General features: G+C 63.9%; 104 protein-coding genes, 1 tRNA gene, 1 pseudogene and 2 riboswitches (1 of these 108 cut by a window edge). Of the genes and pseudogenes, 36 read left to right on the top strand and 70 right to left on the bottom strand.

Features of this window, described 5'->3' with window-relative positions:
- The first annotated feature begins 160 nt into the window (after positions 1-160).
- On the top strand, positions 161-439 hold the full coding sequence (locus tag ACO07D_RS13120; RefSeq protein ID WP_421703395.1) for a glucose-6-phosphate isomerase: 279 nt from the start codon (positions 161-163) through the stop codon (positions 437-439).
- 58 nt (positions 440-497) lie between these two features.
- Here the strand turns inward: ACO07D_RS13120 and ACO07D_RS13115 are convergent, their stop codons facing one another.
- Genes ACO07D_RS13115 through ACO07D_RS13105 form a run of 3 tightly spaced genes read right to left on the bottom strand, consistent with a single transcriptional unit; the run spans position 498 to position 3,933 of the window.
- On the bottom strand, positions 498-1,301 hold the full coding sequence (locus tag ACO07D_RS13115) for a 3-hydroxybutyrate dehydrogenase (RefSeq protein ID WP_421703394.1): 804 nt from the start codon (positions 1,299-1,301) through the stop codon (positions 498-500).
- Positions 1,298-2,779: a class I adenylate-forming enzyme family protein gene (locus tag ACO07D_RS13110; protein WP_421703393.1), complete on the bottom strand. Its 1,482-nt coding sequence runs from the start codon at positions 2,777-2,779 to the stop codon at positions 1,298-1,300. The genes ACO07D_RS13115 and ACO07D_RS13110 overlap by 4 nt, the downstream gene beginning before the upstream one ends.
- Positions 2,776-3,933 (bottom strand): acetyl-CoA acetyltransferase, encoded by a 1,158-nt coding sequence (locus tag ACO07D_RS13105; RefSeq protein WP_421703392.1) that lies wholly within the window; start codon positions 3,931-3,933, stop codon positions 2,776-2,778. The genes ACO07D_RS13110 and ACO07D_RS13105 overlap by 4 nt, the downstream gene beginning before the upstream one ends.
- A 109-nt stretch (positions 3,934-4,042) precedes the next feature.
- Here ACO07D_RS13105 and ACO07D_RS13100 point away from each other — a divergent pair, with 109 nt between their 5' ends.
- From ACO07D_RS13100 to aat, 6 genes are all read left to right on the top strand, one after another.
- Entirely contained in the window at positions 4,043-4,585 is a 543-nt protein-coding gene (locus tag ACO07D_RS13100; RefSeq protein ID WP_421703391.1) for a LuxR C-terminal-related transcriptional regulator, read from the top strand.
- Positions 4,586-4,659: 74 nt separating this feature from the next.
- Complete coding sequence (locus tag ACO07D_RS13095; protein WP_421703390.1) at positions 4,660-5,277, top strand: TetR family transcriptional regulator C-terminal domain-containing protein; 618 nt, start codon at positions 4,660-4,662, stop codon at positions 5,275-5,277.
- 160 nt (positions 5,278-5,437) lie between these two features.
- A complete protein-coding gene (locus ACO07D_RS13090; protein ID WP_421703389.1) occupies positions 5,438-5,863 on the top strand; it encodes a hypothetical protein in 426 nt (141 codons plus the stop codon).
- Positions 5,864-6,111: 248 nt separating this feature from the next.
- Positions 6,112-6,615 carry an acetyl-CoA carboxylase biotin carboxyl carrier protein gene (gene accB / locus ACO07D_RS13085; protein ID WP_421703388.1) on the top strand — a complete coding sequence of 168 codons (504 nt, stop codon included), beginning with the start codon at positions 6,112-6,114 and terminating at the stop codon, positions 6,613-6,615.
- Between the two features lie 11 nt (positions 6,616-6,626).
- Complete coding sequence (gene accC / locus ACO07D_RS13080) at positions 6,627-7,973, top strand: acetyl-CoA carboxylase biotin carboxylase subunit (protein WP_421703387.1); 1,347 nt, start codon at positions 6,627-6,629, stop codon at positions 7,971-7,973.
- 7 nt (positions 7,974-7,980) lie between these two features.
- Positions 7,981-8,646, top strand: a complete 666-nt coding sequence (aat, locus tag ACO07D_RS13075; protein ID WP_421703386.1) for a leucyl/phenylalanyl-tRNA--protein transferase — start codon at positions 7,981-7,983, stop codon at positions 8,644-8,646.
- Here aat and ACO07D_RS13070 read toward each other — a convergent pair.
- The 15 genes and pseudogenes from ACO07D_RS13070 to ACO07D_RS13000 all read right to left on the bottom strand — a co-directional run bounded on the left by ACO07D_RS13070 (position 8,610) and on the right by ACO07D_RS13000 (position 21,728).
- Entirely contained in the window at positions 8,610-8,969 is a 360-nt protein-coding gene (locus ACO07D_RS13070) for a DUF2155 domain-containing protein (protein WP_421703385.1), read from the bottom strand. The two genes, aat and ACO07D_RS13070, sit on opposite strands and share 37 nt — an antisense overlap.
- A complete protein-coding gene (gene mlaD, locus ACO07D_RS13065) occupies positions 8,966-9,415 on the bottom strand; it encodes an outer membrane lipid asymmetry maintenance protein MlaD (RefSeq protein ID WP_421703384.1) in 450 nt (149 codons plus the stop codon). The genes ACO07D_RS13070 and mlaD overlap by 4 nt, the downstream gene beginning before the upstream one ends.
- 18 nt (positions 9,416-9,433) lie before the next feature.
- On the bottom strand, positions 9,434-9,805 hold the full coding sequence (locus ACO07D_RS13060) for an NADH:ubiquinone oxidoreductase subunit NDUFA12 (protein ID WP_421703383.1): 372 nt from the start codon (positions 9,803-9,805) through the stop codon (positions 9,434-9,436).
- A 79-nt stretch (positions 9,806-9,884) separates the two neighbouring features.
- Positions 9,885-10,253, bottom strand: a complete 369-nt coding sequence (locus ACO07D_RS13055) for a RidA family protein (protein WP_421703382.1) — start codon at positions 10,251-10,253, stop codon at positions 9,885-9,887.
- Positions 10,254-10,326: 73 nt separating this feature from the next.
- Entirely contained in the window at positions 10,327-11,595 is a 1,269-nt protein-coding gene (clpX, locus tag ACO07D_RS13050) for an ATP-dependent Clp protease ATP-binding subunit ClpX (protein ID WP_421703381.1), read from the bottom strand.
- 127 nt (positions 11,596-11,722) lie between these two features.
- Complete coding sequence (locus ACO07D_RS13045; protein ID WP_421703380.1) at positions 11,723-12,349, bottom strand: ATP-dependent Clp protease proteolytic subunit; 627 nt, start codon at positions 12,347-12,349, stop codon at positions 11,723-11,725.
- Between the two features lie 213 nt (positions 12,350-12,562).
- Positions 12,563-13,408 (bottom strand): annotated as a pseudogene (locus ACO07D_RS13040) (ABC transporter permease); the annotation flags it as partial.
- Between the two features lie 14 nt (positions 13,409-13,422).
- Complete coding sequence (locus tag ACO07D_RS13035) at positions 13,423-14,697, bottom strand: ABC transporter permease (protein ID WP_421703379.1); 1,275 nt, start codon at positions 14,695-14,697, stop codon at positions 13,423-13,425.
- 129 nt (positions 14,698-14,826) lie between these two features.
- Entirely contained in the window at positions 14,827-15,933 is a 1,107-nt protein-coding gene (locus ACO07D_RS13030) for an extracellular solute-binding protein (RefSeq protein WP_421703378.1), read from the bottom strand.
- A gap of 107 nt (positions 15,934-16,040) precedes the next feature.
- Positions 16,041-17,141 (bottom strand): ABC transporter ATP-binding protein, encoded by a 1,101-nt coding sequence (locus ACO07D_RS13025; RefSeq protein ID WP_421703377.1) that lies wholly within the window; start codon positions 17,139-17,141, stop codon positions 16,041-16,043.
- Between the two features lie 343 nt (positions 17,142-17,484).
- Entirely contained in the window at positions 17,485-18,693 is a 1,209-nt protein-coding gene (locus tag ACO07D_RS13020; protein ID WP_421703376.1) for an aminopeptidase P family protein, read from the bottom strand.
- A gap of 478 nt (positions 18,694-19,171) precedes the next feature.
- On the bottom strand, positions 19,172-20,353 hold the full coding sequence (locus ACO07D_RS13015; protein ID WP_421703375.1) for an NAD(P)/FAD-dependent oxidoreductase: 1,182 nt from the start codon (positions 20,351-20,353) through the stop codon (positions 19,172-19,174).
- A gap of 184 nt (positions 20,354-20,537) precedes the next feature.
- Positions 20,538-20,623, bottom strand: a tRNA-Leu gene (locus ACO07D_RS13010).
- A 61-nt stretch (positions 20,624-20,684) separates the two neighbouring features.
- Entirely contained in the window at positions 20,685-21,206 is a 522-nt protein-coding gene (locus ACO07D_RS13005) for a tetratricopeptide repeat protein (RefSeq protein WP_421703374.1), read from the bottom strand.
- 30 nt (positions 21,207-21,236) lie between these two features.
- Positions 21,237-21,728 (bottom strand): Lrp/AsnC family transcriptional regulator, encoded by a 492-nt coding sequence (locus ACO07D_RS13000; protein WP_421703373.1) that lies wholly within the window; start codon positions 21,726-21,728, stop codon positions 21,237-21,239.
- 87 nt (positions 21,729-21,815) lie between these two features.
- Here ACO07D_RS13000 and putA point away from each other — a divergent pair, with 87 nt between their 5' ends.
- Entirely contained in the window at positions 21,816-25,220 is a 3,405-nt protein-coding gene (gene putA, locus ACO07D_RS12995) for a bifunctional proline dehydrogenase/L-glutamate gamma-semialdehyde dehydrogenase PutA (protein ID WP_421703372.1), read from the top strand.
- 31 nt (positions 25,221-25,251) lie between these two features.
- On the top strand, positions 25,252-25,986 hold the full coding sequence (locus ACO07D_RS12990) for a rhomboid family intramembrane serine protease (protein WP_421703371.1): 735 nt from the start codon (positions 25,252-25,254) through the stop codon (positions 25,984-25,986).
- A gap of 125 nt (positions 25,987-26,111) precedes the next feature.
- Here the strand turns inward: ACO07D_RS12990 and ACO07D_RS12985 are convergent, their stop codons facing one another.
- The 3 genes from ACO07D_RS12985 to ACO07D_RS12975 form a co-directional block, all read right to left on the bottom strand.
- Entirely contained in the window at positions 26,112-26,237 is a 126-nt protein-coding gene (locus tag ACO07D_RS12985) for a hypothetical protein (RefSeq protein WP_421703370.1), read from the bottom strand.
- Between the two features lie 152 nt (positions 26,238-26,389).
- Positions 26,390-27,178, bottom strand: a complete 789-nt coding sequence (locus ACO07D_RS12980; RefSeq protein WP_421703369.1) for an inositol monophosphatase family protein — start codon at positions 27,176-27,178, stop codon at positions 26,390-26,392.
- Between the two features lie 60 nt (positions 27,179-27,238).
- The gene (locus ACO07D_RS12975; RefSeq protein ID WP_421703368.1) at positions 27,239-28,144 is read right to left on the bottom strand and encodes a LysR substrate-binding domain-containing protein; all 906 of its coding nucleotides are present in this window, start codon (positions 28,142-28,144) and stop codon (positions 27,239-27,241) included.
- Positions 28,145-28,235: 91 nt separating this feature from the next.
- Here ACO07D_RS12975 and metF point away from each other — a divergent pair, with 91 nt between their 5' ends.
- Both metF and ACO07D_RS12965 read left to right on the top strand, forming a co-directional pair.
- Positions 28,236-29,099 carry a methylenetetrahydrofolate reductase [NAD(P)H] gene (gene metF, locus ACO07D_RS12970; protein WP_421703367.1) on the top strand — a complete coding sequence of 288 codons (864 nt, stop codon included), beginning with the start codon at positions 28,236-28,238 and terminating at the stop codon, positions 29,097-29,099.
- 103 nt (positions 29,100-29,202) lie between these two features.
- Complete coding sequence (locus tag ACO07D_RS12965) at positions 29,203-29,682, top strand: PaaI family thioesterase (protein WP_421703366.1); 480 nt, start codon at positions 29,203-29,205, stop codon at positions 29,680-29,682.
- 19 nt (positions 29,683-29,701) lie between these two features.
- Here ACO07D_RS12965 and ACO07D_RS12960 read toward each other — a convergent pair whose 3' ends face one another.
- Positions 29,702-30,790, bottom strand: coding sequence for a DUF2235 domain-containing protein (locus tag ACO07D_RS12960; protein ID WP_421703365.1), 1,089 nt, complete (start codon positions 30,788-30,790; stop codon positions 29,702-29,704).
- An 89-nt stretch (positions 30,791-30,879) separates the two neighbouring features.
- The gene (locus tag ACO07D_RS12955; protein WP_421703364.1) at positions 30,880-32,019 is read right to left on the bottom strand and encodes a type III PLP-dependent enzyme; all 1,140 of its coding nucleotides are present in this window, start codon (positions 32,017-32,019) and stop codon (positions 30,880-30,882) included.
- 126 nt (positions 32,020-32,145) lie between these two features.
- Between ACO07D_RS12955 and ACO07D_RS12950 the strand changes: the two genes are divergently transcribed.
- The 7 genes from ACO07D_RS12950 to thiD all read left to right on the top strand — a co-directional run bounded on the left by ACO07D_RS12950 (position 32,146) and on the right by thiD (position 42,978).
- Complete coding sequence (locus ACO07D_RS12950; protein WP_421703363.1) at positions 32,146-32,577, top strand: Lrp/AsnC family transcriptional regulator; 432 nt, start codon at positions 32,146-32,148, stop codon at positions 32,575-32,577.
- A 102-nt stretch (positions 32,578-32,679) separates the two neighbouring features.
- The gene (locus ACO07D_RS12945; protein WP_421703362.1) at positions 32,680-34,308 is read left to right on the top strand and encodes an alpha-D-glucose phosphate-specific phosphoglucomutase; all 1,629 of its coding nucleotides are present in this window, start codon (positions 32,680-32,682) and stop codon (positions 34,306-34,308) included.
- 166 nt (positions 34,309-34,474) lie between these two features.
- On the top strand, positions 34,475-37,411 hold the full coding sequence (locus ACO07D_RS12940) for a valine--tRNA ligase (RefSeq protein WP_421703361.1): 2,937 nt from the start codon (positions 34,475-34,477) through the stop codon (positions 37,409-37,411).
- A 50-nt stretch (positions 37,412-37,461) separates the two neighbouring features.
- On the top strand, positions 37,462-38,673 hold the full coding sequence (locus tag ACO07D_RS12935) for a multidrug effflux MFS transporter (protein WP_421703360.1): 1,212 nt from the start codon (positions 37,462-37,464) through the stop codon (positions 38,671-38,673).
- A 189-nt stretch (positions 38,674-38,862) separates the two neighbouring features.
- Entirely contained in the window at positions 38,863-39,774 is a 912-nt protein-coding gene (locus tag ACO07D_RS12930) for a phosphate/phosphite/phosphonate ABC transporter substrate-binding protein (RefSeq protein ID WP_421703359.1), read from the top strand.
- The gene (locus tag ACO07D_RS12925) at positions 39,771-41,987 is read left to right on the top strand and encodes a putative bifunctional diguanylate cyclase/phosphodiesterase (RefSeq protein ID WP_421703358.1); all 2,217 of its coding nucleotides are present in this window, start codon (positions 39,771-39,773) and stop codon (positions 41,985-41,987) included. The genes ACO07D_RS12930 and ACO07D_RS12925 overlap by 4 nt, the downstream gene beginning before the upstream one ends.
- A gap of 47 nt (positions 41,988-42,034) precedes the next feature.
- A riboswitch (TPP riboswitch) is annotated at positions 42,035-42,132 on the top strand.
- Positions 42,133-42,183: 51 nt separating this feature from the next.
- Positions 42,184-42,978, top strand: a complete 795-nt coding sequence (gene thiD / locus ACO07D_RS12920) for a bifunctional hydroxymethylpyrimidine kinase/phosphomethylpyrimidine kinase (RefSeq protein ID WP_421705031.1) — start codon at positions 42,184-42,186, stop codon at positions 42,976-42,978.
- Between the two features lie 90 nt (positions 42,979-43,068).
- Here the strand turns inward: thiD and ACO07D_RS12915 are convergent, their stop codons facing one another.
- From ACO07D_RS12915 to ACO07D_RS12900, 4 genes are all read right to left on the bottom strand, one after another.
- Positions 43,069-43,497 (bottom strand): universal stress protein, encoded by a 429-nt coding sequence (locus ACO07D_RS12915; RefSeq protein WP_421703357.1) that lies wholly within the window; start codon positions 43,495-43,497, stop codon positions 43,069-43,071.
- Entirely contained in the window at positions 43,494-46,118 is a 2,625-nt protein-coding gene (locus tag ACO07D_RS12910; RefSeq protein ID WP_421703356.1) for a TRAP transporter permease, read from the bottom strand. Before ACO07D_RS12910 ends, ACO07D_RS12915 begins: the two co-directional genes overlap by 4 nt.
- 115 nt (positions 46,119-46,233) lie before the next feature.
- On the bottom strand, positions 46,234-47,205 hold the full coding sequence (locus ACO07D_RS12905; RefSeq protein ID WP_421703355.1) for a TAXI family TRAP transporter solute-binding subunit: 972 nt from the start codon (positions 47,203-47,205) through the stop codon (positions 46,234-46,236).
- Between the two features lie 97 nt (positions 47,206-47,302).
- Positions 47,303-48,190, bottom strand: coding sequence for a MurR/RpiR family transcriptional regulator (locus ACO07D_RS12900; protein ID WP_421703354.1), 888 nt, complete (start codon positions 48,188-48,190; stop codon positions 47,303-47,305).
- A gap of 130 nt (positions 48,191-48,320) precedes the next feature.
- Here ACO07D_RS12900 and ACO07D_RS12895 point away from each other — a divergent pair, with 130 nt between their 5' ends.
- Genes ACO07D_RS12895 through ACO07D_RS12885 form a run of 3 tightly spaced genes read left to right on the top strand, consistent with a single transcriptional unit; the run spans position 48,321 to position 52,803 of the window.
- Positions 48,321-50,711: a GcvT family protein gene (locus ACO07D_RS12895; RefSeq protein ID WP_421703353.1), complete on the top strand. Its 2,391-nt coding sequence runs from the start codon at positions 48,321-48,323 to the stop codon at positions 50,709-50,711.
- Entirely contained in the window at positions 50,708-51,469 is a 762-nt protein-coding gene (locus tag ACO07D_RS12890) for a 3-keto-5-aminohexanoate cleavage protein (RefSeq protein ID WP_421703352.1), read from the top strand. The genes ACO07D_RS12895 and ACO07D_RS12890 overlap by 4 nt, the downstream gene beginning before the upstream one ends.
- On the top strand, positions 51,466-52,803 hold the full coding sequence (locus tag ACO07D_RS12885; protein ID WP_421703351.1) for an aspartate aminotransferase family protein: 1,338 nt from the start codon (positions 51,466-51,468) through the stop codon (positions 52,801-52,803). Before ACO07D_RS12890 ends, ACO07D_RS12885 begins: the two co-directional genes overlap by 4 nt.
- Before the next feature lie 18 nt (positions 52,804-52,821).
- Here ACO07D_RS12885 and ACO07D_RS12880 read toward each other — a convergent pair whose 3' ends face one another.
- The gene (locus tag ACO07D_RS12880; protein ID WP_421703350.1) at positions 52,822-53,676 is read right to left on the bottom strand and encodes a bile acid:sodium symporter family protein; all 855 of its coding nucleotides are present in this window, start codon (positions 53,674-53,676) and stop codon (positions 52,822-52,824) included.
- 136 nt (positions 53,677-53,812) lie between these two features.
- Here ACO07D_RS12880 and ACO07D_RS12875 point away from each other — a divergent pair, with 136 nt between their 5' ends.
- Together ACO07D_RS12875 and ACO07D_RS12870 are read left to right on the top strand one after the other, a co-directional pair.
- Complete coding sequence (locus ACO07D_RS12875; protein WP_421703349.1) at positions 53,813-54,439, top strand: SCO family protein; 627 nt, start codon at positions 53,813-53,815, stop codon at positions 54,437-54,439.
- A complete protein-coding gene (locus ACO07D_RS12870; RefSeq protein WP_421703348.1) occupies positions 54,436-54,969 on the top strand; it encodes a TlpA disulfide reductase family protein in 534 nt (177 codons plus the stop codon). Before ACO07D_RS12875 ends, ACO07D_RS12870 begins: the two co-directional genes overlap by 4 nt.
- Before the next feature lie 33 nt (positions 54,970-55,002).
- Here the strand turns inward: ACO07D_RS12870 and ACO07D_RS12865 are convergent, their stop codons facing one another.
- From ACO07D_RS12865 to nosZ, 10 genes are all read right to left on the bottom strand, one after another.
- Positions 55,003-55,845, bottom strand: a complete 843-nt coding sequence (locus ACO07D_RS12865; RefSeq protein ID WP_421703347.1) for an ABC transporter permease — start codon at positions 55,843-55,845, stop codon at positions 55,003-55,005.
- On the bottom strand, positions 55,842-56,285 hold the full coding sequence (locus ACO07D_RS12860; protein ID WP_421703346.1) for a hypothetical protein: 444 nt from the start codon (positions 56,283-56,285) through the stop codon (positions 55,842-55,844). The genes ACO07D_RS12865 and ACO07D_RS12860 overlap by 4 nt, the downstream gene beginning before the upstream one ends.
- Positions 56,286-56,329: 44 nt before the next feature.
- Positions 56,330-57,178, bottom strand: a complete 849-nt coding sequence (locus ACO07D_RS12855) for an ATP-binding cassette domain-containing protein (RefSeq protein WP_421703345.1) — start codon at positions 57,176-57,178, stop codon at positions 56,330-56,332.
- A 5-nt stretch (positions 57,179-57,183) separates the two neighbouring features.
- Complete coding sequence (locus ACO07D_RS12850; protein ID WP_421703344.1) at positions 57,184-58,167, bottom strand: NapH/MauN family ferredoxin-type protein; 984 nt, start codon at positions 58,165-58,167, stop codon at positions 57,184-57,186.
- Entirely contained in the window at positions 58,164-58,970 is an 807-nt protein-coding gene (locus ACO07D_RS12845) for a 4Fe-4S dicluster domain-containing protein (RefSeq protein ID WP_421703343.1), read from the bottom strand. Before ACO07D_RS12845 ends, ACO07D_RS12850 begins: the two co-directional genes overlap by 4 nt.
- Complete coding sequence (gene nosD / locus ACO07D_RS12840; RefSeq protein WP_421703342.1) at positions 58,967-60,247, bottom strand: nitrous oxide reductase family maturation protein NosD; 1,281 nt, start codon at positions 60,245-60,247, stop codon at positions 58,967-58,969. Before nosD ends, ACO07D_RS12845 begins: the two co-directional genes overlap by 4 nt.
- 4 nt (positions 60,248-60,251) lie before the next feature.
- The gene (locus tag ACO07D_RS12835) at positions 60,252-61,433 is read right to left on the bottom strand and encodes a hypothetical protein (RefSeq protein ID WP_421703341.1); all 1,182 of its coding nucleotides are present in this window, start codon (positions 61,431-61,433) and stop codon (positions 60,252-60,254) included.
- A gap of 67 nt (positions 61,434-61,500) precedes the next feature.
- A complete protein-coding gene (locus tag ACO07D_RS12830; RefSeq protein ID WP_421703340.1) occupies positions 61,501-62,226 on the bottom strand; it encodes a c-type cytochrome in 726 nt (241 codons plus the stop codon).
- A 20-nt stretch (positions 62,227-62,246) separates the two neighbouring features.
- On the bottom strand, positions 62,247-62,906 hold the full coding sequence (locus ACO07D_RS12825) for a c-type cytochrome (protein ID WP_421703339.1): 660 nt from the start codon (positions 62,904-62,906) through the stop codon (positions 62,247-62,249).
- A 79-nt stretch (positions 62,907-62,985) separates the two neighbouring features.
- Positions 62,986-65,283 (bottom strand): Sec-dependent nitrous-oxide reductase, encoded by a 2,298-nt coding sequence (nosZ, locus tag ACO07D_RS12820; protein ID WP_421703338.1) that lies wholly within the window; start codon positions 65,281-65,283, stop codon positions 62,986-62,988.
- 201 nt (positions 65,284-65,484) lie between these two features.
- Between nosZ and ACO07D_RS12815 the strand changes: the two genes are divergently transcribed.
- On the top strand, positions 65,485-65,955 hold the full coding sequence (locus ACO07D_RS12815) for a copper chaperone PCu(A)C (protein WP_421703337.1): 471 nt from the start codon (positions 65,485-65,487) through the stop codon (positions 65,953-65,955).
- A gap of 68 nt (positions 65,956-66,023) precedes the next feature.
- Here the strand turns inward: ACO07D_RS12815 and menA are convergent, their stop codons facing one another.
- Genes menA through ACO07D_RS12795 form a run of 4 tightly spaced genes read right to left on the bottom strand, consistent with a single transcriptional unit; the run spans position 66,024 to position 68,175 of the window.
- Complete coding sequence (gene menA, locus ACO07D_RS12810) at positions 66,024-66,944, bottom strand: 1,4-dihydroxy-2-naphthoate octaprenyltransferase (RefSeq protein ID WP_421703336.1); 921 nt, start codon at positions 66,942-66,944, stop codon at positions 66,024-66,026.
- Positions 66,941-67,708, bottom strand: a complete 768-nt coding sequence (locus ACO07D_RS12805) for a ubiquinone/menaquinone biosynthesis methyltransferase (protein WP_421703335.1) — start codon at positions 67,706-67,708, stop codon at positions 66,941-66,943. The genes menA and ACO07D_RS12805 overlap by 4 nt, the downstream gene beginning before the upstream one ends.
- Complete coding sequence (locus ACO07D_RS12800; protein WP_421703334.1) at positions 67,705-67,959, bottom strand: hypothetical protein; 255 nt, start codon at positions 67,957-67,959, stop codon at positions 67,705-67,707. Before ACO07D_RS12800 ends, ACO07D_RS12805 begins: the two co-directional genes overlap by 4 nt.
- A 6-nt stretch (positions 67,960-67,965) precedes the next feature.
- Positions 67,966-68,175 (bottom strand): hypothetical protein, encoded by a 210-nt coding sequence (locus ACO07D_RS12795; protein ID WP_421703333.1) that lies wholly within the window; start codon positions 68,173-68,175, stop codon positions 67,966-67,968.
- A gap of 207 nt (positions 68,176-68,382) precedes the next feature.
- On the opposite strand from ACO07D_RS12795, the gene ACO07D_RS12790 reads away from it, so the two are divergent.
- The gene (locus tag ACO07D_RS12790) at positions 68,383-69,066 is read left to right on the top strand and encodes a Crp/Fnr family transcriptional regulator (protein ID WP_421703332.1); all 684 of its coding nucleotides are present in this window, start codon (positions 68,383-68,385) and stop codon (positions 69,064-69,066) included.
- Positions 69,067-69,073: 7 nt separating this feature from the next.
- On the opposite strand, the gene ACO07D_RS12785 is transcribed toward ACO07D_RS12790, so the two are convergent.
- The 18 genes from ACO07D_RS12785 to ACO07D_RS12700 form a co-directional block, all read right to left on the bottom strand.
- Positions 69,074-69,286 (bottom strand): hypothetical protein, encoded by a 213-nt coding sequence (locus tag ACO07D_RS12785; RefSeq protein WP_421703331.1) that lies wholly within the window; start codon positions 69,284-69,286, stop codon positions 69,074-69,076.
- A 46-nt stretch (positions 69,287-69,332) separates the two neighbouring features.
- Positions 69,333-69,878, bottom strand: a complete 546-nt coding sequence (locus ACO07D_RS12780) for a cytochrome c oxidase subunit 3 (protein ID WP_421703330.1) — start codon at positions 69,876-69,878, stop codon at positions 69,333-69,335.
- Entirely contained in the window at positions 69,875-71,827 is a 1,953-nt protein-coding gene (locus ACO07D_RS12775) for a nitric oxide reductase activation protein NorD (RefSeq protein WP_421703329.1), read from the bottom strand. The genes ACO07D_RS12780 and ACO07D_RS12775 overlap by 4 nt, the downstream gene beginning before the upstream one ends.
- Before the next feature lie 100 nt (positions 71,828-71,927).
- Complete coding sequence (locus tag ACO07D_RS12770; RefSeq protein ID WP_421703328.1) at positions 71,928-72,734, bottom strand: CbbQ/NirQ/NorQ/GpvN family protein; 807 nt, start codon at positions 72,732-72,734, stop codon at positions 71,928-71,930.
- A gap of 1 nt (position 72,735) precedes the next feature.
- Positions 72,736-74,097, bottom strand: coding sequence for a cbb3-type cytochrome c oxidase subunit I (locus ACO07D_RS12765; RefSeq protein ID WP_421703327.1), 1,362 nt, complete (start codon positions 74,095-74,097; stop codon positions 72,736-72,738).
- Between the two features lie 22 nt (positions 74,098-74,119).
- A complete protein-coding gene (locus ACO07D_RS12760; RefSeq protein ID WP_421703326.1) occupies positions 74,120-74,572 on the bottom strand; it encodes a c-type cytochrome in 453 nt (150 codons plus the stop codon).
- A gap of 264 nt (positions 74,573-74,836) precedes the next feature.
- Positions 74,837-75,418: a cobalamin biosynthesis protein CbiX gene (locus tag ACO07D_RS12755; RefSeq protein WP_421703325.1), complete on the bottom strand. Its 582-nt coding sequence runs from the start codon at positions 75,416-75,418 to the stop codon at positions 74,837-74,839.
- Positions 75,419-75,536: 118 nt separating this feature from the next.
- Entirely contained in the window at positions 75,537-77,093 is a 1,557-nt protein-coding gene (locus tag ACO07D_RS12750; RefSeq protein WP_421703324.1) for a cytochrome D1 domain-containing protein, read from the bottom strand.
- Positions 77,068-78,285: a heme d1 biosynthesis radical SAM protein NirJ gene (nirJ, locus tag ACO07D_RS12745; RefSeq protein ID WP_421703323.1), complete on the bottom strand. Its 1,218-nt coding sequence runs from the start codon at positions 78,283-78,285 to the stop codon at positions 77,068-77,070. Before nirJ ends, ACO07D_RS12750 begins: the two co-directional genes overlap by 26 nt.
- 3 nt (positions 78,286-78,288) lie before the next feature.
- Positions 78,289-78,780, bottom strand: coding sequence for an Lrp/AsnC family transcriptional regulator (locus ACO07D_RS12740; RefSeq protein ID WP_421703322.1), 492 nt, complete (start codon positions 78,778-78,780; stop codon positions 78,289-78,291).
- Positions 78,777-79,250: an Lrp/AsnC family transcriptional regulator gene (locus ACO07D_RS12735; protein ID WP_421703321.1), complete on the bottom strand. Its 474-nt coding sequence runs from the start codon at positions 79,248-79,250 to the stop codon at positions 78,777-78,779. The genes ACO07D_RS12740 and ACO07D_RS12735 overlap by 4 nt, the downstream gene beginning before the upstream one ends.
- A complete protein-coding gene (locus tag ACO07D_RS12730; RefSeq protein ID WP_421703320.1) occupies positions 79,250-80,245 on the bottom strand; it encodes an AsnC family transcriptional regulator in 996 nt (331 codons plus the stop codon). Before ACO07D_RS12730 ends, ACO07D_RS12735 begins: the two co-directional genes overlap by 1 nt.
- A 3-nt stretch (positions 80,246-80,248) precedes the next feature.
- The gene (locus tag ACO07D_RS12725; protein ID WP_421703319.1) at positions 80,249-81,409 is read right to left on the bottom strand and encodes a cytochrome D1 domain-containing protein; all 1,161 of its coding nucleotides are present in this window, start codon (positions 81,407-81,409) and stop codon (positions 80,249-80,251) included.
- The gene (locus tag ACO07D_RS12720; RefSeq protein WP_421703318.1) at positions 81,406-81,726 is read right to left on the bottom strand and encodes a c-type cytochrome; all 321 of its coding nucleotides are present in this window, start codon (positions 81,724-81,726) and stop codon (positions 81,406-81,408) included. Before ACO07D_RS12720 ends, ACO07D_RS12725 begins: the two co-directional genes overlap by 4 nt.
- On the bottom strand, positions 81,719-82,480 hold the full coding sequence (cobA, locus tag ACO07D_RS12715; RefSeq protein ID WP_421703317.1) for a uroporphyrinogen-III C-methyltransferase: 762 nt from the start codon (positions 82,478-82,480) through the stop codon (positions 81,719-81,721). Before cobA ends, ACO07D_RS12720 begins: the two co-directional genes overlap by 8 nt.
- A gap of 221 nt (positions 82,481-82,701) precedes the next feature.
- Positions 82,702-83,130, bottom strand: a complete 429-nt coding sequence (locus ACO07D_RS12710; protein ID WP_421703316.1) for a cupredoxin domain-containing protein — start codon at positions 83,128-83,130, stop codon at positions 82,702-82,704.
- A gap of 78 nt (positions 83,131-83,208) precedes the next feature.
- The gene (locus tag ACO07D_RS12705) at positions 83,209-85,008 is read right to left on the bottom strand and encodes a NapC/NirT family cytochrome c (RefSeq protein ID WP_421703315.1); all 1,800 of its coding nucleotides are present in this window, start codon (positions 85,006-85,008) and stop codon (positions 83,209-83,211) included.
- Between the two features lie 136 nt (positions 85,009-85,144).
- The gene (locus tag ACO07D_RS12700; protein ID WP_421703314.1) at positions 85,145-86,821 is read right to left on the bottom strand and encodes a cytochrome D1 domain-containing protein; all 1,677 of its coding nucleotides are present in this window, start codon (positions 86,819-86,821) and stop codon (positions 85,145-85,147) included.
- A 338-nt stretch (positions 86,822-87,159) separates the two neighbouring features.
- On the opposite strand from ACO07D_RS12700, the gene ACO07D_RS12695 reads away from it, so the two are divergent.
- The 4 genes from ACO07D_RS12695 (at position 87,160) to ACO07D_RS12680 (ending at position 91,731) form a co-directional block, all read left to right on the top strand.
- Positions 87,160-88,380 (top strand): NnrS family protein, encoded by a 1,221-nt coding sequence (locus ACO07D_RS12695; RefSeq protein WP_421703313.1) that lies wholly within the window; start codon positions 87,160-87,162, stop codon positions 88,378-88,380.
- Positions 88,381-88,809: 429 nt separating this feature from the next.
- A complete protein-coding gene (gene hemA / locus ACO07D_RS12690) occupies positions 88,810-90,033 on the top strand; it encodes a 5-aminolevulinate synthase (RefSeq protein ID WP_421703312.1) in 1,224 nt (407 codons plus the stop codon).
- Positions 90,034-90,112: 79 nt separating this feature from the next.
- A complete protein-coding gene (locus ACO07D_RS12685) occupies positions 90,113-91,099 on the top strand; it encodes a P1 family peptidase (protein WP_421703311.1) in 987 nt (328 codons plus the stop codon).
- A 68-nt stretch (positions 91,100-91,167) separates the two neighbouring features.
- The gene (locus ACO07D_RS12680; protein ID WP_421703310.1) at positions 91,168-91,731 is read left to right on the top strand and encodes a hypothetical protein; all 564 of its coding nucleotides are present in this window, start codon (positions 91,168-91,170) and stop codon (positions 91,729-91,731) included.
- Here ACO07D_RS12680 and ACO07D_RS12675 read toward each other — a convergent pair.
- On the bottom strand, positions 91,728-92,510 hold the full coding sequence (locus tag ACO07D_RS12675; RefSeq protein ID WP_421703309.1) for an alpha/beta hydrolase: 783 nt from the start codon (positions 92,508-92,510) through the stop codon (positions 91,728-91,730). The genes ACO07D_RS12680 and ACO07D_RS12675 overlap by 4 nt on opposite strands.
- An 89-nt stretch (positions 92,511-92,599) precedes the next feature.
- On the opposite strand from ACO07D_RS12675, the gene ACO07D_RS12670 reads away from it, so the two are divergent.
- Entirely contained in the window at positions 92,600-94,078 is a 1,479-nt protein-coding gene (locus ACO07D_RS12670) for an NAD-dependent succinate-semialdehyde dehydrogenase (RefSeq protein ID WP_421703308.1), read from the top strand.
- A gap of 144 nt (positions 94,079-94,222) precedes the next feature.
- Positions 94,223-96,403, top strand: a complete 2,181-nt coding sequence (locus tag ACO07D_RS12665) for an esterase-like activity of phytase family protein (RefSeq protein WP_421703307.1) — start codon at positions 94,223-94,225, stop codon at positions 96,401-96,403.
- Between the two features lie 35 nt (positions 96,404-96,438).
- Here the strand turns inward: ACO07D_RS12665 and ACO07D_RS12660 are convergent, their stop codons facing one another.
- Both ACO07D_RS12660 and ACO07D_RS12655 read right to left on the bottom strand, forming a co-directional pair.
- A complete protein-coding gene (locus tag ACO07D_RS12660) occupies positions 96,439-98,463 on the bottom strand; it encodes a DUF3857 domain-containing protein (RefSeq protein ID WP_421703306.1) in 2,025 nt (674 codons plus the stop codon).
- A gap of 106 nt (positions 98,464-98,569) precedes the next feature.
- Complete coding sequence (locus ACO07D_RS12655; RefSeq protein WP_421703305.1) at positions 98,570-98,971, bottom strand: GFA family protein; 402 nt, start codon at positions 98,969-98,971, stop codon at positions 98,570-98,572.
- Positions 98,972-99,031: 60 nt separating this feature from the next.
- Here ACO07D_RS12655 and ACO07D_RS12650 point away from each other — a divergent pair, with 60 nt between their 5' ends.
- From ACO07D_RS12650 to ACO07D_RS12640, 3 genes are all read left to right on the top strand, one after another.
- The gene (locus ACO07D_RS12650) at positions 99,032-99,571 is read left to right on the top strand and encodes an RNA polymerase sigma factor (RefSeq protein WP_421703304.1); all 540 of its coding nucleotides are present in this window, start codon (positions 99,032-99,034) and stop codon (positions 99,569-99,571) included.
- Positions 99,568-101,544 carry a vWA domain-containing protein gene (locus ACO07D_RS12645; RefSeq protein ID WP_421703303.1) on the top strand — a complete coding sequence of 659 codons (1,977 nt, stop codon included), beginning with the start codon at positions 99,568-99,570 and terminating at the stop codon, positions 101,542-101,544. Before ACO07D_RS12650 ends, ACO07D_RS12645 begins: the two co-directional genes overlap by 4 nt.
- A gap of 52 nt (positions 101,545-101,596) precedes the next feature.
- Positions 101,597-101,816: riboswitch (FMN riboswitch) on the top strand.
- Between the two features lie 83 nt (positions 101,817-101,899).
- On the top strand, positions 101,900-102,769 hold the full coding sequence (locus tag ACO07D_RS12640; RefSeq protein WP_421703302.1) for a DMT family transporter: 870 nt from the start codon (positions 101,900-101,902) through the stop codon (positions 102,767-102,769).
- 73 nt (positions 102,770-102,842) lie between these two features.
- On the opposite strand, the gene ACO07D_RS12635 is transcribed toward ACO07D_RS12640, so the two are convergent.
- The 5 genes from ACO07D_RS12635 to ACO07D_RS12615 form a co-directional block, all read right to left on the bottom strand.
- Positions 102,843-103,295, bottom strand: a complete 453-nt coding sequence (locus tag ACO07D_RS12635; protein WP_421705030.1) for an Hsp20 family protein — start codon at positions 103,293-103,295, stop codon at positions 102,843-102,845.
- Between the two features lie 121 nt (positions 103,296-103,416).
- On the bottom strand, positions 103,417-104,235 hold the full coding sequence (locus tag ACO07D_RS12630) for a trypsin-like serine peptidase (protein ID WP_421703301.1): 819 nt from the start codon (positions 104,233-104,235) through the stop codon (positions 103,417-103,419).
- 126 nt (positions 104,236-104,361) lie between these two features.
- A complete protein-coding gene (gene glcF / locus ACO07D_RS12625; RefSeq protein WP_421703300.1) occupies positions 104,362-105,642 on the bottom strand; it encodes a glycolate oxidase subunit GlcF in 1,281 nt (426 codons plus the stop codon).
- 1 nt (position 105,643) lies between these two features.
- Positions 105,644-106,807 carry an FAD-binding protein gene (locus ACO07D_RS12620; protein WP_421703299.1) on the bottom strand — a complete coding sequence of 388 codons (1,164 nt, stop codon included), beginning with the start codon at positions 106,805-106,807 and terminating at the stop codon, positions 105,644-105,646.
- The gene (locus ACO07D_RS12615; protein ID WP_421703298.1) at positions 106,804-108,234 is read right to left on the bottom strand and encodes an FAD-linked oxidase C-terminal domain-containing protein; all 1,431 of its coding nucleotides are present in this window, start codon (positions 108,232-108,234) and stop codon (positions 106,804-106,806) included. The genes ACO07D_RS12620 and ACO07D_RS12615 overlap by 4 nt, the downstream gene beginning before the upstream one ends.
- Before the next feature lie 83 nt (positions 108,235-108,317).
- On the opposite strand from ACO07D_RS12615, the gene ACO07D_RS12610 reads away from it, so the two are divergent.
- Together ACO07D_RS12610 and ACO07D_RS12605 are read left to right on the top strand one after the other, a co-directional pair.
- Positions 108,318-109,016: a DUF599 domain-containing protein gene (locus ACO07D_RS12610; RefSeq protein WP_421703297.1), complete on the top strand. Its 699-nt coding sequence runs from the start codon at positions 108,318-108,320 to the stop codon at positions 109,014-109,016.
- Positions 109,013-109,354 carry a hypothetical protein gene (locus ACO07D_RS12605; protein WP_421703296.1) on the top strand — a complete coding sequence of 114 codons (342 nt, stop codon included), beginning with the start codon at positions 109,013-109,015 and terminating at the stop codon, positions 109,352-109,354. Before ACO07D_RS12610 ends, ACO07D_RS12605 begins: the two co-directional genes overlap by 4 nt.
- Positions 109,355-109,382: 28 nt before the next feature.
- Here ACO07D_RS12605 and ACO07D_RS12600 read toward each other — a convergent pair whose 3' ends face one another.
- Entirely contained in the window at positions 109,383-111,449 is a 2,067-nt protein-coding gene (locus tag ACO07D_RS12600) for a hypothetical protein (RefSeq protein ID WP_421703295.1), read from the bottom strand.
- A protein-coding gene (locus ACO07D_RS12595; RefSeq protein ID WP_421705029.1) for a DUF4159 domain-containing protein crosses the window boundary here: on the bottom strand, positions 111,446-113,246 show its 3' portion. The gene runs 950 nt beyond the window's last position; 1,801 of the gene's 2,751 nt are visible here — the last part of the coding sequence; its start codon lies off the right edge, out of view — the gene reads right to left on this strand; it ends in the stop codon at positions 111,446-111,448. Before ACO07D_RS12595 ends, ACO07D_RS12600 begins: the two co-directional genes overlap by 4 nt.

Raw genomic sequence — 113,246 nt, 5'->3', positions numbered from 1 at the left:
CCTGTCGGCCGGTGCTTTATGCACCGGCCTTTTTTTGCCTGCCGAACCGGAGATTCGGGCAGGTTTCAGCCGGTCGCAGACACAGGGTTGCGGGCCGGTTGAAGCCGGGGGCGCACAGGCAAAGGGTGATCCCGAGAAGGTAGATTCAGAAAGGAATGACATGCGAGCGAAACTGATCGCGCTGACCTGCGCCGCAAGCCTGGGGCTGGCGGGTTGCTACAACACCCTGACCCCGGATCAGCAATTGGCCGTAGGCGCCCTGGGCGGCGCAGCGGCGGGGCTTCTGGCCGCCGACATCCTGAACGCCAACAGCAATTGGACTGTTCTGGTCGCCCTGGCAGGTGCGGCAGCAGGAACCATGGTTGCGCGCAACAGCCAGACCGGCACCTGCGCCTATGCGCGCGGCGATGGTACCTATTATGAGGCCCCGTGTCGTTAAGGCCTGCCACAGGCAGATCGGAGCGGGCAGCCTGCGCCGCCCCTCCCTGTCCGGACCGCTATTGAGCGGTCCAGCCACCATCGACCGGAATGGTCGTGCCTGTCACGTTATGAGCCACCGGGTCGCAGAGCCATAGGGCTAGCGCGCCGATCTCCGATGGGTCCGAGGTGCGACGGCTGGGCTGTTTCTCCGCCAAAAGATCGGCAATCCCCACGTCACGGTCGCCGCCGTGCAGCGCCGCGCGCGCAGCCACCTGCGGTTCGATGATCGCGGTTTCAGTCCAGCCGGGTGCAATGCAGTTCACGGTGACCCCGCCCTTGGCCTTCACCCCCTGGGCTGCATATTCCAACGCCGCCACGCGGCTCAGCCCCACCAGCCCGAACTTCGCCGCGCAATAGGGCGCCTTGTTGACCGAAGCGACCAGCCCGTGAACGCTTGCGATATTGACCACCCGGCCATAACCGCGTTCGGCCATGCCCGGCATCGCCGCTTGCATCGTGTGAAATGCGGCGGACAGGTTCACCTCAAGGATCGCCGACCAGGTCTCGCGCGGCATGTCAGCCAGGGGCGCGGTATGCTGGATCCCCGCGTTGTTGACCAAGATGTCCACCGCACCCCATTCGGCCAGGTCTGCCATCATGCGGTCGATCCGTTCGGGTTCGCGCAGGTCGGTGCCGAAAAACCGCACCTCCGGCGCGCCCAGCGCGGTGATCTCAGCCGAGACTTCAGCAGCGGTTTCAGCATCCGCCAACCCATGCAGCGCAATGCGTGCCCCGGCCCCTGCCAACGCCCTGGCAACCGCCAATCCGATCCCCTGGACCGAGCCGGTCACCAGGGCGGTCTTTCCCGTCAGGTCCGTCATGACACCTCCTCCAACATCTTGCGCAGCTCGGTCTTCAAAACCTTGCCGTAGTTGTTTTTTGGTAATTCTTCGACGCGGATATAGGCTTTAGGTCGCTTGAAACGTGCGATTTGTGCAAGGCAGTGTGCGTCCAGATCAGCGTCACTCACAGCATCGCCGACCACGAAAGCCACCACCAGCTCGCCCCATTCCGGGTCCGGTTGGCCAACAACCGAGACCTCGCGCACACCCTCATGGGTCAACAGCGCCTCTTCCACCTCACGCGGATAGATGTTCGACCCGCCCGAAATGATCACGTCCTTCGATCGGTCGCGCAGGGTCAAATACCCGTCTTCATCCAGAAACCCCATGTCGCCCGTGTGCAGCCAGCCATCCACAAGCGTCGCATTGGTGGCTTCGAGGTTGCGCCAATAGCCCGGCATGACCGGCAAGCCGCGCACCATGATCTCGCCCACATCCCCAGGAGCCTTGGCGCCGTCGATGGCCAGTTCCACCACGCTCTGCGCGCGACCAACGGACGCCAGCCGCCCCTGCCAGTTCGGGTGGCTGCGATCCGCCACCTCGTCGCGCGACAGGGCCGTGATCGCCATCGGGCATTCCCCCTGGCCGTAGATCTGCACGAAGCGCGGTCCGAACCAATCCACCGCCTCTACGATATCGGCCAGATACATCGGCCCACCGCCGTACACGATGGTCTTGATCCCCGCTCCGCGACGTCCTTCGCGCTTGGCGACATCGGTCAGGCGGCGCACCATGGTCGGGGCCATGAACATGGACAGCGGCCCTTGCGCCTCAGCCGCATCCAACAGCTCAACCTCATCGAACCCGCCAGAAGCCGGGCAGATATGCCGCGCGCCATGGAGCACATGCACCGGGGCGTAGAGCCCGGCACCGTGGCTCATCGGCGCCATGTAGAAGGCGGCATCTTCGCCGTGCACCTCGTCCACATCCGCCAGGTAGCTCAGCGACATGGTAACCAGCATGCCATGGGTGATACGCACCCCCTTGGGCTGGCCGGTCGTGCCGGAGGTGTAGAACAGCCAAGCCAGGTCATCCTTGCCACGACTCAACACCGGCACCGGATCATGGGCGCAGGCCGCATCGAACGCGTCACCGTGCAGAAACTCCACCTCACTGGCCTGATCCAAACCCAGCTCGGGCGTGACCATGGCCAGCTTTGCACCTGCGTTTTCAATGATATAGGCAGCTTCCTTCGGGTGCAGCTTGGCATTGATCGGCACCGCCGCCGCGCCCGTGGCCCAGATGCCGTAGAGCGCGATCAGGAACTCCGGGCAGTTCTTCATGAACAGGGCGACGCGGTCTCCCGGACGGATGCCGCGCGCGCGCAAAGCCCCGGCAAGCCCGCAGGCGGCGCGATGAAACCCCGCGTAATCCGCCACCTGTTCGGCCCCGCGAAACAGCGCAGGCCGGTCACCTTGCGTGGTTGCGATCCGGTCAAGCCAGAGCGCGATGTTCATCGCACGCCCTCCAATACGGAGGCGTATGACGCCACACCCGAGCCGCCCATGTTGAACACCAGCCCCTTGGAGGCACCGTCGACCTGCATCGCCTCGGCCTCGCCCGTCACCTGACGGGCGACCAGCACATGCATCGACACACCGGTGGCGCCGACCGGGTGGCCCTTGGCCTTGAGCCCGCCCGACAGGTTGACAGGAAGCGCGCCGCCGCGCCGAACGGTGCCGTCTTCCAACAGCCGCGCGCCCTGGCCCGGCTCGGCCAGGCCCATGGCTTCATAGATCATCAGCTCGGCAATGGTGAAACAGTCATGCACCTCCGCCAGGTCCAGATCGGCCAGACCCAACCCCGCCACATTCAACGCTTGGGCAATCGCCCGGCGCGGGCCTTCGAAGGCGGTCAGGTCACGGCGCGATATGGGCAGCAGATCGTTGACCTGCTCCGCCGCGCGCAACCTCACCGCGCGGGGCATGGCCGCAGCCACGTCGTCAGAGACCAGCACCAGCGCCGCCGCCCCGTCCGAAACCAACGAACAGTCGGTGACCTTCAGGGGCTTGGCAACCATCGGGTTCTTGTCGCTGACCTCGGCGCAGAACTCGACCGGCAGGGGCTTGTGCAGCTGGGCCAGCGGGTTGTCCATCGCGTTCAGGTGGTTCTTGGCGGCAATTTCGGCGAGGGCCTGGCTGTGGTCGCCCCACTTGTCAAAATAAGCGCGAGCGAAGCCTGCGAAGACCTGGGGGAAGCTCATCCCGGCCTCCTCGGCCTGATAAGCCGCGTGGCCCAGCCCCTTGGCAACCTCGGCGGTGGGCAGGTGGGTCATCTTCTCGGCCCCGATCACCAGGGCAATCTTGCAGCGCCCGGCCTCGATCGCGTCCCGGGCGGCGTAAATCGCGGCCGCGCCCGAGGCACAGGCGTTTTCCACACGCGTGGCCGGGGTGAAGCGCAGGTCCGGGTGGATCGACAGGGCCAGCGAGGACGGAAATCCGTCCCCCACCATGCCACCGTTGAAATGGCCGACCCAGATGCCGTCCACATCCTTGGGCGCCACGCCTGCATGAGAGAGCGCCTCGCCGCCCGCTGCGGTGATCAATGCCTCCAGATCCATATCCGTAAGCTTGCCGAATTTCGTATGTCCCCAACCGACGATATGCACCATAGCTGCCTCCTTTTCGCTGCCTCAAGCATGGCGCCGGGACCATCGGTCGCGCAATCGCGTAGAAATACCCGGCTGGAAAAGCCCGCGCTGACGGGGCAGGATACGGGCCATGGACTTGAATGAACTCGCCTTTCTGAACGCGCCCATCGGGCTGGCCATCCTGGAGGACCGGGTGGTCCGCATCGCAAACCTGCGTTTTGCCGAGATGTTCGGCGCCCCGGCCGAGGATTTCGCCGACACGCCGCTCGCGCGGGTCTACCCGTCCGCGCAGGAATACGAACGGATCGGGGAGCGTGGGCTGGAAGTGATGCGCGAGAGCGGCCGGTACGAGGATGAACGCGTCATGCGTCGGCTGGATGGCGAGTTATTCTGGTGCCGCGTGCGCGGGCAGAGCGTGACGCCGGACAACCCGTTTCGCCGCGGGGTGTGGAGCTTTGTCGACCTGTCCTCGGAACGGCCCGTGGTCGAGCTGACCCCACGTGAGCGTGAGATCGCGATCCTGACCTGCCAGGGGCAGACCTCGAAAGAGATCGGGTTGGAGCTGGGCCTGTCCTACCGCACGGTCGAGGCGCATCGTGCGCGCCTCCTGGAGAAATTCGGGGCCCGCAAATTGCCGGAGCTGGTGGCCAAGTTTTCCGGTATGCCGTTGTAGGCGCATGTTGAAATCCGACTGAAAACCTTGCACATTCGAACCCCGGTGGACACCGGGCCAGTGGAGGGCAGTAGATGGCTAACGCGCGACCGCGCACGCGGATACAGGAACGCAATCGGGCGACGATCCTCGAGGCCGCGCTGGAGGTCTTCTCGCGTCACGGGTTTCGCGGCTCCACCCTGGATCAGATCGCGCAGGAGGCGGGGCTGTCCAAGCCGAATCTGCTGTATTATTTCCCGTCGAAGGACGCCATTCACGCCGAGCTTCTGTCCGGGTTGATGGAAAGCTGGCTGGAGCCGCTCAAGGCCTTGAAGGATGATGGTGACCCGGTCGATGAAATCATCGCCTATGTGCTGCGCAAACTGGACATGGCCCGCGATCTGCCGCGCGAAAGCCGCCTGTTCGCAAATGAGATTGTGCAAGGTGCACCGCGCATTCATGATCAGATCGAGGGGCCGTTGAAGACCCTCGTCGATGACAAGGTGCAGGTCATGCGCGGCTGGATCGCCGCCGGACGGCTGGCGGACGTTGACCCCTATCATCTGATTTTCTCGATCTGGTCGACCACCCAGCATTATGCCGATTTCGACACCCAGGTGCGGGCGATCCTGACCCCGACAGCCGACGAGCATTTCGCCGAGGCCGCGCGGTTTCTTGACCATCTTTACCGCTGCGCACTAACCCCTCGTTAACCCTGATTACCGAATCTTCTTGGCGTTAACCCCGGGTTCACCACCGGGGTCTATTCTGCTTGATCGTGGGGGCTCCTGATTGAAACAAGCACAGGAGCACGGGAAAATGGACATCTCAGGACCGGCACCATTTGGCGGACATGCCAGCCTTGCCGCACAGATGCCGACACGCACACCGCCCGAGGTTCCAGTGGTCGACGAAAGCCGGCGCACGGACCAGGCGCAGACGGATGCGAACACGGCCCATCGGGACGGAACCGCCGCCGACGCGGCGCGCGCCCAGCGTGATGCACGGCGCGATCCGGACGTACAGACCGGCCCGCCGCCGACCTTCGAGGTTACCCTGCTGGAGGTTGAACATGACCTGCAGGCGACCCTGGCACGGCTGGAGGCCACGCGAAACCATGATCGTGACGCCGAAGCGGTCAGGGCCGCCCCGCCAAAACCACAACCGGCGCAGGATAACGAACTGGCGCAGGCGCCTGCCCCCGCCGAAGTTCAGGACCTGGAACCGGCGGAACGCGTGGGCGTGGCCCAGTTGGAACAGCCCTATGACGTACCGGCAAGCGGAGCGAGCGCCGCCTGACGGCGCGCGCCGCCGTGTCGCTCTGGCACGGCGATGGATCGAACCGGCGTCACCCCAACTCAGGCCCCGGCCTCCCGGCCCCGGGGCCCGTTCTGCTGCCCTGCCCGACCACCCGCATTACGTCACGCCCATGTGCCTTGCTGCAAGGGAATGCCCGCGCCCCCTTTTCTCCTCTTTCCCCTACGTCTATATAGCGTAAAACTTCATCAGCCCGCCAAGGGACGCGGGCGTATTGGGTCGAGGACGGCATGACAAAGAAATCGCACGACAACGACGTGGCCTTCATCCAGGCACTGGCCGAGCTGCTTCAGGAAAATGACCTGACCGAGCTGGAGGTGATGCGCGAATATGGCGAGAACAACGCCCTGAACGTGCGCGTCAGCCGCGCCAAGGAAGTGGTGGCACAGGTTGCTGCCCCGGCCCCGGTGGCTGCGGCGCCAGTCGCCGCCCCCGCCGCTGCGGCCCCGGCTGCCGCCCCGGCGCCCGCCGCCGAGGCAGCCGAGGATCCGGCCAGCCACCCCGGCGCCGTGCCCTCACCGATGGTCGGCACCGCTTACCTCCAGCCCGAGCCCGGCGCACCTTCATTCGTGAAGGTCGGTGACCAGGTATCCGAAGGCCAGACCGTGCTGATCATCGAAGCCATGAAGACCATGAACCAGATCCCCGCGCCGCATGCCGGTACGGTGAAACGCATCCTGGTCGAAGACGGCGGCCCCGTCGAGTTCGGCGCGCCCCTGATGATCATCGAATAAGGGCGACCGGGATGTTTGAGAAAATCCTGATCGCCAACCGCGGAGAGATCGCCCTGCGCGTCATCCGCGCCGCCCGCGAAATGGGCATCAAGACGGTCGCGGTACATTCCACCGCCGATGTCGACGCCATGCATGTGCGTATGGCCGACGAAAGCGTCTGCATCGGCCCGCCGCCGGGCACCGACAGCTACCTGTCGATTGCCGGCATCATCGCCGCCTGTGAAATCACCGGCGCCCAGGCGGTTCACCCGGGTTATGGCTTCCTGTCGGAAAACGCCAACTTCGTGCAGGCGCTGGAAGATCACGAGATTGCCTTCATCGGCCCCACGGCCGAGCACATCCGTCAGATGGGCGACAAGATCACCGCCAAGGACACCGCGATCAAGCTGGGCATCCCGGTTGTTCCGGGCTCGGATGGCGGCGTGCCGGACCTGGCTTCGGCGCGCGCGATGGCCGCCGAAATGGGCTATCCGGTCATCATCAAGGCCACCGCCGGTGGCGGCGGGCGCGGCATGAAGGTCGCCGAGACCGAGGCCGATATCGACACCGCCTTCTCGACTGCGCGGTCCGAGGCGAAAGCCGCCTTCGGCAATGACGAAGTCTATATGGAGAAATACCTCCAGCGGCCGCGTCACATCGAGGTGCAGGTCTTTGGCGACGGTCAGGGCGGCGGGGTTCACCTGGCGGAACGCGACTGCTCGCTGCAGCGTCGCCACCAGAAGGTGTTTGAAGAGGCCCCCGGCCCCTGCATCACCCCCGAGGAACGCGCCAGGATCGGCGGCATCTGCGCCAAGGCCGTGGCTGAAATGGGCTATGCCGGCGCCGGCACGATCGAGTTCCTCTATGAGGATGGCGAGTTCTATTTTATCGAGATGAACACCCGCCTGCAGGTGGAACACCCGGTCACCGAAGCCATCTTCGGCGTCGACCTGGTGCGCGAACAGATCCGTGTGGCCGAAGGGCTGCCGCTGTCCTTTACCCAGGACGAGCTGGAGGTGAACGGCCACGCGATCGAAGTGCGCCTTAACGCCGAGCGCCTGCCAAACTTCGCGCCGAGCCCGGGCAAGATCACCCAGTATCACGCCCCCGGCGGCCTGGGTGTGCGCATGGATTCGGCGCTTTATGACGGCTATTCGATCCCGCCCTATTACGACTCGCTGATCGGCAAGCTGATCGTGCATGGTCGCGACCGGGCCGAGGCGCTGTCGCGCCTGAACCGCGCCCTGGGCGAGCTGATCATTGATGGGGTGGACACCACCGTGCCGCTGTTCCACGCGCTGCTGGAAGAGGACGACATCCACTCGGGCGACTACAACATCCACTGGCTGGAACGCTGGCTGGATGCCAACATGGGCTGAGGGCCGCTTGGCCCCGCCCCCACATGACCAGGACCATGATCCGGACCTGACGCCGGACCTGCTCCTTCGAGCCTATGCCATGGGGATCTTCCCCATGGCGGACGGCCGCGACGACCCGCGCGTCTTCTGGGTCGATCCTGAAATGCGCGGTGTACTGCCCCTGGACGGGTTCCGCCTGTCACGCTCCTTGCGCAAGCGCATTCGCCAGGCCCCCTTCCGCATCTCGGTGAACGAGGAATTCGCGGGCGTGGTGCAGGGCTGCGCCGACCGGGACGAGACCTGGATCAACGACACGATCTTTGACCTCTACAAGGCGCTGCACCGCATGGGCTTTGCCCATAGTTTCGAGGTCTGGGAAGGCAAGACACTGGTCGGCGGCACCTACGGGGTCAGCCTGGGCCGGGCGTTCTTTGGCGAAAGCATGTTCTCGCGTCGCCGCGACGCGTCAAAGATTGCGCTCGCCTATGCGGTGACCCATCTGTCCGGCTGTGGCTACACGCTCTTCGACACGCAATTCCTGACCGACCACCTGGCCAGTCTGGGCGGGGTCGAAATCCCGCGCGATCAGTATCATGATCTGTTGGAACAGGCGTTGCAGGGCCCGGCAGACATCCACGCCCGCCCCCTGCCCGACGCTCATTCAGTGGTGCAGTTCAACACCCACACGTCGTAACGCCCGTGGTCCAGCGCGTTCAGCGCGGGGGAGGATGCCACCATCCAACCTTCGAAGATCGCCGCCTCACCGGCCTCTTCGCGGATCACCAGATAGGCGAAAGCATCCCCCGAGGGGTTCGCGGTCGGGTAGCGACACTCAGCCAGGGTGATCTGCAACCAACCCAACGCCACCGTTTCACCCGCACGCAGCGGCAGGTCCACAACCGCACCCGCGTGCTTGTCCAGCCCGCGCAGGGTGGCGCCGGTGCCCACGCTGGCCTCTTCCTGCGCCCAGGCGGGGGCAGTCAGGGCCAGAAGCGCGATCAGGGCGAAGCGGATCACTCCTCTTCCCCGCCAGCCACGAATTTCATCAGCAGGTTCACCACGCTGATCGAGCTTTGCGTGTCCTCGATCTCGCTACCCGGGTCGAGGTTGAAGGGCGAGCCGCCCGGCAGAAGCTCAACAAAAGACCCCCCCAGCAACCCTTCGGAGGCGATCACCACGGCCGTATCCTCAGGCAGCGGCACGTCGGTTTGCACGGTAAAGGTGGTATCGGCGCGGAAGGTGGTCGGGTTCAATGCCATATCGGTGACCGATCCCACCTTGACCCCTGCCAGGCGCACATCGGTGCCGATCGAGATCCCCTCGGCCGAGCGGAAGGATGCGGTATAGCTGTCCAGCGCGCCTGCGCCGGAAAAGCCCGCAATCTGACTGGCATAGAGGAAGAACCCGACCGCTCCGGCCAGGACGACCCCGCCCGTGATAACCTCTGCGCTATGGCTGGCCATGAGACACACCCAACCGGATTACTCCGGCTGCCAGGCCTCGTAGTCACGCCGATCGGCAGGCTGAGCCTGGCGCAGCGAACCCGCGGGCGCATAGGCCAGGGCCGTGCCGGTCAGGTTGTCCTGATGCGGTGCTTCCCAGGCCTTGTGGGTCAGCGGCTGTTCGGCCGGGTTGTCGCTGAAGGTAAAATGCAGCCAGCCATGCCAGGCGGGGCTGACGCGCGAGGCTTCGGGCTCGCCGTTGTAGATCACCCAGCGACGGCTATCGTCGGCGTTGCGATAGAAGACATTACCCTGCTCGTCCTCGCCAACCTTGACGCCCTTGCGGCGGGTGAACAGCCAGGTGCCGATGGTTTCACCGTGCCACCAGGTCAGAAGCGAGAGCAGTCGCATGTAAACCTCCAATTCGAGTCTCAAGACATATGCCGCAAACCGGCCCCGAGGTCCAGAGCGCAGGCCTTGGCTGCGACAGTCAGGCGGGTGCCAGCGCGGTCAGCTCGATCTCGATCCGGTATTTCGGGTCGATCAAGCCACATTCCACCATGGTTGCGGCGGGCGGGTTGTCGCCGAACGCCTCGGCGAGGATCGGCCAGCAGGGTTCGAACTCGTGCCGGTCAGGCAAGTAGTAGTTCACCCGCACCGCGTCGGCGAGGCTGGCCCCGACCTTCTCCAGTGCTGCCTTGATCGTGTCCAGCGCCGCCCGGCACTGGTCCTGGACCGTGTCGCCCTGCCCCACGGAGCCCGCCACATGGACGAACCCTCCCGCGACCACGGCGCGGCAATAGCCGATCTTGGCTTCGAATTCCCCTCCGGAGTGAATGCGGCGGATGCGGTCGGTCATTGGGGTCTTCCCTGTCTGGATTGGTCAAACGAAAAGGCGCCCCGCGGGGCGCCTTGAAATCTTGAGGATCGGATCAGCTGGCCGAGGCGCCTTCGGCCGCGGCATCCGCGTAGATGATCAGCGGGTTGGCGTCGGGGCCGACGGCTTCTTCGTTGACGACGACCTCATCCACGTTTTCCAGGCCCGGCAGGTCGAACATGGTATCCAACAGGATGTCTTCCATGATCGAGCGCAAGCCCCGCGCGCCGGTCTTGCGTTCGATGGCACGCTTGGCGATGGCCTTCAGCGCATCCTCGGTAAAGGTCAGCTTGGCCTCTTCCAGTTCGAACAGGCGCTGGTACTGCTTGACCAAGGCGTTCTTCGGCGCAGTCAGGATGGTGACCAGCGCGTCGGCGTCCAGATCCTCCAGCGTGGCGATCACCGGCAGACGGCCGACGAATTCCGGGATCAGGCCGAATTTCAGCAGATCTTCGGGCTCCAGCTCCTTGAAGTGTTCGCCCACGGTCTTGGTGCTCTCGTCGCGCACATCGGCACCGAAGCCGATGGCCGATCCCTTGCCGCGTTGCGCGATGATCTTGTCGAGCCCCGCAAAGGCACCGCCACAGATGAACAGGATGTTTGTGGTGTCGACCTGCAGGAACTCCTGCTGCGGATGCTTGCGCCCGCCCTGCGGCGGCACGGAGGCCACGGTGCCTTCCATGATCTTCAACAGCGCCTGCTGCACCCCCTCGCCCGACACGTCGCGGGTAATCGAGGGGTTGTCCGACTTGCGGGTGATCTTGTCGACCTCGTCGATATAGACGATGCCGCGCTGCGCGCGTTCGACATTGTATTCCGACGCCTGCAACAGTTTGAGGATGATGTTTTCCACGTCCTCGCCCACGTAACCGGCCTCGGTCAGCGTGGTCGCATCGGCCATGGTGAAGGGCACATCCAGGATGCGCGCCAGCGTCTGGGCCAGCAGCGTCTTGCCGCAGCCGGTCGGACCGATCAGCAGGATGTTCGACTTGGACAGTTCGATCTCATCCCCCGCCTTGGCCGCGTGGTTCAGGCGTTTGTAGTGGTTGTGCACGGCAACGGACAGCACCCGTTTCGCCACCGCCTGGCCGATCACGTAATCGTCCAGAACCTCGCAGATCTCCTGCGGGGTGGGCACCCCATCGGCGGCCTTCAGCCCCGAGGATTTGGTCTCCTCGCGGATGATGTCCATGCACAGTTCGACGCATTCGTCACAGATGAAGACGGTCGGCCCCGCGATCAGCTTGCGCACCTCGTGCTGGCTCTTTCCGCAGAACGAGCAGTAGAGGGTGTTCTTGCTGTCACCGGAGGAGTTGTTCGACATACTTGCATTCCCTCGGGCCATGCCCGGTTGTTTGATCCTGGGCCCCACGGCCCGTCTTTGCGCCCTGTTTCAAGCCTAGAGCAGCGGCGGGAGGGGCACAACGCGAAAAAGCTGCACCCCTTTCCCCTTATTCCTCTTCGCCTTTCGGGCGGTTTTCGACGATTTCGTCGATCAGGCCCCAGTCCTTGGCCTCTTCGGCGGCCATGAAATTGTCGCGCTCCAGCGCCTCGACCACGGTCTTCATCTTCTGGCCGGTGTGTTTCACGTAAATGCCGTTCAGGCGGTCCTTGAGCTTCTGGGTTTCCTGGGCGTGGATCATGATATCCGTCGCCTGGCCCTGATAGCCGCCCGAGGGCTGGTGCACCATGATGCGCGAGTTGGGCAGCGAGAAACGCATGCCCGGCTCACCAGCCGCCAGCAGCAGCGAGCCCATCGAGGCCGCCTGACCCACGACCAGGGTCGAGACCTTGGGTTTGATGTACTGCATCGTGTCATAGATAGACAAACCGCTCGTCACCACGCCGCCAGGGCTGTTGATGTACATCGAGATTTCCTTGGTCGGATTCTCGGCCTCCAAGTGCAGAAGCTGGGCCACGATCAGCGAGGCCATGCCGTCATGCACGGGGCCCGAGAGGAAAATGATCCGCTCTTTCAGCAGTCGCGAGAAGATGTCATAGGCCCGTTCGCCGCGCGAGGTCTGTTCGACCACCATCGGCACAAGGGTGTTCATGTAGGTTTCCATGGGATCGTGCATGTCGGTTCGCCTGCTCAGTTCACGTTTCAAAATCTTACCCGCGCGGGTCCTTACAGAGTCTTAGTGCCGGGCACGGGGGGCTGCAAGGGGCGGTCGAATGGCTTTCCTCCGGCATGGCGCAATTTGGTTAACAAAGTTTTGAGAACTCCAGGAACGCGTAAATAAAAACGGCGCCCGAAGGCGCCGTTTCAAGGTCTATCCGCATTGTTCCGGTTACTGCGGGCTCATGCCGCGCAGTTTCTCGCTGCGGCGGCGCAGAAGCTCGACCGTGGTCAGCAGCGCGATCGAGATCACCACCAGGATCGTCGCCACCGCCAGGATGGTCGGGCTGATCTGCTCACGCAGGCCCAGGAACATCTGCCAGGGCAGCGTCTTCTGACCCGCCGAGCCGACGAAGAGCACCACGACCACTTCGTCAAACGAGGTGATGAATGCAAACAGCGCGCCGGAGATCACGCCGGGCAGGATCAGCGGCATCTGCACGCGGCGGAAGGTGGTCACCGGGTCCGCGCCCATGTTCGCCGCAGCCCGGGTCAGCGAATGGTCGAAACCCACCAGCGTCGCCGTCACTGTGATGATCACGAAGGGAATACCCAAGGCCGCGTGCGCCAGGACCACGCCGATATAGGTCCCTTGCAGGCCGAAACGGGCGTAGAAGAAGAACATGCCCGTGGCCGAGATGATCAGCGGCACGATCATGGGCGAAATCAGGATCGCCATGATCGCCCGGCGAAACGGCACATGCGGCTGGCTGAGACCAATGGCCGCCAAGGTGCCGAAGCCCACCGACAGGATCGTCGCCACCGGCGCGATGGTGACCGAGTTCCACAGCGCCTGTTGCCAGTCCGGGCTGGAGAAGAAGTCCTCATAGTGTTTCAACGAATAGCCTTCGGGAGCCAGCCGCAACATCTCGGGCGTGAAGGTGAAGAAGTCCTGTGCGTTGAAGCTCAGCGGGATCACCACCATGATCGGCGCGATGAGGAAGAAGAAGATGAGGCCACAGATCACCCGGAACGTATAGTACCAGGCGCGTTGACCGGTGGAGGCATAAGGAGGAAGTCCGCTCATGTCGATTACCCCAGCTTCACGTTGTCGATGCCGACGATCTTGTCATAGGCCCAGTAGAGCACCAGGACGACCGCCAGGAGGATTGCACCCAGTGCGGCCGCGAGGCCCCAGTTGAGCGAGCTTGAAATGTGGAAGGCGATCCGGTTCGAGATGAACGTGCCCGTAGTGCCACCCACCAGCGCCGGCGTGATGTAGTAGCCGATCGCCAGGATGAAGACGAGGATCGAGCCTGCGCCGATGCCCGGCACCGTCTGCGGGAAATAAACCCGCCAGAAGGCCGTCCAATCGGTGGCGCCCAGACTCTTGGCCGCCCGCAGATAGCTGGGCTGGATCGTTTGCATCACCGAATACATCGGCAGGATCATGAAGGGCAGCAGGATGTGCGTCATCGCGATGATCGTGCCGAACTGGTTGTTGATCATGATCAGGCGGTTATCATCCGCGACCAGCCCCACCCAGACCAGGATGTCATTGATGACGCCCTGTTGTTGAAGCAGAATCTTCCAGGCCGAGGTCCGCACCAGCAGCGAGGTCCAGAAGGGCAGAAGCACCAGGATCATCAACAGGTTCGCCGTGCGCATGGGCAGGTTGGCCAGGATCCAGGCCACCGGATACCCCAGGACGATACAGCTGAAGGTGATCAGAAGGGACATCCACAGGGTTCGCTTGAGAAGCTTCATGTAGATGCGCTCGTCCTCCGGGCGCAACTCCGCCCCGTCCGGGCCGACCTGCATGTCCACCGCGTTCAGATAGTAGCCGGGAGTGACACGCGGCGAATAGGCCTGAATGGTGCGCCAGGTGTCGATTTCGCCCCAACCGTCATTGATGTCGATCAGCTCTTCTTTCCAGGGGCCGCCGTTTTCAATGTCAAACCGCTTGGCCTTGCGCCCGGTCTTGCGGAAAATCGAAGAAATGCCGGGGTTTTCATAGTTCAGACGCGAGCCGACACGGGTATGCGTCTTGGCTTCGGCCGCCGATTTCATGTCTGCGGCCATTGCGGCGAACACCGCCTCAGAAGGCAGCTCGCCGCTGTCCGCGTCCCAATCGGCCAGCGCCACGACCGTCTGCGGCAGCGTGTCCGCCACGATCGAGTTCTTCACCGACCGCAGCAGCATGTCGCCCACCGGCAGGATGAACGTCGCCATGATGAAGATCAGCAAGGGCGCGATCAGCATCAGAGCGCGCAGTTTCTGGCGGCGCAGCGCCCGCGCGAGGCTGCGCTTTAGCGGTGTGCCGTCTGCGGCCAGCACCGGGCCGCCGTCTAGTGTCGTGTCGCTCATGTCGTCCCTGTCGTATTTGTCGTTGTCCGGGTCACAAAGTGACTAACGAATGAAAGCCGCGAAAAAGGGGAAAGAAAACAGAGGGGTGGGAAGGGCCGCCATGGGCCCCTCCCTCAGGTCAGGACCTGATTACTTGGCCAGCCATGCCTGGAACTTGGCGTCCAGGTCATCGCGGTTGTCGGCCCACCATTCGTAGTCATAGACATGCACGTTGCCGGCGTTGGCCGGGTCGGTCGGCATGTGCGGAGCCATTTCGATGCCCAGTTCGGCATGCTGACCCACCAGCGGAGCCGAGGAGGCACGGGCCGGACCGTAAGAGATGTACTTGGCCTGATCCGCCAGACGCTGGGTGTCGGTGGCGAATTTCAGGAAGTCCAGCACACGGGCCTTGCGGTCTTCGGGCAGACCGGCGGGAACAACCCAGCCGTCAAGGTCGAACGACTGCATATCCCAGAGCATGCCGATCGGCTGGCCTTGCTCGGCAATGGCCGAGAACAGACGACCGTTGAAGGTCGAACCCATCACGACTTCGCCGTCCGCCAGAAGCTGCGGGGTTTCGGCACCGGCGGTCCACCAGACCACCTGGTCCTTGATGGTGTCGAGCTTGGCCAGGGCGCGGTCGACACCTTCGTCGGTGCCCAGCACGTCATAGATCTCGTCCTTGGCAACGCCGTCGCAGTACAGGGCCCACTCCATGTTGTCGATCGGACGTTTCTGCAGCGCACGCTTGCCCGGGTAGGCTTCCAGGTCGAAGATCGCGCAGATTTCGGTCGGCGCGTTGTCACCCACCATGTCGGTGCGATAGCCGAAGGTGGTCGAGTAGACGATCTGCGGCACGAAGCAATCAGACACCAGCAGGTCGCCGAAGTCGTCCGAGGCCGACGTTCCGTCCGGCGCGGCGGCCAGCACGGCATCGTGGTCCAGCTCTTCGATCAGGCCTTCGTCACACATGCGCATCGCGTCCGAGGCCACGGCGTCCACCAGGTCCCAGGTCACGTTGCCGGCTTCGGTCATGGCGCGCATCTTGGCGGTCGCCTCGGCCGAGCTTTCGTCCCAGATGACGGTCACTTCCGGGTGCATTTCCAGGTAGGGCTCGACATAGGCCTTCACCTGGCTCGCCTGATAGGCACCGCCCCAGGAGACCAGGGTCAGCTCGTTCGCCATTTCTTGGGCCTGAGCGGCCCCCGAAACAGCGGCCAGCGCAGTGGTGGCCAAAAGAGTCTTGGTCAGTTTCATTACATACTCCCTATTCTTTTTCCCGTTCTGAAAGAGGATCCCCGGCTGACGGGCCGCACCGGGGCCTTATGAACCCCGCGCCCGGTCACCCGGGCACGAGGGCAAACTCAGGCGTCCAGTGCGCGGCAATCCTGCGGCAGCCAGCCAATCTCGATCTGGCTGCCCGGCTCCAGGCGCACCTGGTCCGGCGCGTTGCGGCTCTTGATGACAAACTCGTCATTGCCAGCGACCCGCAGGCGAGTGCGGAACACGTCGCCCATGTAGATGAATTCCAGCACTTCGGCTTTCAGCAGGTGTGCATCGGCATGCAGGCGGTCCTTGTTGAACTCGACCCGCTCGGGGCGGATCGACACCTTGGTGCGTTCGCCCACCTTGGACACGTTCACCGGGGTGGCGTCCAGCTCTTCACCATCGTCCAGACGCACAACGCAGGTATCGTCCTTCATCTCGGTCACCACGCCTTCCAGCGTGTTGTTTTCCCCAATGAACTGCGCCACGAAGCTGTTTTCCGGCTTCTCGTACAGTTGGGCCGGAGGGGCCAGCTGCTGAATGCGGCCGTCGTCGAAGACGGCAACATTGTCGGACATGGTCAGGGCTTCGGTCTGGTCGTGCGTCACGTAGACCGTGGTAATGCCCAATTCGTGTGCCAGGCGGGTGATCTCGAACTGCATATGTTCACGCAGTTGCTTGTCGAGCGCGCCCAGCGGCTCGTCCATCAGAACCAGTTCCGGTTCGAACACCAGAGCCCGGGCCAGGGCGATCCGCTGCTGCTGACCACCGGACAGCTGCGCGGGACGGCGGCCGCCGAACTCGCCCATCTGGACCATTTCCAGCGCGCGTTTGACCTTGGCCTCGCGCTCGGACTTGCCCAGCTTGCGCACTTCCAGCGGGAAGGCCAGGTTCTCGGCCACCGTCATGTGCGGGAACAGGGCGTAGTTCTGGAACACCATGCCGATGCCGCGCTTGTGCGGCGGGATGTTGTTGATGGGATTACCATCCAGCAGGATGTCGCCATGGGTGGCGGTCTCGAACCCTGCCAGCATCATCAGGCAGGTGGTCTTGCCGGAGCCCGACGGCCCAAGCATGGTGAGAAATTCGCCCTTCGCGATGGAGAGGTTCAGGTCTTTCACGACCAGGTTAACCCCGTCATAGCTTTTCTGGACACGATCAAAAACGACGAAACCGTCGTTGGAAGCAGCGTCTGCCAAGTGACCCCCCTGGTCTATGTTTTTGTTTTTTGGTTGCTCTTGAGCCAACACGAAACCGTTTCCGGTTTCAACAGTCAAGGCGACCAATTTCGTTCACTTCACGGGAAACTAAACTGAATGACAAGCCCATAACAGTCACTTTTCCTGTGGAACCCGTCAGGATTACCGTAGCAACCGTTCGACAGGACCTAATGTCTCACCCTGCACATCTCTGTGCCCCACTCACGCGTCCCCGTGTTTTCTGCAAACAGGCCACCATGGCAGCCTGTTCGCTCTTTTCGACACTTTGCCGCATAAAAGCGACAGAAATGGGGATTCTCCGACAGGTTTCAGCGACTTTGCGTCAACCTGCGACGATGTTGTGCTCCGGACCATAGGGGAAGCCGGTAATGTTCTCGGCCCCGTCCTCGCCCACGACGAGAATGTCATGCTCACGGTAGCCGCCAGCGCCAGCCAGCCCCTCGGGCAGGAACAACATCGGTTCCATCGACACGACGTGGCCCGGGACCAGTTCGGTGTGGATATCCTCACGCAGTTCCAGCCCGGCCTCGCGGCCATAGTAGTGGCTGAGCACACCGAAGCTGTGGCCGTATCCAAAGCTGCGGTATTGCAGCAGACCTTCGCTCTCGAAGAACTTGTTAATCTCGGCGGTGATGCCCGCGCAGGTGGCGCCTGGCTTGATCAGCGAGATGCCCAGTTCATGCGCGTCCACATTGGCCTTCCAGATCCGCAGGCTGTCCGCATCCGGTTCGCCCAGGAACAGGGTGCGTTCCAGGGCGGTGTAGTAGCCCGAGATCATCGGGAAGGTGTTCAGCGACAGAATATCACCCATCTGCAGGCGGCGGGTGGTCACCGGGTTGTGGGCGCCGTCGGTGTTGATACCGGACTGGAACCAGACCCAGCTGTCGCGGATCTCGCTGTCGGGATGGGCACGGGAGATTTCCAGTTCCATCGCATCACGGCCCGCCATCGCCACGTCGATTTCACGGGCGCCTTCCTTGATCGCGTCATAGATCGCCTGGCCGCCCACATCGGCAACGCGGGCACCCTCCTTGATCAGGGCGATTTCCTCGGCGCTCTTGACCATGCGCGCGGTCATCGTGTCCCCGGCAATGTCTACCACGTCGCGGTTGCCCAGGAACTCCTCCAGCAACCCGCGCTGCGCCAGGGTCATATGGTCGCCTTCGATACCGACGGACTTGGCATTGCCCACCAGCTCCTTCACCGCGCGCCAGTAGTTGTTGCGCTCCCAATCGGTGTAGATGACGTTGTCGCCGAACGACCGACGCCAGGGGTGGCCTGCGTCGATATTGGCGCTGACAGTGGTGCAACGGTCAGCCGTCACCACACAGGCATAGGGCCGCCCGAACGAGCAATACAGAAAGCCCGAGTAGTAGGCGACATTGTGCATCGAGGTGAAAACTGCGGCCTCGACACCACGCGCGGCCATGATCGCGCGCAGCTCGCTCAGACGGCGCTCATATTCCGCGTCCGAGAAAGGCAGCTTGGCCTTTTCACCGTTTTCACACACAAAAAATTGGGGGCGGGTCATCCACGCACTCCTTCTCCGAAGGGCCGGATATCCTGAGGTCTGTCCGGCCAATCAACACCCCGGCGTCCAGGGCAGTGATTCCGGACCATGGGGCGCAGGCCGCGCACCCAGGGCAGCGACGCCATCGCTGCGGATGGCGATTACCCTGTCGCATGGAGGCCCTTCCTGTCAATGGGGCAATGTCCCGACCTGCCTGCCCACTGCAACTCCACGCCGACATCCCTCAGCGCGCGCAAGTCCGCCTTCATTATCTTGCCAGCAATTTCCTGCGGGGGTTTCGAGCACCGGGACGGGGGCAAAGCCCCCTCCGCACGGAGCCACAGAAACAGCCGCCACATGGCGCTGCTCACTCCGCAAGCGACGCAGCTTTCGCTATGACAGGCACCGCTTTCGCCCTTCGCGCTTTTGGCAACGCCAAAAGCGCTACGCTCACCCCCTGACAAGCCGAAGGCGCAGACAGGGGGCGGGAGCCCCCGTCTCAGATCACCCGCAGCTCCGACGCCATGCCGCCACCAGCCAGCCGCGAATAACCGAAATCCGTTAAGTCCAGCGCCCGGTATTCGCCATGGATGATCCACTCCGCCAGCCCGCGTCCCATCGCCGGGGCCTGTTGGAACCCGTGACCCGAGAATCCGTTGACGAAGAGAAAATTCCCGACCTCTGGATGCGGGCCCAGAATCGCGTTCTGATCGACCGTGTTATAGGCGTAATGCCCGACCCAGGAGTTTACCACCCTGAGCGCCTGGAACTGCGGAATGCGCGTGGCTACGGCGGGCCAGGCCTTTTGTTCCCAGAGGGAAAAATCCTCGATGAAATCATCGGGCTCCACTGCCAGATCCTCGTCCGGCGCGGCCCCGATCATGTAGTACTTCCCATCCGACCGCATATGCACGCCCGAGGGGTCGATGGTCAGCGGCAGGTCCTGCCCCAAGGGCTCGGCCGCCTCCACCACCCAAGTGTAGCGCTTGCGCGGCTCAACCGGCAGCTCCAGACCGGCCATGGCCGCAACGCGCCCCGCGCGCGGACCCGCCGCGTTCACCACCGTGCCGCAACCGACCTCGCGACCCGAGGCCAGCTGAACCGCCACCACGCGCCCGCCGTCGCGGCGCATTCCGACCACCTCATCCTCAAGGAACTCCACCCCCCGCTCGCGCGCCAGGCGCCGCCACCAATCAAACATGGTGGTGCCATCGAAATAGCCCTCGTCCACCGGGTTGTGGCTGCCCAGAACAATCCCGTCGAGGTCATAGAACGGGTATTCCGACGCGATCTCATCCGGGGTCAAAAGCCGCGTCGCCGCCCCCAACCCGGCCTGCATCACCTGGTTCACCCGCAGCGCCTCGGCCGCTGCCTCGTCACCCGCCAGGTACATGTAACCGAAGGGGTGCATGTGAATCTCCGGCACGCGCTCGTCGCCCATGCGCTCCCGGAAGTCCTTCACGTAATCAACGCCATACTGGCTGACCCGCACATTCAGCGGAGTCGAGAACTGCATGCGGATACAGCTGTTGGTATGCGCCGTCGAACAGGCCTGATAGGTCGTATCCCGCTCCACCACCAGCACTCGGCCATCAAACCCGGGATCCGAAATCAGATGCCACGCAACCGAGGCGCCGATCATCGCCCCCCCGACAATTACCACGTCATAGCTGTCCTGCATCCGGCCCTCCCTGCCCTACGTGACTGCTGCGGACCCGCGTGCCACGGGCCGGGCGAAAATGCAATCTCTGTAAACACAAGGCAAAAAGGACGTCGCGACCCGCGCAAACCGTCAAGAAACCTGACACCAGAAAGGCCCAATGGCTGGACGGCCTAGCCTACTTGCTACACGCCTAGTCCACCCCTGGTACCCGCGGCCGGACTCGAACCGGCACGGCCATACGGCCTGGAGATTTTAAGTCTCCTGTGTCTACCATTCCACCACGCGGGCATCTGAGGCAGGGGCTTGGATGCGAGGACAATAGCGTGGGAAGGGCGGGTGTCCAGAGGGGTCAATGATCCGTCGACAGGTAAACCCGTTCCGGCAGCCAGGGATTGAGCGCCAATGCCGCGCGCAGGGTCTCCTGTGCCTCGGTCTCACGCCCCAGGGCGCGCAGGGTCAGGAAACGGCCCGACATGGCCGCCACATGCAACGGCGAGCGTTCCAGCGCCGCATCCAGATCCGGCAGGGCCAGGGCAAAGTCACCCAGCAGGAAATGTGCAAAGGCCCGTTGATTATAACCCTCTGCATAGTCGGGACAGTAGGAGATCAGCTCGGACAGGATCGTTTCGGCACCCACCAGGTCGGATTGGCGCATTCGCGCGCGCGCCTCATCCAGCATTTCCTGCGCCCGGGCATCCGGCGCACGCGTCCAGAGCGCCCACATGTCGCCGGTCACCGCCCGTGCGGCACGTTCGTCCGGCGCCGCCCGCGCCTCGTCAATCAGAACACGTAACGGCGCCTCGATCTCGGGCGCGGCAGGGCACTGCGCGAAGGCGGGCCCGGCCAGAAGGGCGAATAAAATCCAACGCATACCCCCATCCTGCCCGAGCGCCCCTTCTGGTCAACTCACATCGCCGAGAGGACCTTCCTTCACCGCCTGCATCGCCACATGTGTGGTCGAATGGGCCACATGCGGGAGGGAGGAGATCGCCTCCCCCAGCACCCGGCGATAATCGCGCATGTCGCGACAGCGCACCTTAAGCAGATAGTCGAACTCGGCCGCCAGCATGTGGCATTGTTCGACTTCGGGGATCTTGACCACGCCCGCGTTGAAGGCTGCCAAGGCCGCTTCCCGTGTGTCCGACAGCTTGACCTCAACAAAGGCCACATGGTCGCGGCCGATGCGGATCGGATCGATCAGCGCACGATAACCGGTAATGACCCCGTCCTTCTCCAACCGCCTGAGCCGCGCCTGGGTCGGGCTTTTCGACAGGCCGATGCGCCGGGCCAGTTCGGTGATCGGCAGGCGCCCCTCGGTGGACAGAACCTCCAGAATCAGTTGATCATAGCGATCAATGCGCGCTTCACCATCTTCCCGCATTTTATCCCTCATTTCAGTCTCTCCGCCTGTCCTGCAGATTTTTTCAGGAAACTCGCCTGCCAATCAAGGGGTATTATGGTCGCAACGGAGAGGACGCCCATGACCCATCGCTTTACCATCGACAGCCTGAAATACGCACCGGAGGCGGCCCGCGTGGCCGATATGGTGGCCCTTGCCAATCTGGACCAGACCGCACGCGACCGGATTGCCGCGCGGGGCGCCGACCTGGTGCGCAAGATTCGCGAAAGCTCCGACCCCGGGTTGATGGAGGTCTTTCTGGCCGAATACGGCCTGTCGACAGATGAGGGTATCGCGCTCATGTGCCTGGCAGAAGCCCTGCTGCGTGTGCCGGATGCGGACACGATCGACGCGCTGATTGAAGACAAGATCGCCCCCTCGGATTGGGGCAAGCACAAGGGGCAGTCGACCTCGGCGCTGGTCAATGCCTCGACCTGGGCCCTGATGCTGACCGGCAAGGTGCTGGAAGACGCCGAACCCGGCGTGCTGGGCACCCTGCGTGGCGCGGTGAAACGGCTGGGTGAGCCGGTCATCCGGTCCGCCACCGCCCGTGCGATGAAGGAAATGGGCGCCCAATTCGTTCTGGGCGAAACCATTGAAAAGGCTATGAAACGCGGATCGGCGATGGAGGAAAAGGGCTATACCTACTCCTATGACATGCTAGGCGAGGCCGCGCGCACGGATGCCGATGCGCGCCGTTACCAGATGGCTTATGCAAATGCGATTTCCGAGATCGCAGTGGCCTGCAAGGCCGATGACATCCGGCAAAACCCGGGCATATCGGTCAAGCTCTCGGCGCTGCACGCGCGCTATGAACGCACCCAGAAGGACCGGGTGATGGATGAGCTGGTACCGCGCGTCGCCTCGCTGGCGCAACTGGCCAAGGCCGGGAACATGGGCTTCAACATCGACGCGGAAGAGGCCGATCGCCTGTCGCTGTCGCTGGATGTGATCGAAGCGGTGCTGGCCGATCCGGCGCTTGCTGGCTGGGACGGGTTCGGCGTGGTGGTGCAGGCCTATGGGCAACGCACCAGCGCGGTGCTGGACCACCTTTACGACCTCGCGACGCGGCTGGATCGCAAGATCATGGTGCGCCTGGTCAAAGGTGCCTATTGGGACACCGAGGTCAAGCTGGCCCAGGTCGAAGGGCTCGACGCCTTCCCGGTCTATACGTCGAAACACGCCACCGATGTCAGCTATATCGCCAATGCGCGCAAGCTCCTGGGCCTGACCGACCGGATCTATCCGCAGTTCGCCACCCACAACGCCCATACTGCTGCCGCCATCCTGGATATGGCAGAGGACAAGCAGACGTTTGAATTCCAGCGCCTGCACGGCATGGGTGAACGCCTGCATGACATCATCCTGACCGCTGAAAAGACCCGCTGCCGCATCTACGCGCCGGTTGGCGCGCATCGTGACCTGCTGGCCTACCTGGTGCGCCGCCTTCTTGAAAACGGCGCGAACAGCTCCTTCGTGAACCAGATCGTGGATGAGGATGTGCCCCCAGAAGAAGTTGCCGCATGTCCTTTCGCAGCGCTCGAGGCGGACACCCCGCATATTCCCACCGGGCCCGAGCTGTTTGCCCCGGCCCGGGCGAACTCGAAAGGGCTCGACCTTACGCACGAGCCGCATCTGGAGCAGATCGAAGCCGCCCGCGCGCCCTTCCGCGAAACACAATTCGCGGCGGGTCCGTTGATTGCAGGTGAGGTGGACGGTGGCGAGGACTGGCAGGTAACCAATCCCAGCGACGGCTCTGTCGTGGGCACGTTGACCCCGGCCTCGGCCAAGGATGTGGAAACTGCGCTGGCCGCCGCCACGCGCTGGGACGCTGACCCGGCCACCCGCGCCGAGGTGCTGAACAAGGCCGCCGATCTTTACGAAGCCCACCTTGGCCCCTTCTTCGCCCTGCTGGCCCGCGAGGCGGGAAAGACGCTTCTGGATTGCCAGGGCGAGCTGCGCGAAGCCGTTGATTTCCTGCGCTATTATGCATCGCGCATTCCGATTCTAGACCGCCCTGCCCGCGGCGTGTTTGCCTGCATTTCCCCCTGGAACTTCCCGCTGGCCATCTTTACCGGGCAAATCGCGGGGGCTTTGGCAGCAGGCAACGGGGTGCTGGCGAAACCTGCAGAACCCACCGGATTGATCGCGCATGAAGCGGCCAAACTGCTGCACCAGGCCGGCGTGCCGCGCGAGGTGTTCCAACTGCTGCCCGGCAAGGGCTCCATCGTCGGGGCAGCAATCACCTCCGATCCCCGTGTGAATGGCGTGGCTTTTACCGGTTCGACCGAAACCGCCCAGACCATCCGCCGCGCCATGGCTTCCAGCATGTCACCCGAGGCGCCGCTGATCGCCGAGACCGGCGGCTTGAACGCGATGATCGTGGACAGCACCGCCCTGCCCGAACAGGCGGTGCGCGATGTGCTGGCGTCAAGCTTCCAGAGCGCCGGTCAGCGCTGCTCGGCCCTGCGCTGTCTCTATGTGCAGGACGACATTGCCGACGGGTTCCTGGACATGCTCAAGGGTGCGATGGAGGAGCTCAAACAGGGCGATCCCTGGCACCTGTCCACCGACCTGGGTCCGGTAATCGACCAGACGGCCTTTGACGGAATTTCCTCCTATGTGGCCGGGTTTGCGCCCCTGGTCGAAAACACAGCACCGAATGGCGGCAAATTCATCCCGCCCACCGCAATTTCCGTCAAGGGAATCAACGACCTGGAACGCGAGATTTTCGGCCCGATCCTGCATGTCGCACGCTTCAAGGCCGAGGATCTGGATCGCGTGATCGACGACATCAACTGGCGCGGCTACGGGCTGACCTTCGGGCTGCACACGCGGATCGACGACCGGGTGCAGCATGTGGCCGATAGGCTGCAAGTCGGCAACACATATGTGAACCGCAACCAGATCGGCGCCGTTGTCGGCAGCCAGCCTTTTGGTGGCGAGGGTCTGTCGGGTACCGGCCCAAAGGCAGGCGGCCCCGACTATCTGAACAGGTTCTGCGCCGATGACCGCCCGCGGGTCGAGGCGCCGGACAGCCCGCGCATGGATCTGACCGACGTCACCGTCGCCTTGGCCCAGGTATCATCGCCGCCCAACGTAGTGACCACCCAGGATCTGCCCGGCCCGACCGGTGAACTGAACCGCTTGACCACCCTACCCCGCCAGCCCTTCCTTTGCATGGGGCCGGGCGTAGCCGCTCAGGAACAGGCCAAGGCGGTCGAGGCTGCTGGCGGTCAGGCCGTTCTGGCCGATCGTTTGCCCGCCTACCATATTGAAACCATTCATGAAATCGGTGGCGTAATCTGGTGGGGCGATGACGAGACTGCACGAGAGATCGTGCAGGCCCTGGCCGCCCGTCCGGGCGCGATCCTGCCCCTGGTCACCGGCACGCCCCGCGCTGACCACGTGCTGGCGGAACGGCACCTCTGCGTCGACACCACCGCATCGGGCGGCAACGCGGAGCTGTTGGCCGCCAACGCTTGACGCTCCCGCGCGGATCGGGGACCTTTCTCCCATGTTCCCGATCCGCGACCACAATCCGTCCGAGCGCACGCCCTATGTCACCTACGCGCTGATGGCGGTGAACATCCTGGTGTTCCTGATCATGACCGCGTCGCTGGAGGGTGACCGGGCGCTGGCGCGGTTCTATTGGGACTGGGGCCTCGTGCCCGCAAAAGTCACCGAAGGCCTGGGCTACGGCGGGTTCCTGACGTCGATGTTCCTACATGGCGGCTTCATGCACCTGGCGGGCAACATGCTGTTTCTGTTCATCTTCGGCGACAACCTCGAAGATGAGCTGGGGCACCTGGGCTTCACTCTCTTCTACATCGCGTCTGGGCTGGGCGCGGCCGGGCTGCAATTTGCGGCGGATCCGACCAGCCTGGTGCCGATGATCGGCGCCTCAGGGGCGATTGCGGGTGTGATGGGAGGCTATCTGCTGTTGTTTCCCCGCGCCCGGGTCGATGTGCTGATCATCATCGTGGTCTTCTTCAAGATCTTCCCTGTGCCCGCCTGGCTGATGCTGTTGGTCTGGTTCGGGCTGCAGCTGTTCAATGGCGCAGCCGGGGCGGATGCGGGCATCGCCTATTGGGCCCATGCAGGCGGGTTCGTGGTCGGGTTCCTCTGGGTCTTGCCGAAATGGCTGCGTGAAGGCGGGCCGGAGTTCTGGCGCCGCAGCCAGGGCCATCCGGATCACCCCGCTGCGCGCTATGGGCGTTCAGGCGTGCCGATTGTACGACGACGAAAGTAACCCCTTTCCCGGAGGATGTCGGATAAGGGAAACAATCTGGGTGATGGAGCAGGCACGCCTTCCGAGAATGTTCGAAAATTGAAAGTCACGCGCGCCGAAATCGCCACGCAGACCGTCAACGGCGCTCAGTCGTAGGGGTTCACATCCGTATTCGTCAGATGCGACGAAACCGTATCCGCCACAACCGGCACGTTCGTCCCCACCGTGAAGGCCGCTGCCATGCCCAACATCACCAGGGCGGCAGTCAGCACGATCCAATCCACTGTGATGGCACCGCTCTCATCGCGGACGAATTTCGCCCTAAGGGTATGTACAAAGCTCATCATGCCCATCGGTATGCCTAACGAATTGGGCAGAAATGCGACCTGATGATGCGGTTTTGCGGAACAGTGGGATGATCCGTTCAGGCATCGCGAATGATTTTCGAGAATTTCTCGAAAATCGGTTCGTTCGAACAGATCACCTCGCCGTCGTCCAGCATGCTGCCTTCGGGGTCCATCGGCTCGATCAACCCGCCTGCCTCGCGCACGATGACAATGCCGGCGGCAACATCCCAGGCATTCAGGCGGCGTTCCCAGAAACCGTCGTAGCGACCGGCGGCGACATAGGCCATATCCAGCGCGGCGGCACCCCAGCGGCGCACACCAGCACAGGCAGGCATCAGACGCGCCAGATCCTGCAGCGTGGCCGGAAGGTCCGAACGGCCACCGAAGGGCAGCCCAGTGGCAAAGATCGATTCGATCATGCGGTTACGGCCCGACACGCGCAGGCGGCTTTCGTTCAGCCAGGCACCGGCGCCTTTCTCGGCATAGAACATCTCGTCCTTGGCGGCGTCAAAGACCACGCCCGCGACAATCTCGCCCTTGTGCTCCAGCGCAATCGAAACAGCCCAGTGCGGCAGACCGTGCAGGAAGTTGGTGGTGCCGTCCAGCGGGTCGACGATCCAGCGCCGGGTCGGGTCCTTGCCCTCGATCTCGCCACCCTCTTCGGCCAGCCAGCCATAGTTCGGGCGTGCTTCCATCAGCTCTTCGCGAATGATTTTTTCCGCGGCGATATCGGCACGGCTGACAAAGTCCCCTGCCCCTTTCATCGAGACCTGCAGGTTCTCGACTTCGCGGAAATCCTTCACCAGGCTGCGCCCGGCTTTCCGGGCGGCCTTGATCATCACGTTCAGGTTTGCACTGCCTTGCATGGGACGGCTCCTTAGACTCAAGCCGCGCGTATACGCCGCGCGGGGCCGCTTGCCAAGCCTTCACGCACGTTGCAGCTTAACGGGCTCGGTTCGCGCCAGCCGGATCATGTGCGCGATATAGGGTTTCGGCGCCTCTTCCTCGCGGGTGGCGGCATACATTCGCTTGGACAGACCCGCTTCGGTGATCGGTTTGGTAATGTAATCGGGATTGTATTTCACCTCCCGCAGCACCCAGTCGGGCAGCACGGTGACGCCGCGCCCGGCGGCCACCAGCATCAGGATCACCTCGGTCAGCTCGACTTGCCGCTGGGCGCGCGGTTCAACCCGCGCGGGGGTCAGAAGCGCGGTAAAGATATCCAGCTTCGACCGTTCCACCGGGTAAGTAATCAGCATCTCTTCTTCGAAATCCTCGGGCATGATAAAATCACGATCCGCCAGTCGGTGCGTGCCCGCCGCGACGAAGCGCGGTTCATAGTCGAAGAGCGGCGCATAGGTAATGCCCGGCAAGTCCACCGGGTCTGAGGTCACGACGAAATCAACCTCCTCGCGCCGCAGCGCCTCCAGCGCATCGAAGGCAAGGCGCATACGGATATCCACGTCGACCTCGGGCCAGGCGTGGCGGAACCCATCCAGTACCGGAAACAGCCACTCGAAACAGGCGTGGCATTCAATGGCTATGTGCATGCGACCCGAGCGGCCGGATTTCAGCGCGCGGAATTCCTCTTCCAGGGCGGAGACCTCCGGCAGGATGCGTTCGGCCAGGCGCAGGAGTTTCATTCCCGCCGGGCTGAGCTTCATCGGTTTCGAGCGGCGGTGAAACAGTTCCATGCCGACCTGTTCCTCCAACCCTTTGACCTGATGCGACAGGGCCGACTGGGTGATATGCAGCATATCGGCCGCCCGCGCGAGCCCACCCGCTTCGTGGATCGCGCGGATGGTGCGCAGGTGGCGGAATTCGAGGTACATGTGCGATCCTCATGATCTTCGTGAGAATTATGAATTTGTTTCACAGATGAGGATCGGGCACAAGAGGTCAACCCAAAACAAAGGTGCCCCGATGACCACGCCCCGTATCTCGTTCGAATTCTTCCCGCCGCAATCGCTGGATGCATCGTTCCGCCTGTGGGACACGGTGCGCGAGCTGGCGTCGCTGGACCCGAGCTTCGTGTCCGTGACCTATGGCGCGGGCGGCACGACCCGCGACCTGACCCATGACGCGGTGGGCACGATCCATCGCAACTACGGCCTGAATGTCGCCGCGCATCTGACCTGTGTCGAGGCGTCGCGCGAGGAGACCCTGGAGATCGCCCGTGGCTATCGCGACCAGGGCGTGCGCGAAATCGTGGCGTTGCGTGGCGATGCGCCGAAGGGCGCTGAACGCTTCACGCCTCACGCGGACGGCTTTGCCAACTCGCTGGAGTTGATTGAGGCGCTGGCGGGCGAAGGGTTCGACATTCGTGTCGGCGCCTATCCCGAGCCGCACCCCGAAGCCGCCGACACCGCCGCCGATGTGGCCTGGCTGAAGCGCAAGGTTGACGCTGGCGCCACCTCGGCCATTACCCAGTTCTTCTTCGAGCCGGACACCTTCTTCCGCTTCCGCGATGCCTGTGAAAAGGCCGGGATCGACGTGCCGATCATCCCGGGCATCCTGCCCATCGACAACTGGGATGGCGTGAAACGCTTCGCCCAGCGCTGCGGCACCCAGGTGCCGACCTGGCTAGACGATGCCTATGCCAAGGCCAAGCGTGATGACCGCGAGGAGCTGCTGTCCACCGCGCTCTGCACGGAGCTGTGCAGCGATCTGATCGACGGCGGGGTCGAGGATCTGCATTTCTACACGCTGAACAAGCCTGCGCTGACCCGAGACGTGGCCCATGCCCTGGGCGTCACGCCGAAGGTCCAGCTGCGCGACGTGGCCTAACACCCTGCGAACGCAACGTCCCGCACGGACGGAACCCCACGTCACTCTTGCTCGGCGCGCTGCTTGGCCTAGCGTCACCTGGACCTAGCCAAGGAGCGCGCCGATGTATTTTGCCGAGAAGCCCGAGGACCTGTTGGATCAGGAGGGGCTTTTGTCCATGTCCGGGCTGGAGTTCATGCAAGGCATTCTGGACGGCACCCTGCCCGCCCCGCCGATCAGCCGGGTTCTGAACTACCGCCTGTACAGTGTCGAAGAGGGCCGTGTGGCCTTTCGCGGCACGCCCGGCTTCGACCACACCAACCCGATGGGCACGGTGCATGGCGGCTGGTACGGCACGCTGGTCGACAGCTGTATGGCCTGCGCGGTGATGACCCTGGTGCCCAAGGGCTCGGTCTATACCACGCTGGAGTTCAAGACGAACATCATCCGCCCGATCAAGCTGGGCACGGAGATCGAGGCGGTCGGCACCTCGCAGCACACCGGCCGGTCAACCGGCGTTGCGGTGGCGGAGCTGCGCGGGGTCGAGGATGGCAAGCTCTATGCCACCGGGTCGACCACCTGCATTGTCATGAAGATGCGCTGAGCGCGCGCAACAGGGGCTCTCAGTGCCCGTGGCTCAACGTGCCCGGCGGAGGCACGGGTTGGGTCTGAGCACTTGGGCGCATGCGTCCCGCCTTGAACAACCGTTCGGACGGGTCCAGCCCAATCTTGCGCTTGCGGCGATAGAAAAACATCTTGCCCCAGCCGCGAATGGTCCCGGTCGAGGGCGCATTGGGATCACAGGGAAACCGGTCACGCCAGCCCTGCGGAAGGCCGACTCCGTGCCCTTCCAACTTGCCCAGCATCCAGACCAAAGAAACATTCGCAAGCGGCCGTGCCGCGTGGAACCCGCCCAATTGCCCACCGACGTCGCCATGGGTGCCAGGGAACCAGACCTGTTCGACCCGGCCGCTCCAATCGTCATCACTGGTCCACAGGACCGGCTCGAAAGCATCGCGCGTCTCATCCTGCGCCAGCGCGTGATAGCCGTGCCGGATCGACGCGCCCAGATGGGTCGAATGGAACCGGTGGCGCGGCTCGAACAGCCGCCAGACCATCGGCCAGCGCAGGCCCAGCGCCTTCACCGTGTCCCAGACGCCCACCATCTCGATCGGCGCCTCGTCGTGGCAATAAAGCTCGGCAAAGCGCATCGCGGCAGCGCTGTCCGGGCTGCATTCATAATGGCGATAGACATCGCGCACATTGCGTTCGGTGGCATGTTCGGGTTTCAGCAGGCCAATCATGTCGATGACGCCAGCCAGCGATCGCACGGCGAAGGCTCCGCGCGAGTAGCCGAGAAGGAAAATCCGGTCGCCCGGACGGTAGCGCGACGCCAGGAACCCATAGGCGCGGCGGATCTGGCGGTTGATGCCGACGCCCGTGGCCACGTGCCAGGAGTGTTTCCAGGTCTCGAACTGGATCCCGGCCTCATACATGATCGACAGATGGGCGGCGGGCGCACATTCGCAGAGCAGCCGATAGGTCAACCCGGCATTGGTTTCATCGCCGGGATCGAGCGTCGACATGGTGCCGTCCAGGATCACCACATGGTCGACCCGCCCCCGCACCGGGCGGGCGGCGCTTCGCGTCTGGACCTTGCCGACGAACCATCTTTTGAGGCGCTCGAACACGCGTGGCTGCTCCTGTTTCATCCCACCATCATGACGCGAACAGGGTAAACCGGCGGTAAACCTGCCGCGTTACTCAAAGGTGGCGCCCCGGGCGGGACCTGTCCAGAGCCTCATCCGCCTGCTGACTGAACCGTGATCACCTGTAAGTCGCCGTAACCGTTGAACCGGGTCACGGTGGCGGTGCAATAGGCACCCATGCCTTCGAAGATCAGGTAATCCCCCTCTTCCAGCGCCTTTGGCAGCGGCAGGGGCTCGGGCAGGCGATCCATGCTGTCGCAGGTCGGGCCGTAGACAATACGTTCCATCAGCGGGCCCGGAACCGGGGTGCCGTCCGGGCGCACCGAGGTGACCCGATCCAGCATGCCGATCAGCATGAACTCGGCAAAGCCGCCATAGATCCCGTCGTTGATGAAGACCGAGTCACATTCGCGCAGGGCCTTCACACGGGTCGCGAAGGTAAAGGCCTCGGCCACCAGGGCGCGCCCAGGTTCGCAGACCAGACCCGGCGCGTCTTCGCCAAAGGCCTCGACCACCGAATGGTGGATGGCGTCGAAGATCGCACCCAGATCCGGCGCCACCCCGCGGTTCGACGCGAACCCGCCCCCCACATTCAGCCGGGCCAGGCGCACGCCTGCTTCGCGCGCCACATCGGCGCAGGTCTGGATATAGGCGGTCCAGGCAGCGGGATCGGCGCATTGGGTGCCGGGGTGGAAGGTCATCGACGGGATGAACCCCGCCGCGGCCACCGCTTTCAACAGGGTCACGCAGCCTTCCGGGTCCTCGCCGAATTTCGAGCCGAAGTCATAGGCCGCCCCTTCGACCGGCAGGCGCATGCGCACGGCCACCTCGATCCCCGCGGGGGGCACGAGGTCAATCAGCTTGGCCAGCTCGCTCAGCCCATCCACCGAATAGGAGCATACCCCCATCGACACCGCCTCGCGGATTTCGGCAGGGCTGCGCACCGGGTTGTTGTAATGCAGGTCCACCGTCGCGCTGATCGACCGCATCTTGCGGATCTCGACCGGGCTGGCCACGTCGAAACCGGACACGCCAGCGGCCAACAGGTTCTCGATCACCGCGCGGTCGTCATTGGACTTGATCGCATAGGTCACCATGCCGTCGAACCCGGCCAGGAAATCACGCGCCGTCTGCTGCAGGACCTCGGGCGAGAAATAGAGCACCGGCTGCTCCGGATGCTCGTTCTTCAGATGGGTCAGGGCCGTGGGCCAGATCGACAGGGGTCTGCTCATGGGGGTGATCCTTCGGGTAAACCGTCGCGCTTTCTTTCAGTTTTCAGGCGGGGACCGGCGGTTTCTAGTGGCGGAGTGGGCAAAATGTCGCATAGGATACGACGAAACGACGCCTAGAGACGACACATGGACGACACAGACCGCGAATTGCTGGCTCAACTCGAAGGAAACGCCCGTCTGCCGGTGGCCACGCTGGCCCGGCGCCTGGGATTGGCACGATCTACTGTACAGGCCCGAATCGAACGGCTCGAAGAACGCGGTATCATCGCGGGCTATGCGCTGAAACTGGGGGACGGGGCAAGAGGGGATCAGATCCACGCCACGGTTTTGTTGTCGCTGGAGCCACGCTCGACCCCGGCGGTGCTGGCCCGGCTGAAGACCCTGACCACGGTCGAGGTCGCCCACACCGCGTCGGGCCGTTTCGACATGGTGCTGCAACTGGCCGCCCGCTCGACCGCCGAACTGGACGGGGCGCTGGACGCGATCGGCGAGATCGACGGGGTGAAGAGTTCGGAAAGCCTGATCCACCTGTCGACCCGCATCGACCGGCTGGGCTGACCCGCGGCGGCAAAACGCCGTCACCAGTCTTTTGCCAAATTAACCGATTAAGCTCGTGCCCTCACTGGGTTAAGATGGGCTGTTCTTTCGAGGGATAGCGACATGCAGGTTCAAACCGTTTCCACCACGCCCATTGCGGGGCAGAAGCCGGGCACCTCCGGGCTGCGCAAGAAAGTGGCCGAGTTCAGCGCGCCGGGGTTTCTGGAGAACTATGTGCAGGCCATCTTTGATGCCTGGGGCGCTGAGGGGAAGACCCTCGTGCTGGGCGGTGACGGGCGCTACTTCAACCGCGCGGCACTGGCCACGGTGCTGCGCATGGCGGCGGCCAATGGCGTGGCCCGTGTCATTGTCGGTCAGGGCGGTCTGCTATCCACCCCTGCCGCGTCCCACCTGATCCGCACCAGCGGGGCTGATGGCGGGCTGATCCTGTCGGCCAGCCATAACCCGGGCGGACCGGAGGGCGATTTCGGGCTGAAGCTGAACGTCTCCAACGGCGGCCCTGCGCCCGAGGCGGTGACCGATGCGATCTTTGCCGCCAGCGGGGAAATCACCCGCTACCTCATTGCCGCCGCTGATGCCCCCGCGTTGGAGACTCTGGGCCAGGCGCACCTGGGCGAGATGGTGATTGAGGTGGTCGATCCGGTTTCCAACTATGCCGCCCTGATGGAAGAGCTGTTCGATTTCGACGCCATCCGCGCGCTCTTTGCCACCGGCTTCACCATGCGGTTCGACGCCATGCACGCGGTGACCGGCCCCTATGCGGTCGATATCCTAGAACGCCGCCTGGGCGCGGCCCCGGGCACTGTGGTCAACGGAACGCCCAGCGAAGATTTCGGCGGCGGCCACCCCGACCCCAACCCGGTCTGGGCTCATGAGCTCTACGATCTGATGATGAGCGCGCAGGCACCCGATTTCGGCGCGGCCTCGGACGGGGACGGCGACCGCAACATGATCCTGGGGCGCGGCGCCTATGTGACGCCCTCGGACAGCCTTGCGATGCTGGCCGCCAATGCGCATCTGGCCCCGGCCTATGCGGGTGGGATCGCGGGGATTGCACGCTCCATGCCGACCTCCGCTGCCGCTGACCGTGTGGCCAAGGCGCTCGGGATCGAGGCCTTCCAGACCCCTACCGGCTGGAAATTTTTCGGCAACCTGCTGGATCATGGCCGCATCACGCTGTGCGGCGAGGAAAGCGCAGGCACCGGGTCCGATCACGTGCGTGAGAAAGACGGGCTCTGGGCGGTGCTTCTATGGCTGAACATCCTCGCCAAGCGCGGCGAGAGCGTGGCCGAGATCATGGCCGACCACTGGGCCCGGTTCGGGCGGGATTACTACTCGCGCCACGACTACGAAGCTCTGCCGAAGTCTGACGCCGAAGCGCTCATCACCGACCTGCGCGCGGCCTTGCCGGGCCTCGCCGGACAGAATGCGGGCGGGCTAACGGTTTCCTCAGCCGAGGACTTTGCCTATCTCGACCCGATTGACGGCTCGACCAGCAAAAACCAGGGGATCATCCTGCAGTTCACCACCGGCGAACGCGCGGTGCTGCGCCTCTCGGGCACCGGCACCGAAGGGGCGACCTTGCGCGTCTACCTGGAGCGGTTCGAGGGGCCGGAGGGCGATCACACCCTGGACACGCAGGATGTCCTGGCCCCGCTGGCCAAAGCCGTTGACCAGATCGCCGAAATCGCCAAACGCACGGGCCGCACCGCTCCGGACGTTGTGACCTAATAGGCCCGCCTGCCCCACGCGCCCATCCCGAGCCTACCCGGCGCAAGCCGGGATGGCGAGACATCAAGCGTGGCGCAGCCACACCTTTTGACAACGCCCTTCCCCTTCCCCCGCCCTTCGGCTACATGTCCCCGGACGCATTTTCACACGCTGGGACCAACACGCCATGGCCATGGAAAAAACCTTCGACGCCCAAGCCCGCGAGGGCGAAATCTACGCCGCATGGGAGGCCGCTGGCGCCTTCCGCGCGGGCAAGCACGTGGGCAACAGCGAGACCTCTTCCTTCTGCGTGATGATCCCGCCGCCGAACGTGACCGGCGCGCTGCACGTGGGCCATGCCTTCAACAATACGCTGCAGGACATCCTGGTGCGCTGGCACCGGATGCGCGGCTTTGACACGCTGTGGCAGCCGGGCCAGGACCACGCCGGCATCGCCACCCAGCTGCAGGTCGAAAAGATGCTGGCCGCCACCGGCAACCAGGGTCGCCGCGAGCTGGGCCGCGAGAAGTTCCTGGAAAAGGTCTGGGAATGGAAAGGTGAATACGGCGGCACGATCATCAACCAGTTGAAACGCCTGGGCAGCTCCTGTGATTGGGACCGCAACGCCTTTACCATGTCCGGCGCGCCGGGTGCACCCGAGGCCGACGCCAAGGGCAATTTCCACGATGCCGTCATCAAGGTCTTCGTGGAGATGTACAACCAGGGCCTGATCTACAAGGGCAAGCGCCTGGTCAACTGGGACCCGCATTTCGAAACCGCGATCTCGGACCTCGAGGTCGAGAACATCGAGACCCCGGGCCACATGTGGCACTTCAAATATCCGCTCGCCGGTGGGGCCACCTATACCTATGTGGAGAAGGACGAGGACGGCAATGTCACCCTGTCCGAGGAGCGTGACTATATCTTCATCGCCACCACGCGGCCTGAAACCATGCTGGGCGATGGCGCGGTGGCGGTGCACCCGGATGACGAGCGCTACGCGCCCATCGTCGGCAAGCTTTGCGAAATTCCGGTGGGTCCGAAGGAGCACCGCCGCCTGATCCCGATCATCACCGATGAATACCCGGACATGGACTTTGGCTCGGGCGCGGTGAAGATCACCGGCGCGCATGATTTCAACGACTACGAAGTCGCCAAGCGCGGCGGCATTCCGATGTACCGCCTGATGGACACCAAGGGCGCCATGCGCGCGGATGGCGACGCCTATGACGCCGCCGCCGCCATCGCCATGGAGGTCGCCCAGGGCGACCGCACCCTGACCGAGGCCGAGGCCGACGCGGTAAACCTCGTGCCCGACCACCTGCGGGGCCTCGACCGGTTCGACGCCCGCGCCAAGGTGATCGCCGAGATCACCGAGGAAGGCCTGGCGGTCATGACCACCTCGGACGATCCGCGCCTGGGTCCGAAGAAGAAGCTGAAGAAGGGCGAGGAAGAGCCGCCGGTTACTGAGGTTCCGCTGGTCGAAGCCAAACCGATCATGCAGCCCTTCGGTGACCGTTCGAAAGTCGTCATTGAACCGATGCTGACCGACCAATGGTATGTGGATACGGCGAAGATCGTCGGCCCGGCGCTGGACGCGGTGCGCGACGGCCGCACCAAGATCATCCCGGAAAGCGGCGAGAAGACCTATTACCACTGGCTCGAAAACATCGAACCCTGGTGTATTTCCCGTCAGCTCTGGTGGGGGCATCAGATCCCCGTCTGGTATGCGCCCGATGGAACGGAATTCTGCGCCGAAGACGAAGACCAAGCTCAAGACATGGCGGATGCGGTGTTCGGCCCTGCCACCGTTCTGAAACGTGACCCCGACGTGCTCGACACCTGGTTCTCTTCCGGTCTCTGGCCGATCGGCACGCTGGGCTGGCCCGCCGACACGGACGAGATGCAGAAATACTTCTCGACCGATGTGCTGATCACCGGGTTCGACATCCTGTTCTTCTGGGTCGCACGCATGATGATGATGCAGCTTGCCGTGGTCGACGAAATCCCCTTCCACACCGTGTATCTGCACCAGCTTGTCCGTGACGAGAAGGGCAAGAAGATGTCGAAGACCACCGGCAACGTCATCGACCCGCTGGAGATCATCGACGAATACGGCGCCGACGCGCTGCGCTTTACCAATGCCTCCATGGCGGCCATTGGCGGCGTGCTGAAACTGTCGGAAGAGCGCATCAAGGGCTACCGCAACTTCGGCACCAAGCTCTGGAACGCCGCGCGCTTTGCCGAGATGAACGAATGCCGCCCCAGCGCGGATTTCGACCCCGCCGCCGTTACTCAGACCGTGAACAAGTGGATCGTGGGCGAAACCGCCAAGGCCCGCATCATGGTCGACGAGGCGCTGGACGCCTACCGGTTCAACGACGCCGCCAACGGGCTTTACGCCTATGTCTGGGGCAAGGTCTGCGACTGGTATCTGGAATTCGCGAAACCTCTGCTGAACTCGGATGACGAAGCCGTCGTGGCCGAGACCCGCGCCACCATGGCCTGGGTGATCGACCAGTGCCTGGTGCTGCTGCACCCGATCATGCCCTTCATCACCGAACAGCTCTGGGGCGACATTGCTGACCGCGACCACATGCTGGTGCATCAGGAATGGCCGACCTACGGCGTCGAACTGGTGGACGAGGCCGCGAGCCGCGAGTTGAACTGGGTGATCCAGGTGATCGACAACATCCGTTCCGCCCGCGCGCAGGTGCATGTGCCCGCCGGTCTGAAAATCCCGGTGATCCTGCAGGAGATGGACGCAGCCGGTCGCACCGCCTGGGCGGGCAACGAGGCCCTGATCAAGCGCATGGCGCGGATCGATAGCCTGACCGAGATGGCCGAACTGCCCAAGGGCTGCATCACCGTGCCGGTGGACGGTGGCACCTTCGCGATGCCGCTGGCCGATATCATCGACGTGGACGAGGAAAAGGCCCGTCTTGAAAAGACGCTGGGCAAGCTCGCCAAGGAGCTTGGGGGCCTGCGTGGCCGCCTGAACAACCCGAAGTTCGCCGCAAGCGCGCCCGAGGAAGTGGTCGCGGAAGCCCGCGCCAACCTCGCCGCCCGCGAGGCCGAGGAAGCCAAGATCAACGAGGCCCTCGCCCGCCTGGCCGATATCTAAGAAACCCACGCCCCGCCCAACCCGGCGGGGCGTTTTCCTTCGGAGCCCCCATGGCCGCAAAACCTGCCTTCGACCGCACCGATACGGTGATCTTTCTGGGCGGCATCACCGCGTTGACCGCTGTCAGCGTGGACATTGTGCTGCCCTCGACCGGTGTGGTTGCGCGCAGTTTCGACACGCCTGAGCAACAGGGCGCGTTGCTGGTCGGGCTCTATTTCATCGCCTATGCGATGGGGCAGCTGTTTTGGGGTCTGTTCTCGGACGCTTTCGGACGGCGGCGGGCGCTGCTTATGACGCTGGCGGGCTTTACCGCCGCCTCACTGGCCTGCGCCATGGCCCCCTCGTTCCAGTTCCTGCTGGGCGCACGTTTCGTGCAGGGCCTGTTCGGCGCCTCGCCGATCATCGCCCGCGCCATGGTGCGCGACGTGGCTCACGGGGAAGAGGCTGCACGGATCATGACCGTTCTGGGCGCGATCCTGACGCTCGCCACGGTGTTCGCACCGGTGCTGGGCTCGGGCCTGCTGATCCTGTTTTCCTGGCGCGCGATCTTCGTTTTCCTCGCGGTGCTGGCCATGGTTTTCGCCGCCTACACCTGGTTCGCCCTGGGCGAGACCGGCGGGGCGCGGCGGCCGGAACGCTTTACCCTGGGCTTCATCCGCACAGCAGGCAAACGCCTTCTGACCACCCGCGCCTTTCTGGTACCGATGGCGGTGGGCGGGCTGACCTTCGGCGGCTATGTCTCGGTGGGCGCGACCGGCGCGATCATTGCCGAGCAACGCTACGGCGTGTCCCCCGAAGCCTTTGGCGCGCTCTTCGCCATTGTCGCCATGGTGAACATGTCCGGGGCCTTGTTTGCCCGACAGCTGTTGAACCGAATGAACCTGCGCCAGGTCGGCACCGTGGCCGTATCGCTGCTGGGTCTCGGCGGCCTGGTGAACCTGGGGCTGAGCTTCACCGACCCGTCCTTGCCGCTCTTCTGGGGTGGGGTATGCGTGTATGTGGCGGCTTTCGGCATCATCTTCCCCACTTCCATGGCCGCAGCGATGGAGCCAGCGGGCGACATGCCCGGGTTTGCCGCCTCGCTTATGGGCGCATTGCAGATGGTCATGGCCAGCCTTGGTGCCTTCATCGCCTCGTCGCTGTTCGACGGCACCCACCTGGCGATCAGCCTGACCATGGCACTTTTCGCGGGGCTGGCGGTGGCGGTCCTGGTGACGGGGCGCCTGTTGGACCGGCGCGGGGTTGTCGCCCGGCCACAGTGAACTCATTCATTTTGCCGACAAAATTATACCTTTGCGCAGCTTTCCTTTGCCTTTACGTAAACTGCTGCCTATCGTCTCGTTTTGAGAGAGAAGCGCGCGAGACCTTCTCCGCATGAGTGCACGCCAAAAACGGTGTTCGTGATCTGACGAGTCCCTTCGACGTACCGAAGAAACTGGAAGGATACAGGCATGACTTTACGCACATTCTTGGGCGGGCTGCTGGCCGTAGCGCTGCTCTCAAGCATGCCAGCCCAGGCCGACGTGCTGGTTCTGGGCAGCGTGAACGACAATATCCGCAAACATGTGGACCGCTTTACCCCCCTCGCGAGCCACCTAGCCCAAGCGCTGACAGAGGACGGGATTACCGAGGTGCGCATCACGGTGCTGGAGGATGCCAAAACCATGGCGCACGCATTGCGCGACGGCGAGGTTGATCTCTATTTCGACAGCCCGCTGGTCGCCGGATTGGTGGCGCAATGGTCCGGCGCGCAGCCCTTCCTTCGACGCTGGAAACGCGGTGTGGCGCGCTATCACTCCGTCATTATCGTGCCCACGGACAGCCCGATCCGCAATGTTTCGGACCTCAAGGGGCGGCGCATCGGATTTCAGGACCCGGACAGCACCTCGGGCTTTCTACTGCCCGCGGGTCTGCTGCTGGACCGCGGGGTACCGGTCACCGAGCTTGAGCATCGCGAACTCCCCCCGCCGCCCGATGCCGCAGGCTACGTCTTTACCGGTGACGACAAGAACACGGTCCTGTGGCTGACCCGCGGCTGGATTGATGCGGGCGCCACCGACCCGCGCGGGCTGGATATCCTGCGCGAGACGCAGCCGGGTGCCTTCCGTGTCCTTGCCACCAGCATCGACGTGCCGCGCCAGGTGGTGCTGCACCGGGCCGACATGGACCCGGATCTGGTCGCCCGCCTGAGCGCCCTTCTGACTGGGCTGGAACACAGCGAGACCGGGCGCGAGGTCATGCATCGCTTTCACAAGACCACTAGGTTCGACACCTTCCCGGATGGGGCCGAAACGACCTTTGCGCCGATCCATGCGTTGCTGGATCGGCTGACGGCACACGGGCTGATCGAGGCCGGATCGTGACCCGGCCGCCTCGTCGCCTGTTGCACCCTCTGCACCGCGTGCTGCGCGCCGGTCTGGGTCGGCGCCTTGCCCTGTCCTTCAGCCTGTTGATCACGGTTATCATCCTGGGCCTGGTCGTGAACAACAGCCGAATCCAGGCGCAGCTTGTAAAAAGCCGGATGGATCAGCAGATTGGCCATCTTCTGGATCTCGCGACCGAAGTCAGCCTGCCCGCGCTTCTGGACGGGCAGCCCGCCGAGCTTGAGACCATTTTCGAACAGTGGAGCAACCAGGAAGAGATCGCTGATATCTTCCTCGTCGATGCACGCGATCTTCTGATGGTCGACGCAGGCCACACCAATCAGGGCAAGTTCCTGACCCGGGTTGACGACGCGCTTGTCGTCCAGGCCCGCCGTTCGGGCAGACTTGTCCGCTACGAGGACGAAGTCATGGTTCGCCTGGCTCAGCCAATCATTGCGGGGCCGACCCACTACGGCACCATCCGCGTAAACCTACTGCGCGAGACCTGGACCAATAATCTGCGCGAACTGTGGCGCGGCAATCTGATTTTTGGCGGGTTGGTTCTGGCCATCGGCCTGACCCTGAGTCTGGCAATCGCCGCCCGGATCGTCGGGCCGCTCGATCACCTGACCCGGGCCACCCGCCAGGCCGCCGCCGGGCAGTTGAATCAACGCATAGATATCCAGACAGGTGACGAGTTGCAGAGCCTCGCCACCTCGTTCAACGCCATGCTGCAGGCCTTGCGACGCGCCATGCAGGCCACGGCAGCCGTGGCCTATCGCGACCGTCTTACCGGGACTCCGAACCGAAACTGGCTCAATGCCACGTTGGATGGGCTCGTGGCCCAAGCGGGCGATGAGGGACAGGATCTGGCGGTCCTGTTTCTGGACCTCGACTGGTTCAAGACCGTCAATGACACCCACGGGCATCACGCGGGCGACCAACTGCTTCTCCACTTTGCCGAACGGCTGCGCGGCTGCGTCGGCGCCCTGGGGTTGAGCATTCATGACGGAGAATCCCCATTGCCAGACGCAAGGGGCGACGTCGAGGTCGACACGGGATTCGACAGGGGGACGCACAAAGGCTTCCATCGGGGGCCAGAGGCGGACCATAACGGCCACTCGGGCCTGGATCTGCACAGCACTGCCACCATCGCCCGCCTTGGCGGCGACGAGTTTACCATCGTCACACCCGCCGATCAGGCCGAACAGCTGGCACAGTTGATCCTCAAGCGCATGGATCAGCCCTTCCAACTTGACGCGGTGCGATTTCGCACGACCGCCAGCATCGGCATCGCACTCTATCCCAACCACGCCGCCAACGCCGAAGACCTTCTGAAACAAGCTGATGTTGCAATGTATCAGGCCAAACAGGCGGGGCGTAACACCTACTGTTTCTACGATGAGGAACACCATGCGCAGTTCCTGCAACGCCAAGCACTGATCGCAGAACTGCGTGACGGGATCGCCATGGGGGACCTGGTCCTGCATCTGCAACCGCAACTGGACCTCACCACACGGCAGATCAGCGGGATCGAGGTCTTGCTACGTTGGCAACACCCCAAACGCGGACTTCTGTCCCCGTCGCAGTTCCTCCCTTTCGCCTCGGACAGCGGGTTGATGCCGGCAATTGGCGAACGTGTCGCGGGGCTGATGTTTGACCTGGCCGGACGGTTGGCTGATGCAGGCCTCGCGCCTCCGATCATCGCCATGAACCTGTCTGGCGAGGAGCTGGCGGATGCCGATCTGATCAACACCCTCCTGCGATGCATCGACAAGGCATCCGTTCCGGGGACCCGTATCGAACTGGAAATCAGCGAGCGCACCGCCACATCGGGCGAAACAGCGCTCGACGACAATCTGGCCCGGCTGCGCGACGCGGGCTATCGTCTTGCGGTCGATGATTTCGGCATTGGGTATTCGAACCTGGGGCGGCTCAAGGACATGCGTTTCGACCGCCTCAAGATCGACCGCAGCCTGCTGGATGGAATCGGCGCGGATGCCCGAGCTGAACGGCTGCTGGGGGCGGTTCTGCAGATGCTGATCTCGCTCGACAAGGAGGTCGTGGCCGAAGGGGTCGAGACGCTGGAACAGCTGGTCTTCTTGAAGGCGCATGGCTGCCATAGCGCCCAGGGGTTCCTGCTGGCCGAACCGATGGCCGAGGATGCCTATCGCACCTGGCTGGCCGCCACCCAGCAGACCGATCCCGCCTGACCTTCCGCTTTTTCGCTTTGCGCAGCGACCCAATTGCCCCTATCTGGGCTTCGTGACAGGGGCGCCCGGCAAAGGCCTGGGCTGAGAAGCACCCTTTGAACCTGACCCGGATCATGCCGACGGAGGAAGTCGCGCGTGGCTCACGTGTGCCCCTCCGTAGCGCTACGAGGAGATGACCGTGACCAACCCAGCCCTCATGGTTCCCAACGTCCTGTCCATCGCGGGCTCCGATCCCTCCGGCGGGGCGGGTATCCAGGCGGACATCAAGGCAATCGCGGCCAATGGCGGTTATGCGATGGCCGTGGTGACAGCGCTGACCGCCCAGAACACGCGCGGGGTTCATGGGGCACAGCTCATCAACCCGGAATTCGTCCGCGCTCAGATCGAGGCCGTCCTTGATGACATCTGCGTCGGTGCGATCAAGATCGGCATGCTGGGAGACGCCGCGATTATCCGCGCCGTGACCGATTGCCTGACCCAACAGGATGCCCCCGTTGTGCTGGACCCGGTCATGGTGGCCAAGGGCGGCAGCCGCCTGTTGGCCGATGCGGCTCTCGACGCATTGCGTGCGCTTCTGCCCCAGACCACAATACTGACCCCGAACCTGCCCGAGGCTGCGGATCTGTTGGAGTGTGCCGAGGCAACCACCCGGAGCGAGATGGAAGCTCAGGCCAGGGCTCTGCTGGACCTCGGGCCCGATGCGGTGTTTCTGAAAGGCGGCCATCTGGACGGTGCTGACAGTCCGGACCTCGTGGTCACTCCCGACGCCAGCCACTGGATCGACGCCCCGCGCCTTTCGACTGGTAACACCCACGGCACCGGTTGCACCCTGTCGTCTGCCCTGGCCACACAGCTTGCCATGACCAGCGATCTCCTTACCGCTGCGAAAGCTGCCAAGACCTATACGCTCGGCGCGATCCGGGCGGCCGATGCGCTGTCAGTGGGCCGAGGTCACGGCCCGACCGATCATTTCTTTGCACTCAGAAAGTAACGCTCCGCCCCGGCGCGCGCCTGATGGCGGGCGCGGGGTGGGCGGGTGGGCGCGCCCGGCAGCAGGGGCGCGCCGGGGCGTCCCGACAGATCAGTCGCGCACCACCAGAACCGAACAGGGCGCCTTGCGCGCCACGCGGGCCGAGTTCGGCCCTTGCAACTTGTCCATGAGGTTCGGCTTGTGTGCCCCGACCACAACCAGATCCGCCTGCGAGCGTTCAATCGCATCCAGGATCTGCTCATAGGCAGTGCCGACTTCGACAATATGCTGCACCTTACCGAACTCCGGCAGGGTCTCGGCCACGAAAGCATGCAGCTGTTCATTGGCCGAGGCCACTGCCGACTTCATCGTGCCTTCCTGAAAGTAGGACCCGACAATCGACATGCCGTAGTCGGGAACGACTGTCACCACGGACAGCGATGCACCATAAAACTCGGCCAGTTCGGCCGCCCGTCCAAGCAGCGGTTTCTCCGCCTCCAGATGGGTCAGGTCCACGGCACAGAGAACATGTTCGGTCATGCCAGCACTCCTTCCTCTTCGCTCTGCTTGCGCCGCATCTGCAACAGATAGACTGCGGCAAACAGCGCAAGCGCTGGGATGTAGAACAGCTCTTTCGGCAGGCGCTCGTTCTCGAACTCGATCCCGGCAATGGTGACCGGGATATCGCCATAGAAGTCATAGTCACTGCCCAACGTGTCGAAATGTGGCGACCCCGGGAAGGGCTCTTCCAGGACCAATTGCCCATCCTCTTCCATCACAGCCAGGCCCTGATCCATCAACGCTCCCTCGGCATCCCCCGCCTTGGTTGGCAGGATCACCGTGGTCGGGACCGTCTCACCGCTCAGGAAGTCAGGCCCGCTAATCGACAGGCGTACCTCGCCCCCATCGGGCTGTTCGGCCAGAAGCGCCAGCGCCTCCTGCCCTTGCAGGACATTGTACTTGGGCGCCACGCGATCCAGCCAGAACCCCGGTTGGAACAGCGTAAAGGCCACCAGCAGCAGAACCGCGCTCTCCCACAGGCGCGATCGGGTCATGAAGTACCCCATCGTGCCCGCCGCGAACAAAAGCATCGCAATCAGCGCAACAACAAAGACGAAAACTGCCTGAACCGGCCCCACATTGATCAACAGAAGATCCGTGTTGAAGATGAACAGGAAGGGCAGAAGCGCCGTACGGATCGAGTAGAAGAACGCCTGGAAACCGGTGCGCAGCGGATCGCCCTTCGAAATCGCGGCGGCAGCGAAACTCGCCAAACCGACCGGTGGCGTCACGTCCGCCATGATCCCGAAGTAGAAGACGAACATGTGCACCGCGACCAGTGGCACGATGAGCCCGTTCTGCGCGCCCAGTTCCACGACCACACCGGCCATCAGCGAGCTGACGACGATGTAGTTCGCCGTGGTCGGCAGACCCATGCCAAGGATGATCGAGATCAGCGCCACGAAGAACAGCATCGCCAGCAGGTTGCCGCCGGACAGGAATTCGACGAACTCCGCCATCACCTGGCCGATGCCGGTCAGGGTCACGGCGCCGACGATGATCCCTGCCACGCCCATGGCGGCCGCCAGGCCGATCATGTTGCGCGCGCCGATGATCAGACCATCAGCAATGTCCACAAACCCCTGACGCAACTGCGCGCCAATGTCACTCTGACCGCGGAAATAAGCCTTGAGCGGGTTCTGCGTGGCCAGGATCACCAGCATGGCGATGGCCGACCAGAAGGCCGACAGGCCGGGCGATTTGCGTTCGATCATCAGCAGGTACATCAGCAGCAGGATCGGCATGATATAGTGGATGCCGGTCTTGAAGATCTCGCGCGTCGGCGGCAGGTGCTGCATGGACTCGAGGCTCATCTCCAGGTCCTTCTGCCCGGCGGCAAAGCGCACGGCGAACACGTACAACACCGCCATGATCACCACGATCACCCAGGTCGAGGCCCCGCCCAGCGCACCTTGCAGCAGATCGACGATCAGGCCGGTCAGGAACAGGGTACCGCCAGCAATGACGATCGACGAGGCGATGATGAAGATCGCGCCCAGCATGAACTTGACCGGATGCATGCGCGAGGTGCCGGTCATGCCCATCTTGAGCGCTTCAAGGTGCACGATATAGACCAATGCGACATACGAGATCGCGGCAGGCACGATAGCGGTCTTGACCACCTCGATATAGGAGATGCCGACATATTCGGTCATCAGGAAGGCCACCGCGCCCATGACGGGCGGGGTCAGCACGCCATTGATCGAAGACGACACCTCAACCGCGCCGGCTTTGGTGGCCGGGAAGCCGACCTTCTTCATCAAGGGGATGGTGAAGGTACCGGTGGTGACCACGTTGGCAATCGACGAGCCCGAGATCAGCCCGGTCGCCGCCGAGGCAATGACCGCCGCCTTCGCCGGGCCGCCACGCAGGTGGCCCAATGCGGCAAAGGCCAGTTGCAGGAAGTAGTTGCCTGCGCCTGCCTGGTTCAGAAGCGCGCCGAACAGCACGAAAAGAAAGACAAAGCCGGACGAGACGCCCAGCGCCACACCGAAGACGCCCTCGGTGGTCAGCCACATGTGGCTCATTGCCTTGTTGATGGAAGCGCCTTTCCACTGGATCACCTCCGGCAGGCCCGACCACGATCCGAAGAAGACATAGGCCAGGAAGAACAGCGCGACGCCCATCAGCGGGAAGCCCAGCGACCGGCGCGCGGCCTCCATGAGCAACACGATGCCGACGACCGAGACGACAAGGTCCAGCGTGTTCGGGTTGCCGGTGCGGTTGGCCACGCCGACATAGTTGTAGAACAGGTAGGAGGAAGCCAGCGCGCCGACCACGGCCATGACCCAGGTCGGGATCGGAATGCGGTGGCGGGGGCTGCCCTTCAGCCCGGGAAAAGCGATGAAGGCCAAGAGAACCGCGAAACCAAGGTGGATCGCCCGCGTCTGGGTGTCGTTCCACACGCCGACCTTCAGGATGAAGGGCAGCGGTGACGCGATCCAGAGCTGATACAGCGACCAGACCAGCGGGATATACCAAAGCGCGGCCTTTCCGAAAGCACCGTCAGGCTGGCGCCCGCCAGTATCGCTGTCGGCTATGAAATCTTCCAATGCGCTGTCTTGTTCTTCCTTTTGCGCATCCGAATGTACTTGTGACATCTGTTCCCCTCTTTCCCCGTCTGTTCTCCCGGATCTTTGTCCAGGGCGTGAAAGCACGAAAACCCCCGCCGCCTCATGGGCGCCGGAGGTCGCAGTTTCTCAAGCGGTCAAGCGCTTATTTCCAGCCGCGCTCCTGGTAGTATTTCAGGGCGCCCGGGTGGATCTCGGCGGTCAGGCCGTCCACGACCATTTCGCTCTCCTGCAGGCGGCCGAAGGCGGGGTGCAGCTTCTTGAAGTCTTCGAAGTTCTCGAAGATCGCCGAAACCACCGCGTACACCACGTCATCCGGGGTGTTGGCCGAGGTCACGAAGGTCGCTTTCGGGCCCCAGGAGGGGATGTCGTCGGCGTTGCCCGGGTACATGCCGCCGGGGATGGTGGCTGCGGCATAGGCCGAGTTTTCGGCCAGCAGGTTGTCGATGCCTTCACCGGCCAGCGGGATGATCTTCACGTCACAGGACGAGGTCGCTTCCTGGCTGGAGCCATTCGGCAGACCGGCAGCCCAGATGGTCGCGTCGATCTTGCCGTCGCAAAGCGCGGCGGCCTGTTCGGACGATTTCAGCTCGGCGGCCAGCGAGAAGTCGGCAGCGGTCAGGCCCGAGTATTTCATCAGGGTTTCCGCCAGAACGCGGGTGCCGGAACCGGGGTTGGCGATGTTCACGCGCTTGCCAGCCAGATCGGCAACGCTTTCGATGCCGCTGTCAGCGCGGGCCATCAGGTGCATCGGTTCCGGGTGGACCGAGAACAGGGCGCGCAGTTCAGGATAGGCGCCATCGTCCGAGAACTTGCCGGTGCCAGCAACAGCCGCAGCCTGCACGTCCGACTGCACGATGCCGAAGTCCAGCTCACCGGCGCGGATGGTGCGGGTGTTGTAGACCGAACCGCCGGTCGATTCGACCGAACAGCGAATGCCGTGATCCTTGCGGCCCTTGTTCACCAGGCGGCAGATCGCGCCACCGGTCGGGTAATACACGCCGGTCACGCCGCCGGTGCCGATGGTGACGAATTGCTGGTCCGCCGCCATGGCAGCCCCGCCGAGGGTCAGAGTGACCGCGGCGGCCACGCCACCGAATGCATGTTTGATATTCATCTGTGTTTCTCCCACTTACAGATACGTCAGCGCTTGGCGCGCTTGTGTTTTGGTACCGAAGAGCGTCTGCGAAGTTTTTTCCCCTGTCACGCGAAAACTAATGTTTTTTTTGCGCAATCCAGTAGGCGTTGTTGTCCTTGCGCAGATCCTCATAGGATTTGATTCGTTGCCTAGCTTCATTTCCGCCCAGTTTGACCAGAAGCGCCAGCAGGTTTTCCATGATCGCCATCGCACCCGTGTAACATCCGAAATGGTGCGTCGAAATGACCGAAGCGACCAGCGTCTCATCCGCCGTGAAATCGCTGGAAATCACGTCGCTGTCAGACACCATGATCAGTTTCACGCCCCGTTCTCGGGCGAATTTACAGGCCTCGATCGTCTCACGCGAATAGGGGGTAAAAGTGATGGCGATCATCACGTCGCCGGCGCCTGCGTAGTTCAACTCGTCAATCGCGCTGTTCATGTGGCGCGGGATAAGTTGCAATGAAGGCAAGGCCATACGCCCCACGTAGTGGAAGTAATAGGCCATGGCATAGCTGGCCCTGACGGCGGTCAGGTAGACATTGCGCGCATCCAGCAACATGGCGGCTACCCGCTCCATCTGCTCGGGCGTCTGGCGCTCCAGCGAGCGTTGCACGATCGCCATCGTATTGACCGAGGCCTCGGCCTGCACCCGACCGAATTCGCCGCGTGCGCGCAGGGCATCCACCCACTCCGGTCGCTCTACAAAAGCGGTCGAAGAAACCAGCGCATGGCGGAAAGGTTCCCGCATCTCTTCATAGCTGGAAAACCCCATGCGTTCGGACATGCGCACCAAGGTATATGTCGACACCCCACACTTGCGCGCGGTCTCGCGGATCGGGTCCAGACCGAAGTCCGACGGGTGGTCGACGATATACTTCGCCACCGCCTTCAGACGCGGAGACAGCTCGGGCAACTCGCGCTTCAACGCTGAAATCGTTCGATTTTTCAGGGTGGGATCCATGCGATTCGTCTCCTCCGGCGCGATTCCTCGTCAAAACATACGTTATTTTTCCGCTTCGTTGACTGATTTTGATTTTCCGCCAAGACTTTTTCGCCAGTGAAACACCAGCGGACGAACAGGAACCCTACCCATGTCCTCCCCCCTGCCCTCCCATGCCAGCGTCGTCGTGATCGGCGGCGGCATCATGGGATGCTCGACCCTTTATCACCTGGCCAAGATGGGCGTCAGCGACGCCATCCTGTTGGAGCGCAACGCGCTTACCTCCGGCACCACCTGGCATTCCGCCGCCCAGGTGCGCGCCCTGCGTCATTCCAAGAACCTGACGCGCATGATCCAGTATTCGGTGGACCTGTATTCCCAGTTGGAGGAAGAGACCGGCCAGAATGTCGGCTGGATCCAGAGGGGCAGCCTGTCGATTGCCACCACGCCCGACCGGCTGGTGCACGTGAAACGGCAAGAGGCTCTGGCCCATGCCTATGGGATCGAGGCGACCTCGATCTCGGCCGGTGAGGCCAAGGAACGCTGGCCCCTGATGAATGCCGATGACGTGCTGGGCGCGGTCTGGTCGCCCGATGACGGGCGGGTCAGCCCTTCGGACGTCTGCGCGGCGCTGGTCAAGGCGGCCAAGCCCCTGGGCGCGAAGATTTTCGAGCGCACCGGTGTGACTGGCATCCTGACGGAAAACGGCCGCATCAAGGGGGTCGAGACCACCCAGGGCACCGTCATGTGTGACGCCATCGCGCTCTGTACCGGGCTTTGGTCACGTGAAGCGGGTGCCATGGCGGGGGCCGAGGTTCCTGCGTTGGCCTGTGAACATTTCTATCTGCTGACCAAGCCCATCGACGGGGTCGTCGGCAACACCCCGACCCTGTCCGACCACGACAGCCACCTTTACATCCGCGACGACTCGGGCGGGCTGCTGGTCGGCTGTTTCGAACCGATGGGCAAGCCGATTGCCCCGGGCGTGCTGAACGAAAGCTTCGAATTTGGCCTGCTGCCTGAGGATTGGGAGCATTTCGAACCGATGATGGAACTGGCCCTGAACCGTCTGCCCGCGCTGGAGACGGCCGAGGTCAAGATGCTGCTGAACGGGCCCGAGAGCTTTACCCCCGACGGCACCTTCATGCTGGGCGAAACCGCCGAAACCAAGGGGCTGTTCCTGGGCTGTGGCATGAACTCGGTCGGCCTGGCCTCGGGCGGCGGGGCGGGCATGAACCTGGCCCATGCCATCGTGCACGGCCACACGGCCTATGACCTGACCGAGGCGGACGCCAAGCGCTTCGCGCCCGTCTTCAACAATATCGACCACCTGATGGCCCGCGCGCCCGAGATCCTGGGCACCCATTACGACATTGCCTATCCGGGCAAACAGCTTGTCACAGCCCGGAACCTGCGCGCCCTGCCGCTGGATGCTGAATTCAAGGCGGCAGGGGCGCATATGGGGCAGTTCTATGGCTGGGAGCGGCCGCTCTATTTCGGCAAGACCGCCGAGCCGACCCTGCGCTTCGACAAGCCCGACTGGTTCGACAACGTCGCCGCCGAAGTGAAGGCCGCACATGAGGCGGCGGCGATCTTCGACGCATCTCCGTTTGGCAAGATCGACGTGACCGGCCCGGATGCCGAAGCCTTCCTGATGCAGACCTGCGCGGGCTACATGGGCCGGGCACCGGGGTCCGTCATCTACACCGCCGTACTGAATGAACGCGGCACGTTTGAAAGCGACATCACCGCGCAGCGCATCGCGGAGGACCACTATCGCCTCTTCGTCGGCACCAATGCCATCAGGCGTGACCTGACCTGGTTTACCCGCGCCGCCGAAGGGTTCGACGTGCGCCTGACGGACGAGACCGAACGTTACGCCGTGCTGGGACTGATGGGCCCGGAGGCCGCGCGTATCGCCCGCGAACTGGGCGGCGACTTGGATGGGATCGGCTATTTCAAACAGGCCGAGGCGACCCTGGCCGGCGTGCCGGTGCGTGCCGCACGTCTGTCCTATGTCGGCGAAGCGGGGTGGGAGATCACCTGCAACGCCTCCGACGCACCCACGCTCTACGCCGCCATGACCAAGGCGGGCGCCAAACCCGCAGGCCTCTTTGCCCAGACCTCGATGCGGATCGAAAAGGGTTTCTGCGCCATGGGCCATGAGCTGGACAGCGACGTGACGCCGGTTGAGGCCGGGCTGGACTTCGCCACCCGAAAGACGGGCGGGTTCACTGGGGCCAAGGTGCTGGCAGAGAAGCGTGCGGCCGAGGTTTCCAGCCACGTGATCTCGCTTGCCATCGACGACGAAGGCGCCGTCCCGCTTGGGCATGAGCCGATCTACCTGCATGGCAAGATCGTCGGCCAGACCTCCTCCTGCGCCTTCGGCTATCGGATAGGCAAACCAGTCGCCCTGGGCCACATGTCCGAACCCATCGCAGACGGTGCGCGGGTACAGGTCGATATCGCCCGTACACTCTATGACGCGACGGTCACCTTGGGGCCGCTTTACGACCCGGATGGGAGCCGCATGAAAGCATGACACACAGACCCTTCATCATGGTGGCCCCGAACGGGGCCAGACGGGGCAAGGCGGATCATCCCGCCCTGCCCCTCACCACCACCGAGATTGTCGAAACCGCCCGCGCCTGCAAAGCCGCGGGCGCCGATGGTCTTCACCTGCATGTGCGCGACGAGGCAGGCGCGCATTCGCTGGACGCGGGGCGCTATCGCGAAACCCTGGACGAGTTGGCCCGCGTGGTGCCCGGGTTGCGGCTGCAGATCACAACGGAGGCGGTGGGCATCTACGACGTGGCTCAACAGCTCGACTGTCTCGAACAGGTGCGCCCCGGCTGGGCCTCCATCGCCGTACGCGAAACCGCGCGGGACATGGAGCTGGCGCCGAGCGTCTATGCCGCCTGTGCCGAGATGGGCTGCGAGGTGCAGCATATCCTCTATGACACCGAAGACATAGCGACCCTGAAACGCTGGCAGGCCGAAGGCATCGTGCGCCCGGGGCAAGACAGCGTGCTGTTCGTGCTGGGTCGCTATGCGGTCGGTCAGACCTCGGACCCGGCCGAGCTGGACCCGTTCCTGACGGACCTTCCGGACGCCCCAAGCTGGATGCTCTGCGCCTTCGGGCCACAGGAACATGCCTGCCTGGCCGCTGCCGCCAAACGAGGCGGCAACCTGCGCGTGGGGTTTGAAAACAGCCTGGTGGCCGCCGACGGCCAGCCTCATCCCGACAACGCGGCCTCGGTGGCTGCCCTGTGCGACCTGCTGGAAAGGAGCACCTCATGAGCAACAACAGCCATGTTTTCCCCCGCCATTGCCACTCCGATCTGCCCGTCGCGGCAGGCGGTGACGGCTGTTTCCTGATCGACCGGGACGGCAAACGCTATTTCGACGGATCCGGCGGTGCGGCGGTGTCCTGCCTGGGGCACTCGAACTCCCGCGTGGCGCAGGCGGTCAAGGACCAAGTCGACCAGCTGGCCTTTGCGCACACCGGTTTCTTCACCACCGAACCGGCCGAGCAACTGGCCGACCTGCTGATCAAACATGCACCGGGACGGCTGGATCGGGTCTATTTCGTCTCGGGGGGCTCGGAAGCGGTGGAAAGCGCGATGAAGCTGGCCCGGCAGTTCCATATCGAAAACGGCGAACCGGGCCGCCGCGCGGTCATCGCGCGGCGCCAGAGCTATCACGGCAACACGCTGGGCGCGCTGGCGGCCGGGGGCAACGAATGGCGGCGAGAGCAATTCGCGCCCTTGCTCATGGACGCCACCCATGTGGACCCGTGCTACGAGTACGCCGAACGGCACGAAGGCGAGAGCCTGGAGGATTACGGCCAGCGCGCGGCCCAGTCGCTGGAGGATGAAATCCTGCGCCTGGGGCCGGAGAACGTCATGGCCTTCCTGGCCGAGCCTGTGGTCGGCGCCACCCTGGGTGCGGTGCCGCCGGTCGAGGGCTATTTCAAACGCATTCGCGAGATTTGCGACCAGTACGGCGTGCTCTTGATCCTCGACGAGGTTATGTGCGGCATGGGGCGCACCGGACATCTCTTTGCCTGTGACGCCGAGGGCATCGCGCCGGATATCCTGTGCATCGCCAAGGGCTTGGGGGCGGGCTATCAGCCGATCGGCGCAATGCTCTGTACCAACCGGATCTATGATGCGATTGCCGCTGGCAGTGGGTTCTTCCAGCACGGCCATACCTATATCGGCCATCCGGTCGCGGCAGCGGCGGGGCTCGCCGTGGTGTCAGAGCTGTTGGAGCGTAATCTGGTCACTCAGGCCCGTGCGCGCGGCGCGTATCTGGCGGCAGGCCTGCGCAGCCGGTTTGCCCAACACGAACACGTCGGCGACATCCGCGGGCGCGGCATGTTCTGGGGGGTGGAGTTCGTCGCTGACCGGGCAACGAAAGCGCCCTTCGATCCGTCCAAGGGTCTGGCGGGTAAGCTGAAGAAAGCGGCCTTTGCCGAGGGGTTGATCTGCTACCCGATGCCCGGCACGCGGGACGGGCGCCATGGCGACCACGTGTTGCTGGCCCCGCCGTTCATCGCCTCGGAAGCGGAACTCGACGGCGCGCTGGACGCTTTCGGGCGCGCCGTCGACAAGGTCATGGCCGCCCTCTGATGGCGGCCATCGGGCGTATCAGGCAGTGGTCACGGCCGGGTCACGACGCCCGGCCATGATCTGCACCAGGGCCGAAAGGTTCATCATCATCGCATAGATCAGCGCGGGCACCGAGGCTGCGGGCTGGCCCAGCACCGCACCGGCCACGAACAGCGCCACGGCGACGTTCTGCAAGGACGCCTCGACCATGATTGCGCGACGGTCCGGCGTGGTCAGGCGCATGCCTTGGCCCGCCGCAAAGGCCAGGCCCAGGGCGGCCAGGTTCAATAGGACGACCGCCGGGCCGACCGTGCCAAGGTTGGCCTGCATCGGCCCCCAGTTTTGTATGAACGTCGCCAACACCATCGCTGCGAAAACCAGTTTCGCGACCGGTTCGAGCCCAGCCAGGATGACCTCGGCCCAGCGCGGTTTCCAGGTCGCCAACCCCATGCCCAGCGCCATCGGCGCCACGGCGACCACCAGCATGATCATGGAGAGCTTGGTCAGGCCAGAGGCGCCCGAGATCTCACCCAGCCCGCTCAGCCCCAGCACCAGCGGAATGGTGATCGAAGCCAGCGCGGTGGTGACCAGGGTCATGGCGGCCGATAGGGCCAGCTCGGCCTTGGCCAGATGCGCGATGTAATTCGAGGTCACGCCGCCGGGTGCGGCAGCCACCAGAACGAGGCCCAAGAGCATCGGGCCGGTCAGACCGAAGAGCGTGCCCAGCAGCAGTGCGACAACCGGAAGCGCCAGAAGCTGCACCACCAACCCGGTCGCCAGAGCCTTTGGCCGCCCCAGCACGCCCCTGAGCGCCGCAGGTCGCAGGCGCAGCCCCACAACGAACATCAGAAGGATCAGCCCCAGGGGCAGGAGTTTTGCGAGCAGCGCGGCCATGGTGGTCTCCGGTCACGTTTCTGTGGGGTTCAGGTCGCACCAGCATATCCGACCTGAAGGGTCGCGTTTCCTGATTTATGTCAAGTTGCAGATGCACCTTTGGCGATAGGACGGGGCAGACCAACGGAGATCTGACATGACCACCCGCCGTGCTTTTCTGACCACATCAGCGCTCTGGACCACCGGGGCCTTCTGCCTGCCCGCCCTGCCCGCCTGGGCGCAGCATGCCGACCTGGAGCCAGAACCGGGCGTCGATGACATGCCGCAGCGCCGCCGCTGGTTGATGGAAGACACCTATGGCAACGTGGTCAAGGACGAGGACCTGCAGGGCCGCTTCGTGCTGCTCTATTTCGGTTACATGGGCTGCCCGGATGTCTGCCCGACCTCGATGTCGACCCTTGCCGATGTGATGGAACAGCTTGGGGAGGTTGCCGATGGCGTGACCGTGCTCTTCGTCACTGTCGATCCGGATCGCGACACCGCCAAGCGCCTGCGCGAATACGTGCAGTTCTTCGACGAGCGCATCGTCGGCCTGCGCGGACCCAAGGCCTATACCGACCACATGGTGAAGGCCTTCAATGCACGTTATGAGTTCCACGTGCCCGATCCTGCCAAGCCCGAAGACTATTCGGTCGACCACACCGCCTCGATCGCTTTCATCGGCCCCGACGGCCACCTGATCCGCCGCTTCCCGCATGGCATGGCGGCCGAAGAGATCTCGGCGGACGTGAAGCAGACAATCGAGACCGCGATTATCGAATGACCCTGACACGGCGCCTGGTCCTGGCGGGGCTGTCGCTTTGTGCCACCCCGCTGCGCGCTGCCGGGACCGTTCCCCCAGCAGCGGCGCTGGTCCAGCCCGTGCCGGGCGGGGCGGATATCTCGGCCCTGCTGATCAACCGTGAGGATGGATCCGAGGCGCCGCTTTCCGATTGGCGCGGGCGCTGGGTGATCCTGAACTTCTGGGCACCCTGGTGTGTGCCCTGTCGGTTGGAAATGCCATCGCTTGACCGGCTCTCGGCCCGGTTGGATCCCGAACAGGCCATCCTTTTGCCTCTGGCCGTGGATCACCGCGGCGTCGTTCCAGTGCGCAAGTTCTATGCCGATATCGGCCTCACGCATCTGCCGATCCTGTTGGGAGAACCCGAGAACATGGACGCGGTCATGGGCACGGCCAAGCTGCCCACCACGGCGATCATCGACCCGGACGGGCGGCACGTATTTACCGTGGCCGGTGAGGCGCAATGGGATGACCCGCTGACTGGCGCCTGGCTGTCGCGGCTGATGGGGTAATCCCACCAGCCCCAACTCGGCTACGTCACCGGTTCAGACCAGATCGGATTTCGCAAAGCGCCAGTAGCCCAGCCCGGCAAAGGCCAACCCAATCGCCGCCGGATAGGTCAGAGCCCAAGCCACGTAGCCATTGACCCCGAAATTGTCCAAGATCACATAGCTTGCCGGGCCCAGCAGGATCAGCTGCGGGTCGAACAGGATCATCGAGGCGGTTCGGAAGCTCTGCAGCGGATTGGCCAACGCGATGGCGATGACGAAATCGGGCACGAATTGCGCCTTGATCAGCACCGACAGAAGCAGCAGGTCCAGAAGCGCCACCAGAAGCAGCCAGATCATCAGGCTTGCGCCCAGGGCGACCTCGGTCGAGCGGCTGACAGCGGACAGAAAGAAGCCGATGCCAAGGAAACAGGTCGCCAGCGCGGCCGTCAGACCGGAGTAGAGCCCGACGTGGCGCCAGGGGATTTCATGCCCTTTCATCGCGCCAAAGACCGCGGCGATGCCCAGGGCCAACAGCACCGGCAGCAGGATCAGCACCAGCCGCGCCACGAAACGCCCCCAGAACCAGGTGCCCAGGCCAACCGGAAAGGCCAGCATGTATTCCAGGTTCCCGGCCTCGCGATCCCCTACCATCGAGCGCGCCGTAGCGACGATGATGAACAAGGGCAGCACCGCCATGGTGATCTGGATATAGGTGACCAGCAGACGCGACAGGCCGGTAAAGCCCAGAACGCGACTTTCCGAGATACCTGTCCCGATCAACAGCAGCATCAGGCCGATCACGACGACCGAATAGAAGTGAAACCAGCGCGAGCGCAAACTCTCTGCGAGCTCCAGCCGCAGCATCAGGCCGAAACCGGCACGGGGGGCTTGGGTCATTTGGCGGCAATCTCCTCGACAGGCAGGCACCGACTGGACAGCCCCTTCATCATCACCCCGGTCTTCATGACCGCAAAGGGAACCGTTCCGGGCTCAGCCGAGGCCACGGCCGCATAGCCGTAATCCATCGGACTGATCACGTCGGGATGATAGAAGGCCTGCCGCGCGTCGAGCCATTCCGTGCCGTTATTGCTGTCCATGACCCAGAATTCAACCTCCGGATCCTGGTTCCAGCTTTGCAGCGCCAACCAATGTACCGCGTCGCCAATATCGTCGAATTTATAGAGCTTCTTCTCCTCGCCCCCGCGCACCTCTGCGGCAAACCGGGGATCGGAAATGATCATGCCGCAAATCTCGCAGGTCTCACGCCCCCAGCGGATATCCTCGGGGCCCTCGGTCTGCGGTTTGCAGGCCGCGAGCACCGGGGTCACGGCAATCATGGCCAACACCGAACGGCGCGAATGCCTATGGGAACAACGACACATCACTCATCTCCCGTCTCGAACGACAGCCGCTCGATCAGACTTGCGTAGCGGCTCAAGAGCCCCAGGAAGCGCAGGGTGTCACCGGCGGGAATGCGCCCCTCGAACAGGGTGTCCGTGCCGGTAAAGCCCCACTCGGCCAGGGCATTGGCGAAGGTCGGGTGCGGCTCGGCAATGCCGATGCGGCAACTGCGAAACGCGCCCGCTTTCAACCTGTCTACCACCGAATCGTCCAGCACGACTTTACCTCGGTCAAGTTCGATCACCCGATTGACCAGGGGCGCCACCTCTTCCAGCCGGTGGCTGGCGATCAACATCGAGGCGTCCTTGCGTTCAGCCAGCAGGTCGATGAACACCGCGCGCGCGGCCGGGTCGAGGTTGGCGGCCGGTTCGTCGAAGATCAGTAGGTCGGCAGCCCGCGCCAGCGCCACGGTCACCAGGATCTTCTGCTTCTGCCCGCCAGACAGGCGATAGAAGGGACGCGAGCGAACCTCGTCCAGATCGATGCCCATCTTGCCGGAGATATCGAGCATCCGGGCCCGATCAGCGCCTGCGCCCTTCTCGGCAAAGCTCAGCAACTCGCCCACGGGCATGCGCAGGGGCGGCGGCAGCTGCGGCACGAAGGCCACGCGCGACAGCAGGGACATGTCGCGCCGCGTGGCCCCCGCCCCTTCAAAGCCGACCTCGCCCTTGTAGCGGTAATGGCCCAGCAGGCAGCGGAACAGGGTGGTTTTGCCGGCCCCGTTCGAGCCGATCAGCGCCACGCGGTCGCCCGCGTCCAGCGACAGGGTCAGCTCATCCAACACCGCGCGGCGTTCGAACCGCTTGGTCAGCCCATTGATACGGATCATGCCCATCAGATCACCCCGTCCAGCCCGCGCATCTTGAAGCTCAGCGCGCCTTGCGGACAGGCATCGACGCAGAGCCCGCACCGGGTGCAATCCGGCGCGATATATTCAACAGTATCCTGAGCATAGCCCATCTTGGTGATCTCCAAGACATGCGGCACCAGGCAAACCTCGCGACACTCGCCCTCATGCACGCATTTGTCCAGCTCGTACTGGATCTGCACCGGCGCGGCGGTGCCCAACACGCCATAGGTCAGCCCCATCGGGCAGGCATAGCGGCACCAGAAACGGCGCGAGAAGAAGATCTCAAAGCTCAGCAGGAAAGCCACCCACATCAGCGCAATGGTCGGCCCGTAGATCAGGGCGCGGGACACGATGCCCACCGGGTTGATGTATTCGAACACGGTGTAGCCGGTGAACAGCGCCAGCGCCATGAAGACGAACCACAGCACCACGCGCATGCCGCGGTGGAACGGGTGATCCTTGACCCAGCCGCGGCGGGCCAGGAACAGGTGGATCGCCTCGGCCCATTCGGCCAGCAGGTGATAGGGGCAGGCCCAGGAACAGAAGGCGCGCCCGCCAAAGAACCACCAGACGATGATCACCGTCACGGTGCCGATCAGAAGGTTCAGCATCAGATCCTTGTAGGCCAGTGTGACCTGGATCGCCGCGGTCGGGTCGGCCATGTGGAAACCCAGGAAGCGCGAGGCGGTCAGCGCGCCTTCGACCAGCTGCACGTCCCAGCTGAAGGACACGATGAACATGGCATTGATGATGAATATCGAGGTCCAGCGCGCGTATTTCCATTTCCGGTTCACCACCGGGTATTCCAGCTCATGCGCGATGATCGCCTTGCGCTTCTTCGCTTCATCGGGCGTCTTCTGGTGTTTCTTCTCGGCGCGCGCGGCCTCGGTTTCCTCGGCGGCCGTGGGTTTGCGCGGCGCGGCGCCGAACATCATTGCCGTTTTATGCAGGTACCAGCGAAAGCTCATGCCAGACCCTCCTGACGCTTGAGGGACAACTCCGTGTCGATCACGATCGAGGCGGGTTCGGTCGGGCACATCATCTCGCAGGTGCCGCAGCCGACACAGGCGTCGTGCACCACGGGGACAAAGCGTTTCTCGTCCGGATCGTCGCTCATCGGTTCCAGGCTGATCGCGCCCTCAATGGGGCATTCGCGCACGCAGAGGTCGCAGAGTTCAAGGTTATAGGGGTGGTCGGCCACAGGGATCGGGTTCCAGCGGTCGATTTCCTCATACCGCAGCAACCCGTTGAAATCCTCGCCCTGCACGTAACCCTTGAAGCCCAGCCCCTTCATCGCCAGGCAGGCATCCGGGCGGGCCAGGCGGGCAAAGCCGATGTCGACCTCTTCCTTTTTCGAAATGTCGTGGCTGAGCGCCCCGGTCGGGCAGGCCAACACGCATTGCGTGGCGTCGCAGGAGAAGTCGCAGGCCTGTTTGCGCGCGTCGATATAGGGCACGCCCAGCCCGTAGCCCTCGTCGCCGTCGCCCAGCACGATGGCCTCGACCGGGCAGACCTGCACGCACTGGCCACATTTGATGCAGGCAGCCAGGAAGTCATCTTCGGGAATGGCCCCGGGTGGGCGCAGGCGGTCGAAGACCTCGGCGCGCACCGGGTACCAGCCGACCAGGCCAGCCGCCACGGCAGCCACCCCCGCCCCGACCGAGCGCAGCAACATGCGCCGCCGCTCCAGCTCGCGGCGGGTCATCTTCTTTTTCTTCTTCGGCGCACCGACCGGTGCGACGGCAGGTTTCGGGTCCGGTTTGTCGGTCATTGCAGCATCTCCAATGCGCTGCGCGGGGCGACCGTCGGTAGTTCTGCCACCGGGCGATCCATCATCGAGGCCTCTTCACGCATCAACAGGCGCGGTTCCGAGAACGGCGCGAGCCGTTCGACGAAATCCAGCGTAGCAAGGGCCAATCCGCCACGGAAGAAGGAGGCCGAGGGCACCTCCATCCAGATGCGGTCGGCATAGTTGTAAATCTCATAGGGCACGTCGCCCACGCGGTCGCCGTCCTTGTCGAACCCCGCGTAGTCGTCCCAATAGTTGCCTTCCCAGCTTTCGTTGATCGCTGAGCCCCGGCCGCGCACGGAAATCTGGGTAAAGTTCGACACAAAGCTGTTGCGACGGAAGTGGTTGCCCTTCCACTCGGTGTGAAACTCGACCCCGATACCGTTGTAGGCGATCACGTTGTCTTCGAAGACATTGGTCATATCCGGGTCCCAGGGCGACGGGTCCAGATAGACACCTGAGGCATTGCCGATCAGGTTGTTGCGCTGGATCACCGCGCCCGAGGCTTCCTTGAAACCGATGCCCAGGCCCGAAGCGCCCCAGCTGCGCAGAATGTCATTGTCGCGCACGGTGATGTGGTTGGCATACATCAGGAACACGCCGACCACGCAGTCGGTGATCTCGTTGTTCTCGACGATGTTGTTATGGGCATACATGAAATGGATGCCATAGCGGCCACGGCGAATGCGGCTGTCGCGGATCACCACGCCCTCGGAATACCAGATGACGATGTCCCGGGCATCCTCAATCGTCATGTCCTCGAGCTTGTTGTCGTTCGAGTACCAGATCCGGATCGAATCCCCGCGCAGCTCCAGCGGCATGTCCTTGGAGCTGATGTAGATCCGGCGCAGCACGTTGTTCGAGGCCTGGGTCATGTCGATGCCAAACAAGCTGTTCTCAATCGACACATCCCGGACAACGTTGAAATTGCCCGCAATGCGCAACCCGGCGTCGACCTTGTTGTGCAACCGGCCCGAGTTGCGGATCGTCACGTTCTTCAACGCGGCGCTGTCGGCAGACAGGGTCACGACGGTGCCTTCACCACCGCCGTCGATCACCACGCCATTGCGCCCGTCCACGGTCACGTTGCGGTCGATGGTGATCTGTTCAACATAGGTGCCTGCAGGGGGTACGATCTCGCCGCCGTCCGGTGTGGCGTCGATCATGTCCTGCAGCGGGCCTGCCTGGAGCGGGGCGGCGATCAGCACCGCCGCAATCCCTGTCCAGATCGTGTGAAGGAGTGTTCGCGCAACTCCCATGGTCTTACATCCTTTTTGCGGCCTCACCTGCCAGACGCACCTGCTTGAACCGGATCAGAGCGGCCAGAAGAAGCAGAGCGGAGGAGGCGAGCATCAGGAAGAAACCGGTCGACGGGTAGCTGTGGGTGGCAAACTGCGCCACCTTGCCGTCACCGAAGACGGTCGGCATGAAGGGTTTCAGGGTAAAGGCGCCCATCTCGTTCAGCGTGTGACCATACCACCAGAGCCAGCCCGCGTATTCCGCCAGGAACCCGACCGGCAACGCCATCGGCGCTATCACCAGGATCCAGTGGAAAATCGACCGCACCGACCAGGCGGCGAAGATCATCAGCGCCATGAAGGCGATCACGCCAGCATAGAGGATCTGTGCGACGCCATCCATGGTGCGGACCAGCGGCTCGTTGCGTTCTGGGTCGTTGAACCAGCGGCCCAGCGACTTGGCATAGTGCCACTTGAACACCTGCATGACCGAGCCGTTCCATTCCTCCTGTTCGGCCACCGGCAGCTTGGCATTGTCCAGCTCGTAGGCGCGTTTCAGGGTGGTGATCATCGCGGCGCGATCACCGCTTTCGGCCACCGCCTCGACCTCATCGGCAGCACTTTCGGCCAGCGATTGCTGCAACATCTGCACGATGGTGGGCAGGTTCGGGTTCACCGCCGTTTCGCCTGCATCCTGGCCCAGCGACACAACCATACCCTCAACATAATTCTTGGTGTGCAGCCTGATCCCGTCCTCGCCATACATCGCCATGGTCATCCAACCGGCAATGCCGCCAAAGCCGATGACGGCCACCACCAGGCGCGTCTTGCGTCCCGGCGCCGCAAAGGTCAGGCCCATCACGCCCAGCATGGCAAAGAGGAAGGGCGAGAACGCCTTTTCCACCGGACCGCCCGAGGCGATTGGATACATACCGACGTAGTGATTGATCGTGTCCATCTCGTGGACACAGTCGAGCGCCTCGGTTTCCCGCACTTCCACGCTGTCACGGATGTCACAACCGTTCTGGACGCTGTCCATGTGGAACAGGATGCGGATGCCTTGGGGGAAGGTCGCCTCGGGGTAGTTCGGCGCGGTCAGCGAGACCCACCAGCCCGGCGAGAAGAAGGATGCCGCGATCAGCGAGACGGCAACAAGGGTCAGGACGCGGTAGACGATACCGCGGCGGTCGGTTTTCGAGGTGCTCATTGTTCTGCTCTCTGTGGGGTGAGGCCGGGCGACGCAGTTCACGCCGCCCGGCACAGAGGTGCTTGTTTTACCAGTCGAAGTCGGGGTTCACCCAGTCCGGGTCACCCACTTTTTCTGCGGGCGGCTTCAGGCGGCTGACATAGTCCAGAACAGCCAGGGTATCGCGCTCGGAGAAACCCTCAATCTGTTTCACCATGTCCGGGTTCGCGTTGCGGCGTTTGCCGTCGCGGATCCATTCATACTGGCGCACAAGGTAGTTGTAGTGCTGGCCGTAGATCGCCGGGTAGAACTTTTCGTTCGAACCTTCGCCGTTCTCGCCGTGACAGCGCACGCAGTTTTCCTTGTACAGCGCCTCGCCGTGCTCCAGGTCGTCGCCCGCGCCGACACCCGGGTTCGGGTTCATCGGCAGGTTGGCGATATAGGCCGCCACGTCGGCGATCGACTGCGAGCCACCGATTTCCTGCGGCAGGGCAAAGGGATACATGGTCGGGTTGTCACGGTTCAGCGCGCGGATGTCCGCCAGCTGCTTGATGATGACATTCGGGTGCTGGCCCGAGATCTGCGGGAAGGTGCCATCGGTCAGACCCCAGCCATTGAGCTGGTGACAGGCCGAGCAGACCTCGTAGACATAGAGGCCGTTGTCCAGGTCCGGGGTCAGGGTCAGGGCTTCGTCCTGCTCCCCGCCCCCTTCGTTCCAGCCATCGGCCGGCGTGTGGTCGGCGCCGGCGAAGGCGGCGGGGGTGCCCAGGGTCAGGGCGGCAGCCAGAATGGCGGTCAGTGCGGTGCTTTTCATGTCGCGCGTCCTTTCTTGTTTCAATCAGCGGTGCGGTCGTACTGGCTCAGCCAGGTCGCGATCGCAGCGATGTCTTCGTCGTCGGCGCGTTTGATCACGCCGAACATCAGTTTCACCTTGCCGCCAGTGCGCACTTTTTCACGCATGTCGGTCATCTGGCGGATCAGGTAGTCGCGGTCCAGGCCCGCGATGATCGGATAGGCCTTGTTCGTGGCTTTCTCGCCTTCCTTGCCGTGGCAGGAGCGACAGCCCAGGCGCTTGTAGGCCTTGGCACCGGCGGCCAGTTCGTCTTCGGACGGGGCCGGGTCCAGAACCTCGGGCGCGGCCGGCGTCTGTTCGGCCAGCCAGGCCGAGACGTTCTTGATGTCGTCTTCGGACAGCAGGTGCATGATGTCGGCCATGCCCTGGATGTAGGGGTGGCCGGTGGCCGGATCGACCGAGCCCGAACGTTCGCCCGACTTGATCAGCTCCAGCTGTTCGATCAGGTATTTCTCGTTTTGCCCGGCAAGGGCGGGGTAGGACATGATCGGCTTGGCACCGTTCCGTCCGTGGCAGGCAAGGCAGGTCTTGGTCATGTAGACCCGTTTGCCGGCTCGCAAGGTGTCTTCGTCTGCGGCGGAGGCGGTAGAGCCTGCGACACCGGCGACACCAAGGATGATTGCGGAGATCAGAGCGCGCATAAGTCAATCCTGATAGTTAGGTTTCGGGGGGGTGCGGGCGGCGACAATGTCGCCGCCCGCTTTGAGCTTGGGGTGCCGATTATTCGGCTTTCACCGCACCGTTTTCGTCCAGGTAGGTCTTGGCGCGCAGACCGATGTCGGCGGCTTTCACCTGGTACTGCCACCACTGGCCGGCCCAGAGGGTCGCGTTCTGCCAGTCTTCGGCGGCGGCCAGTTCCTCGGCCTTCGTGCGGGCTTCGGTGGCGAAGTTCAGCTGGTCAACAGCGTCTTCCACCAGAGCCACGACTTCCGGGAAGTCCTGGTAGTTATGCGAGGTGATGTAGGCGACCACGCTGTCGATGACGGCCTGGGTTTCCAGGTTGGTCGTCATCTGCTTGTCGAAGTCGTCCTTGGTGTAGGCTTGGCCTTCGGACACTTCAGCAGCGGCCTCTTCCACGTAGCCTTCCGGTTTCACCACCAGGAAGCCCGTCATCTCCAGGTGCAGGGCCGAGCAGAACTCGGTGCAATAGAAGGAGAAGACGCCCGGTTTGTCGGCCACGATCTTGGCGGTCGCGGTCTTGCCCGGTTCCAGCGACAGGTTCACGTCGTAGGTCGAGACAGCGAAACCGTGGGTTTCGTCCTCGGCACGTTCCGAGTTCGTGATGATGAACTCGACCGTGTCGCCTTCGTTCACTTCGACGATTTCCGGCGTGAAGTGCGAGCGGATCGCGGTCATGTAGACCTTGACGTGGTCACCGTCACGCTCGATGCGCTCCTGGCCCGGACGCACAGCGCCGGGGTGTTTGCCACCGGTGCGCGAGTTGGTGCCGTAGCGGTAGCGAACCAGCGGTTGCAGCTTGTCGGCGGCAATGGCGGTGGCGTAGTGGGGTTCACCCAGCGGCACCGGCATGTCGTAGAGCAGCTCCATCTTGTCGCCCGAGATGTCGATCAGCTGGTGGTTCTGCGGGTGCAGCGGACCCACGGGGTTGAACCGGTCGATCGCCAGCTTGTTGAGCGAGATCAGATACTTGCCGTCCGGGCTAACCGATTCACCTTCCATCGCGACCAGGTGGCCGATGTTGTAGTGGATCGAGACCTTGTCCAGAACCTTGCCTTCACAGTAGTCCCATTTGACGACCTGGCTGTCCACGTAAAGCGAGGTGTAGACCACACAAGGCGTGCTGTCATACTGCGTGTGGAGCGGGCCAAGACCCAGCGGAACCTGCTTGTGCAGCGCTTTTTCCATCGAGATGATCGGGATACCGTAGGGGTCGGTGCCTTCGAAATCGCCCGCGTCGATCGCGGCCTTGATTTTCGAGAAGCTGTAGACCGAGCCCTGGGTGTCCAGTTTACCACCGACGATGATGTATTCGCCGTCAGGCGAGACATCGACGCCGTGCGGCGACTTGGGTTCGGCGATCAGGTAGACCAGACCTTCTTCGATGGCGGTGTCCATCATGATGACCGGGTGGTCGTTGATCATGGTGACCTTGCCGGATTCATAGACCTCGGCGGCCTTTTCCCAGTTGATCACGTGCAGGAAGTCGGTGTCACCCTGCGAACAGCCCGCTTCGAACGGCGGACGGCCCGACTCGATCCCGCCGACATAGCGTTCGGCACAGAACGAGTTGGTGAACGACCAGCCCATCGACACGCCCTTACCGGCGTCCGAAAGGTCCTGCGAGTAAGGCGGCAGCTCGAGCGAGAACGACTTCGACGGGTCGATGCGGCCCGCTTCACGGTCGAATTTCCAGTAGGTGACGGCGCCACGGAACTTCTCGTTGAATTCCGACAGCGGCGCAAAGCCACGACCCAGAACACCCGGATATTGTGCAGCCTCGATCACGTATTCCGAGTTCGGGGTCACGAAGGTGCCGCCGTGTTCGGACTGCAGGATCGGGTTCACGACAATCTGCTGCGTTTCGAAATCGTGCAGCGAGACGACGCCGACGCGCGGGGCCGATTTGTCGTTGATGAACAGGTATTCGCCGTCCATCTCACCAGCGGTTTCGGTGATGGCCGGGTGGTGGGTGTCGCCCCAGTGGACCTCGCGGCCGTCAACGGCGCCCGATTCCAGGATGGCTTTCGATTCTTCGTCGAACCCGTAGCCCTGCCAGGGTTCGGGCGTGAAGACCGAAACATATTTCAGGATGCGCATCGACGGCACACCGTAGACCATGATCTGGCCCGACTGACCGCCGGACGAGAATACGATGAACTCGTCGCGCCCCCCGGTTGGCGTATAGGTTTTCGCGGCAGCCAGAAGGTCCTGTTGGGACAGGCCCCGGCGTTCCATTACCTCTTCAAGCGACTCGGCAGAGACCGCGTTTGCGGTCATCGCGAGGCCCAAGGTGGCAACGCTCGCTGTCGCGGCAAAGCGCTTGCGAATGTTTTTCATTGTGCGTCCTCGTTTCCGGGCGGTTTGCATCGCATGTCGTCATCACGCGCGGGCCGGTGCCCGGGGGCCAGCTCCGGGTTTCGTCAAATCACGAAACCGATATGTAGGACTTGACTTTCATCAAGATTGACCCGCCTCAGGCGATTAACGTCCCTGCTCAGGACGCAAACCCGAAACATCACGACAGGAACTCAACCACAGATGAAACATCGTTCCATTCTTGGCGCCGCGGTGGCTTTAACGCTGACCGCGCTGCCCAGTGTTGCGGCCGACTACAGCTCGGACAGCCTGGAAATCACCGGCGCATTTTCGCGCGCCACCCCGGCGACGGCCATGGCGGGCGTTGCCTTCATGACGATTCGTTCGAAGGGCGAAGCGGACAGGCTGGTCAGCTACACGACCGAGGCCTGTGGCCGACCGGAACTGCACACTCATATCAAGGACGAGGGCGGCGTCATGCGTATGCGCCAGGTCGAGGCGATCGAGATCCCGGCCGGCGGCGAAGCGGTTCTGCAACCCGGCGGGCTGCACCTGATGTGCATGCAGCTGAACGGCGCCCTTGTCGAAGGCGAGGAGGTCACAGCCACGCTTGTCTTTGAAAAGGCTGGGGAAGTTACCCTGAGCTGGCCGATCAAGGCCGCAGGCGCCATGCCGATGGCGCATTCGCACTAACCCCTACCCGCGGCGCGCCTCCCAGTTCAGTGCCGCGGGGATCAGGCCGGTCCCGACCTCCCCCTCCCCTACAGGGTCGGACCGGCCGCAATCCCCAAGAGAACCAGAAGTTGAAACAGTGCCGTGCCGGGAATGAGCCGGTTCAACGCGGCGCTGACCGGCAGGCGGGCCATGGCCACGGCCAGACCCAGCCCGAGGGTGGCCGCAGGCAGCAGGGTCAGAACCGCGCCGGACCAGAGCGCGGCCCAGATCACCGCTCCCGCCAGCAGCAAGGCATAGAGCACACGCGACGCCCCCTGCCCCAGCAGGATCGCCAGGGTGCGACGGCCGGCGCGCGCGTCCGTGACCCGGTCGCGGTGATTGTTGAGCAGCAGCACGGCGGCGGCGGGCAGGCCGATGATCGCCCCCAGCGCCACGGCCTCGCCCGTCACCGGCTGCCCGTGCAGGTATACCGTTCCCGCCACAGCCACCACGCCGAAGAAGCCGATCACCAGAAGCTCGCCCAGGGGCGTGCCCGACAGGGGGCGCGGTCCCATCGAATAGAAAAAGCCAAGCGCCAGGGAGACCAGGCCAATGGCAACGATGACCCAGCCACCAATGGTGGTAAGGTAAAGCCCCAGAAGGCCGGATAGAAGGAACGCCCCGGCCGCCGCCAAACGCACCCGGTCCGGATCAAGCAGACCCAGAGAGGTCAGGCGCGGCGGGCCCAGGCGTTCGGGCCCATCCACACCACTTTTCGCATCGGCTGCGTCATTCCACAGGTTGGTACCGATCTGAATCAGCGCGGCGGCCAGCATTGCCGCCACCATGACCCCCGGATTCCAGCTGCCCTGCGCGGCCGCCAGCCAGCTGCCCGCCGCCACCGGCACCAGCGACAGGCCCAGCGTCTTGACCCGCGCGGCAATGACCCAGCGGGCCGGGCGCGACAATTTGCTCAGCCGGGCGATCAGCTCCGCTTGAGTGGGTCGGGGGGCAACGGATGCGGTCATGTCACCTCGGCCACGTGAAGCATCGCGACGCCGAACATGAAAGGCCGCGTGCGGGTTACATGGAACCCGGCCCCTTCCAGCTCGCGCGTGATGTCTCCGGCGGCCGGAAAGCGGCGGATCGAGTCCACAAGATAGGTATAGGCGCCCTTGTCGCGGGCGACCAGCGCCCCCAGCGCCGGAATGACCCAGCGCGAATGCAACCCATAGAAAGGGGCGAACCAGGCGGCGGGGCGCGAAAACTCCAGCAGCACCAAACTGCCACCGGGCGCAAGAATGCGCGCGCATTCGCGCAGGGCGCCCGCCGGGTCGGTCATGTTGCGCAGCCCGAAGGCCAGGGTGATGGCCGCGGCCGTGCCGTCCTCCAAGGGAAGCGCCTCGGCATCGGCGTGCAGGTAGTTCAAACCGTCGCCACCACGCTGACGCGCCTGCTCCAGCATGCCTGCCGAGGCATCCGCCACGATCACCTGACGGGTCGGCTCACGCTCCTTGATCGCCAGGGCCAAATCGCCGGTGCCCCCGGCGAGATCCACCAATGGGCCGGTCTTGCCGTCCAGCTGACGCAGAGCCTCACGTACGGTAACGGCTTTCCACATCCGGTGGGTGCCGAAGCTCATCAGATCATTCATCAGGTCATAGCGCGGCGCGATCCGATCAAAGAGATCGTTGACCTCGCGCTTGCGCTCGCCCTCGGCCACCTGACGGTCGCCGAAGGTTTCGCGCAGCTCGTCCAGACGGGCGGCGCGGGCCGGTTTTCCCGTGCTCATTGGCCGTCCTCGGCCTCGTCGATCAGCCCGCGAATCCAGCGGCCCGTGATCCAGGCGAAGGGGATGCCCAGGATCAGGCCACCGATAATCGCCTCGGTGGTCGACAGCACGCGCAGGCCCACGACCTGGCTCATCAGGCTGAGAAAGAACAGGTTCACCGCCGCCGCACCGGCCGCGAACGGGTAGAGCACCACGGCCAGCGCCCAGACAGGCCAGCGGCCATCCTTTTGGGGAGTCGTTTCTGTCATCATCGGCACTTACCGCTTGCGAAAGACCGTACGCTGCACGGCCCAGAGCGCCAGTATCATGGCCACAACGGCGCCGCCCAGCCAATAGGTCGCCCCACCGACCGCATGGCTGTGCCCGTCCATCACCGCCTCGCGCAAGGGGGTCATGTCATGGTGTGCCAGCGCCGCGCCAGCGCTCAACCACAGCGCGGAAGCTGCGGCAAAAGGAAGCTTCTTCATGTCAACTCTCCAGTCCTGTTCAAGCCGATCCTACAGAAGCGCGGGTCGCAAAGGCTTGATCTTGGTCAATCTGACAAGGCTGCCCTTACGTATCGAAATGCTTGATTTTATTCCGACAGCGGAACAACATCCTTGGCGACTTGTGGCTTTTTCCTTGTACTGGAATGTTGGAGGCCCTACACGCACGCGGGAAATGAGGGGTATCTCGTGCTGAGCCAATCTGAACTGAAGACAGCCAAGCGTTCGGTCCTGTTTCGCAACGTCCCGGACGAGATGTTGCTGAACCTGCTGGGCGACAGCCACAAACGCAAGGTGGCGCGCGGCGCGACCCTGTTCGTGCAGGGCGACCCGGCGACGCATATGTTCGTCATCCTCGAAGGCTGCGTGAAACTGATCCGCATCACCCCGGGCGGCGAGGAGATCGTCGTGGCGGTCTATTCCGAGGGCGACAGTTTCGGCGAGGCGGTCGCGTTGAAGGGCGGCCAGTACCCGGTCACGGTCGAAGCGGTACAGGATTCGGTGCTGATGCAGGTCGAAACCCGCGTGGTTTTCGACACGCTGCGCTCGGACCCGGACCTGGCGGTAGCGATGCTGAGCTCGACGTTTTCGCACCTGCACGAGTTGGTGATGGAGATCGAAAACCTCAAGGCGCTCTCCGGCGCGCAACGCCTGGCGACCTTCCTGATTTCTCTGGCCCCGGTCGAGGACGGGCCCTGCTCGCTGGTCCTGCCATATGACAAGGTTCTGATCGCCAAACGGCTGGGCATGAAGCCCGAAAGCCTGTCACGCAGCTTTGCCAACCTGCGCAAACAAGGTGTCTCGGTGAAACGCCAGAGCGTGGATGTCGAAGACATTGCCCAGCTGAAGGACTTCGTCTCAGACGACGTTTGACGGCGGCTCAGCCGCCCATCGCATAGATCGCAAAAGCCAACGCCACGAATCCAACCAGGAAGGCGGTAAAGCCGCGCCGGAAGCTTGGTGCCTGGGCAAGCCCCAGGTATTGGGTCAGGATCACCCGCCCCTTCAGCCCGGACAGCACCAGGACCCCGGCCACGAACAGGTAGCCCGCGCCGGGCACCCGTTCGGCCAGCAGGGTTGTCACGAGCGACAAGCCGACGAGGGTCAAAAAGGCGTATGTGAGGGCTTTATTGTCCATCTCAGCGCACCAGGTAGATGATCGGGAACAGAAGGACCCAAACCAGGTCCACCATGTGCCAGAAGGCCGCGCCAGCTTCGAGGTTACGGTGCGAATTCCAGCGCATGAGCAGCGCGAAGATCACCAGCCCGGCCACCACATGCATCGCGTGAAACCCGGTCAGAAGGTAGTAGAAGGTAAAGAAATCAGAGCTTTCCAGGCCGATGCCCAGCCGGGCCTTCTCGGCATATTCGACCCATTTCACCACCAGGAAGACGACGCCCAGCGCCATTGCCCCGCCCAGCCAGGCGCGGATGTGACGGGTGGAGTTCACCGCCCGCGCGGCACAGTAGCCCGAGGCCACCAGCACGATCGTGTTTACCGCGCCCGCGACCCGGTTCAGGTGGTCCTGATCGGCGGCAAACGTCACCGGGTCCATCGCCCGCACGCCCAGAAAGGCCAGCAGCCCCGCGCCGAAGACCAGGAGTTCCGACACGATCAGCACCCAGATCATCAGGTCTCCGGGCAGCTGATCTAAAACATGTGGTTCAGATATTTCTTTGCTCATGCCCCACCGGTAATATGCCGGTAAATCTCTGGCAATGCGGCAGTTAGTCTATTTGCATCCGGCACGATGGAAAATCCGCCGTTGCCGAAGATGCGGTTGACCCAGCCCTGCCCGTTCTGATCCACCACGACCCCATGCACCGCTTGACCGCGCCGCCGTGCCTCGCGCACCGCCATACGGGTGTCTTCGATACCGTGTCGGCCCTCGTAGTGGTCCAGGTCGTTGGGCTTGCCGTCGGTGATCACCAGCAGCAGGCGGCGCGAGTTTGGGCGTTCTTCCAGCTCTGCCGAGACATGGCGGATCGCCGCGCCCAGGCGGGTGTAGAAGGCCGGGGTAATGCCGCCGATGCGCGCCTCGATGCGCGCGTTCATCTTCTCGTCGAAGCCCTTGCAGGTCTGCACATAGACCCGCTGGCGTTTGAGCGAGGAAAACGTGTTGATCGCGAAATCATCGCCGCAGGCATCCAGCCCCCAGGCAAAGGCGGCCAGCGCTTCGCGTTCGACATCGATCACCATACGGTCGCCGATGGCCGATTCCGTCGAGCGCGACGTGTCCATCAGCACCGAGATCGCCAGGTCGCGTTCCTGGGTCCGTGCGGCGCGGTAGACGCGATCAGACCCGTGGCCGGTGGCGCGCAATTCAACCTGGCTGGCAATGACTGCCTCCAGGTCCAGCTCATCGCCTTCCAACTGACGCGGCAGGATCACCCGTTTCGGGCGCAGCGCCTCGAACTGGCGTTTCACCGCGCGGATGCGCCGTTGCGCACCAGGGTCGGTGACAAAGTCGGGGGCCTCTTCGGGTTCATCGGCCAGCGAGGCCAGAACCCGCGCGTGATCGGGGATATAGGTGCCCTGACGCGCGTCCCATTCCGGGTAGACAAACTTGCCGGAAATGCGTTCCCGTTCGGCGTCCTCGGGCGACAGGTCCAGGTGGAATTTCAACCGCGTCGCGGTCTTCTTCGATATCTGGCCCAGCGCCAGCTCGTCCTGGTCATCGGCGGCGCGACGGGCGTTGTCCTCGTCGTCATCCTCGACCCGGCGGTTCATGTTCAGGCTTTCGACCCAACTGAAGATCGCCTCGAATTTGTGCAGGATCAGACTGTCCTTGCGTTCGGCCAGGTCGCTTTCGGACCGGCGCGCGCGTTTGGTGCCCTCGGCCTCTTCGCCGTCACCGCTGCCCTCTTCTTCGCCTTCCGGCAGCCGGTCCACCTCCTGACGCTGCGCCAGCGGGCGGATGTCGGGCCACAGAGGCACCGGGCGGAAGGGGCGGTATTTTGCGGGGGCGGTGAACTCTGACAGGTCCGCATCGGGCTGGCGGATCAGCACCAGCATCTGACGCGCCAGCTTGTTCTTCGGCTCCGGACCGCCCAGCAGGTGGTCAATCGCGGCCTCAACAGCAGCCTCATAGCGCGGCAGAGAGCTGTCAGGCCGCGCGGCGCGGCAGGCGCCCAACAGGGTCTCGTAGAACCCGGACAGGCCGGGGCAATCGGCCAGCGTGGCGCGCGTCATCTCGACCGAGGCCGCCAGCGCGCGCAGATCGGCGCGCAGTGGGTCGCCCTCGCGGATCGGCGCAGGCGCATGGGCCATCGAGGCGACGATCCAGAAGAACAGCGCCGCATTGGCCTCGCGGGCGGGAAATTCGGTTATGCGTTCAGGCAGGCGCAGGGCTTCGCCATCGAAGCTCGGTCGCGCCTCGCGTTCGCGCCAGGTGCCCAACGCGCGGCGCAGGGACAGGCGGTGGTGGCTGACCTGGGCGACGGCGGGCTTGATCTCGGCGGCATGGGCGCCGCCCAGACCGCGAAAGAACACGCCCAGGCGGCCCTGGACCTCGGCCAGGTCGACCCCGGCCTCTTCATGGGTATCCGGAGCGTCCAGTCGGCTGGCATAGGCGTGCCAGATCTTGCCAACCGTCTCTTCCGGTTCAAAAATGTCGAATTCGCGCTCGGACATGGGTACTCCCCCGCTCACTTCGTGGGCCCGTGTGTAAGGAGTTGCAGGGCGGGTGGCTCAGGATCAGGAGGGTCCCGCCCCGCAACAGGTATCTTCGGACCTAACCGAAGACAGCCGTGACCAGGTCCATCAGACCGGCCTTGACGTCGTCGTCGTCGGACAGTGGCTCGATCATCGCCGTCAGGATCGCGCGTTCCACCGGAACGCCCGCCTTGATCAGCGTGGCACAGTAGATCACCAGGCGGGTGGAAACCCCCTCCTCGAGATCCTGCCCCTTCAAGCCACGGAGTTTTTGGGCCAGCCGGACAAGGGACGTCGCCCGGCTGGCTTCAAGCCCGCTTTCACGCACCACGATATCAACTTCCCGGTCCTGGGTCGGGAAATCGAACTCGATTGAAAGGAAACGTTGGCGGGTAGACGGTTTCAGGGTCTTCAGAATGTTCTGATACCCGGGGTTGTAGCTTGCGACGAGCATGAAGCCGGGTGCGGCCTCGATCTCTTCGCCGGTCTTGTCCAAAGGCAGGATGCGCCGATCATCTGTCAGCGGGTGCAGCACCACGGTGACGTCCTTGCGGGCCTCGACCACCTCGTCGAGATAACAGATCGCACCTTCGCGCACGGCACGTGTAAGGGGTCCGTCCACCCAGACGGTCTCGCCGCCTTTCAGGAGGTAACGGCCCACCAGGTCGGATGCCGATAGGTCATCGTGGCAAGCGACCGTGTAGAGGGGACGCCCCAGGCGTGCGGCCATGTGGGCCACGAAACGCGTCTTGCCGCAGCCCGTCGGGCCTTTGAGCAGCAGGGGCAGGTCATGTTGTGACGCGGTTTCGAACAGTTCACATTCGTCCGCGACCGGGGAGTAGAAGGGGGCCGAAGCCCCCTCCCCTTGTTGTTTCAGGGCAGCCATATCAGGCACCTTCCTTCGAACCTTGCGCAATCACTTCCTTGCGGGGAGCAAGCTGCGCGTAGATGAACAGGATCGCACCCAGGACCACCGCGGCACCGGCACCCCAGCGCATCAGGTAGAACAGGCCCAGACCGTCTTGAACGCTCATGAAGTCTTCGCCCAGGACGCGCTGCATGTGCGTCTGCACGGTGCCCGCGAAGGTCAGGACGAAGGTCATGAAGGCCATGCCGCCGGTCATCAGCCAGAAGCTCACCATGTTCAGGACCTGGTTGTAGGGATCACGTCCCAGCAGGATCGGCATTGCGTAGCTGAAGATCGCCAGGTTCACCGACACATAGGCGCCGAAGAAGGCCAGGTGACCGTGAGCGGCCGTGATCTGCGTGCCGTGGGTGTAGTAGTTCACACCGTGCAGCGTGTGCAGGAAGCCCCAGACGCCGGCGCCGAAGAAGGCAACAGTCGCCGCACCCAGCGCCCACAGCAGGGCCGCCTTGTTCGGGTGATCACGCTTGCCTTTCCAGACCATCACGAAGCTGAAGGACATCATCGCAAAGAACGGGATGACTTCGAGCGACGAGAAGATCGAGCCGATCCACTGCCAGTAACCGGGGGTACCGATCCAGTAGTAGTGGTGGCCGGTGCCCAGGATGCCCGAGAACAGCGCGGTGGCGACGATGATGTACAGCCACTTTTCGATGATCTCACGATCCACACCGGTCAGCTTCAGCATCAGGTAGGCCAGGATCGAGGCCATCACCAGTTCCCAGGTACCTTCCACCCACAGGTGCACGATGTACCACCAGAACATCTTGTCGAGCGACAGGTTGGCCGGGTTGTAGAAGGCGAACAGGAACAGCAGCGCCAGGCCCCAGAGGCCGATCAGCAGCACGTTGGTGATCGCGGTCTTGCGGCCCTTCAGCACCGTCAAAGTGACGTTGTACAGGAAGATCAGCGCGGCAACCACGATGCCCACCTTGACCCAGACCGGTTGTTCGATGAACTCACGACCTTCCTTGCCCAGCAGCCAGTTGCCCTGGAACAGGTCGAAGACATAGGTCACGACAACGCCGGCGGTGCCCAGCAGCAGGATGATCAGCTGCAGATAGGCCAGCATCGGCGAGTGCATTTCGCGCTCGGCTTCTTCCGGGATCAGGAAGTAGGCCGCGCCAAAGAAGCCCAGCAGCAGCCAGACGACCAGCGAGTTGGTGTGCAACATGCGGATGATGTTGAACGGAAGCGCCTCGGCCAGGAAGTTGGGTTGTACATAAACCCAGCCCGCCAGCAGACCACCCAGCACCTGGACCGCAAAGACGGCCATGGCGGCAAGGAAGTACCAATAGGCGATTTTTTGTGTTTCGTATTTCATATCAGCGTCCTCCTTGAGCGCCTCAGCCCGCCTCGTTCGGCGGCCAGTCCTGGGCGTTGATCTGATTGACCCACAGGAAGAAGTTGGCGAGATCACGCACCTCTTCGTCGCTCAGGTTGAACTGCGGCATCTGACGCCGCCCTTCCACTCCACTCGGTTGGCTGTCCATCCAACCCTTCAGCACGTCGAACGCGCCTTCCGGGTCATCTTCGACACCCCACCGGGCCATCACGTTCTGCAGCTCGGGCGCAAAGTATGCCCCCTCACCCATCAGTGTATGGCAGTTAATACAGGCATGTTTTTCCCACACGTGCTTGCCCGCAGCCACGCTGTCCGTCAGTTCGGCCGATGCTGTCGATTCAGTCACGATGTACCGTACCGATTGCGCCGACAAGATCAGAAAGATCACGACAAAAAACAGCGAGCCTCCGTAGAACACGTTGCGGGCCATGGTCTTGGTCATGACTTCACGCATTTTGGCCTCCAGCTCAGTTACCGTCCCCACAGGTACGTGAGCGAGGCCCTGCCAGCCTTAACAATTGTTAAGCGGTAACCCTTTTCCGGGACGAGGCGGCAACACAACATATTGATCAGCTGAGTGACTATAGAAACAACATAATGTGTCAAATCACGCTTTGCCGAGCCGTTTCAAACAGCTTCAGATGCACGAATATGTCGGGGTTTTCCCACACCTGTCGCGCTCGTATTCAGGTGATCCAATCGGCGCGAATGGCTCGAATCAAGCCGGTGCATGTGTCGCCGTAGAACGCGCCAGAGCGGCAGCGATCAGCGCCGGAACCGCCTCCGCCCGGCCCAGTGCGGGCAGGATTGGCCCCTGGTATCCCGCCCCGCGCAGCCCCACGATGACATCGTCGCGCACGTGGTCGCCTTCCATGGCGAAGAATGGCAGGCAAAGCGTGCGATCGGGCAGATCTGGCACCAGGTCTGGCAGGAAGGGCGCCTGTTCCACGTAGCCACAGCGCATCCCAGCCCCGTCCAGGAGCGGTTCGAGACGGGCTGCAAAATCCTCGGCCGATTGCGCGGCGGCTTTGCCGCGAGCCGATCCATGCGCGGCCAGAAGGACGTGGGTCTCGGCCATCTGCCACCCCTGCCGCGCGGCCTCAGCACCGATCAGCCCGGCGGCAATGCCCGGCAGGTCTGCGTCCAGCCCGAAAGGTTCCAACACGCGCACCTCCCGCCCCTCCAGCCGACGCGCCAGGGCGGAGTTCACAAACCAACCCTTGGCCATGAAGAACGGATAGATCGCGGCCCCGGCGGGAAGCATGTCCAATGCGGCTTCCAAGGCGCCCGGGGCGGCCATTGTGGCCGCCCGAAGCTGGCCATCCGGCCAGAGCGCATTGATTTCGCTCGCAAGTTTCGCCAGCGCCCGTTCCGGAGGCAAGGGATCGGACGGCTGACCGTGCGCGACGATCAATGCTTCAGTGACTGGTCCCTTCCGAGAAGGTGATCTTGTTCCAGACATTGTATTTCCCCGACGGCTTGCGCATGGGAAGGCGAAGCACCTCCTCCAAAGTCTCGGCATCATAGACCAGGACTGCACCGTCGTCTTCCCAAACCGACACCAGCGCGTATTTCCCGTCGCGGGTGAACTCCACATGGGCGACGGTGGCGCCAGGCACGGGCCGCAGGGTCTTCACGATCTCCAGGCTCTGCTTGTCGATCACATGCATCGCGTCCTTGTTCGGGCCAAAGAACACGTCCGCCCAGACGTATTTCGAGTTCTCATGGCTGCGCATGAAGAAGCCGGGGCCTTCGGTCGGGATGCGTTTCACCGTCTCCCACGTGTTCATGTCGATGACCGAGATCACGCCCTCCTTCAGGTGCGGCGTCGCCATCACGGTACTGTCGCCATAGGCCCAGGTGATGCCCGACCCCAGGTGGGGCATGCCGGGCAGGTCCAGGTCGGCAACCTTCATGCCGATTACCAGGTCGATGACCATGCCGTCCTCGCCCTTGCGGCTTGCGCCCATCAGATGCTCGTAGCTCTGATCAAAGAAGAAATCGTCCAGATAATCCGGCGTGGTGATGCGGCGGATCGGGAAATCCGTGTCCTGCTTGGACGGGCCTTCGACGCGCCAATCATGAGTAAAGCCGCCAGCGAAGAGGTTCATGTCGGGGGTTTCCGAATAGGACACTTCCCAGACTTCCGGCACGTCCTTCAGCGCCAGCACGAAACTATCGCGCGGTGGCGCCTGGTAGACGGCGGAAACCCGGCTGGGCGTGCCGTCCTTGCCGACGACCTCATGCACTTCGGCCACGGTCAGGTCCTCGGTCGACAGGATGGTCAGCGTGTTGGGCAGGTAATTCGCCACCGCCAGCCATTTTCCGTCGCCCGACATGGCAATGTTGCGAGAGTTCAAGCCAGCCCGGGTGCGACCCACCTGTTTCAGGCTATATATGTCGTATTTTTGAACCCAGCCATCGCGCGACATGATGAAGACATAGCGCCCATCGGGGCTGAATTTCGGCCCGCCATGCACGGCGAAGGGCGTGGCGAACCGGTCAAGCACCTCGAACGTGTCCCCGTTCAGCACGGACACGTGGTGGTCGCCGGTTTCCACAGCCAGGGTGATATTCATCGGGTCGGCGTCCCAGACGGGGGCGTCTGCGGCGACATAGTCCTCGTCCATCACGCGGGAGGCGTTGATCTCGTCCACACCCCAGGCCGGGATGGTTTCCAACGGGGTCTTCAGGTATTCTGCCAGCGCGGTGATCTGCTCTTCGCTCAGATCCTCGGAGAAGCCCGGCATCTGTGTGGCGACACGGCCCTCGCGAATGACCGCCTCGATCTTCGGCCCGCGCATGCGGCGCAGGGTTTCGGGGATCAGCGCCGGGCCGGTGCCGCCCAGGCGGTTGGCGTCATGGCAATCCGCGCACCATTCATTGTAGTCGGCAACCGGATCGGCCTGCGCCGCACCCGACAACCCGATCAACAGAGCCAGCGCAAGCTTAGAAGAATTGATGTTTCGGGTCATGTTTCTTGCCTCGGAAGGGGGTGACCTCCAGCCGCTCGGCCGCCTCGGTCACACCGATTTCGTCATTCGTCAGATAGCAGGCCGGATCCTCGGCCCAGGGGTTGCCGGTCAGCTGCAGGGCGCGGATGCGGGTGTTTCCACCGCAGACGTCCTTCAGCGAACAGTCGCCACAGCGCCCTTCCAGCGGACGCGGCCGCGTACGCAGGGTGGCCAGCATCTGGTCGGAACCGGTCCAAAGCTCGGAAAACGGCGTCTTCTTCACGCTGCCGATCGTGTAGTCGGACCAGTAGGTGTCCGGGTGCACATTGCCCAGGAAGTCGATGTTCGCGACCCCCATGCCGGAGGAATTGCCACCCCAGGCCGCCAGGTGCTCGCGCAGATTGGCGACCTTGGCCTCGTCAAAATTCTTGGCGGCCCATTTCAGGAAATAGCCCGCATCGGCGTCATTGTTGCCGGTCACGATGTCCAGCGGCATGTCCTCGGCCGCCGCCAGCCAGGCGCGTTCGATCAGGATATCCATGCCCTTGCGGGTCATCTGGTGATGGGCGTCCTCGCCCCGGTTCTTGTCGCCCCGGCCCGCATAGACCAGGTGGGAGAGGTAGAATTTGTCGACCCCCTCGTCATCACAGAGCTGCAACAGGTCTTCAAGGTGGTGCTGCGTGCCTTCGGTGAGGCAGAAGCGCAGGCCGACTTTCACGCCGCGTTTCTTCAGCTCGCGCACGCCGCGCACCGCATCGTCAAACGCCCCGTCCACACCGCGGAACCAGTCGTTGGTCTTGCCGATCCCGTCGATCGAGATGCCGACATAGTCGAAGCCGACCTCGGCGATCTTGTCGGCGGTCTCGCCGTGGATCTTCGTGCCGTTGGTGGAAAAGGCCAACACGCGGGTCAACTCGCGGGCACGGTGGGCGATCTCGAACACGTCAAACCGGTCCAGTGGCTCGCCGCCCGACAGGATGATCGCGGGCACCTTGAACTGGCCCAGGTCCTCCAGCGAGGCCATGGCCTGGTCGTGGGTCAGCTCGCCCGGAAAATCCACATCCGCCGAGACCGTGTAGCAATGGCGGCACTTCAGGTTGCAGCGGCGGGTCAGGTTCCAGATCACCACCGGTTTCGGCATGCCGGAGCCACGGCGTGGACGCACGGGGGTCGGCTCGACCAGCTGGTGCATGTATTCGGTCAGGCGAAACATGGACTATCCTTTCTTGCGGAGCCTCAGCCCCGTCTTTTTCAGGATGCGGGTGGAATAGAGGATGTCGCAGCCATTCAGCGCATCGCCCAGAAGCTCGGTGATGCGGGCGCGTTTCTCTTCCACCTCATCGCGCGAGGATCCGTGAACCATCGCAAAGAGATTGTAGGGCCATTCGGGCAGATCGCGCGGACGTTCATAGCAATGGCTGACGAAGTCGAGCGCACCGACTAGAGGGCCAAGCTCGGACAGCTGCGCGTCGTCCACGTCCCAGACGGTCATGCCATTGGCGACCATGCCCAGCTTGTAGTGGTTCGGCGCGGCAGCGATGCGGCGGATGACGCCCGTGTCCTTCATCGCTTGCAGACGGGTGACGAGGTCGTCCTCGCTCAGATCCAGCCCCTGGGCGACCTTAGCATAAGGCGCAGGCACCAGGGGAAGCCCCGATTGCAGCGCCGTGATGATGGCGCGATCCGTTGTGTCGAGGACAGTGCTCATGCGGCCACCCGAAACCCGATGTAGAACTCTTGCAGTTTGGGGAAACAATGCACGGTGATGCCGGTTTCCCCTTCGATCCTGTCGGCCGCTTCCTTGATCCCTTCGGGCGTTTCCGTCGCCAGAACGAACCACATGTTCAGCCGGTGCGTGCGTTCATAATTATGCGCGACTTCGGCGTGCGCATTGACCTGTGTCATGACCGCCTCGAACTTGTCGGCAGGCACGGCCATCGCGCAGAGGCAGAAGGCGCCCCCCATGGCGGCGGCGTCGAAGAACGGGCCGAAACGGGTCAGAACCCCCTGTTCGCGCAGGGATTTGGTGCGGGTCAGAACCTCGTCCTCGCTCAGCCCCAGTTTCTCGGCCAGGGTGGCAAAGGGGCGGTGATCCAGCGACAGGTCGTCCTGCAGCGCATTGACCAGCAGGCGGTCGGTTTCATCCAGAACCGCCGGGGTGCGATCACGGGCAACCATCACGCGCGCTCCCGACGGTCGGCGATCATGGCGCCGGTCTGACGGAAGCAGCGGGTCGAAAACAGCGGCTTGTGCGGCACGCCCTTCAACCCGGGCAGGTTCGCAGCGCGCTCCAACACTTCCAGCGCGTCCTCGCGCGACTTGGCGTGGATCATGGAATAGAGACGGTAGGGCCAGGCGCCTTCAACGGGCACACGTTCGTAACACAGCGTGACACCGGGAAGCGCGGCCAGCTGCGGCCCGGCCTCGGTAATGGCGTCATGGGGCAGATCCCAAACCACCATCGCGTTCGAGCGCCAGCCCAGCGCGCGGTGACGCACGATCACGCCCAGGCGCGAGAGGATGCCCGCATGGGCAAGCGCACTGATCCGGTCCAGCACCTCGTTTTCCGTGCGTCCCAGGCTTTCGGCCAGCGCCTGATAGGGGCGCGGTTCGATCGGCAGCCCCTGGCACAGCGCCTGCATCAGGTCGCGGTCACCGGGCTGGATCGCGTCCAGATCAGCGGTGCGCGGTGCGGGCGGATTCACCGGGTTGGTGGTGCCGTCCATCTTGAAGCCCAGATCCACGTTGAACGGGCGCACCAGGCGCAGGTCCAGCACGGTGAGGCCGGTGTTTTCCTCGATCCGGGCCAGGGTTGCGTCCACGTGGCCCCGGTCCGGGCCGGTGGCGACGAACCAGATGTTCCACACATCTTCGCGCTCATAGGAGTGATTCACGCCGGGCTCTTCATTGATGATCGCGGCCACGTCCTCGATCTGATCGACCGGCGCGGCCACGGCGGCCAGGGTCGAGGCCGACATCGTATTGGGCGCGCAGGTGCCGCCGACCCGGGTGATCCGGCCCGACAGGCGCATGGCATTCAGGCGGCGCACCACCTCTTCCTCACTCAACCCGACCTCTTCGGCCAGGATTTCGAACGGGCGGTGGGTGACCGGAAAGTCGCGCTGGAAATCATCCAGCAGGCGACGGTCGGTGGGGTCGGCAACCAGTCTCATGGCTTACAATCCGGTCCTGTGCGCACGCGCGGTGAAAAAGATGCCCGAGGGGCTGTCGGCGTCGATCTCGGACAGAAGCTCGAAGGTCTCGGTGTCGTAGATCTTGACCTTGTTCTCGTCACGGACCGAAACCCAGATCTCATGCCCACGCGGGGTGAATTCCATGTGCAGCACGGCGGGGCCGGGCTTGAATTCATGCACGATTTCCTTGGTCATCGTGTCAATCACCTGGATCGTATCGTTGAGCGGGTGGGCGAAGTTCACCCAGACATGACGCCCGTCGGGCCGGGCCATGGCAAAGACCGGCTGGCCATAGGTCTTGGTGCGGGCGGTTTCCTGCAAAGTCGCACTGTCGATCCACAGCACCTCGTGGTGACCCACAGCGGGTAGCACGAACTCGGCGCCGGTATGGGCCCAGCCTTCCAGGTGGGGCATCTTGTAGACCGGCATTTCCTCCTGCCCGCGGCCATAATCCGGCAGCACGCGGATCGGTTCCGGGCTCTCATCCCACAGGTCCAGCGCGGTCAACCCGTCCTCGCCGAAGAGGCCGGTGATGTAGGTGCGGCCATTGGCGGTGATCAGTGCATCATAGGGGTTTTCGCCCATCTCGGGGATCTTGGTGATCGGCGGCTCGGCGCCCGGTTCCACCCCGTCCATGTCGACGATCCAGGTCTCGCCCGTGTCCCACATGGTAAAGACGAAGCGGCGGCCGGGGGCATCGACCAGGCCGATGGTCTTGCTGTCGGTCGGGATATCCGCAACCATCTCCAGCGTTTCGGCGTCAAAGATGCGCACGCCGCCGGGTTCGTAGTTGGACACGGCCACCAACGTGCCGTCATCCGAGATCGCCCCGCCGATCGAGTTGCCGCCCTGAACCACGCGGTTCGCCACCTTGCGTTCGACGATATCGACCTTGGTCAGCCCGCCATCGCGGCCGAAGACATAGGCGTAACGTTCGTCCGAGGAATAAACCATCGAGGCATGGGACAGATCGCCCAAGCCGTCGATCCGCGCCAGGGCGGCGCGGTCAGACTGGTCGATCAACACCACCGACCCCTTGGCCCGTTCGATGATCAGCCCCAGGTCGCCGGTGGCCAGGGTCTCGGCCAGCGCGGGGGCGGCCAGGGCGACGCTCAGCGCCAGGGTGGAAATCAGACGTTTCATTCGGTGTCTCCCTTCAGGAGGTAGTCGGCGATCCAGGCGGCTTCCGCCTCGCTGATCAGCGGATTCCAGGGCGGCATGGCTGTGCCCGGCATGCCTTCGAGGATGATGATTTGCAGGATTTCCGGGTCGTAGCCTTCCAGCGTCTCGGGGCGGATGTCCGGCCCCAGTCCGCCCTTCAGGGTCAACCCATGACAGGAGCCGCAATCCTGATGCACCAGTCGCTTGAGCGCATCAGGATCAAGGCTGTCGGCCGTGGCCGCTGGGGCAGCCATGGCCAGAGAGGTCGCCAGAAGGGATAGGGCAACCAATTTAGGCATGTGCGGCAATCTCCCGTGCCGGTTCGGCCTGGGCGTCATAGAGCGACACGACCTGGCCGATGATGAACAAGGTTGGCGGTTTCAGTCCGGCCTCGCGCGTATCTGCCGCGATGTTGGACAGGGTCGAGACCATGCGACGTTCGTCCGCATTGGTGGCCTTGGAGATCGCCATGACGGGGGTCGAGCCGGGCAGACCCTCGGTCATCAGCCCCATCGCGATCTGTCCGATCGAGGAAACGCCCATATAGACCACCAGCGTGGTCATCGGGTCGGCCAGGCGTTTCCAGTCGAGGTCCAGCACCTTGTCGGACTGGCGGTGGCCGGTGACATATTGCACGCCGGTGGCCAGCCCCCGGTGGGTAAGCGGCACGCCGGACACGGTGGCGGCACCTTGGGCGGCGGTGATGCCGGGCACGTAGATGCTGTCGATGCCGTGCTCGGCCAGGAACATCGCCTCTTCGGACCCGCGCCCGAAGATCAGCGGGTCGCCCCCTTTCAGGCGCACCACGTCATGGCCCGCGCGCGCCTCCTCGACCAGGATCTCGTTAATCCGGTCCTGGGTGACCAGGTGGCATTGCGGCATTTTGCCGACCGGGATCATCTTGGCGTTTTCCGGCGCCATCGCGACGACCTCATCCGACACCAGCCGATCAAACACCACGCAGCTGGCCTGGGAGAGCAGACGCGCCGCCTTCAGGGTCAGAAGATCGGGGTCGCCGGGTCCTGCGCCGATGAGGAAAACTTTGCCGGTCATGTGTGTCTCGCTCGTCCCAAGGGTTGGCTGGAAGCAAACCCCTCCCGCGGACAGGCGCGCCTGTTTCAGCGCGTGTCGATTCGATGACATTGCCGGCGGGTGAGGCTCGGTCCGGTTTCAAAGGTAAAATGCCGCAGGGAGGGGGGGCGTTCCTTGACATAAGTTAAGGGCGTTCCGCTTTGACGGAACGCCCTGTTTTACAACGATAATTTAGACCGATATTACTCCACCGTCACTGTCACCATGCCGATCATTTCATGGCTCTCCCAATGCGGACCACAGAGGTATTCCTGCGGGTCGCCCGGCTCCAGGAAGGTGAACTCGATCACCTCTTCGGGGAAGGCACGATCGCTTTCCGGCTGGCCTTTCACGATCACCGAATGGCTGGTGCGCTTGTCGACATTGACCCAGCGCACAGTGGTGCCGACCGGCACCGTGACCTCGCGCGGGCAGAAGCTGTATTTGTACATGGTAACGACCACCGCGCCCTCGAACTCGGCGGACGGGGCGCCGTAGATGTCGACATAACGCTGTTCGGCCTCGCCGCAGATCTCGGCCATCTCGGCTTCGGTCTTGTCAGCTGCCAGAACGGGAAAAGCCGCGCAGGTCAGCGCGGCGGCGAATACGAGCGGGGAAAGGGAGCTGCGCATGATCGTGTCCTCTCTGAATTCCTCTTCATCTAAGCAAAGAAAAGCGGCCAACCCAAGGGGCTGGCCGCTTCTTTGTTGTTATTGACCAACCACGTTGATCTGGGCTTCCGGATCGTCAAGCGCCATGGTGGTGTTCAACGTCACGTGGTGGAAGCGTGCCAAGGCATAGTCGTCGTGGATCGCGAAGCCGACCGTGTAGGTCTGACCGGCCTCCAGGGCCACGTCACCCACCCCGCCAGCCAGCGGCCGTGAGAAGACCACGGTCCACATGCCGTCATCCCCCAGCTTGGCCTGCGCGGCGATCTCGCCCTCGTTCTCGACCCGGCGTTCCAGCAGGTAGCCGTTCGTGGCGGAACCATCGGCATAGACCCGCATCAGGTCCATGTAGGTGCCGTCGGCCAGGTACTGCTCGATCTGAGCGGCCTCGGCCAGCTTGTCCCAGCCACCCTGGGCCTTGCCGCGACGCCCCTTGATCTCGATCTTGGTGCGGCTTTCCGGCAGGTACTTGGTGATGGAGGTTTCGGCCATCAGGGCCGCCGCCACGTCACCGCTTGCGGCAATCGCTTCCGCACCCGGATCGAAGGGCATGTAGGTGTTGTCCGCGTGGCAAGTTGCCCAGCAGCCGACCTGTTCACCCATCTCGATGCCGGTCCCGGTGATCATCATCGCGACCTTGATCGGGTTGTCCGGGTCCATCTTGCCACCGTCCACGAAGGGTGCGGGGGCGTGGGGCGCATCCGGCCATTGCAGGCGGAAGTAGACATTGTCGCCATCATAGGCCGCCTGGACCGTGGCACCGATGATGCCGCGTTTACCCGGAATCGGGGTCGGTTCCAGCTCGTCGTTCTTGCCGCCACCGCCGGCCACGATCTTGCTGCCGATGGCATCAAGTTCCTTGGCGTGGCAGGTCGTGCAAGCGTCGCCGCCCTGGGTCAGCGGACGGGCACCGCCATGGGTCTTGCCGTTCTGCACCCATTCAAAGCTCGCCTGGCCCGGGTAGAACAGGGTCAGATCGCTCGACGCAACGCTGCCCCAGTCAATGTTCGGCGCGACGTCGACACCTTCATCCTCGGCGCTTGCGGTGCCGGCCATCTCGGCCTCGACCTTGGCGCGCTCATCGGCACGGGCTGCGGCGATCGCGTCGCCCACACGCTGGCGTTCGGCCTCTTCCGCGGCCTTGGCCGCGGCCGCCTCTTCAGCTTCGATCGCTTCGATACGTGCCAGGCTGTCGAGGTATTCCTGCGGCACCTCGCGGATGAACTCCGGGTTCGGCGCCTCGAGCTCGGCCAGGTAATCCTCGTCCGCGCGGTCACGCAGGTCGAGGTGGGCAATGCCCTTGTGGCAGTCGATACAGGTCTGACCGGTGCGCATCGCGTTCAGGTGTTGCTGACGGGCGCGCGGGGCCTGGAACTCCGGCATCATCGACTCGAAGTCGTGACAGTTGCGGCATTCGACCGAGTCGGTGCGCTTCATGCGCTCCCATTCGTTCATCGCCAGCTGCAGGCGGTGGGTGTCGAATTTCTCGGGCGTCGAGATCTTGCCGGTAATCTTGCCCCAAACTTCCTTCGAGGCCTTGATCTTGCGGATGATCTTGTGCGTCCAATCTTTCGGCACGTGGCAGTCGGAACAGACCGCGCCGACACCGGAGCGGTTCACGTCGTGGATCGTGCCCTTGTATTCTTCATAGACGAAATCCTCCATCTCGTGACACGAGATGCAGAAGTCCTTGGTGTTGGTCGCTTCCATGGCGGTGTTGAAACCGCCCCAGAAGACGATGCCGGCGACAAAGACGCCCGCAACTCCGGCGACTGGCATGCCCCAGAAGAGGCTGCGTCGCCAGAGCGGTTTTTTCGGTGTTTGACCGCTGTCCTGAGTCATGTCCTGGCTCCGTTAGTGGCTGGTCGTCGTCGGCGGGTGAGCCCGACGCGGGTGGGTGTGAGTGGTGGGGTTTGCGCCGGTGACGCAAAAGGGGGCGGGCGCCTGGCCCGCCCCCCTGGGTGTCTATCCGATCACATCAGGTGACGTGGTTCGAACGGTTGTAGACGTTGAACTTGCCGGTCGGGGCGTAGAGGCCCTTCACGCGACCGATCTCTTCCAGCGTCTTGGCGTCGTAGATCACCATCTCGCCGTTCGGCTCTTTCGAGTCCGTGCGGTTCCACTTGGAAACCCAGACTTCGCTGCCGTCAGCGTTGAATTCGAAGTGAACGGCAACGCTGCCTTCAACATCGGTGACCTGGATCGTTTTCACGATCTCGCCGGTCTCTTTCGAGATGACCTGCACCGACTGCTGCACTTCCGGATCGGGGTGCTTGGTCTGGTCAGCCCAGATGTAGTCCGAGTTCGGGTGCGTCCGGATGAACAGGCCCGCGCCGTCGGTTTCCACTTCGTAGCAGACTTTCCAGGCGTTGTCCGGGTTGCCCGCGGGGTCGTTGCCCCAAACCGTCACGGTGCCTTCACCCAGGTGGGTGGTGCCAGCGACCGGACCACAGTTCGGGTCCATCCAGTTGGCGCCCGGGCCGGGGTGCGGCAGAGCAGCGGTGTCGATCATGGCTTCCAGCTTGTGGGTCTGGGTGTCGACGACAACCATCTTGTTCGACGCGTTCGCGGCGATCTGGAAGTAACGACCGGTCGGGTCAAAGAAACCATCGTGCAGGAACTTGGCCGAGTCGATCTTGTCGATCGCCAGGTTGTCCAGGTCCGAGTAGTCGACCTGCCACAGCTGGCCCAGCTCTTTCACCGCGACGATCCAGGTCGGCTCGTTCGGGGTGGTGTAGATGGCAGCCACGCGGCTTTCTTCGACATAGTCACCGTCCACGTTGTAACCGCGGGTCGAGACGACTTTCAGCGGTTCCATGGTTTCGGCGTCGACGATGGCGAAGTGCGGGGGCCAGTAGGCGCCGCCGATCACGTATTTGCCGTCGCCGGAGACGGCCACGTCGCGGGCGTCATAGCCGATCGAGACTTCCGAAACCAGCATCTTGTCCGGCGTCTGCCAGAGGTCGATCTTGGTCATCTTGCCGTCGCGGCCCATGGTGTACCAGAAGCGGCCCGGGTTTTCCGGCTCTTCCAGCTTGTGGTGTTCCGAGGCCTTCAGCACGTGCACGGCATAGCCGGTCGGGATGTGGGCCAGAACTTCCTTGGTGTCGCCGTCGATCACGGCCACCTTGCCCACGTCACGCTCGATGACGACGAAGAAGTTTTCCCAGTTGCGGCCGTGCAGCGGCTCGGTCGGGTAATCTTCGGGCTCGACATAGACCTTGCGGGTCTGACGCATCTGCTCAAGCGACATCTCGGGCGGCTTGGGCGGATCCATCTGGATGTAGGTCGCCATGTCCTTGATTTCCTGCTCGGTCATGATGTCCGAGAAGTTGTTCATACCGCCTTCGGTGCCCCAGGAAATAATCTTTTCAAGGCGTTCCTGGCCCAGCTTCAGGGTACCACCTTCGGTCACGGTGCCGTCAGCGGCAGTGGTCTTCCAGTGGGGTTCCAGGTTCTTGCCGGTCGCGCCTTTGCGCAGAACGCCGTGGCAGCCGGCGCAGCGTTCGAAGTACAGCTGCTTGGACGCTTCAAAGGCTTCCTCGCTCAGGGTCGGCCCTTCGGCGAAGGCAGGCATGGCCACGCCGCCCAGCAGCATCGCAAAACCGAGGCCCAGCGCGCCGCGGGTTTTCTTATGGGTGATTCCAAGTGACATGATCACTCTCCGTTTGCTTGGTGAGGCACTTGGGAAGATGGTCGGGACCGCGCCTGTGCGTCTTGACAAAAGTCAACGATGCTCCCGAAAAAGTGAGCGGCGCGTGAATTAGCCATGTACCGGTGAAGCGCAACTGGGCACAAATCGCCCCCGGAAGCGGCAGAAAATCAGGGTCAACTCACTGATTTCAAACACACATGAGTGTTGACACCTCCGCCGCCCCTCCCTTTCGGAAGCCGCCACTGCCTGCAGGTTTACCCTGCGACGACTTGACTTGCGTTAAGATTTGGCGCCGACACCAGCCTAGGCTTTTGCCGTTCAAGGAAAGGTCCGCCCCCATGCGTGCGACAGTCAAACTCCTGCTCGGCGAAGGTCATCGCAGCTTTTTCCTGCTCGCTCCGCTATGGGCGATCTTGGCAGGTCTCATCTGGCAACTTTGGCTCTTCGTACACGCAACCGGCGGCATGATGGCGCTGCCCGGTCCCGGCATGGCGCCGCATCTATGGCATGGGCACGAGATGATCTTCGGCTACGGCGCCGCGGCGCTCGCCGGATTCCTGCTGACCTCCCTCGCGGGCGCGCGCACGGGGTACATTGGTCTGGCCGTGGCATTCTGGCTGGCAGGACGCCTGGCGGTCTGGGCCTCGGGCGCCCTGCCGGGGCTTCTTGTGGCCGGGATCGACCTGGCCTTCCTGCCGCTCCTGGCCGGACGGGTGGCCCTGATCCTGGTGCGCCGTCGCAACCCGCAGCAGGCGGTGTTCGTGGTCTTCCTGGCCGCCCTTACCCTGGGCAATCTTCTGGTCCATCTCGACTGGATCGGTTGGGCCTATGGCACCGCCGAAGACGGGCTGCGTGTCGGACTCCTGGCGCTGATCGGACTGATCGCGGTGCTGGGCGGGCGGGTCACGCCCGGCTTCATCCGCAACGCCCTGCGTCGCGCCGGCACTGACGATAACAGCCTGCCACCTGAGACGCCGCGCCTTGACCGCGCCACCATCGCCCTGTCCATACTGCTGCCATGGAGCGCGCCCTGGCCGCGCCTCGCCTCCCTCCTCGCCTTGGCCCTGGCCGGTGTACACACCGCCCGGCTGATCCGTTGGCACCCCCTCAGCACGCGCCGCGAGCCGCTCCTCTGGGCATTGGCATTGGCGCAGACCCTCCTGCCGCTCGGCTTGGTCCTGTGGGCGTTGGCAAGCTGGAAGGTCGGGTCGGAGGTGGCCGCCCTGCACGTGCTGGGCATCGGCGCTGTGGGCGGCATGACCCTGGCCGTCATGTCCCGCGCAATCCTGGCCCATTCCGGCCGCGCCCTGAGCGCGCCCGCCCCGGTCGCCTGGGCCTATGGGTTGATGGCGATGGCAGCCGCTGCACGCTGGCTTGGCTCCAGCGGGCCAACTCCTTGGTATTTCACCCTGATGCTGGTTGCAGGCGCGATCTGGATTCTAAGCTTCACCCTGTTCCTCGCAGGGCTGATCGAGGCCCTGACCACCCCGCGCCCGCCCCGTCCAGCCCCGCCGTCCCCGCCTCCGCTGCCACCCGAGATGAAATCCCCGCGCTCTTGACGTTGGTCAAGACGGGCCGCCCCACCCCATGCCAGCTTGCGCGCAATGGCCTCACCCGGCGATGGCAGGCGCGCCCTGCCCCGCAATCGTTTTGCGAAACACGGCCTCGATGATTCATGCTGCCTCTGTTCTTGGGTGAGGCCGGCGGCAGCCCCTGGATCACCCGGGTTTTCGGACCCACAAGGCCAGCCGTCCGCGCGCGTGGGGATCCACGCAGCACGGGGCCGAGACCCCTTCGGGGGTGGCGGGCGGTTGGTCTAACTATCTTTTCCATACGCAAGCGCATCGAGTTTCCGATCGGAACTATTTTGCCCGCATCGCACGCAGCTCACCGCAGTTTTTTCTGCCCGACTTGACATAAATCAGGTCTGGACCGGCCCCGAACATGTTCATTGCTGGCAACAAGGATCAGCCCCCGGAGGACGTCACATGGACTATCAGGCCTTCTTCAAAGCCAGCCTCGACACCCTGCGCGAAGACGGGAACTACCGCGTGTTTGCCGACCTGCAGCGCAAGCGCGGCAACTTCCCGAAAGCGCGCCATACCAGCGAGCGCGGCGAAGATGACGTGACCATCTGGTGTTCCAATGATTACCTGGGCATGGGCCAGCACCCGGACGTGCTGGAGGCCATGCACCACGCCATCGACACGGTCGGCGCAGGCGCCGGCGGAACACGCAACATTTCGGGCACCACCCACCAACATGTTCTTCTGGAACAGGAATTGGCCGATCTGCATGGTAAGGAAGCAGCGCTGCTGTTCACCTCGGGCTATGTCTCGAACTGGGCCGCCCTGGGCACGCTGGCCTCGAAAATCCCCGGCTGCATCGTCTTCTCGGACGCGCTGAACCACGCGTCCATGATTGAAGGCATCCGCCATTCGCGCGCCGCCAAGGTGCTGTGGAAGCACAACGATCTGGAAGACCTCGAAGCCAAGCTGGCGGCCGCCGACCCGGAGGCGCCCAAGCTCATTGCCTTCGAATCGGTCTATTCGATGGATGGCGACATCGCGCCCATCAAGGAAATCTGCGATCTGGCCGACAAGTACGGCGCCATGACCTATCTGGACGAGGTGCACGCAGTCGGCCTCTACGGTCCGCGCGGCGGCGGTATTGCCGAACGCGAGGGGCTGATGGATCGCCTGACGGTGATCGAAGGCACGCTGGGCAAGGCCTTTGGCGTGGTCGGCGGCTATATCGCCGCCTCGGCTGAACTGTGCGATTTCGTGCGCAGCTTCGCCTCCGGCTTCATCTTCACCACCGCCCTGCCCCCGGCCGTGGCTGCCGGTGCCCGCGCCTCGGTGCAGCACCTCAAGGCCTCGAACGCCGAACGGGACAGCCAGAAGGAACGCGTCGCCAAGGTACGCGCCGGTCTGGACGCGATGGGCATTCCCCACGTGGAAAACCCCAGCCACATCATCCCGGTGATGGTCGGCGACGCAGTCAAGTGCAAGTTCCTGTCCGACACCCTGATGCAGGACTACGGAATCTACATCCAGCCGATCAACTACCCGACCGTGCCCAAGGGCACCGAGCGGTTGCGCATCACCCCCAGCCCGGTCCATACGGACGCGGATATCGAGCACCTTCTGGGCGCGCTCGAAGAGCTCTGGGTGCAATGCGAGATCGCGCGCATGCCGATGGCCGCGCAGTAACCCCCTCAAACAAATCAGCTCTTTTCAGGCCCCCGCAAGGGGGCCTACTCTTTTGTGCAAAGACGCAAGGGAGGCTGCGATGAAACCGGGCAAACGCAATCTGATTACCGATGTGCCGGGGCTGAAGGTCGGCAATGCCTCGGACGCGGGGATCAAGACAGGGGCCACGGTTCTGACCGGGGTGAAACCCTTTACCGCCGCGGTGCATGTCATGGGCGGCGCGCCCGGCACGCGGGAAACCGACCTGCTGGCCCCCGACAAGCTGGTGCAGGAGGTTGATGCGCTGGTGCTGTCCGGCGGCTCGGCCTTCGGGCTGGACGCGGCTTCGGGCGTGGCCGATGGGCTGCGCGCGCAAGGGCGCGGGTTTCAGGTCGGCGATCAGCGCGTGCCGATCGTGCCCGGCGCGATCCTGTTCGACCTCTTGAATGGCGGCGACAAGGGATGGTCCGACAACCCTTACAAGGCGTTGGGACGCGCCGCGTTGGAGGTTGCCAGTGATGATTTCGACCTAGGCAGCGAGGGGGCCGGAACCGGTGCCACCGTGGCCGGGCTGAAGGGTGGATTGGGGTCGGCGTCCTTGGTGTTGGACAACGGCATCACCGTCGGCGCGCTGGTCGCGGTAAACGCTCTGGGCGCCGTAACCATGGGCGAAGGCCCAGAATTCTGGGCCGCTCCATGGGAGATCGGTGACGAGTTTGGCGCATGCGGCACAGGCCGCCATGATCCGACCGAAGAACCCCGCCCTGAGGCCGGGCTGGGCGAGAACACCACCATCGCCATCATTGCCACCGACGCGGTACTGACACAGGCCCAGGCGGCGCGCCTTGCCACCGCCGCCCATGATGGCATGGCCCGCGCGATCCACCCCAGCCACACGCCATTTGATGGCGATCTGATCTTTGCCGCCGCAACCGGGGTCAAGCCGCTGCCCGATCCGGGTTTTGACGCACTCAGGCTGGGCCACGCCGCCGCAACCTGCCTGGCCCGCGCCATCGCGCGCGGGGTCCATGAGGCGAAACCGGCGCCTGGTGATACCCTACCCACATGGCAGGCGCGATTCGGGTAAGGCGGGCCGGACTATGCATCCTCCCCCGCCCCAGCCAGAATGCTGCCATTCTGACAAGGGAGGTTTTCATGAAACATATTCTCGCCATCACGGCCCTTCTGCTGGGCACAGCCACGATCGCCACCACAGCCGGGGCCGACGAGGTCTCGGACACGCTGGAAAGCGCACTTGCAGCCTATAACGAAGGCGACATCCAATACGCGTTGGAAGAGCTGGAGTTTGCCAAGCAGTTGATCATGGCGCTGAAGACCGACGCCCTGTCGGCCTTTCTACCCGAGGCACCCGACGGCTGGACCCGCGAGGTGAACTCCGAGATGAACTCCAGCCTTGCCTTCATGGGCGGCGGCACCGGGGCCGAGGCCGAATACAGCATGGACGGGCAGCAGTTCTCGATCACCATCATGGCCGACAACCCGATGATCGCGGCCTTTGCGGGCATGATCGGCAATGCGGCTGTCATGGGGGCCAAGCTCGAACGGGTCGGACGGATGAAATACATGAACCAGGATGGCGAGCTGTCGGGCCTGGTCGACAACCGCATCCTGATCCAGGCCAAGGGCGCGCCGGTTGAGGTGATGATCCCGCTGTTGGAGGCCATCGACGTGAAGGCGCTGGAGGATTTCGGCGGCTAGGCCAACAAGGCCCGGGTGAGCGCGCTGTTTGGGTCTGCCAGTGGTGCAATCACGTCAAAATGGTGCCGCCCGGGGGCCACGCGCAACTGCGCCTCGGGCCAGGCATCGGTGAGCCCGCGGGCCTGATCCAGAAAGGCCGGACGCTCCTGCGCACCGACCCAGACCGTGGTCGGGATGTGCAACCGGTCGGTGATCAGGGCGGGGCTTTCCGCCTCAGCCTCCAACGCATCCAGCCGCAGGTCCACATTCATGGCGGTGTGCAGCAGCGGGCGCAGGTCGCTTATAGGTGAGATCGGCACAATGCGCCGGATCCGATCCGCGCAGCCCGGGGCGACATCCGCGCAATTCATCCGCGCCACCAGGTGCCCACCCGCCGAATGGCCTGCCAGCACGATGGGCCCGGTGACCTCACCCGCAGCCAGGTCGATGGCGCGTGCAACTTCCCGCGTGATCTCGGAAATCCGCGCCTCGGGCGCCAGGGTGTAGGACGGCAGCGCCACCGCCCACCCCTGCCCCAGCGGCCCCGCCGCCAGGTGGGTCCAGGTCGCATGACCGAAGGCCCGCCAATATCCGCCATGCACGAAAACGACCAGCCCGCGCGGCACGCCATCGGGCAGGACAAGGTCCAGGGACTGGCGCAATCCGGGTCCATATCGAAGGTCCTTTCGCAGATTCTTCGCCCCCGCGCGGAATTCTTGCGCCAAGCGCGCCCAAAGCGACGGAAATTGCGTCGCATTCGGGATGAAATCCGCATTTGCATAGGCTAGATCGGGGTTCAAAGGGACATCCTTGCGATAATTAACACGTTAAGCTCTTTACATGGGCCGCGTGTTCCGGCACAGCTGGCGCAGGGCCATGGGAGATGAAAATGACCGCCAATGCAACCGATCTGAAAAGCCTTCTGAAAGATCCGACTTTGCTGGAAACCCGCGCCTATGTGGCCGGGGAATGGATCGACGCTGACAACGGCGCCACTTTCGACGTGATTAACCCGGCGCGTGGCGACGTGATCGCCCAGGTGGCCGACCTGTCGCGCGCGGAAGTCGCCCGCGCCATTGCAGCGGCGGATGTGGCGGGCAAGGCCTGGGCCAAACGCACCGCCAAGGACCGCGCCCAAATCATGCGCCGCTGGTATGAGCTGATGATGGAAAACCAGGCGGACCTGGCCACCATCCTGACCGCCGAGATGGGCAAACCCCTGGCCGAGGCGATGGGCGAGATCGCCTATGGTGCCAGTTTCATCGAATGGTTCGCCGAGGAAGGCCGCCGCATCTATGGCGAGACGATCCCGGGCCACCAGCCCGACAAGCGCATCACCGTGATCAAGCAGCCGATCGGTGTTGCCGCCTCGATCACCCCGTGGAACTTCCCCAACGCGATGATCACCCGCAAATGCGGCCCGGCCATCGCCGCCGGTTGCGGCTTTATCGCCCGCCCCGCCGAGCTGACCCCGCTGTCGGCGATTGCCCTGGGGGTCCTCGCCGAACGCGCGGGCCTGCCCGGGGGGCTATTCAACGTGGTGCCCAGCTCCAACGCGTCCGAGACCGGCAAGGAGTTCTGCGAGAACCACACGGTGCGCAAGCTGACCTTTACCGGCTCGACCAACGTCGGTCGCATCCTGCTGCGCCAGGCCGCCGACCAAGTCATGAAATGCTCGATGGAGCTGGGCGGCAACGCGCCCTTTATCGTGTTTGACGACGCAGACCTCGACGCCGCCGTCGAAGGGGCCATCGCCTGCAAGTTCCGCAACAATGGCCAGACCTGCGTCTGCGCCAACCGCATCTATGTGCAGGACGGGGTCTATGACGCCTTTGCCGAGAAACTGCGCGCCGCCGTGGCCGCCCTGCCGGTGGGCGACGGGCTGGACGATGGCACCGCGCTGGGGCCGTTGATCTCGGACGGGGCGGTGGACAAGGTGCGCGCCCATATTGCCGACGCAACCGCCAAGGGCGCCGAGGTCATCCTGGGCGGCAAGGAACACGAAAAGGGCGGGCTCTTCTTCGAGCCCACCATCGTCACCGGCGCCACCCGCGACATGGAATTCGCCACCGACGAGACCTTCGGCCCGCTGGCCCCCCTGTTCCGGTTCAAGGACGAGGACGAGGTGATCGAGCTGGCCAATGATACGATCTTCGGCCTGGCGAGCTACTTCTATGCCAACGACCTTTCCCGCGTCTACAAGGTGGCCGAGGCGCTGGAATATGGCATCGTCGGCGTGAACACCGGCATCATCTCGACCGAGGTCGCACCTTTTGGCGGCGTGAAACAGTCCGGCCTCGGGCGCGAAGGCAGCCATCACGGGATCGAGGATTACCTGGAGATGAAGTACATCTGCATGTCGGTCTAACCGGAATTTTCGAAAATTCCGGACCGTTTTCTTCGAAGAAAACGGGCACACCGCGCGTTTCACGAAACTGAAACCTGCGCGTTACGCCCATGACACAACACTGCGCCACTCCCGGCCGGGTACTTACCAACCGGGAGTGGCAACATGCTTGCACGCATCACCCTCACCTCCGCCCTGGCGCTGACCGCCAGTGCCGCGCAGGCCGAGATGAACTTCAACCGCATCGTCTCCTTCCCTGTGGTCATGAACATGGCTGCCGGCGAAGACATGATGCGCGAATCCAGCCCCGAGATCATCGACGTCACCGCCGATGGCATGACGCTGGTCTATACCGACAGCCCGCTGAGCGTGCTGGGGCGCATCGACATCACCGATCCGCGCGACCCGAAGCCCCTGGGCAACATCGCCCTGCCCGGCGAGCCGACCAGCGTGGCCGTGATCGGCCAGACCGCCTTTGTCGGCGTGAACACGTCCGAAAGCTACGTGGCCCCCTCGGGATTGCTGAAAAGCTTCGACGTGGCCACCGGCGCGGAAACCGGCTCCTGTGATCTGGGCGGCCAGCCGGATTCGGTTGCCAAGGCCCCCGATGGGTCCTTCCTGGCCGTTGCCATCGAGAACGAGCGCGACGAAGACCTGAACGATGGCATGATCCCGCAGCTGCCCGCGGGTGACCTGGTTCTGATCGACCTGAAAGACGGCGCGCTGGACTGTGCCAGCCTGAAACATGTGGCCCTGACCGGCCTGGCCGAGATCGCACCGACCGATCCCGAGCCCGAATACGTCGACATCAACGCCGAAGGCGAGACCGTCGTCACCCTGCAGGAAAACAATCACATCGTGGTCGTGGGCCGCGACGGCACGGTGCTGAGCCACTTCTCGGCGGGCGCCGTCGACCTGGAGGGCATCGACGCCACCGACGAGCGCGGCGCGCTGATCTTTACCGAAAGCCAGATGGGGCGCAAACGCGAACCTGACGCGGTGAAATGGGTCGATGCCGACCACTTCGCCACCGCCAACGAGGGCGATTACGAAGGTGGCTCGCGCGGGTGGACCATCTTCAACCAGGACGGTACGGTCGTGTACGAAAGCGGCGTGAGCTTCGAACACGCCATCGTGCAGATCGGCCACTACCCGGACAAGCGTTCGGACAGCAAAGGGGTGGAGCCGGAAAGCGTGACCGCCGCCACCTATGGCGAAGACCGCCTGATCTTCGTCGGCGCCGAACGCGCCTCGGTCGTGGGGGTCTATGACGCCGCTGATCTTGCCAACCCGGTACTGAAACAACTGCTGCCCTCGGGTGTCGGCCCGGAAGGCTATGTGACCATCCCGTCGCGGGGCCTGCTGGTCTCGGCCAACGAGAAGGACCTGATCGAAGACAAGGGTGCGCGGGCCCATGTGATGATCTACGAATATCAGGATGCACCAGCGGCCTACCCGCAGCTGACCAGCGCGGGCGCCGATGAGCTGATCGGCTGGGGCGCGATCTCGGGCATGGTGGCCGATGAGGGCGGCGTGGTCTGGGCCGTGTCGGACAGTTTCTATGGTTTCCAGCCCTCGATCTTCAAGATCGACACCACGCAGGTGCCTGCCCGCATCGTGGACGTGATCCGCATCACCCGCAACGGGCATCCGGCGCAGAAGCTGGACTTGGAAGGTATCACTCTGGACGGCAAGGGCGGCTTCTACGTCGCCTCCGAAGGTCGCACCGAACGGCTGATCCCGCATGCGATCTACCACGTCGCCGCTGACGGCTCGATCCGCAACCTGAAGGGCGAGATCGGTATCCCTGCCGAGCTGGCCGCGGTCGAGAAACGCTTTGGCTTCGAAGGCATCACCCGCATCGGCGACACCCTGTGGATGGCCATTCAACGTGAGTGGAAGGACGATCCGAAGAACCACGTGAAACTGGTCAGCTACAACCTTGAGACCAAGGAATGGGGCGCGGTCCACTATCCGAAAGCGGAACCGGCCACCGGCTGGGTCGGCCTGTCGGAAATCGTGGCCCATGGCGACTATGTCTATGTGATCGAGCGCGACAACCAACATGACTTCCGCGCCGTGACCAAGCAGATCTTCCGCATCCCCCTGGCCGAAATGCAGCCCGCCCCCCTGGGTGGCCCCCTGCCCGTCGTGACCAAGGAACTGGTGCGTGACCTGCTGCCGGACCTGACCGCCACCGGCGGTTACGTCCTGGACAAGGTCGAGGGCCTGGCGATCTTCCCCGACGGCACCGCCTGGGTGTCGACCGACAACGACGGGGTGGATGATCACTCGGGCGAGACGATGTTCTTCAATGTCGGCTCCATCGCCGATCCGAAGTCGTAAAACGGGTGGGGAGGGCCCCGGCCCTCCCCACTTCCCTACCTGTCCTGCCCGCCATCCTCATCCTGCGGGAAGAAGGACATCAGACCATCGACGATCCCCTGGAACCCGGACGGTGCATCCACCTTCGCGCCCTCGGGGGTCAGGTCCCAGGACCAGGTGGTCATCTCGTTCATTTCGTCCGCTTCGCCCATCACTCGCGCGACATCCTGCGGCGCCACGATGCGTTTGTGGCTTTCCAGGGTCCAGTCGAGCGTCATGTTGCCCCCTTCGCTCGCACCGCCCCAAAACGTGTAGGAAAACGCCTCGTTCTCCATCTCCACACGGTCAGGCGGAGCAAACTCGATCGGGGCATTCGCCACAAGCACCCTGTGATGTTGGGACACCGGGTGGTTGATCAACAGCGGTGACCGGCGATTGCGCCGATCCTTGGCCCGCATGACCCAGCCATAATCCGGCCCGACAAATGTGAAGTCGCGCACCAGGTCGGTCTCGTGGATGCTGTCCTTCGGGATCAGGTAGTTCTCGACCACCAGCACCCGGTTTGCCTGTTTCTGATCATGCAACGTCGGCAGATCCAACCGTTCGATCTCGGGATAGTAGTGGCGGTAATAGTCCAGGTAGCGATCAGCAATGTCGCGCACCGAATTGCGCGCCCAATAGCCGCGCTGTCCGTCCGCCGACCGGTTCTGATAATGCGAGGTCACGGTCAGCAGCACCCCTCGCGGGGTAAAGCGATAGCTCTCGGTCACATCCGCACCCAGGTACGAGCGTTCCTCCGGATCAATCCGTACCAGATCATCGCGCCCGGGCGTGACCGGCAAGACATAGCCGTAGTCCGGCCGGGCCGCGGTGACCAACCCGCCCTCTTCATACGAACTGGTGGGGTCCATCCAGACCCATTCGCCATGGATCTTCGCCCCTGCAATCATGTGATCGAAGGCGAAGACCGACGGCAGACGATCCGGAAGGCCCCAGCCCTGATCCAGATCGGTCAGTGCCACTTCGGCCTCGACATCCAGGGCGCGCAGCAACGTGCGCAGAAGGACGGCCTTGTCCTTGCAATCACCAAAGCCCTGAGACACGACCAGCGCCGGGTCCCGGGCATAATAGCCGCCTGCACCGATCTCGACCCCGACATAGCGCACACGCTCCTGCACCAGACGCAGCGCGGCAAAGGCGCGCGCGGCCGGGTCGTCCTTGTGTTCGGCGGCAATCCGGGCCACGTCCGCAGCCCAGGCCTCGGGCACCGCGTGGTCGACCTCGTAATGCCGGCCCAGCGCGGCGGTAACCGCCTCCCAATCCGCATAGCCCGAGTATTCGAAGCCCAGGTAGGGGTTGAACTCCGGCGGCAGCTCATCCTCGATCTCAGGCGGCACCTGCCCCGTCACGGTCCAGACATAGCGATCCTGCATCTCGCCTTCACTGTGTGAGAATTCGACCTCATCGCGCAGGGTCGACAGGGAGATCGGCACGTCGCTTGGCCAAAAGCTCGTCACCTGTGACATGCCGGTCGGCACGTCATATTCCAGCTGGTACCGCCCGGTCATCAACGAGCCCGGCACCGGCGCCTCGCTTTCCCACAGAAAGGCCAGATCGACCACGTCGCCCACACGCACATCCGGCGCGACCAGATGGACCGACATCGTTCCATCCAGAATGCCCTGTTCGACCTGGGTCTCGCGCCGAAACAGCTCGGCCGAGACCTCATCGGCCAGGGCGATCACCTCGCCATCGCGGATAATATCGAGATGCACCAAGCTCAACCGATCGAACTCGGGATCATAGCTGCGCAGGATATTCGCCGCCTCCTCCAGCCCTTCACGGGACAGAACCTCGATCGACAGGCGATGATACACCTCTGCCCGGTCGCCATCGTGGCGCACCTGCGTATCATCGAGCCGGTAGAACACCCCGCCCGAGGCATAGGGAAGAAGCTCCGGGTCGATCTCGGGGATCGTGTTCACCGTGACCCAGTCCGGCACCAATGCGCGGGGCAGATCCTGGGCGGAGGCGGTCAGCGGCAAAAGTGCAATCGTCGTCGTGAAAAGGTGGCGAAACATCTCGAAATCCATCGCGTTTTACGCGAGCCTAGTCGGGTGGCGCAGAGGCGACAAGGGCCTGAATTTCCATGATTTCGGATTGAGATGCGACGCAGTGTCACCCGGTTCAATCACGCTGGATCAGGCGACCACGGATCTGCCGGACGGGCACCGAGGATGGGTCGAACCCGACCAGGCAACGGGTGTTGATCGCCCAGCCGTCAAAGGGTTGCACGCCTTGCTCCAGCTCCACCCGCGTAGGCGCCGAGGGGCGGCGAAACGGCAGGATCCCGCAGGTCGGACACAGGTAGTCCTTGGCCGTGCGACTGCCCCATTCATAAAGCACCATGTCCTCCAGCGGTGTCATGAGCTCCAGCGCCCCCTCGGGCACGCGAAAGATCAGCGCCCCCCTCATGTGGCAGATCGAACAGTCGCAGACCCGCACATGGTCAATCTCCGCCTCGACCCGGAACCGCACCCGGCCGCAATGGCACCTGCCGTCGTAAAGCATCTCACCCCCCGTTTTCATCACCTTACAGTTTTTTCCAAGGATTGACCCGCGGCTTGCGTCATACTCTATGTGATGCGCATGGAACGGACGGATGAGGCATTGGCGCGGGCGGCGGCCTGTGGGGATCGCGAGGCTTTCGCGAGCCTTCTGGCGCGTCATTATGACCGGCTCTTCGCCTTTGCCTTTCGCCTGTCCGGATCGCGTCACGAGGCCGAGGATCTGACCCAGGACATCTGCGCCGCCCTGCCCGCCAAGCTGGCGACATTCCGGGGCGAGGCGCGGTTTTCCACCTGGCTCTACCGGGTGGCGGTAAACGCCATGCATGACCGGCGCAGGCGCGCGGCGACACGCACCCGCGCCGCCGATGGCTGGGGCGACTGGGAAAAGAACCGCCGCGCGGTGAATGACGAGGCTGCGGGCAACCTCGACTGGCTCGCCCAAGCCATGCGCGCCCTGCCCGAGGATCTGCGCGACACCGTCGCGCTGGTGCTGGGCGAAGAGATGAAACAATCGCAGGCCGCCCAGGTGCTGGGGGTGTCCGAAGGCACCGTCGCCTGGCGCATGTCGGAGGTCAAGAAGCGCCTCAAACACCTGCGAGAAACGGAGGATTGGCCATGAGCGACGACGACGATCTCAAGCTGATCTCACACGGTCTGAAACAGGCCCCGCCCGCCCCTGATGAGGGGGCGAAGGAAGAAAATATCGCTTTGGCGATGAAAAACTTCGATGCGCTCCAAGGATCGCGGGATGAGGCGCGTCCTACTCCTGAAGCCACCCCGAACGGGTGGTTGAAAACAGGAGTGACCAAGATGTTTCAAGCCCTTTCCACCCGTGGCGCCATTGCCGCCTCCACCGCCCTTGTTGCCGTTGCTGTCGTGGTGACGGTGTTGCCGACCTACCAAAGCGGCGATCTGCGCCTGCGCGAGGTCGCAACGCAAAAAACAGATGAGGCACGCATCGAAGAAGAGGCTTTTGTCGCGGCTGAACCGTTGGCCGAACCGATGATCGAACCGGCCCCGATGGAGTTGGCCGAGGCCGACATGGCTGCCGAAGGCCTGATGGCCACAGCCCCCGCCCCCACGGCTCGCGTGGCCCCTTCCGGCGCAGACATCCAGTTCACCATGAGCGGTGAGACCGACGACGGGCTCCATTTTGGCGCCTCGGTCACCTCACCCGATCTGGTGCCCCCTGTTCCCGCAGACACAGAATCCTATGCCAACGAAGCCCCCAACCCGCTGAAGATCACCAGCGAGGAGCCGGTCAGCACCTTCTCGATCGACGTGGACACGGCCAGTTGGTCGCTCATCCGCAACATGATCTCGCGCGGGCAGTTGCCGCCCTCGGACGCGGTGCGCATTGAGGAAATGGTAAACTATTTCCCCTATGCCTATCCGACGCCCGAAGGCCCGCACCCGTTCCAGCCCACCGTCACGGTGATGGACACGCCCTGGAACGCGGGCACGCAATTGGTGCACATCGGCATCCAGGGCGAACTGCCCGAAGTGGACGCCCGCCCGCCCCTGAACCTGGTCTTCCTGATCGACACTTCCGGCTCGATGGATGATCCCACCAAACTGCCCCTGCTCAAGCAGAGCTTTGCCCTGATGCTGTCGGAATTGCGGCCCGAGGATGAAGTGTCGATTGTCACCTACGCAGGCAGTGCGGGGCAGGTGTTGGAACCCACCCGTGCCGAGGATCGCAGCACCATCCTGGCCGCGCTGGACAACCTGCACGCCGGGGGGTCCACCGCCGGGCAGGCCGGGCTGCAACAGGCCTATGCGGTGGCCGAGAGCATGACGGCAGACGGCGAAGTCTCCCGCGTGATCCTGGCCACGGATGGCGATTTCAATGTCGGCCTGTCGGACCCCGAGGCGCTCAAGGACTATATCGCAGACAAACGCGACACGGGCACCTACCTGTCGGTCCTGGGCTTCGGTCGCGGCAACCTGCAGGACGCCACCATGCAGGCGCTGGCGCAGAACGGCAACGGGACGGCGGCCTATATCGACACGCTGTCGGAGGCGCAGAAAGTGCTCGTGGATCAACTGACCGGCGCGCTCTTCCCCATCGCGGATGACGTCAAGATCCAGGTCGAGTTCAACCCCGCCATGATCGCCGAATACCGGCTGATTGGCTATGAAACCCGCAGCTTAGCGCGTGAGGATTTCAACAATGACGCGGTGGACGCGGGCGAGATCGGCGCAGGCCATACCGTGACAGCAATCTACGAGGTGACCCCGGTCGGCTCCGACGCCGTGATGAGTGACGCCCTGCGCTACGCCCCGCCGGTCGAGACGGATGGATCGGGTGAACTGGGCTACCTGAAACTGCGCTACAAGGCGCCGGGCGAGGATGTCTCGACCCTGATCGAAACCCCGATCCTGCCCGACATGGGCGCGGCCTCGGAAGATGCGCGGTTCAGCGTGGCGGTGGCGGGCTTCGGCCAGCTGCTGCGGGGCGGCAAGTACCTGGGCAACTGGGGCTACTCCGACCTAATTGCGCTGGCCAATGCCAACAAGGGCGCGGATGAGTTCGGTTACCGTGCGGAAGCCGTGAAGCTGATGCGCCTGGCCGAGACGCTGACCCGTTGACACGCCCCCGCCCCCGCCCCTAGGGTCCCAGCGCCGTCCCCACCCGGGGGCGGCGCATTCTCAGGGCGGGGTGGAATTCCCCACCGGCGGTAAGTGAGTTTTTGGAGTCACAAGAAATGTGGCTCCGTTTTCAAGCACTCTTGGCTTGAAAACGGTGTCCGTGAAGCCAAACAACTCACAAAGCCCGCGAGCGGCCTTTCTGATGAGAGGTGTCAGCAGATCCGGTGCAACTCCGGAGCCGACGGTCATAGTCCGGATGGAAGAGAATGGGTACGGTGCGGACCCCATCCGGGGTCCGTGTCTTGTCCTGTCTGCCTTGAGTCACGTGCGTAAAGACAGAAAGGACAGATACGCCATGACTCGCAAACCACTTTTCGCCGCGGTCCTGATGGTCGCCGCGGGCGCCGCCTTCGCGCTGGTTAATACCGCGCTGCAGACGGCCACAATGCTGCACGGGGCCAGCTCCCCGGCGGTCACCTTCTGGCAATATCTCATTGCCCTCGGGTTCTACATTCCCTGGATCCACCGCCACCGGCTGGCAGTTCTGCACACCAACCAGGCGGGGCTTCACGTGTTGCGCGTGGCACTGGCTGCCGTGGGCGTTCAGCTCTGGGTCTGGGGGCTGGCGCATGTGCCAATCTGGCAGGCCATCGCGCTGATCATGCTTTCGCCCTTCTTCGTCACCAGTGGCGCCGGGCTTCTGCTGGGTGAACATGTCACCCCACAACGCTGGGGCGCGGTCGTTTTGGGCATCGTGGGCGGGGCCATCATCCTTGAACCCTGGTCGGACCGGTTCCAGCTGACGGCGCTACTGCCGGTCGCGGCGGCCGCGTTCTGGGCGGCATCGTCGGTCGTGACCAAACACCTGACCCGTGATGACGGACCGGAAACGGTGACGATCTACCTGCTGATCCTGCTCTCGCCTATCAACTTCGCCCTGGCGGCGGGCACCGGCTTCGCCCTGCCGCAATCGGCGATCTGGTACGTGGTCGGGGCCGGTCTGCTGACGGCGCTCGCGCAACATGTTCTGGTGCGCGCCTATTCGCTGGCGGATGCGGCGTTTTTGCAGCCCTTCGACCACCTGAAACTGCCGCTGAACGTGGCCCTGGGCTTTGCCGCCTACGGCTTTGCGCCCACCGGGTCGATGTGGCTGGGCACGGCGGTGATCCTGGGGGCGAGCCTCTACCTCTTGAACCAGGAGAGCCGCACGGCACAGCCTGCTTGAGGGGCCGCCTGACACGAATAAGGCGCGTGGGGGGAGGTCCCACGCGCCGACACCTTCGGGAGGGAAAGGTGGATCAGGCCTCGATCACCTTGGCCTCGACATCGCCCGCGCGGGCGATCTCGATCCGGCGCGGCTTCAGCGCCTCGGGCACTTCGCGGGTCAGATCGATATGCAGCATGCCGTTCTCATGCACCGCGCCGGTCACGCGCACATGGTCGGCCATGTGGAAGCGGCGTTCAAAAGCACGGGTGGCGATGCCGCGATGCAGGTAGGTGCGTTCGTCGTCGCCGGCCTTCTTGGCCGACACGAAGAGCGCGTTCTGCTTGACCTCGACATTGAGCTCATCTTCGGTGAACCCGGCCACGGCGACGGAAATGCGCCAGGCGTCTTCACCGGTTTTCTCGATATTGTACGGGGGGTAGCTTTCGCGGCTGACGTCATTGGTCAGCACCCGGTCCATCAGGTCTGCGATCTGATCGAAACCGACGGTGGCACGGTAAAGGGGCGAAAGGTCGAAATTGCGCATGGTGTCCTCCATTGAGCGACTGTGTGGTTGCCTTCCCCATGGGACAGGCGGGTTGAAACCGGGCCCGCTCGGCGGCGCCCGTGACAGTCAGGTATGAAGGATTTTTCCGGGTTCAAGACCCTCAGGGTCGGACAAATTTCGCACCCGAACTGTGCAGCCCACCGCCCAGGTCGATGCGCCGCGCAGTCGGTTCAACACGGGTAAAGACCCCATCGCTTTCTTCCAGCTGCGCCATCAGCTCTTGCAAGGGTTTCTCCAGGCTGGTGCCCAGGCTGACTCGAGTCTCTTCGACATATGCCTTGGCCGATACGACCGAAACGATGCGCGCCTCGCCATCCTGCTGGATGAAGATCGGCGCGCCAGAGCTGCCGAAATCAACCTCGCATGACAGGACCAGAGTGCCCGACTGTCGCGCCAGCACATGGCACATCTCCTGCAATGCCGGGCTTTCGGCGCGGTCATATGCGTAGGACACCACGCCCACCTCCGCCCCCTTGCGCGGGCGATGCGCGGTGTTGAACGGGGTAACCGAGGTGTTGCGGATCGGCCGGTCAAGCTCGATCAGGGCCAAATCATGAGCCACCCGTTGTGCCTTGTCGAGGCCCGAGAAGTCAAAATCCGGATGCACCAACGCCCGGCGCGCGCCGCGATAGGCCGAGGCACGGCCATTGCGCCACCCGGCCAGAAACTCGATCTCACCGGCTTCGTAGCGGCGCCCCGTGTCCTTGTCGAACAGGCAATGCCCGGCGGTCAAAACCAGGTTGTCGGCAATCAGCGCGCCGGTGCAGAAGCTGTCGCCGCCCATGTTCAGACGGCCCACGGCCTCCCAGCCGCGGCTGTCGTCGCCGGTGATCAGACTGCGCAAAGGCGTGGGATCCGAGGCCCCGAGAGGGGTTGAAAAACCCAGGCCAAGCACCAGAAAAGCCAACAGTTTTCGCATATGCCCGTCCTTGTTCAGACGGGTATCGCAGCGAAATGGGGCAAGAATGGGGCAGGATCGTGTCGGACCTGCCCCAATCGGATTGTATGGGCGCGCGTTGCCCGCACGCCACAGGCGGACGCGAGGTCAGCCCAGCTTGCGTGGTTTCGGCCCGCCCGTGGCCCAATCCAGCAGCTCGACCGTATGCACCACCGGCACCTCGGTCCCGCCACCGATCTGAACCATGCAGCCGATGTTTCCGGCGGCGATGATGTCAGGCTGTTTGGCTTCGATCGTACGCACTTTGCGGGCCTTCAGCTCCGCGCTGATTTCCGGCTGCATCAGGTTATAAGTGCCCGCCGAACCACAGCAGAGGTGGCTGTCGGCGGGTTCCACCACCTCGAAACCTGCGCGTTTCAGCAGGGTTTTCGGGTGGCTCTTGATCTGTTGCCCGTGTTGCAGCGAACAGGCGGCGTGATAGGCGACGCGCTGGGGCATCTCGCCAATCGGCAGATCAAGATCAACCAGTACCTCACTGATATCCTTTGCCAATTCGCTGATCCGCGCGGCCTCCTTGGCCATGGGATCGTCCTGGAACATATAGCCATAATCCTTCACCGTCGTGCCGCAGCCCGACGTGTTGATGACCACCGCATCCAGCCCCTCGCCGCGATCCTCGGCCATCCAGGCGCGGATATTGGCGGCGGCCGAGGCGTGGCTTTCGCCGGTCTTGCCCATGTGATGGGTCAGCGCGCCGCAACAGCCCATGCCCCTGGCCACCACCACCTCGCAGCCCAGCCGGGTCAGAAGGCGGATCGTTGCGTCGTTGATATCGGTGTCCAGCGCCTTCTGCGCACAACCGGTCAGAAGCGCAACGCGTTTCTTGCGCGCGCCCTTGGCCGGAAATACCTGCGGGTCATCATTGCGGCTGACCGCCGGGATCTGTGCGGGCGCCATGGCGAGCATGGCGCGCAGCCGAGCATCCGGCACGAAGCGGCGGAAGGGCTTGCCGATCTTGGCGCCCAGAAGCGCAAAGCGGAAGCGCCCCGGATGGGGAATGATCAGCGCGAGCGTCCAGCGCAGGAGCCGATCCATCAGCGGGCGTTTGTACGTCTTTTCAATATGTTCGCGCGCGTGATCCACCAGGTGCATGTAATGCACGCCCGAGGGGCAGGTGGTCATGCAGGCCAGGCAGGACAGGCAGCGGTCGATGTGTTTGACCACCTCTTCATCCGCGTCCCTCCCGCTCTCCAACATGTCCTTGATCAGGTAGATGCGGCCGCGCGGACTGTCCAACTCGTCGCCCAGCACCTGGTAGCTCGGGCAGGTCGCGGTACAGAAACCACAATGCACACAGGAGCGCAGGATCTCGTTCGCGCGGGCCAGGCCGGGGTCTTCCAGCTGTTCAGGGGTGAACGAGGTCTGCATGTCACATGCCCATTAACTGGTGGTTCAGAATGCGCCGAGGATCGAATTTCTGTAACAAACCTTCGATAATCTGCTCTTCTACCCGCTTAGGAGGTTCGAAAACGATAAGTTCAAACCGGCTCTGACTATCCGCACGAACCAGGGTGGCATGGCCGGGGATCGCTTCTTCGCCCAGGTTGTGCGCATCCGGGCGCAGGTCGCCGCCCGGGGCGACAAGGGCCCAGACCAGACCGCCGCCCCAGTCATAGACAAACTCGGCCCCGGGGCGCTCAAGAGCAATCCAGTTGCTCAGCGCGGGCGCATCCGAGGGCTTGACCGAATAGCGCCAGACATGCCCGGGTTTGCCATGGAAGGGTTCAACGTCACGGACCTGCTTCCACAGGGGAGCGCTGGCGTCCCCTTCAATCAGATCCCAGCCCGCGCAGATATCTTCGCGCAGGCGCCCGGCTCGATAGGCAACCGACCCCGCAAGCCCTTCGATACGAATGCGCGTCTCGCCTTCCCCGCCACCCGCGGCGGCATCCAGATGCGCGGCACCGGAGACATCAAAGGGCGAGCCCAGGGCCGCCGACAGCGCCGTGACCGCCTGCGCCACATCCAGCCCACGTGCAACCAGCGTGGCTTCCGTTTCCGGGATCGCCCCAACTTTCAGTGAGACTTCGGACATGACGCCCAGCGTGCCCCAGCTGCCCGCCATCAGCTTGACCAGGTCATAGCCGGTCACATTCTTCATCACCCGCCCGCCGTTCTTCAGCACGGTGCCGGTGCCGTCGACGAAACGCACCCCAAGGGTGAAATCCCGCGCCGCCCCCACCTGGATGCGCCGGGAGCCGGAGACATTGGCCGCCACCACCCCGCCAATGGTCGGCGTGCCGGTGGTGCCCAAGAGGCCCCGGTGATCCATCGGCTCGAACGGCAGGCGCTGGCCTTCCGACGCCAGCAGCGCCTCGATCTCGGCAAGCGGCGTACCCGCGTGGGCGACCAGGGTCAGCGCACCGGGTTCATAAAGGTTAACGCCGGTCAAAGCGGCGGTGGACAGCGGCTCTCCCGGCACATCCTGGCCGATGTCCCGGGTGCCCCCGCCGCGAATGCGCAACGGGCGCGCGGCGGCTCGGATCGCTTCCGCCAGATCCTGTTCGGTTTCGGGGATCAACTGAGCGCTCATTTGCGGCGTCCTTCCGTCACGTCCAGGGGAAAGACCTTGGCCGGGTTCAACAGCCATTTCGGGTCGAACACATCCTTCACCGCCATTTGGATCTCCAGATCATCAGCCGTGTATTGCGCCCCCATCAGGTCGCGTTTCTCCACGCCCACCCCGTGTTCGCCGGTCAGGCAACCGCCGACCTCGACACAGAGCCGCAGGATATCCGCGCCCAGCGCCTCGCATTTTTCCAGGTCCCCGGGCTTGTTGGCATCGAACAGGATCAGCGGGTGCATATTGCCGTCGCCCGCGTGAAAGACGTTGCCGACATCCAGCCCGTAGCCCGCCGACAGCTCCTCGATCCGGGTCAGCACACGGGGCAATTCGGACACGGGGATCGTACCATCGAGGCACATGTAGTCATTGATCCGCCCCATCGCGCCGAAGGCCGATTTGCGCCCCAGCCAGATCGCGGTACTTTCCTCTTCCGAGCTGCTTTCGCGCAGCTCGACCGGGTCATGGCGCCGTGCGATCTCGATGATGCGGGACAGCTGGTCCTGGATTTCCGCCTCGGAACCCTCGACCTCGATGATCAGCAACGCCTCGCAATCGGGGTATCCCGCGCCGACGAAAGCCTCGGTCGCGCGGATCACCGGGCGATCCATGAATTCGATCGCCACGGGCAGGATGCCGGATTTGATGATGTCGGACACGCAGCGCCCGGCCACCTCGTTCGAGTCATATCCGATCAGTACCGGCCGCGCGCCCTCGGGCTTGGCGAGGATGCGCAAGGTCGCCTCAGTGACCACCCCTAGTTGCCCTTCCGAGCCGCAGATGAGCCCCAGCAGGTCCAGCCCGGGTGCGTCCAGGTGCGGCCCGCCGATCTCGACCACCTCACCATCGGCCATGACCATGGTCACGCCCATCAGGTTGTTGGTGGTCACGCCGTATTTCAGGCAATGGGCGCCGCCGGAGTTCATCGCGATATTGCCGGCGATGGCGCAGGCCAGTTGGCTGGAGGGATCAGGGGCGTAGAAGAACCCATCTTCCTCGACCGCGCCGGTCACCGACAGGTTTGTACGCCCGGCCTGGACCCGGATGAAGCGGTTGGCATAGTCGGTTTCCAGCACGTCGTTCAGCCGCGCGGTGCCCAGCACCACCGCATCCGCCGTGGGCAGCGAGCCCCCGGCCAGCGAGGTGCCCGCACCACGCGGCACGACTGGAATGCCTTCCGCGTGGCAGAGGCGCATGATAGCGGCCACCTGATCCGTGGTCTCCGGCAGCACCACGCAGAGCGGCGGACAGCGATAGGCGGTCAGCGCATCGCATTCATAGGCCTTGGTCTCGCGCGCTTCATGGATCACCGCGCCGTCGGGCAGCAGTGTCTGCAGGCGGTCGACGATAAGCGATTTGCGGGCAATGATCCCGGCGTTCGGGGTCGGCATTTGCATGGCGCCCTCCCTTCAATTGGTAAGAAAATATAACCAACCAATTGGCGCTGGCAAGCGCATTCCCGGGCGGCTAGGGTTTTTCCATGCAAGTCCTTGACCAATTGGCCCCGTTTTCACCGCTGGATGCCCTGGCTGTCTGCGCCCTGTTGCTGGGGTGGCTGATCATCGGCTGGCGGATCGAGAACCCCTCGCCGCGACGGGTGTCGACCTCGCGCCTGGTGGCGCAGTATCGCCATGACTGGATGAAGCAGATGGTCACCCGCCAACCGCGCGTCTTCGACAGTTCGATCCTGTCGAACATGCGCCAGGGCACCAGTTTCTTTGCCTCTGCCTCGATGATCGGGATCGGTGGTGGCATGGCCCTTCTGGGCAATACGGAACGGCTGTCCGGCGTTGCCGCCGATCTGGCCCAGGCCGAGGCGCCGGTGCTGGTCTGGGAGGTGCGCATCCTGCTGGTGATCGGCTTTCTGACCCATGCTTTCCTGAGCTTCGTCTGGTCGCACCGCCTGTTTGGCTATTGCGCGGTGGTCATGGCCTCGGTGCCCAATGACCCTGAGGATGCCCAGGCCCTCCCCCGTGCCCGTCAGGCAGGTGCGCTCAGCAACACCGCCGCGCGCAGTTTCAATCGTGGGCTCAGGTCGGTCTATTTCGCAATCGCGGCGCTTGCCTGGTTTGCCGGGCCCATTGCCCTGATCGGTGCCACGTTGATCACGCTCTTTGTCCTGTGGCGGCGCGAGTTCGCCTCGCGCTCGCGGGAAGTTCTGTTGGAGGATGTCGGATGAAATACCTTTGCCCCCTTGCGCTGCTTGTCGCGTCAACCCTGCCCGCACAGGCGGATTTCCCCGTCATCGAAGGTGCCGAGCTGCGCGGCAGCAGCCTGCATGTCACCCTGTCGCATCCCGACACAGGCTGGGAGCACTATGCGGATGGTTGGGAGGTCAGCACGCCGGATGGCGAGGTCTTGGGGCTGCGCGTCCTGGCCCATCCTCATGTGCAGGAACAGCCCTTTACCCGATCGCTGCCTGTCGACGTGCCCGAAGGCGTCACGGCCCTGCACATCCGCGCGCGCTGCAATCGCGATGGTTGGGGCGATCAGGTCTACGTTGTGCCGCTGGAATAAGCCGCGCAACCGGTCCCAGATCACCAAGCTAACCGGTGACCCGTCTCCGCCCTTCCCACAGCCACGCAGCAATCGCCAACCCGGCCAGGACCAGCAGGATCAGCCAGGCCGGGGCCAGGGGCACGACCGTCAGCGCCGTGGTCACATAGGCCTCACGCGGGGTGTAGCCGATCCACCCCAGTCCCGCCGACGGGCGCCCCGGACGCACGGGACGCAGGGCGGGCATGCCCTCTTCCAACCGTTTCACTACGCCGCCCGAACCCTCCAAGGCCGGGGCCAGCAACTCCCCGGTCGCCACGGTCTGTTCGAATTCGCGCGGGGCAGCCGGGCCAAGTGCGGCAACCGCAGTCAGGTCGCCCTCTTCCAACCGATAAAGCCCCATTTCCGGCGCCAGATAGGTGCCACGATAAAGCCCCGGGGCCTCTTCGGTCAGGGGCAACAGCTCTTCCTCGCCATCGGGGCGGGTCACGGTGACCTCCCGCGCGCCCTCGCCCAGGGTCCGGCGGGTCACCACCAAACGCAGCCCCTCGGCCTGGGCGCTCAACGCCTCTTCCTCCAGCTCGGGTTCCTTCATCATCCAATGGGCCAGGCGGCGCAGCAGTTCCAGCTGCGGCCCGCCGCCCTCGTATCCCCGGCTCCACAGCCAGGCATGATCGGATCCCAGCAAGGCCACGCGCCCCTCGCCCACCCGATCAAGGCTCAACAGCGGACGATCGAGCCCCTGCATGACGACCTGGCCGGTTGCACCCGGTTCCAGTTCGACAAGGCGCAGCCAACGGCCCCAGCCGCCCGGCGGGGCAAATTCTTCAAGCCCGCGGGTGACCGGATGGCGCGCCCCCAGATCGGTCACCTCAGGGGCGAATTCACGTTCGATCACATGGGAACTTGGCGCGGCGGGCAGGATATCCCCCAAGGGTGAACGCGCGAGGCTCTGCGCGGTGGCGAAATCCGGCCCAGCCGCCACCAGCACCGCACCGCCATCCATCACATAGTCCCGCACCGACCCCAGGTATTGCCCCGGCAGGATGCCGCGCAGCATGTAGCGATCGAAGATGATCAGGTCGAACTCGGTGACCTTTTCCAGGAACAGCTCCTGCGTCGGGAAGGCAATCAGGCTGAGCTCGCTCACCGGCACACCGTCCTGCTTGTTCGGCGGACGCAGGATAGTGAAATGCACCAGATCAACAGAAGCATCCGATTTCAACAGGTTACGCCAGGTGCGTGTGCCCGGATGCGGCTGGCCGGAGACCAGAAGCACGCGCAGCCGGTCGCGTACGCCGCTGATCTGCACCACGGCGGCATTGTTGCGTGCAGTCAGTTCGCCAGGCTGTTCGGCGACCGAGAAACGGATGACGTTCTGCCCGCCGTGAGTCAGCACGATGGGTAGGCGCAGGCTCTCGCCCACCGGCACGTCGTGATAAACCGGATCACCGCCATCTACCGAGATTTCCAGCGTGGTGCGGGTGTTGCCCGGGGGCGCTGCGCCCTGATCTTCGATACGCAGCCAGATCTCCTGCTCCTCGTTCAGGATCGCGAAGGCAGGGGCGTTTTCGACCACCAGGCGGCGGTCCCAATCCGTGTCCCGCCCGGTCAGCAGCAAATGCGCGGGCGCCGGGCTGTCCGGCATCAGCTCCACATCATGCGCGCGCCCGTCCGAAATCACCACGACACCCGCCACCCGGTCACGCGGCAGCTCCGCCAGCGCCTGCGAAAGCGCCGAGGCCAGCCGCGTGCCCTGATCTCCCTCGCCGTCTCCAACCCGGGTCAGGGTCATCTCGAGCCCTTCCGTGGCGGCCACCCGCGCCTCGACCGCCGTGAGGGCTGTCGCAGTTTGATCCGCTCGATCCGACAGGTGCTGCGAGGCGCTTTCATCCAGCAAAACCAACAGGATATCCGTCAGAGGATCGCGTTCCTCCTGCTGCAATGACGGACCGGCCAGGGCAAAGAGTATCCCCGCGAGGGCCAGCGCGCGCAGCGCCCAGCCCGACAACCCACGCCAGGCGCCAAGCGCCACCAAGAGCACCGCCAGCGCCCCCAGACCGGCCAGGATCGGCCAGGGCAGCGCAGGGTCGAAAATCACGCTGGTCGCATTCATTGGCCCAGCCTTTCCAGCAGAGCCGGCACATGCACCTGATCGCTCTTATAGTTGCCGGTCAGCACATGCATGACCAGGTTCACGCCGAAACGATAGGCCATCTCGCGCTGCCGCTCCCCTGCCCCGCCGCGCCCGACCGGCAGCAGGGGCCGTCCGTTTGCATCCACTGCCCAGGCCCCGGCCCAGTCATTGCCGCCGATGATCACCGGCGTGACCCCGTCATTGAGGTTGCGAAACGGCATGCCCTCGGCCTGTTCGGCATCGGGCGGCGCGGCCTCGGCCCAGACCGGCTGACCGGCGTAACGGCCCGGGAAGTCCCCCAGCAGGTAGAATGTGCGCGTGAGCACGTGATCCAGCGGGATCGGCTCCAGCGGCGGCACGTCCAGGGGCGCGGCCAGGGCGCGCAGGCGCTGGCCCGCCGCGGTTGATCGCCCCGCCCCGCCCAGGTTCGCATCACGGGTGTCGAACAGGATCAGACCGCCCCCGGCAAGATAACGATTCAATCGCCCGTAGGCTTCGGGCGATGGCAACGACTGCCTCTCGCTGACCGGCCAGTAAAGCAGCGGGTAGAGCGACAGCTCGTCCACCTCCAGATCCACGCCAATCGACGGCGCCGGTTCGACCGAACTGCGGCGGGTCAGCTCGCCCGCCAGCCCATCCAGCCCGGCGCGGGCCAGGGCATCGAGGTCAGCATCTCCGGTGATCACATGGGCCAGGGTCACTTCGGCTGCGGCGGCCAGGTGGGCCGGGTCTGTCGGTTCCCCGTCCTGGGCCTGGGCATCCGGGGTCAATAGCACCGCGCACGCCAGAGCGGCCATGGCACCGCCCAGCCGACCACTCAGACGCAGCGCGGCCAGGATGTCGGCCAACAGCAGGACCAACGCCGCCAGCAGAAACCAGTGCCCCAGCGGCTGCGCCGCGCGGCCCATATCCCAGACCGGCGTCACGCGGGCAGGCCAATGGGCCGGGGACAGCTCCGCCTCCGCCCCCAGCGCGTTCACGGCAATGCGCCGGTCGGCCTCGGCATAAAGCCCCGGCGGCAAGTCCGGCCCGGCGAGGCCAGCCAGACGCTCGCCCGCCACACCGGCCATCGCCTCGGCCTTGCTCAGCACGCCGAACCCGTCCAACACCTGCTCCGCCTGCCAGGTCGTACCGGTCAGCGTCTCCGCCTCCGGCCGCGTCGGCCGGGTCGACACGGCCAGCCGCTCCAACATCTGCACGAACAGGCCCGAGAGCGGCAGGCTCGACCATTCCGCGTTGGCCGAGACATGGAACAGCACCACCGCCCCCTCGCCCAGCGCCTTGCGGGTGACCAGCGGCGTGCCATCGGCCAGCGCCGCAATGGTGCGCTCGCCCAGGTCGGGGCCGGGCTCGGCCAGCACCTGGGCCGAGACCAGCACATCATCGGGAATGACCAAGCCGTGGAAGGGCGATTGATCGCTGAACGGGGCCAGCGCGCGCGGGCTTCCCCAGCTCATCGCGCCACCGACATTGCGCCCCCCGGCGCGCAGGCGCACGGGCAGCAGGATATCCTCGATCCCGCGACCAATGTCGCTGGCAGCCAGGCGCGGCCCGGCAAAGCGCAGAAGCAAGCCGCCCTGCGCCACCCATTCCGCCACGGCGCGCTGGTCGGGTTCAGCCAAGGTGGCGACATCGGCCAGGATCACCACGTCGGGGCTGGCCTGAATGAGCTCGTTCAGCGCGCCTTCGATCAGCTCGGCGGTCGGCTCCAGCGCCTGGCGCAGATAGTGCAGCGGCGAGAGCAGCTCCAGCCCCTCGCGATCCGCGCCGCCCACC

Source organism: Aliiroseovarius sp. (assembly GCF_965228805.1).
Lineage (GTDB): Bacteria > Pseudomonadota > Alphaproteobacteria > Rhodobacterales > Rhodobacteraceae > JASBTN01.
This window is presented reverse-complemented; position numbering and strand designations above follow the sequence as displayed.

What these genes read in the sequence shown, in the direction of transcription:
- ACO07D_RS13095 (WP_421703390.1), top strand. Translation starts at nt 4,660, where the DNA reads ATGGCTAACGCGCGACCGCGCACGCGGATACAGGAACGCAATCGGGCG.
- mlaD (WP_421703384.1), bottom strand. Translation starts at nt 9,415, where the DNA reads ATGGCCAGCCATAGCGCAGAGGTTATCACGGGCGGGGTCGTCCTGGCC.
- ACO07D_RS12600 (WP_421703295.1), bottom strand. Translation starts at nt 111,449, where the DNA reads ATGAATGCGACCAGCGTGATTTTCGACCCTGCGCTGCCCTGGCCGATC.
- ACO07D_RS12935 (WP_421703360.1), top strand. Translation starts at nt 37,462, where the DNA reads ATGGCCGCAAAACCTGCCTTCGACCGCACCGATACGGTGATCTTTCTG.
- ACO07D_RS12660 (WP_421703306.1), bottom strand. Translation starts at nt 98,463, where the DNA reads ATGTTTCGCCACCTTTTCACGACGACGATTGCACTTTTGCCGCTGACC.
- ACO07D_RS13105 (WP_421703392.1), bottom strand. Translation starts at nt 3,933, where the DNA reads ATGGTGCATATCGTCGGTTGGGGACATACGAAATTCGGCAAGCTTACG.
- ACO07D_RS12860 (WP_421703346.1), bottom strand. Translation starts at nt 56,285, where the DNA reads ATGATTGCCGTGACCCCGGTGCTCGCGGCCTGCAAACCGCAGACCGAG.
- ACO07D_RS12640 (WP_421703302.1), top strand. Translation starts at nt 101,900, where the DNA reads ATGACTCGCAAACCACTTTTCGCCGCGGTCCTGATGGTCGCCGCGGGC.
- ACO07D_RS12760 (WP_421703326.1), bottom strand. Translation starts at nt 74,572, where the DNA reads ATGCGTGAAGTCATGACCAAGACCATGGCCCGCAACGTGTTCTACGGA.
- glcF (WP_421703300.1), bottom strand. Translation starts at nt 105,642, where the DNA reads ATGCAGACCTCGTTCACCCCTGAACAGCTGGAAGACCCCGGCCTGGCC.
- ACO07D_RS12740 (WP_421703322.1), bottom strand. Translation starts at nt 78,780, where the DNA reads ATGAGCACTGTCCTCGACACAACGGATCGCGCCATCATCACGGCGCTG.
- ACO07D_RS12750 (WP_421703324.1), bottom strand. Translation starts at nt 77,093, where the DNA reads ATGACCCGAAACATCAATTCTTCTAAGCTTGCGCTGGCTCTGTTGATC.
- ACO07D_RS13045 (WP_421703380.1), bottom strand. Translation starts at nt 12,349, where the DNA reads ATGCACGATCCCATGGAAACCTACATGAACACCCTTGTGCCGATGGTG.
- ACO07D_RS12850 (WP_421703344.1), bottom strand. Translation starts at nt 58,167, where the DNA reads ATGAGCTTTCGCTGGTACCTGCATAAAACGGCAATGATGTTCGGCGCC.
- ACO07D_RS12940 (WP_421703361.1), top strand. Translation starts at nt 34,475, where the DNA reads ATGGCCATGGAAAAAACCTTCGACGCCCAAGCCCGCGAGGGCGAAATC.
- ACO07D_RS13020 (WP_421703376.1), bottom strand. Translation starts at nt 18,693, where the DNA reads ATGACCCGCCCCCAATTTTTTGTGTGTGAAAACGGTGAAAAGGCCAAG.
- ACO07D_RS13035 (WP_421703379.1), bottom strand. Translation starts at nt 14,697, where the DNA reads ATGAGCGACACGACACTAGACGGCGGCCCGGTGCTGGCCGCAGACGGC.
- ACO07D_RS13100 (WP_421703391.1), top strand. Translation starts at nt 4,043, where the DNA reads ATGGACTTGAATGAACTCGCCTTTCTGAACGCGCCCATCGGGCTGGCC.
- ACO07D_RS12665 (WP_421703307.1), top strand. Translation starts at nt 94,223, where the DNA reads ATGCTTGCACGCATCACCCTCACCTCCGCCCTGGCGCTGACCGCCAGT.
- ACO07D_RS13000 (WP_421703373.1), bottom strand. Translation starts at nt 21,728, where the DNA reads ATGAGGGATAAAATGCGGGAAGATGGTGAAGCGCGCATTGATCGCTAT.
- ACO07D_RS12780 (WP_421703330.1), bottom strand. Translation starts at nt 69,878, where the DNA reads ATGAGCAAAGAAATATCTGAACCACATGTTTTAGATCAGCTGCCCGGA.
- ACO07D_RS12700 (WP_421703314.1), bottom strand. Translation starts at nt 86,821, where the DNA reads ATGTCACTTGGAATCACCCATAAGAAAACCCGCGGCGCGCTGGGCCTC.
- ACO07D_RS13005 (WP_421703374.1), bottom strand. Translation starts at nt 21,206, where the DNA reads ATGCGTTGGATTTTATTCGCCCTTCTGGCCGGGCCCGCCTTCGCGCAG.
- ACO07D_RS12990 (WP_421703371.1), top strand. Translation starts at nt 25,252, where the DNA reads ATGTTCCCGATCCGCGACCACAATCCGTCCGAGCGCACGCCCTATGTC.
- ACO07D_RS12805 (WP_421703335.1), bottom strand. Translation starts at nt 67,708, where the DNA reads ATGAGCACGGGAAAACCGGCCCGCGCCGCCCGTCTGGACGAGCTGCGC.
- ACO07D_RS12950 (WP_421703363.1), top strand. Translation starts at nt 32,146, where the DNA reads ATGGACGACACAGACCGCGAATTGCTGGCTCAACTCGAAGGAAACGCC.
- ACO07D_RS12650 (WP_421703304.1), top strand. Translation starts at nt 99,032, where the DNA reads ATGGAACGGACGGATGAGGCATTGGCGCGGGCGGCGGCCTGTGGGGAT.
- ACO07D_RS12975 (WP_421703368.1), bottom strand. Translation starts at nt 28,144, where the DNA reads ATGTACCTCGAATTCCGCCACCTGCGCACCATCCGCGCGATCCACGAA.
- ACO07D_RS12610 (WP_421703297.1), top strand. Translation starts at nt 108,318, where the DNA reads ATGCAAGTCCTTGACCAATTGGCCCCGTTTTCACCGCTGGATGCCCTG.
- cobA (WP_421703317.1), bottom strand. Translation starts at nt 82,480, where the DNA reads ATGACCGGCAAAGTTTTCCTCATCGGCGCAGGACCCGGCGACCCCGAT.
- ACO07D_RS12705 (WP_421703315.1), bottom strand. Translation starts at nt 85,008, where the DNA reads ATGACTCAGGACAGCGGTCAAACACCGAAAAAACCGCTCTGGCGACGC.
- ACO07D_RS12770 (WP_421703328.1), bottom strand. Translation starts at nt 72,734, where the DNA reads ATGGCTGCCCTGAAACAACAAGGGGAGGGGGCTTCGGCCCCCTTCTAC.
- ACO07D_RS12865 (WP_421703347.1), bottom strand. Translation starts at nt 55,845, where the DNA reads ATGACCCAAGCCCCCCGTGCCGGTTTCGGCCTGATGCTGCGGCTGGAG.
- ACO07D_RS13015 (WP_421703375.1), bottom strand. Translation starts at nt 20,353, where the DNA reads ATGCAGGACAGCTATGACGTGGTAATTGTCGGGGGGGCGATGATCGGC.
- ACO07D_RS12670 (WP_421703308.1), top strand. Translation starts at nt 92,600, where the DNA reads ATGACCGCCAATGCAACCGATCTGAAAAGCCTTCTGAAAGATCCGACT.
- ACO07D_RS13120 (WP_421703395.1), top strand. Translation starts at nt 161, where the DNA reads ATGCGAGCGAAACTGATCGCGCTGACCTGCGCCGCAAGCCTGGGGCTG.
- ACO07D_RS12910 (WP_421703356.1), bottom strand. Translation starts at nt 46,118, where the DNA reads ATGTCACAAGTACATTCGGATGCGCAAAAGGAAGAACAAGACAGCGCA.
- ACO07D_RS12830 (WP_421703340.1), bottom strand. Translation starts at nt 62,226, where the DNA reads ATGAAAAGCACCGCACTGACCGCCATTCTGGCTGCCGCCCTGACCCTG.
- ACO07D_RS13055 (WP_421703382.1), bottom strand. Translation starts at nt 10,253, where the DNA reads ATGACCGACCGCATCCGCCGCATTCACTCCGGAGGGGAATTCGAAGCC.
- ACO07D_RS12880 (WP_421703350.1), bottom strand. Translation starts at nt 53,676, where the DNA reads ATGGCCGCGCTGCTCGCAAAACTCCTGCCCCTGGGGCTGATCCTTCTG.
- ACO07D_RS12680 (WP_421703310.1), top strand. Translation starts at nt 91,168, where the DNA reads ATGAAACATATTCTCGCCATCACGGCCCTTCTGCTGGGCACAGCCACG.
- metF (WP_421703367.1), top strand. Translation starts at nt 28,236, where the DNA reads ATGACCACGCCCCGTATCTCGTTCGAATTCTTCCCGCCGCAATCGCTG.
- clpX (WP_421703381.1), bottom strand. Translation starts at nt 11,595, where the DNA reads ATGTCGAACAACTCCTCCGGTGACAGCAAGAACACCCTCTACTGCTCG.
- putA (WP_421703372.1), top strand. Translation starts at nt 21,816, where the DNA reads ATGACCCATCGCTTTACCATCGACAGCCTGAAATACGCACCGGAGGCG.
- ACO07D_RS13090 (WP_421703389.1), top strand. Translation starts at nt 5,438, where the DNA reads ATGCCGACACGCACACCGCCCGAGGTTCCAGTGGTCGACGAAAGCCGG.
- ACO07D_RS12800 (WP_421703334.1), bottom strand. Translation starts at nt 67,959, where the DNA reads ATGATGACAGAAACGACTCCCCAAAAGGATGGCCGCTGGCCTGTCTGG.
- ACO07D_RS12630 (WP_421703301.1), bottom strand. Translation starts at nt 104,235, where the DNA reads ATGCGAAAACTGTTGGCTTTTCTGGTGCTTGGCCTGGGTTTTTCAACC.
- ACO07D_RS12685 (WP_421703311.1), top strand. Translation starts at nt 90,113, where the DNA reads ATGAAACCGGGCAAACGCAATCTGATTACCGATGTGCCGGGGCTGAAG.
- ACO07D_RS12620 (WP_421703299.1), bottom strand. Translation starts at nt 106,807, where the DNA reads ATGAGCGCTCAGTTGATCCCCGAAACCGAACAGGATCTGGCGGAAGCG.
- ACO07D_RS12815 (WP_421703337.1), top strand. Translation starts at nt 65,485, where the DNA reads ATGAAACATCGTTCCATTCTTGGCGCCGCGGTGGCTTTAACGCTGACC.
- ACO07D_RS12775 (WP_421703329.1), bottom strand. Translation starts at nt 71,827, where the DNA reads ATGTCCGAGCGCGAATTCGACATTTTTGAACCGGAAGAGACGGTTGGC.
- nirJ (WP_421703323.1), bottom strand. Translation starts at nt 78,285, where the DNA reads ATGTTTCGCCTGACCGAATACATGCACCAGCTGGTCGAGCCGACCCCC.
- ACO07D_RS12900 (WP_421703354.1), bottom strand. Translation starts at nt 48,190, where the DNA reads ATGGATCCCACCCTGAAAAATCGAACGATTTCAGCGTTGAAGCGCGAG.
- ACO07D_RS12765 (WP_421703327.1), bottom strand. Translation starts at nt 74,097, where the DNA reads ATGAAATACGAAACACAAAAAATCGCCTATTGGTACTTCCTTGCCGCC.
- ACO07D_RS12730 (WP_421703320.1), bottom strand. Translation starts at nt 80,245, where the DNA reads ATGAGACTGGTTGCCGACCCCACCGACCGTCGCCTGCTGGATGATTTC.
- ACO07D_RS12635 (WP_421705030.1), bottom strand. Translation starts at nt 103,295, where the DNA reads ATGCGCAATTTCGACCTTTCGCCCCTTTACCGTGCCACCGTCGGTTTC.
- accB (WP_421703388.1), top strand. Translation starts at nt 6,112, where the DNA reads ATGACAAAGAAATCGCACGACAACGACGTGGCCTTCATCCAGGCACTG.
- ACO07D_RS12845 (WP_421703343.1), bottom strand. Translation starts at nt 58,970, where the DNA reads ATGACCGACAAACCGGACCCGAAACCTGCCGTCGCACCGGTCGGTGCG.
- ACO07D_RS12695 (WP_421703313.1), top strand. Translation starts at nt 87,160, where the DNA reads ATGCGTGCGACAGTCAAACTCCTGCTCGGCGAAGGTCATCGCAGCTTT.
- ACO07D_RS12890 (WP_421703352.1), top strand. Translation starts at nt 50,708, where the DNA reads ATGACACACAGACCCTTCATCATGGTGGCCCCGAACGGGGCCAGACGG.
- ACO07D_RS12930 (WP_421703359.1), top strand. Translation starts at nt 38,863, where the DNA reads ATGACTTTACGCACATTCTTGGGCGGGCTGCTGGCCGTAGCGCTGCTC.
- ACO07D_RS12615 (WP_421703298.1), bottom strand. Translation starts at nt 108,234, where the DNA reads ATGCAAATGCCGACCCCGAACGCCGGGATCATTGCCCGCAAATCGCTT.
- thiD (WP_421705031.1), top strand. Translation starts at nt 42,184, where the DNA reads ATGGTTCCCAACGTCCTGTCCATCGCGGGCTCCGATCCCTCCGGCGGG.
- ACO07D_RS12945 (WP_421703362.1), top strand. Translation starts at nt 32,680, where the DNA reads ATGCAGGTTCAAACCGTTTCCACCACGCCCATTGCGGGGCAGAAGCCG.
- ACO07D_RS13030 (WP_421703378.1), bottom strand. Translation starts at nt 15,933, where the DNA reads ATGAAACTGACCAAGACTCTTTTGGCCACCACTGCGCTGGCCGCTGTT.
- ACO07D_RS12875 (WP_421703349.1), top strand. Translation starts at nt 53,813, where the DNA reads ATGACCACCCGCCGTGCTTTTCTGACCACATCAGCGCTCTGGACCACC.
- ACO07D_RS12835 (WP_421703341.1), bottom strand. Translation starts at nt 61,433, where the DNA reads ATGAGCACCTCGAAAACCGACCGCCGCGGTATCGTCTACCGCGTCCTG.
- ACO07D_RS12965 (WP_421703366.1), top strand. Translation starts at nt 29,203, where the DNA reads ATGTATTTTGCCGAGAAGCCCGAGGACCTGTTGGATCAGGAGGGGCTT.
- ACO07D_RS12655 (WP_421703305.1), bottom strand. Translation starts at nt 98,971, where the DNA reads ATGAAAACGGGGGGTGAGATGCTTTACGACGGCAGGTGCCATTGCGGC.
- ACO07D_RS12825 (WP_421703339.1), bottom strand. Translation starts at nt 62,906, where the DNA reads ATGCGCGCTCTGATCTCCGCAATCATCCTTGGTGTCGCCGGTGTCGCA.
- nosD (WP_421703342.1), bottom strand. Translation starts at nt 60,247, where the DNA reads ATGGGAGTTGCGCGAACACTCCTTCACACGATCTGGACAGGGATTGCG.
- ACO07D_RS13110 (WP_421703393.1), bottom strand. Translation starts at nt 2,779, where the DNA reads ATGAACATCGCGCTCTGGCTTGACCGGATCGCAACCACGCAAGGTGAC.
- hemA (WP_421703312.1), top strand. Translation starts at nt 88,810, where the DNA reads ATGGACTATCAGGCCTTCTTCAAAGCCAGCCTCGACACCCTGCGCGAA.
- ACO07D_RS12645 (WP_421703303.1), top strand. Translation starts at nt 99,568, where the DNA reads ATGAGCGACGACGACGATCTCAAGCTGATCTCACACGGTCTGAAACAG.
- ACO07D_RS12870 (WP_421703348.1), top strand. Translation starts at nt 54,436, where the DNA reads ATGACCCTGACACGGCGCCTGGTCCTGGCGGGGCTGTCGCTTTGTGCC.
- ACO07D_RS12960 (WP_421703365.1), bottom strand. Translation starts at nt 30,790, where the DNA reads ATGAAACAGGAGCAGCCACGCGTGTTCGAGCGCCTCAAAAGATGGTTC.
- ACO07D_RS12955 (WP_421703364.1), bottom strand. Translation starts at nt 32,019, where the DNA reads ATGAGCAGACCCCTGTCGATCTGGCCCACGGCCCTGACCCATCTGAAG.
- ACO07D_RS12710 (WP_421703316.1), bottom strand. Translation starts at nt 83,130, where the DNA reads ATGCGCAGCTCCCTTTCCCCGCTCGTATTCGCCGCCGCGCTGACCTGC.
- ACO07D_RS12735 (WP_421703321.1), bottom strand. Translation starts at nt 79,250, where the DNA reads ATGGTTGCCCGTGATCGCACCCCGGCGGTTCTGGATGAAACCGACCGC.
- ACO07D_RS13115 (WP_421703394.1), bottom strand. Translation starts at nt 1,301, where the DNA reads ATGACGGACCTGACGGGAAAGACCGCCCTGGTGACCGGCTCGGTCCAG.
- ACO07D_RS12720 (WP_421703318.1), bottom strand. Translation starts at nt 81,726, where the DNA reads ATGCCTAAATTGGTTGCCCTATCCCTTCTGGCGACCTCTCTGGCCATG.
- ACO07D_RS13060 (WP_421703383.1), bottom strand. Translation starts at nt 9,805, where the DNA reads ATGCGACTGCTCTCGCTTCTGACCTGGTGGCACGGTGAAACCATCGGC.
- ACO07D_RS12855 (WP_421703345.1), bottom strand. Translation starts at nt 57,178, where the DNA reads ATGATCCGTATCAATGGGCTGACCAAGCGGTTCGAACGCCGCGCGGTG.
- ACO07D_RS12905 (WP_421703355.1), bottom strand. Translation starts at nt 47,205, where the DNA reads ATGAATATCAAACATGCATTCGGTGGCGTGGCCGCCGCGGTCACTCTG.
- ACO07D_RS12885 (WP_421703351.1), top strand. Translation starts at nt 51,466, where the DNA reads ATGAGCAACAACAGCCATGTTTTCCCCCGCCATTGCCACTCCGATCTG.
- ACO07D_RS12980 (WP_421703369.1), bottom strand. Translation starts at nt 27,178, where the DNA reads ATGCAAGGCAGTGCAAACCTGAACGTGATGATCAAGGCCGCCCGGAAA.
- ACO07D_RS12755 (WP_421703325.1), bottom strand. Translation starts at nt 75,418, where the DNA reads ATGGCCGCCCCGGGCGCCTTGGAAGCCGCATTGGACATGCTTCCCGCC.
- ACO07D_RS12915 (WP_421703357.1), bottom strand. Translation starts at nt 43,497, where the DNA reads ATGACCGAACATGTTCTCTGTGCCGTGGACCTGACCCATCTGGAGGCG.
- ACO07D_RS12725 (WP_421703319.1), bottom strand. Translation starts at nt 81,409, where the DNA reads ATGAAACGTCTGATTTCCACCCTGGCGCTGAGCGTCGCCCTGGCCGCC.
- menA (WP_421703336.1), bottom strand. Translation starts at nt 66,944, where the DNA reads ATGACCGCATCCGTTGCCCCCCGACCCACTCAAGCGGAGCTGATCGCC.
- ACO07D_RS12795 (WP_421703333.1), bottom strand. Translation starts at nt 68,175, where the DNA reads ATGAAGAAGCTTCCTTTTGCCGCAGCTTCCGCGCTGTGGTTGAGCGCT.
- accC (WP_421703387.1), top strand. Translation starts at nt 6,627, where the DNA reads ATGTTTGAGAAAATCCTGATCGCCAACCGCGGAGAGATCGCCCTGCGC.
- ACO07D_RS12605 (WP_421703296.1), top strand. Translation starts at nt 109,013, where the DNA reads ATGAAATACCTTTGCCCCCTTGCGCTGCTTGTCGCGTCAACCCTGCCC.
- nosZ (WP_421703338.1), bottom strand. Translation starts at nt 65,283, where the DNA reads ATGAAAAACATTCGCAAGCGCTTTGCCGCGACAGCGAGCGTTGCCACC.
- ACO07D_RS12895 (WP_421703353.1), top strand. Translation starts at nt 48,321, where the DNA reads ATGTCCTCCCCCCTGCCCTCCCATGCCAGCGTCGTCGTGATCGGCGGC.